99 protein-coding genes, 5 tRNA genes and 5 pseudogenes (1 of these 109 only partly in view) are annotated in these 112,024 nt (G+C 63.1%); 46 read left to right on the top strand and 63 right to left on the bottom strand.

Going from position 1 to position 112,024, the window contains the following annotated elements:
• A protein-coding gene (locus H040_RS01650) for an Mpo1-like protein (RefSeq protein ID WP_027919626.1) crosses the window boundary here: on the top strand, positions 1-234 show its 3' portion. The gene continues 135 nt to the left of window position 1, outside the view; only the last 234 of its 369 coding nucleotides appear in the window; its start codon lies beyond the left edge, outside the window; the stop codon is at positions 232-234.
• Positions 235-237: 3 nt separating this feature from the next.
• Here the strand turns inward: H040_RS01650 and H040_RS01655 are convergent, their stop codons facing one another.
• The 3 genes from H040_RS01655 to H040_RS01665 form a co-directional block, all read right to left on the bottom strand.
• Entirely contained in the window at positions 238-1,035 is a 798-nt protein-coding gene (locus H040_RS01655) for an acyl-CoA thioesterase (protein ID WP_027919625.1), read from the bottom strand.
• 89 nt (positions 1,036-1,124) lie between these two features.
• Positions 1,125-1,892: a CHAD domain-containing protein gene (locus tag H040_RS01660; RefSeq protein WP_027919624.1), complete on the bottom strand. Its 768-nt coding sequence runs from the start codon at positions 1,890-1,892 to the stop codon at positions 1,125-1,127.
• A 14-nt stretch (positions 1,893-1,906) separates the two neighbouring features.
• Positions 1,907-2,185, bottom strand: coding sequence for a hypothetical protein (locus H040_RS01665; protein WP_027919623.1), 279 nt, complete (start codon positions 2,183-2,185; stop codon positions 1,907-1,909).
• 165 nt (positions 2,186-2,350) lie between these two features.
• On the opposite strand from H040_RS01665, the gene H040_RS01670 reads away from it, so the two are divergent.
• Positions 2,351-3,391 (top strand): patatin-like phospholipase family protein, encoded by a 1,041-nt coding sequence (locus H040_RS01670; protein ID WP_027919622.1) that lies wholly within the window; start codon positions 2,351-2,353, stop codon positions 3,389-3,391.
• 176 nt (positions 3,392-3,567) lie between these two features.
• On the opposite strand, the gene H040_RS01680 is transcribed toward H040_RS01670, so the two are convergent.
• The 11 genes from H040_RS01680 to H040_RS01730 form a co-directional block, all read right to left on the bottom strand.
• Positions 3,568-5,439, bottom strand: coding sequence for a SurA N-terminal domain-containing protein (locus tag H040_RS01680; RefSeq protein ID WP_027919621.1), 1,872 nt, complete (start codon positions 5,437-5,439; stop codon positions 3,568-3,570).
• 183 nt (positions 5,440-5,622) lie between these two features.
• A complete protein-coding gene (locus H040_RS01685; protein ID WP_012271565.1) occupies positions 5,623-5,895 on the bottom strand; it encodes an HU family DNA-binding protein in 273 nt (90 codons plus the stop codon).
• A gap of 152 nt (positions 5,896-6,047) precedes the next feature.
• Positions 6,048-8,444 carry an endopeptidase La gene (gene lon / locus H040_RS01690; protein ID WP_027919620.1) on the bottom strand — a complete coding sequence of 799 codons (2,397 nt, stop codon included), beginning with the start codon at positions 8,442-8,444 and terminating at the stop codon, positions 6,048-6,050.
• Between the two features lie 165 nt (positions 8,445-8,609).
• The gene (clpX, locus tag H040_RS01695; RefSeq protein WP_016394423.1) at positions 8,610-9,893 is read right to left on the bottom strand and encodes an ATP-dependent Clp protease ATP-binding subunit ClpX; all 1,284 of its coding nucleotides are present in this window, start codon (positions 9,891-9,893) and stop codon (positions 8,610-8,612) included.
• A gap of 108 nt (positions 9,894-10,001) precedes the next feature.
• Positions 10,002-10,643 carry an ATP-dependent Clp endopeptidase proteolytic subunit ClpP gene (gene clpP / locus H040_RS01700; protein WP_012271562.1) on the bottom strand — a complete coding sequence of 214 codons (642 nt, stop codon included), beginning with the start codon at positions 10,641-10,643 and terminating at the stop codon, positions 10,002-10,004.
• Positions 10,644-10,733: 90 nt separating this feature from the next.
• Positions 10,734-12,047 carry a trigger factor gene (tig, locus tag H040_RS01705; protein ID WP_027919619.1) on the bottom strand — a complete coding sequence of 438 codons (1,314 nt, stop codon included), beginning with the start codon at positions 12,045-12,047 and terminating at the stop codon, positions 10,734-10,736.
• Between the two features lie 250 nt (positions 12,048-12,297).
• Complete coding sequence (locus tag H040_RS01710) at positions 12,298-12,597, bottom strand: DUF6388 family protein (RefSeq protein WP_027919618.1); 300 nt, start codon at positions 12,595-12,597, stop codon at positions 12,298-12,300.
• A gap of 253 nt (positions 12,598-12,850) precedes the next feature.
• A tRNA-His gene (locus H040_RS01715) sits at positions 12,851-12,926 on the bottom strand.
• A 44-nt stretch (positions 12,927-12,970) separates the two neighbouring features.
• Positions 12,971-13,055, bottom strand: a tRNA-Leu gene (locus tag H040_RS01720).
• A gap of 56 nt (positions 13,056-13,111) precedes the next feature.
• Positions 13,112-13,187, bottom strand: a tRNA-His gene (locus H040_RS01725).
• A gap of 43 nt (positions 13,188-13,230) precedes the next feature.
• A tRNA-Arg gene (locus H040_RS01730) sits at positions 13,231-13,307 on the bottom strand.
• Positions 13,308-13,577: 270 nt separating this feature from the next.
• Between H040_RS01730 and folD the strand changes: the two genes are divergently transcribed.
• The 7 genes from folD to H040_RS01765 all read left to right on the top strand — a co-directional run bounded on the left by folD (position 13,578) and on the right by H040_RS01765 (position 20,587).
• Positions 13,578-14,432, top strand: a complete 855-nt coding sequence (gene folD, locus H040_RS01735) for a bifunctional methylenetetrahydrofolate dehydrogenase/methenyltetrahydrofolate cyclohydrolase FolD (protein ID WP_027919617.1) — start codon at positions 13,578-13,580, stop codon at positions 14,430-14,432.
• Positions 14,433-14,664: 232 nt separating this feature from the next.
• Positions 14,665-15,729: an ornithine cyclodeaminase gene (locus H040_RS01740; protein ID WP_027919616.1), complete on the top strand. Its 1,065-nt coding sequence runs from the start codon at positions 14,665-14,667 to the stop codon at positions 15,727-15,729.
• 75 nt (positions 15,730-15,804) lie between these two features.
• Positions 15,805-16,296 carry an Lrp/AsnC family transcriptional regulator gene (locus H040_RS01745; protein WP_027919615.1) on the top strand — a complete coding sequence of 164 codons (492 nt, stop codon included), beginning with the start codon at positions 15,805-15,807 and terminating at the stop codon, positions 16,294-16,296.
• Positions 16,297-16,593: 297 nt separating this feature from the next.
• A complete protein-coding gene (locus tag H040_RS01750) occupies positions 16,594-17,904 on the top strand; it encodes a C4-dicarboxylate transporter DctA (RefSeq protein ID WP_027919614.1) in 1,311 nt (436 codons plus the stop codon).
• A 44-nt stretch (positions 17,905-17,948) separates the two neighbouring features.
• Positions 17,949-18,653, top strand: a complete 705-nt coding sequence (locus H040_RS01755) for a FadR/GntR family transcriptional regulator (protein ID WP_027919613.1) — start codon at positions 17,949-17,951, stop codon at positions 18,651-18,653.
• Between the two features lie 16 nt (positions 18,654-18,669).
• On the top strand, positions 18,670-19,350 hold the full coding sequence (locus tag H040_RS01760) for a GntR family transcriptional regulator (protein WP_027919612.1): 681 nt from the start codon (positions 18,670-18,672) through the stop codon (positions 19,348-19,350).
• Between the two features lie 172 nt (positions 19,351-19,522).
• Positions 19,523-20,587, top strand: a complete 1,065-nt coding sequence (locus tag H040_RS01765) for a hypothetical protein (protein ID WP_027919611.1) — start codon at positions 19,523-19,525, stop codon at positions 20,585-20,587.
• A gap of 56 nt (positions 20,588-20,643) precedes the next feature.
• On the opposite strand, the gene H040_RS01770 is transcribed toward H040_RS01765, so the two are convergent.
• The gene (locus tag H040_RS01770; RefSeq protein ID WP_027919610.1) at positions 20,644-21,072 is read right to left on the bottom strand and encodes a PACE efflux transporter; all 429 of its coding nucleotides are present in this window, start codon (positions 21,070-21,072) and stop codon (positions 20,644-20,646) included.
• A 100-nt stretch (positions 21,073-21,172) separates the two neighbouring features.
• Between H040_RS01770 and H040_RS01775 the strand changes: the two genes are divergently transcribed.
• The 3 genes and pseudogenes from H040_RS01775 (at position 21,173) to H040_RS28000 (ending at position 24,081) form a co-directional block, all read left to right on the top strand.
• Positions 21,173-22,051 (top strand): LysR family transcriptional regulator, encoded by an 879-nt coding sequence (locus H040_RS01775; RefSeq protein ID WP_027919609.1) that lies wholly within the window; start codon positions 21,173-21,175, stop codon positions 22,049-22,051.
• 143 nt (positions 22,052-22,194) lie between these two features.
• Positions 22,195-23,223 (top strand): annotated as a pseudogene (locus H040_RS27995) (HAMP domain-containing protein); the annotation flags it as partial.
• A gap of 117 nt (positions 23,224-23,340) precedes the next feature.
• A complete protein-coding gene (locus tag H040_RS28000; RefSeq protein WP_371260260.1) occupies positions 23,341-24,081 on the top strand; it encodes a methyl-accepting chemotaxis protein in 741 nt (246 codons plus the stop codon).
• A 45-nt stretch (positions 24,082-24,126) separates the two neighbouring features.
• Here the strand turns inward: H040_RS28000 and H040_RS01785 are convergent.
• A pseudogene (locus tag H040_RS01785) lies at positions 24,127-24,306 on the bottom strand (hypothetical protein); the annotation flags it as partial.
• A gap of 42 nt (positions 24,307-24,348) precedes the next feature.
• On the opposite strand from H040_RS01785, the pseudogene H040_RS01790 reads away from it, so the two are divergent.
• A pseudogene (locus tag H040_RS01790) lies at positions 24,349-24,675 on the top strand (cupin domain-containing protein); the annotation flags it as partial.
• Between the two features lie 101 nt (positions 24,676-24,776).
• Complete coding sequence (locus H040_RS01795; RefSeq protein WP_027919606.1) at positions 24,777-25,562, top strand: sulfite exporter TauE/SafE family protein; 786 nt, start codon at positions 24,777-24,779, stop codon at positions 25,560-25,562.
• A gap of 19 nt (positions 25,563-25,581) precedes the next feature.
• On the opposite strand, the gene H040_RS01800 is transcribed toward H040_RS01795, so the two are convergent.
• Positions 25,582-26,121, bottom strand: coding sequence for a histidine phosphatase family protein (locus H040_RS01800; RefSeq protein WP_027919605.1), 540 nt, complete (start codon positions 26,119-26,121; stop codon positions 25,582-25,584).
• A gap of 139 nt (positions 26,122-26,260) precedes the next feature.
• Between H040_RS01800 and H040_RS01805 the strand changes: the two genes are divergently transcribed.
• From H040_RS01805 to H040_RS01815, 3 genes and pseudogenes are all read left to right on the top strand, one after another.
• Complete coding sequence (locus H040_RS01805) at positions 26,261-26,842, top strand: biliverdin-producing heme oxygenase (protein WP_027919604.1); 582 nt, start codon at positions 26,261-26,263, stop codon at positions 26,840-26,842.
• A gap of 97 nt (positions 26,843-26,939) precedes the next feature.
• Entirely contained in the window at positions 26,940-28,031 is a 1,092-nt protein-coding gene (gene ptaA / locus H040_RS01810; protein ID WP_027919603.1) for a pyoverdine biosynthesis transaminase PtaA, read from the top strand.
• Positions 28,032-28,133: 102 nt separating this feature from the next.
• Positions 28,134-28,241 (top strand): annotated as a pseudogene (locus tag H040_RS01815) (ArsB/NhaD family transporter); the annotation flags it as partial.
• Between the two features lie 175 nt (positions 28,242-28,416).
• Here the strand turns inward: H040_RS01815 and H040_RS01820 are convergent.
• The gene (locus H040_RS01820) at positions 28,417-29,691 is read right to left on the bottom strand and encodes a Y-family DNA polymerase (RefSeq protein ID WP_027919602.1); all 1,275 of its coding nucleotides are present in this window, start codon (positions 29,689-29,691) and stop codon (positions 28,417-28,419) included.
• Between the two features lie 137 nt (positions 29,692-29,828).
• On the opposite strand from H040_RS01820, the gene H040_RS01825 reads away from it, so the two are divergent.
• Positions 29,829-31,031 carry an MFS transporter gene (locus H040_RS01825; protein ID WP_027919601.1) on the top strand — a complete coding sequence of 401 codons (1,203 nt, stop codon included), beginning with the start codon at positions 29,829-29,831 and terminating at the stop codon, positions 31,029-31,031.
• A 6-nt stretch (positions 31,032-31,037) separates the two neighbouring features.
• Here H040_RS01825 and H040_RS01830 read toward each other — a convergent pair whose 3' ends face one another.
• The gene (locus H040_RS01830) at positions 31,038-31,469 is read right to left on the bottom strand and encodes a LexA family protein (protein WP_027919600.1); all 432 of its coding nucleotides are present in this window, start codon (positions 31,467-31,469) and stop codon (positions 31,038-31,040) included.
• Between the two features lie 102 nt (positions 31,470-31,571).
• On the opposite strand from H040_RS01830, the gene H040_RS01835 reads away from it, so the two are divergent.
• Positions 31,572-32,276 carry an SOS response-associated peptidase family protein gene (locus H040_RS01835; RefSeq protein WP_027919599.1) on the top strand — a complete coding sequence of 235 codons (705 nt, stop codon included), beginning with the start codon at positions 31,572-31,574 and terminating at the stop codon, positions 32,274-32,276.
• Between the two features lie 163 nt (positions 32,277-32,439).
• Here H040_RS01835 and H040_RS01840 read toward each other — a convergent pair whose 3' ends face one another.
• From H040_RS01840 to H040_RS27215, 11 genes are all read right to left on the bottom strand, one after another.
• Complete coding sequence (locus H040_RS01840) at positions 32,440-34,245, bottom strand: ABC transporter ATP-binding protein/permease (RefSeq protein ID WP_027919598.1); 1,806 nt, start codon at positions 34,243-34,245, stop codon at positions 32,440-32,442.
• A 130-nt stretch (positions 34,246-34,375) separates the two neighbouring features.
• Positions 34,376-34,579: a formate dehydrogenase subunit delta gene (locus H040_RS01845; RefSeq protein WP_027919597.1), complete on the bottom strand. Its 204-nt coding sequence runs from the start codon at positions 34,577-34,579 to the stop codon at positions 34,376-34,378.
• Positions 34,576-37,446, bottom strand: a complete 2,871-nt coding sequence (fdhF, locus tag H040_RS01850; protein ID WP_027919596.1) for a formate dehydrogenase subunit alpha — start codon at positions 37,444-37,446, stop codon at positions 34,576-34,578. Before fdhF ends, H040_RS01845 begins: the two co-directional genes overlap by 4 nt.
• Entirely contained in the window at positions 37,443-39,002 is a 1,560-nt protein-coding gene (locus tag H040_RS01855) for a formate dehydrogenase beta subunit (RefSeq protein ID WP_027919595.1), read from the bottom strand. Before H040_RS01855 ends, fdhF begins: the two co-directional genes overlap by 4 nt.
• Positions 38,996-39,478, bottom strand: coding sequence for a formate dehydrogenase subunit gamma (locus tag H040_RS01860; RefSeq protein ID WP_027919594.1), 483 nt, complete (start codon positions 39,476-39,478; stop codon positions 38,996-38,998). The genes H040_RS01855 and H040_RS01860 overlap by 7 nt, the downstream gene beginning before the upstream one ends.
• A gap of 282 nt (positions 39,479-39,760) precedes the next feature.
• Complete coding sequence (locus H040_RS01865) at positions 39,761-40,918, bottom strand: glutathionylspermidine synthase family protein (RefSeq protein WP_027919593.1); 1,158 nt, start codon at positions 40,916-40,918, stop codon at positions 39,761-39,763.
• A 2-nt stretch (positions 40,919-40,920) separates the two neighbouring features.
• Entirely contained in the window at positions 40,921-41,649 is a 729-nt protein-coding gene (locus tag H040_RS01870) for a DUF1190 domain-containing protein (protein ID WP_050437233.1), read from the bottom strand.
• A gap of 16 nt (positions 41,650-41,665) precedes the next feature.
• Complete coding sequence (locus tag H040_RS01875) at positions 41,666-42,091, bottom strand: DUF350 domain-containing protein (protein ID WP_027919591.1); 426 nt, start codon at positions 42,089-42,091, stop codon at positions 41,666-41,668.
• 12 nt (positions 42,092-42,103) lie between these two features.
• Positions 42,104-42,703, bottom strand: coding sequence for a DUF2491 family protein (locus H040_RS01880; RefSeq protein WP_033696365.1), 600 nt, complete (start codon positions 42,701-42,703; stop codon positions 42,104-42,106).
• 166 nt (positions 42,704-42,869) lie between these two features.
• A complete protein-coding gene (gene sfnG, locus H040_RS01885) occupies positions 42,870-43,964 on the bottom strand; it encodes a dimethylsulfone monooxygenase SfnG (protein WP_027919590.1) in 1,095 nt (364 codons plus the stop codon).
• Between the two features lie 117 nt (positions 43,965-44,081).
• Positions 44,082-44,294, bottom strand: a complete 213-nt coding sequence (locus H040_RS27215) for a hypothetical protein (RefSeq protein ID WP_027919589.1) — start codon at positions 44,292-44,294, stop codon at positions 44,082-44,084.
• A gap of 423 nt (positions 44,295-44,717) precedes the next feature.
• Here H040_RS27215 and H040_RS01895 point away from each other — a divergent pair, with 423 nt between their 5' ends.
• The 5 genes from H040_RS01895 (at position 44,718) to H040_RS01915 (ending at position 51,708) form a co-directional block, all read left to right on the top strand.
• Entirely contained in the window at positions 44,718-46,475 is a 1,758-nt protein-coding gene (locus H040_RS01895) for a phosphoethanolamine transferase CptA (RefSeq protein ID WP_027919588.1), read from the top strand.
• A 184-nt stretch (positions 46,476-46,659) separates the two neighbouring features.
• Complete coding sequence (locus H040_RS01900) at positions 46,660-47,262, top strand: phosphatase PAP2 family protein (protein WP_027919587.1); 603 nt, start codon at positions 46,660-46,662, stop codon at positions 47,260-47,262.
• Positions 47,263-47,418: 156 nt separating this feature from the next.
• Entirely contained in the window at positions 47,419-48,429 is a 1,011-nt protein-coding gene (gene dusA / locus H040_RS01905) for a tRNA dihydrouridine(20/20a) synthase DusA (RefSeq protein ID WP_027919586.1), read from the top strand.
• Positions 48,430-48,843: 414 nt separating this feature from the next.
• Complete coding sequence (gene tal, locus H040_RS01910) at positions 48,844-49,770, top strand: transaldolase (RefSeq protein ID WP_027919585.1); 927 nt, start codon at positions 48,844-48,846, stop codon at positions 49,768-49,770.
• 96 nt (positions 49,771-49,866) lie between these two features.
• Positions 49,867-51,708, top strand: coding sequence for an alkaline phosphatase D family protein (locus H040_RS01915; protein WP_027919584.1), 1,842 nt, complete (start codon positions 49,867-49,869; stop codon positions 51,706-51,708).
• A 117-nt stretch (positions 51,709-51,825) separates the two neighbouring features.
• Here H040_RS01915 and rssC read toward each other — a convergent pair whose 3' ends face one another.
• Together rssC and rssB are read right to left on the bottom strand one after the other, a co-directional pair.
• A complete protein-coding gene (gene rssC / locus H040_RS01920) occupies positions 51,826-52,308 on the bottom strand; it encodes an anti-sigma factor antagonist RssC (protein WP_027919583.1) in 483 nt (160 codons plus the stop codon).
• Entirely contained in the window at positions 52,305-53,489 is a 1,185-nt protein-coding gene (gene rssB, locus H040_RS01925; protein WP_027919582.1) for a two-component system response regulator RssB, read from the bottom strand. Before rssB ends, rssC begins: the two co-directional genes overlap by 4 nt.
• A 270-nt stretch (positions 53,490-53,759) precedes the next feature.
• On the opposite strand from rssB, the gene H040_RS01930 reads away from it, so the two are divergent.
• Entirely contained in the window at positions 53,760-54,059 is a 300-nt protein-coding gene (locus H040_RS01930; RefSeq protein ID WP_027919581.1) for a PilZ domain-containing protein, read from the top strand.
• A 51-nt stretch (positions 54,060-54,110) separates the two neighbouring features.
• Here the strand turns inward: H040_RS01930 and H040_RS01935 are convergent, their stop codons facing one another.
• Positions 54,111-54,818 (bottom strand): MlaA family lipoprotein, encoded by a 708-nt coding sequence (locus tag H040_RS01935; protein ID WP_027919580.1) that lies wholly within the window; start codon positions 54,816-54,818, stop codon positions 54,111-54,113.
• Positions 54,819-55,007: 189 nt separating this feature from the next.
• Between H040_RS01935 and H040_RS01940 the strand changes: the two genes are divergently transcribed.
• Entirely contained in the window at positions 55,008-55,571 is a 564-nt protein-coding gene (locus H040_RS01940; protein WP_027919579.1) for a hypothetical protein, read from the top strand.
• A gap of 123 nt (positions 55,572-55,694) precedes the next feature.
• Entirely contained in the window at positions 55,695-55,958 is a 264-nt protein-coding gene (locus H040_RS01945) for a DUF4404 family protein (protein ID WP_027919578.1), read from the top strand.
• A 39-nt stretch (positions 55,959-55,997) separates the two neighbouring features.
• Here H040_RS01945 and queF read toward each other — a convergent pair whose 3' ends face one another.
• Both queF and H040_RS01955 read right to left on the bottom strand, forming a co-directional pair.
• Entirely contained in the window at positions 55,998-56,828 is an 831-nt protein-coding gene (queF, locus tag H040_RS01950; RefSeq protein ID WP_027919577.1) for an NADPH-dependent 7-cyano-7-deazaguanine reductase QueF, read from the bottom strand.
• A 68-nt stretch (positions 56,829-56,896) separates the two neighbouring features.
• Complete coding sequence (locus H040_RS01955; RefSeq protein ID WP_027919576.1) at positions 56,897-57,424, bottom strand: cupredoxin domain-containing protein; 528 nt, start codon at positions 57,422-57,424, stop codon at positions 56,897-56,899.
• A gap of 246 nt (positions 57,425-57,670) precedes the next feature.
• Here H040_RS01955 and cinR point away from each other — a divergent pair, with 246 nt between their 5' ends.
• Positions 57,671-58,351: a two-component system response regulator CinR gene (gene cinR / locus H040_RS01960; protein ID WP_027919575.1), complete on the top strand. Its 681-nt coding sequence runs from the start codon at positions 57,671-57,673 to the stop codon at positions 58,349-58,351.
• Positions 58,351-59,694 carry a heavy metal sensor histidine kinase gene (locus H040_RS01965; protein ID WP_177326709.1) on the top strand — a complete coding sequence of 448 codons (1,344 nt, stop codon included), beginning with the start codon at positions 58,351-58,353 and terminating at the stop codon, positions 59,692-59,694. Before cinR ends, H040_RS01965 begins: the two co-directional genes overlap by 1 nt.
• 142 nt (positions 59,695-59,836) lie before the next feature.
• Here the strand turns inward: H040_RS01965 and H040_RS01970 are convergent, their stop codons facing one another.
• From H040_RS01970 to H040_RS01980, 3 genes are read right to left on the bottom strand one after another with little or no spacing between them, the layout of a single operon-like run.
• Positions 59,837-61,078 carry a lipoprotein-releasing ABC transporter permease subunit gene (locus H040_RS01970; protein WP_027919573.1) on the bottom strand — a complete coding sequence of 414 codons (1,242 nt, stop codon included), beginning with the start codon at positions 61,076-61,078 and terminating at the stop codon, positions 59,837-59,839.
• Positions 61,079-61,137: 59 nt separating this feature from the next.
• Entirely contained in the window at positions 61,138-61,821 is a 684-nt protein-coding gene (gene lolD, locus H040_RS01975; protein WP_177326708.1) for a lipoprotein-releasing ABC transporter ATP-binding protein LolD, read from the bottom strand.
• Between the two features lie 7 nt (positions 61,822-61,828).
• Positions 61,829-63,079, bottom strand: a complete 1,251-nt coding sequence (locus H040_RS01980) for a lipoprotein-releasing ABC transporter permease subunit (RefSeq protein ID WP_027919571.1) — start codon at positions 63,077-63,079, stop codon at positions 61,829-61,831.
• A gap of 93 nt (positions 63,080-63,172) precedes the next feature.
• Between H040_RS01980 and H040_RS01985 the strand changes: the two genes are divergently transcribed.
• Entirely contained in the window at positions 63,173-63,757 is a 585-nt protein-coding gene (locus H040_RS01985) for a PilZ domain-containing protein (RefSeq protein ID WP_027919570.1), read from the top strand.
• A 30-nt stretch (positions 63,758-63,787) separates the two neighbouring features.
• Positions 63,788-64,504, top strand: a complete 717-nt coding sequence (locus H040_RS01990) for a glycerophosphodiester phosphodiesterase (protein WP_027919569.1) — start codon at positions 63,788-63,790, stop codon at positions 64,502-64,504.
• A gap of 48 nt (positions 64,505-64,552) precedes the next feature.
• Here the strand turns inward: H040_RS01990 and sthA are convergent, their stop codons facing one another.
• The 3 genes from sthA to H040_RS02005 form a co-directional block, all read right to left on the bottom strand.
• The gene (sthA, locus tag H040_RS01995) at positions 64,553-65,947 is read right to left on the bottom strand and encodes a Si-specific NAD(P)(+) transhydrogenase (protein ID WP_027919568.1); all 1,395 of its coding nucleotides are present in this window, start codon (positions 65,945-65,947) and stop codon (positions 64,553-64,555) included.
• Positions 65,948-66,149: 202 nt separating this feature from the next.
• Positions 66,150-67,148, bottom strand: a complete 999-nt coding sequence (locus tag H040_RS02000) for an FAD:protein FMN transferase (protein ID WP_027919567.1) — start codon at positions 67,146-67,148, stop codon at positions 66,150-66,152.
• A 236-nt stretch (positions 67,149-67,384) separates the two neighbouring features.
• On the bottom strand, positions 67,385-68,848 hold the full coding sequence (locus tag H040_RS02005; protein ID WP_027919566.1) for a glyceraldehyde-3-phosphate dehydrogenase: 1,464 nt from the start codon (positions 68,846-68,848) through the stop codon (positions 67,385-67,387).
• Between the two features lie 168 nt (positions 68,849-69,016).
• On the opposite strand from H040_RS02005, the gene mfd reads away from it, so the two are divergent.
• From mfd to H040_RS02020, 3 genes are read left to right on the top strand one after another with little or no spacing between them, the layout of a single operon-like run.
• The gene (gene mfd, locus H040_RS02010; RefSeq protein WP_027919565.1) at positions 69,017-72,466 is read left to right on the top strand and encodes a transcription-repair coupling factor; all 3,450 of its coding nucleotides are present in this window, start codon (positions 69,017-69,019) and stop codon (positions 72,464-72,466) included.
• A 9-nt stretch (positions 72,467-72,475) separates the two neighbouring features.
• Complete coding sequence (locus H040_RS02015; RefSeq protein ID WP_027919564.1) at positions 72,476-73,048, top strand: CsiV family protein; 573 nt, start codon at positions 72,476-72,478, stop codon at positions 73,046-73,048.
• Position 73,049: 1 nt separating this feature from the next.
• A complete protein-coding gene (locus H040_RS02020) occupies positions 73,050-76,367 on the top strand; it encodes a DEAD/DEAH box helicase (protein WP_081784311.1) in 3,318 nt (1,105 codons plus the stop codon).
• 288 nt (positions 76,368-76,655) lie between these two features.
• Here the strand turns inward: H040_RS02020 and nagZ are convergent, their stop codons facing one another.
• From nagZ to H040_RS02035, 3 genes are read right to left on the bottom strand one after another with little or no spacing between them, the layout of a single operon-like run.
• Positions 76,656-77,654 carry a beta-N-acetylhexosaminidase gene (gene nagZ / locus H040_RS02025; protein WP_177326715.1) on the bottom strand — a complete coding sequence of 333 codons (999 nt, stop codon included), beginning with the start codon at positions 77,652-77,654 and terminating at the stop codon, positions 76,656-76,658.
• Between the two features lie 22 nt (positions 77,655-77,676).
• Positions 77,677-78,201 carry a L,D-transpeptidase gene (locus H040_RS02030; RefSeq protein WP_027919561.1) on the bottom strand — a complete coding sequence of 175 codons (525 nt, stop codon included), beginning with the start codon at positions 78,199-78,201 and terminating at the stop codon, positions 77,677-77,679.
• A 40-nt stretch (positions 78,202-78,241) separates the two neighbouring features.
• A complete protein-coding gene (locus H040_RS02035) occupies positions 78,242-78,949 on the bottom strand; it encodes a TetR/AcrR family transcriptional regulator (protein WP_027919560.1) in 708 nt (235 codons plus the stop codon).
• Between the two features lie 222 nt (positions 78,950-79,171).
• Here H040_RS02035 and lexA point away from each other — a divergent pair, with 222 nt between their 5' ends.
• Together lexA and sulA are read left to right on the top strand one after the other, a co-directional pair.
• Positions 79,172-79,780, top strand: a complete 609-nt coding sequence (lexA, locus tag H040_RS02040) for a transcriptional repressor LexA (protein ID WP_027919559.1) — start codon at positions 79,172-79,174, stop codon at positions 79,778-79,780.
• A 13-nt stretch (positions 79,781-79,793) separates the two neighbouring features.
• Entirely contained in the window at positions 79,794-80,270 is a 477-nt protein-coding gene (sulA, locus tag H040_RS02045; protein ID WP_027919558.1) for an SOS-induced cell division inhibitor SulA, read from the top strand.
• Between the two features lie 39 nt (positions 80,271-80,309).
• On the opposite strand, the gene H040_RS02050 is transcribed toward sulA, so the two are convergent.
• From H040_RS02050 to H040_RS02080, 7 genes are all read right to left on the bottom strand, one after another.
• On the bottom strand, positions 80,310-80,543 hold the full coding sequence (locus tag H040_RS02050) for a hypothetical protein (protein ID WP_027919557.1): 234 nt from the start codon (positions 80,541-80,543) through the stop codon (positions 80,310-80,312).
• A gap of 50 nt (positions 80,544-80,593) precedes the next feature.
• A complete protein-coding gene (locus H040_RS02055) occupies positions 80,594-81,109 on the bottom strand; it encodes a DUF6586 family protein (protein WP_027919556.1) in 516 nt (171 codons plus the stop codon).
• A 188-nt stretch (positions 81,110-81,297) separates the two neighbouring features.
• Positions 81,298-83,910: a type I DNA topoisomerase gene (gene topA, locus H040_RS02060; RefSeq protein ID WP_027919555.1), complete on the bottom strand. Its 2,613-nt coding sequence runs from the start codon at positions 83,908-83,910 to the stop codon at positions 81,298-81,300.
• Positions 83,911-84,010: 100 nt separating this feature from the next.
• A complete protein-coding gene (locus H040_RS02065) occupies positions 84,011-84,262 on the bottom strand; it encodes a DUF1653 domain-containing protein (protein ID WP_027919554.1) in 252 nt (83 codons plus the stop codon).
• 79 nt (positions 84,263-84,341) lie between these two features.
• A complete protein-coding gene (gene fadA, locus H040_RS02070) occupies positions 84,342-85,517 on the bottom strand; it encodes an acetyl-CoA C-acyltransferase FadA (RefSeq protein ID WP_027919553.1) in 1,176 nt (391 codons plus the stop codon).
• Positions 85,518-85,548: 31 nt separating this feature from the next.
• Entirely contained in the window at positions 85,549-87,696 is a 2,148-nt protein-coding gene (gene fadB, locus H040_RS02075) for a fatty acid oxidation complex subunit alpha FadB (protein ID WP_027919552.1), read from the bottom strand.
• Positions 87,697-88,168: 472 nt separating this feature from the next.
• Positions 88,169-88,606 (bottom strand): hypothetical protein, encoded by a 438-nt coding sequence (locus H040_RS02080; RefSeq protein ID WP_027919551.1) that lies wholly within the window; start codon positions 88,604-88,606, stop codon positions 88,169-88,171.
• A gap of 110 nt (positions 88,607-88,716) precedes the next feature.
• Here H040_RS02080 and H040_RS02085 point away from each other — a divergent pair, with 110 nt between their 5' ends.
• Entirely contained in the window at positions 88,717-89,157 is a 441-nt protein-coding gene (locus tag H040_RS02085; protein WP_027919550.1) for a universal stress protein, read from the top strand.
• A 57-nt stretch (positions 89,158-89,214) separates the two neighbouring features.
• Here the strand turns inward: H040_RS02085 and H040_RS02090 are convergent, their stop codons facing one another.
• Complete coding sequence (locus tag H040_RS02090) at positions 89,215-91,143, bottom strand: ATP-binding cassette domain-containing protein (RefSeq protein WP_027919549.1); 1,929 nt, start codon at positions 91,141-91,143, stop codon at positions 89,215-89,217.
• Between the two features lie 222 nt (positions 91,144-91,365).
• On the opposite strand from H040_RS02090, the gene H040_RS02095 reads away from it, so the two are divergent.
• On the top strand, positions 91,366-93,294 hold the full coding sequence (locus H040_RS02095) for a transglycosylase SLT domain-containing protein (RefSeq protein ID WP_027919548.1): 1,929 nt from the start codon (positions 91,366-91,368) through the stop codon (positions 93,292-93,294).
• Positions 93,295-93,415: 121 nt separating this feature from the next.
• On the opposite strand, the gene H040_RS02100 is transcribed toward H040_RS02095, so the two are convergent.
• Both H040_RS02100 and H040_RS02105 read right to left on the bottom strand, forming a co-directional pair.
• Positions 93,416-94,219 carry an MOSC domain-containing protein gene (locus tag H040_RS02100; protein WP_027919547.1) on the bottom strand — a complete coding sequence of 268 codons (804 nt, stop codon included), beginning with the start codon at positions 94,217-94,219 and terminating at the stop codon, positions 93,416-93,418.
• A gap of 56 nt (positions 94,220-94,275) precedes the next feature.
• Positions 94,276-95,211: a chemotaxis protein CheV gene (locus H040_RS02105; RefSeq protein ID WP_027919546.1), complete on the bottom strand. Its 936-nt coding sequence runs from the start codon at positions 95,209-95,211 to the stop codon at positions 94,276-94,278.
• 350 nt (positions 95,212-95,561) lie between these two features.
• Here H040_RS02105 and H040_RS02110 point away from each other — a divergent pair, with 350 nt between their 5' ends.
• The 3 genes from H040_RS02110 to H040_RS02120 all read left to right on the top strand — a co-directional run bounded on the left by H040_RS02110 (position 95,562) and on the right by H040_RS02120 (position 98,008).
• Positions 95,562-96,071 (top strand): hypothetical protein, encoded by a 510-nt coding sequence (locus H040_RS02110; protein ID WP_050437232.1) that lies wholly within the window; start codon positions 95,562-95,564, stop codon positions 96,069-96,071.
• A 390-nt stretch (positions 96,072-96,461) separates the two neighbouring features.
• Positions 96,462-97,352, top strand: coding sequence for a sensor histidine kinase (locus H040_RS02115; protein ID WP_027919545.1), 891 nt, complete (start codon positions 96,462-96,464; stop codon positions 97,350-97,352).
• Entirely contained in the window at positions 97,349-98,008 is a 660-nt protein-coding gene (locus H040_RS02120) for a response regulator (RefSeq protein ID WP_027919544.1), read from the top strand. Before H040_RS02115 ends, H040_RS02120 begins: the two co-directional genes overlap by 4 nt.
• On the opposite strand, the gene yegS is transcribed toward H040_RS02120, so the two are convergent.
• A complete protein-coding gene (gene yegS / locus H040_RS02125; RefSeq protein ID WP_027919543.1) occupies positions 97,992-98,879 on the bottom strand; it encodes a lipid kinase YegS in 888 nt (295 codons plus the stop codon). The genes H040_RS02120 and yegS overlap by 17 nt on opposite strands.
• 307 nt (positions 98,880-99,186) lie before the next feature.
• Here yegS and H040_RS02130 point away from each other — a divergent pair, with 307 nt between their 5' ends.
• Together H040_RS02130 and H040_RS02135 are read left to right on the top strand one after the other, a co-directional pair.
• On the top strand, positions 99,187-100,641 hold the full coding sequence (locus tag H040_RS02130) for a mannose-1-phosphate guanylyltransferase/mannose-6-phosphate isomerase (protein ID WP_027919542.1): 1,455 nt from the start codon (positions 99,187-99,189) through the stop codon (positions 100,639-100,641).
• A gap of 52 nt (positions 100,642-100,693) precedes the next feature.
• A complete protein-coding gene (locus H040_RS02135; RefSeq protein ID WP_027919541.1) occupies positions 100,694-101,941 on the top strand; it encodes a glycosyltransferase family 4 protein in 1,248 nt (415 codons plus the stop codon).
• On the opposite strand, the gene H040_RS02140 is transcribed toward H040_RS02135, so the two are convergent.
• Complete coding sequence (locus H040_RS02140; protein WP_027919540.1) at positions 101,930-103,156, bottom strand: molybdopterin molybdotransferase MoeA; 1,227 nt, start codon at positions 103,154-103,156, stop codon at positions 101,930-101,932. The genes H040_RS02135 and H040_RS02140 overlap by 12 nt on opposite strands.
• Positions 103,140-103,679: a molybdenum cofactor biosynthesis protein B gene (moaB, locus tag H040_RS02145; RefSeq protein WP_027919539.1), complete on the bottom strand. Its 540-nt coding sequence runs from the start codon at positions 103,677-103,679 to the stop codon at positions 103,140-103,142. The genes H040_RS02140 and moaB overlap by 17 nt, the downstream gene beginning before the upstream one ends.
• 177 nt (positions 103,680-103,856) lie before the next feature.
• On the opposite strand from moaB, the gene H040_RS02150 reads away from it, so the two are divergent.
• Both H040_RS02150 and H040_RS02155 read left to right on the top strand, forming a co-directional pair.
• Entirely contained in the window at positions 103,857-104,078 is a 222-nt protein-coding gene (locus tag H040_RS02150; protein ID WP_027596642.1) for a YgdI/YgdR family lipoprotein, read from the top strand.
• 80 nt (positions 104,079-104,158) lie between these two features.
• A tRNA-Pro gene (locus tag H040_RS02155) sits at positions 104,159-104,235 on the top strand.
• Between the two features lie 66 nt (positions 104,236-104,301).
• Here the strand turns inward: H040_RS02155 and mqo are convergent.
• The 4 genes and pseudogenes from mqo to H040_RS02170 form a co-directional block, all read right to left on the bottom strand.
• Entirely contained in the window at positions 104,302-105,885 is a 1,584-nt protein-coding gene (mqo, locus tag H040_RS02160) for a malate dehydrogenase (quinone) (protein WP_027919538.1), read from the bottom strand.
• 272 nt (positions 105,886-106,157) lie between these two features.
• Positions 106,158-106,925 carry a methyl-accepting chemotaxis protein gene (locus H040_RS28005; protein ID WP_371262688.1) on the bottom strand — a complete coding sequence of 256 codons (768 nt, stop codon included), beginning with the start codon at positions 106,923-106,925 and terminating at the stop codon, positions 106,158-106,160.
• 165 nt (positions 106,926-107,090) lie between these two features.
• Positions 107,091-107,774: pseudogene (locus tag H040_RS28010) on the bottom strand (methyl-accepting chemotaxis protein); the annotation flags it as partial.
• Positions 107,775-107,963: 189 nt separating this feature from the next.
• Positions 107,964-109,727: an ABC transporter transmembrane domain-containing protein gene (locus H040_RS02170; protein ID WP_027919536.1), complete on the bottom strand. Its 1,764-nt coding sequence runs from the start codon at positions 109,725-109,727 to the stop codon at positions 107,964-107,966.
• 202 nt (positions 109,728-109,929) lie between these two features.
• Between H040_RS02170 and H040_RS27440 the strand changes: the two genes are divergently transcribed.
• Positions 109,930-110,103 carry a PA1571 family protein gene (locus tag H040_RS27440; protein WP_177326707.1) on the top strand — a complete coding sequence of 58 codons (174 nt, stop codon included), beginning with the start codon at positions 109,930-109,932 and terminating at the stop codon, positions 110,101-110,103.
• 60 nt (positions 110,104-110,163) lie between these two features.
• Here H040_RS27440 and pdxB read toward each other — a convergent pair whose 3' ends face one another.
• Both pdxB and tusA read right to left on the bottom strand, forming a co-directional pair.
• A complete protein-coding gene (gene pdxB, locus H040_RS02175) occupies positions 110,164-111,306 on the bottom strand; it encodes a 4-phosphoerythronate dehydrogenase PdxB (RefSeq protein WP_027919535.1) in 1,143 nt (380 codons plus the stop codon).
• Between the two features lie 60 nt (positions 111,307-111,366).
• Entirely contained in the window at positions 111,367-111,609 is a 243-nt protein-coding gene (gene tusA, locus H040_RS02180; RefSeq protein ID WP_027919534.1) for a sulfurtransferase TusA, read from the bottom strand.
• Positions 111,610-112,024: the final 415 nt, after the last annotated feature.

The raw sequence follows: 112,024 nt of genomic DNA on the forward strand, positions 1-112,024 counted from the left end.
GGCCTGTTCGCCCTGGACCTGGGCCAGATTGCCGTCGGCGTGATTGCCCTGATCGCAGGCCTGGGCCTGCAGCGCCACGGGCACCGCCTGGAAGCCGAACAGCCCGAACCGTTCGCCAACCGCAAGGACGCCATGCAGCGGCTGCTGACCGAGCAGTTCATCACCTTCCCGCGCTTTGTCCTCAGCGGCGCCTGGTGGAAAGCATGGCGCGAGCGGCATAAACACCGGCATTGATGCTCAGGCGAAGACGGTGACCGTCTGCCGGCTCAAGGCCAGCAATTCACCGCCCGCCGTCCACAACGCTGCGGCTGCATGCCCGTAGCCATCGCGCGCGTGCTCGGTCTCCACACGGTAGCGGCACCAGTCCAGCGTCGACAGCTGCGGCGTCGGCTGGATGAACTCGATGGTCCAGGTCAGCGTACTGCCCGCCGCCGGCTGCTTGAGGAACGGCATCAGGCTCGGCGGCCAGGCATCTACCAGTGCCAGCAGGTGCGCCTCGTTTACCTGTTCTTCGGCTACATCGCGCAAGCGCACCCAGCCGCCCATGTGGCGCGATTGATTGCCACTGAACGGCAAGCCGCCCACCGCCCAACGCAAAGCGACATGGCGCATGAACTCCGGGGTAATGCCCTTGATGTAGGGCAACTCCGGCGCCGCGTGCTCGAGTGGTTTCATTTCCGCTGCGGGTGCAGCCGCAACATTGACCACCGATGGCCGGCCCGCACCGAAATTCCCCTGCACCAGCGTCACCACCTGGCCCTCTTGAATGGCCCGACCCAGCAGTGTGGTGACCGCCTTGCCCTCGCGCAGCACCTCGACCTCGAAACGTATGGGCACATCCGCCGCAGCCGGGCTGACGAAGCTGATGGCCAGCGAACGCACCGGGCGAGCATCGGAGAGCTTCAGACGCATGCTTTCGTAAACCATGGCCGCCATCAGGCCACCGAACACGGCACGCCCCTGTGCCCAGCTGGGCGGAATGCTGACTGCGTCGGGAGTTTCCCGCACGGCGTTGAGCAACTGGTTGAAATTCATCGGCCGGCTCCTGGCTGTAAAGCGAAAGGTCCGCCAATACTAGCCAGCAAACCCCTGCCGATCAGCCCGCAAATCGGTCATTTACCGGGCTAACGCCGCTTGAGCGCCGCCTGCAGCGCGTCCAGGGTGACATCCGACTGGCGCTCGGCCTCGTGCAGCTCCTGCGCCCAGTCGACCTTGCAAGGCGCAAGGTCAGGGTGATCCTTGGCCTGCAGCAACCACTGCAAGCGGTCATGCCACTCCCCCAGATCGCCCTGCGCCTTCTTCAGCAGGCGCTGCAGCTTCTTGCCGGCATGATCGAGCTGCGGATAGGCCTCATCGCCATAACGCGCACGCTTGATGAGCAGGCGCAAGCGATGGCGATCATGGTCGGGATCCTCCAGGGCCTCACGCAGCTTGTGCCACTGCTTGACCAGCCGCTTGTCGATACGTTTGTCCAGCGACCTGGCCAGCCCCTCGCGATCCGCTGCCCGCAGAAACAGCGGGAACGCATCGACAATTGCCAGCACCCGGGTCAGCTGCGGGCTGGTGGCAACGCTGGCGAATGTCTTGTCACGCCCTGCTAGGCGCCGTTGACCGGCCTGGGCATGGCCACGCCGGATGAGTTCCGCTGCCAGCACCTCACGATCACGCAGCGGTGTCGTCAATGTGCCCAATGACTTGGCCGCCTCCTCCAGCTGCTCGACCCCAGGCAGCCCCTGCAACGGCCGTAGCAGGCTGCGCAGACGCCGCACGCTGGTGCGCAGGTCGTGCAGGGCCTCGCTGTCGGTATCGGCGGCCAGGCGCTCGCGGCATGCCAGCAGGCGCACCTGCAAGGCCAATAACTGGGCAACGACATGATCGAGCATGGCGGACATGTGACGCTCCTTGGTCAGCGCCCGGCGCGCGACTCACGAATGTAGAAACGGGCCTTTTCGGATTTGTGGGTGCACCCTTCGTACCCTTCGAACTGCTGCTGGGTCTTGGCACCGGTCAGCAGCGACAGGGCCTTGGAATAGCTGACAGTACCGGCGAAGCCTTCGGCCTTGGCCAGGTCCAGCTCCTTCCAGGCGGCATCCAGCTGAGTCGCGCAGCTGTCACGGTAGGCCGTCTTGCCCGCGCAGCCAGCAAGGGCCAGGGCGATCAGTGGAAGGCAGATCCAGGCTTTCATCGGTAATACCTCAAAGGTCAAAAGAGTGGCTGTTCGACGCCCGTGCAACTGAAAAGTGCCCGGTTCGATATGCTTTGCTTAGAGTAGTTCAGCACGCTCTGGATTGAAGCACAGGCAGCAATGAGCGCATTGTAGGACCATGGTTGTACAAGTCGAGGGAAGCTCATGAGCAAACGCGTGGCATTGGTGTTGGGATCAGGAGGCGCTCGTGGGTATGCCCATATCGGCGTGATCGAGGAAATCGAACGGCGCGGCTACGACATCGCCTGCGTCGCTGGCTGTTCCATGGGGGCGGTGATTGGCGGCATCTACGCAGCTGGCAAACTCGACGAGTACCGCAACTGGATCGAAAGCCTGGACTATCTGGATGTGCTTCGCCTGGTCGATGTCAGCTTCCGCCTCGGTGCCATCCGTGGTGACAAGGTGTTCGGCCAGATTCGCAAGATCGTTGGCGAGATCAACATCGAACAGCTGCGCATCCCCTACACGGCGGTGGCCACCGACCTTACCAACCAGCAGGAAATCTGGTTCCAGGAAGGCTGCCTGCACCAGGCCATGCGTGCTTCGGCGGCGATACCCAGCCTGTTCACCCCAGTGATGCAGGGCAATCGCATGCTGGTCGATGGTGGCATCCTCAACCCCTTGCCGATCGTGCCGGTGGTCTCCAGCCATTGCGACCTGATCATTGCGGTCAATCTCAACAGCACCAACCAGAAGCAGTATCAATTGCCCGTGATCGAACGGCCGGCGGCATTCAAGATGCGCTTCGAAGCACTGCTCAGCTCACTCGGCTCGCGGCTGCCGTTTCGCCGCAAGCCGGCCGAGGAGCTGATTCGCATCGAGCAGGAGATCGTCGCCGAAGGGCTGGCACCGCCCAATCCGTGGCTGGCCGACGCGGCCGGTCCCGAGGCCCAGCAACCCGCAGCAGCGCCCGAGCGTGAAGGTGCGCCGAAATCGGCGACCGGCTCGTTCATCATCGACAACGTCGGGCCAGCCTCACTGCTCGACCTGATCAACCAGAGCTTCGAGGTGATGCAGACTTCGCTGGCGCAGTACAAGATTGCCGGGTATCCGCCGGATGTACTGATCAACGTGCCCAAGCGGGTGTGCCGCTTTTTCGAGTTCTACAAGGCGCCGGAACTGATTGCCTTGGGGCGGGAGATTGCGCGGGATACGCTGGATAATTACGAGGGCGAAAAACGCTAGGTTTTGGGCTGCCTGTGCCAGCCTCTTCGCGGGTAAACCCGCTCCCACAGGTACTGTGCAGGACTTGAGCCCTGCGCTTTACCTGTGGGAGCGGGCTTACCCGCGAAGAGGCCGGTACAGACGGCAGAAATGAAACAGGCCGCATCAAGCGGCCTGTTTCATCATGCGTCCATCACTCAGTAGCGGGTGATGTCGGCAGTGCCTTCCAGCTGCTTGCGGTAGGCCGCGAAGTCCTGCTGGCCAGCACGCGATGCAAGGTAGCGGCGGATCTGCTGCTTCTCCTCGTCGCTGGCGGCAGCGCCTTCATTGACGCCTTTGAGCTGCAGCACGACCAGGCTGCCGTCGGCCAGGACCACACTGCCGTACACCGGCTTGTCCTTGGCTTGCGGCTTGGCCAGGCGGAACAGCGCCTGCAGCTCGGCCGGGTCGATACCGTCCTGACCACGGGTCACAGCCTCGTGCGCCTTCCACTCCTGACCGTCGTGAGCACCGGCGGCAGCGATGGAACCGTCACGCAGGCCAGCGATCAGCTTGTCCGCCTTGGTCTTGAGTTCGGCAGTCGCCTTCTCCTTGGCCAGGTGTTCGCTGATGTTCTTGGCCACGGCCTGCAGCGGCAGTTGCTCCGGCTTGCGGTGCTCCTTGACGCGCAGCACCACGGTGGTTTCCGGGTCGAGCTCGATGGCGGTGCTGTTGGCACCTTCATCCATCACCTCTTCGGAGAACGCGGCCTGGATCACGCCACGGTTGGCCGTGATGCCCTCGCCGCCTTCACGGCCGAACGGGGCGGAGGTCTGCACCTTGAGGTTCAGGTCCTGAGCGGGCTGGGCCAGGTCGGAAGCCTCGTAGGCAGCATCCTGCAGCTGCTTGCTGGCGTCGACGTAACGCTGCTCGACCAGCGGGGTCTTCAGGTCGCGGGTCAGCTTGTCCTTCAGGCTGGCGAAGCTTGGCACTTCCGGCGCCTGCTTGCCCAGCAGCTTGATCAGGTGGTAGCCGAACTCGGTGCGCACCGGGGCCGATACCTGGCCGTCGTTGAGCTTGTACAGGGCGTCTTCGAAGGCCGGGTCATACACGCCCGGGCCAGCGAAGCCGAGGTCACCACCATTGCTGGCAGAACCTGGATCCTGGGAGAACTCCTTGGCCAGCTTGGCGAAATCTTCACCCTTGGCCAGACGCTGTTCGACCTCTTCGGCGCGGGCCTTGGCCTGAGCGTCGGTGACCTTGTCGTTGACCTCGATGAGGATATGCGCGGCATGGCGCTGCTCGGCGAGGTTGGCGACTTCCTTCTCGTACTGGGCCTTGAGCTCTTCGTCGGTGACCTTGACCTGGTCGAAGAACGCCGACTTCTTCAGCTCGATGTAGTCGATGACCACCTGGTCCGGCGTCATGAACTCCTTGGCGTGCTGGTCGTAATGCGCCTTGACCTCGTCATCGCTGACCTTGACTGCAGCCGGGTTGGCCTTGAAGGTCAGGGAAGCGAAGTCGCGGGTCTGGTTTTCCAGGCGGGCAAAAGCGTCAACCTGCTGATCGGTGACGAAGCTGCTGCCGGCAATACCGGTACGCAACTGGCCAATCAGCATCTCTTCCGCGAGCATGTCGCGGAACTGCATGCGGCCGTAACCCATCTGGCGGATGACCTGGTCGAAACGATCGGCGCTGAACTTGCCATCGACCTGGAATTCCGGCGTCTGCAGAATCACCTGATCCAGCGCGGCTTCGGAGAAGGCGAACTTGGCGTCTTCGGCACCCTGCAGCAGCAGTTTGCGATCGATCAGGCCTTTGAGCGCAGCATCGCGCAGCAGCTTTTCATCCAGCAGTGCTGGGTCAAAATCCTTGCCCAGCTGTTGCATCAGCTGGCGGCGCTGCATGTCGGCGGCCTGGCTCAGCTCATTCTGGCTGATGGTGTCGCCGTTTACCTTCGCCGCGTCCTGGCTGTGGGTGGCGGCCTTGAAAATGGCTTCGAAGCCGGTCAACGCCATCAACACGACGATGAGGCCAATGATGGTCTTGGCAATCCAACCTTGTGAATTGTCCCTGATATTTTGCAGCATGCGTCCCCCAGAAACGGCTGTACCACTGCGTCGACAACCGCGGAGCGTGGGTAGAATCCTGATAAAAGAAAGGCGCATCCGAGGATGCGCCTTTTCTTAGCAAACGTGTCAGGCGGGAACGTTTGCGGCCCGCCGTCAGCGTGCTCGGAGCTGGCCAGGCCAGGTCCGGCTGAAAGAGACGACTTAGTTGACGGCGTCTTTCAGGCCTTTGCCAGCCTTGAAGCCTGGAACCTTGGCAGCCTCGATCTTGATCGCCTTGCCGGTTTGTGGGTTACGGCCGGTGCGCTCGGCGCGATCCTTGACCGAGAAGGTACCGAAGCCAACCAGTACCACATCGTCACCTTGCTTCAGGGCACCGGTAACGGATTCAATGACTGCGTCCAGCGCGCGGCCGGCTACAGCTTTCGGGATGTCAGCAGATGCGGCGATAGCGTCAATCAGTTCCGACTTGTTCACTCTAAGTCCCCTTTTTTCTCTATTGAGTTTGTTTCTAAGTATGTAATGAAAAGCGTATGAAACGTGTCCCGGGTGGCAGTTTGACAATAGCGTGCCGCTTTATAGCAAGGCCCCGAAAAAACTGTCAAGGAAAGCCCCCCGGCCAAAAACTACTAATGCGTGCTGATTCTTTCCTTAGCATCGCCGTCGCGTTTGTCATCTTTCGCGACAATCTCCGGAGCCACATCTGGCAAGGGCTCCGGGGCGTATTGCAGCGCAATTTGCAGGACTTCGTCAATCCATTTGACCGGTTTGATCTGCAGATCCTGTTTGATATTTTCCGGAATTTCCTTCAAATCGCGAACATTCTCCTCGGGAATGATCACCGTCTTGATCCCGCCCCGGTGTGCGGCCAGCAGTTTTTCCTTCAACCCGCCGATGGCCAATACCTGACCACGCAGGGTGATTTCACCGGTCATGGCCACGTCGGCACGTACCGGAATCTGCGTCAGCGCCGACACCAGCGCGGTGCACATGCCAATACCGGCGCTCGGGCCATCCTTCGGCGTGGCGCCTTCAGGCATGTGGATATGCACGTCGTGCTTCTCGTGGAAGTCGGCGGCAATCCCCAGGCTGCGCGCGCGGCTTCGGACCACGGTCTGTGCGGCTGTGATCGATTCGACCATGACATCACCCAGCGAGCCCGTCTTGATCAGCTGGCCCTTGCCGGGGATGACCACAGACTCGATGGTCAGCAATTCGCCGCCCACCTGGGTCCAGGCAAGGCCGGTGACCTGGCCGATCTGATCCTGCTGCTCGGCCAGGCCGTAGCGGAACTTGCGCACGCCGAGCAGGTGCTCGAGCTGCTCGCTGGTAACCTTGACCTTGACCTGTTTCTGCCCGGTATGTTCCTTGACCACCTTGCGGCAGACCTTGGCGATCTGGCGCTCCAGGCCACGCACACCCGCTTCGCGGGTGTAAAAACGGATGATGTCGCGAATCGCCGAGACGTCGATGTCCAGCTCTTCGACCTTCAAGCCGTTGGCCTTGACCTGCTTGGGCGTCAGGTACTTGACCGCAATGTTGATCTTCTCGTCCTCGGTGTAACCCGGCAGGCGGATGACTTCCATGCGGTCGAGCAGCGCCGGCGGAATGTTCATCGAGTTCGAGGTGCACAGGAACATTACGTCCGAGAGGTCGTAATCGACTTCCAGGTAATGGTCGTTGAAATTGTGGTTCTGCTCCGGGTCGAGCACTTCCAGCAGCGCCGAGGCCGGGTCGCCCCGCATGTCGCTGCCCATCTTGTCGATCTCGTCGAGCAGGAACAGCGGGTTGCGCACACCCACCTTGGTCATCTTCTGGATCAGGCGGCCAGGCATCGAACCGATGTAGGTCCGACGGTGACCACGAATCTCGGCCTCGTCACGCACGCCACCCAAGGCCATGCGCACGAACTTGCGGTTGGTCGCGGCAGCGATCGACTCGGCCAGCGAGGTCTTGCCCACGCCAGGTGGGCCAACCAGGCACAGAACCGGGCCGCGGATCTTTTTCACCCGCTTCTGCACGGCGAGGTACTCAAGGATGCGCTCCTTGACCTCTTCCAGGCCATAGTGGTCGGCATCGAGAATCTCTTCGGCCTTGGCCAGGTCCAGGCGCACTTTGCTCTGGGCCTTCCACGGTACCTGCACGAGCCAGTCGAGGTAGGACCGCACCACAGTAGCCTCGGCAGACATCGGCGACATCTGCTTGAGCTTGTTCAGCTCGGCCTGAGCCTTGGCCAGGGCGTCCTTCGGCAGGCCAGCGCCTTCGATGCGCTTTTTCAGCTCTTCGACTTCGTTGTGGCCTTCGTCACCATCGCCGAGCTCTTTCTGAATGGCCTTCATCTGCTCATTCAGGTAGTACTCGCGCTGGCTACGCTCCATCTGCTTCTTGACTCGGCCACGGATGCGCTTTTCGACCTGCAACAGGTCGATTTCGGCATCCAGCAATGCCAGCACGTGCTCGACACGGGACGCCAGGTCGACGATCTCGAGGATTTCCTGCTTTTGCTCGATCTTCAACGCCATGTGCGCGGCCATGGTATCGACCAGGCGCCCGGGCTCTTCGATGCTGTTCAGCGACGACAGGACTTCGGCAGGGACTTTCTTGCCCAGTTGCACGTACTGCTCGAATTGCGACAGCAGCGTACGCACGAAGACCTCCGACTCGCGTTCGGCGGCGTCGGTTTCGTCGATCAGGGAAACTTCGGCACGGATGTGCCCTTCTACTTCGGTGAAGCGTTCGACCGCACCGCGCTGCTCGCCCTCGACCAGCACCTTCACGGTGCCATCGGGCAGCTTCAGCAGTTGCAATACGGTAGCGACGGTACCGACCCGATACAGGGCGTCTTCGCCTGGATCGTCATCGGCAGGGTTCTTCTGGGCCAGCAGCAGAATCTGCTTCTCGCCCGTCATCGCGGCCTCAAGGGCTTCGATAGACTTCTCACGCCCCACGAACAGTGGGATGACCATGTGCGGATAGACGACGACATCGCGCAATGGCAAAAGAGGCAAGTCGAGGGTGGTCTTCATGATTTCGCCTCTACAGCGGCCTTATGGCCGGAAACCGGTGGAAATGATGCTTGGACCTAATGTGGGGGCACGCTTGGGAAATTACAAGCGCTTGCATAGGAAAAGCAGAAAGGGGCCCGTAGGGCCCCTTCTTGCTTGCTGCCATCAACCGGCTTTTACCTGAAATCAGGCGTCTGGCGCGGCCTTGGCTTGCGGCTCGCTGTTCTCGTAGATCATCAGCGGCTGCGAGGTGCCTTCGATGACGCTCTCGTCGATCACCACCTTGCTGACATCCTTCTGCGAAGGAATCTCGTACATGGTGTCGAGCAGCACGCCTTCGAGGATCGAGCGCAGGCCACGGGCGCCAGTCTTGCGCTCCAGGGCCTTGCGCGCGACGGCCTTGAGGGCGTCGGTGCGGAACTCGAGGTCCACGCTTTCCATCTCGAACAGCTTGGCGTACTGCTTGGTCAGGGCATTCTTCGGCTCGGTGAGGATCTGCATCAGCGCAGCCTCGTCCAGCTCGTCGAGGGTCGCCAGCACCGGCAGACGGCCGACGAACTCAGGGATCAGGCCGAACTTGACCAGATCGTCCGGCTCGACTTCGCGCAGCGATTCACCGACCTTCTTGCCCTCTTCCTTGCTGCGTACTTCGGCGCCAAAACCGATGCCACCCTTGGTGGAGCGGTTCTGGATGACCTTTTCCAGGCCAGAGAAGGCGCCACCGCAAATGAACAGGATGTTGCGGGTATCGACCTGCAGGAATTCCTGTTGCGGGTGCTTGCGGCCGCCCTGCGGCGGAACCGAAGCAACGGTGCCTTCAATCAGCTTCAGCAGCGCCTGCTGCACGCCCTCACCCGAAACGTCACGGGTGATGGATGGGTTGTCCGACTTGCGCGAGATCTTGTCGATTTCGTCGATGTAGACAATGCCCATCTGGGCCTTTTCCACGTCGTAGTCGCACTTCTGCAGCAGTTTCTGAATGATGTTCTCGACGTCCTCACCCACATAACCGGCTTCGGTCAGGGTGGTGGCGTCCGCAATGGTGAACGGTACGTTCAACAGGCGTGCAAGGGTTTCGGCGAGCAGGGTCTTGCCCGAGCCGGTAGGCCCGATGAGCAGGATATTGCTTTTGCCGAGTTCGACTTCGTCGCCCTTCTTGTCACGCTGATTCAGGCGCTTGTAGTGGTTGTACACCGCTACCGCGAGCACCTTCTTCGCGCGCTCTTGGCCAATGACGTATTGGTCCAGGATGCCGCTGATTTCTTTCGGCGAAGGCAATTTGTGCGCACTGCTCTCGGCCTGGGCTTCCTGCACCTCCTCACGGATGATGTCGTTGCACAGGTCGACGCACTCGTCGCAGATAAATACCGAGGGCCCGGCAATCAGTTTGCGCACTTCGTGCTGGCTTTTGCCGCAGAAGGAGCAATAAAGCAATTTGCCGCTGTCCTCGCCGTTACGGGTGTCAGTCATTCGATCGATCCAATCCGGTAGGCTTGCAACACAAGATGAAGGCAATTGCGGGCTTTTTCAAGTCCGCAGGTAGGCACTTTGCGCACCTACCTGCTCTGGCACCTGGGTTCAGGAGGCCAGTTGCCGCTTGTCGTATACCGAGTCGATCAGACCGTACTCGGCCGCGCGCGAGGCGCTCATGAAGTTGTCACGCTCAGTATCACGCTGGATGGTCTCGAGGTCCTGGCCGGTGTGGTAGGCCAGCAGCTCATTGAGACGTGCCTTGATGCTGAGAATTTCCTGGGCGTGGATCTGGATGTCGGTAGCCTGGCCCTGGAAGCCGCCCAGCGGCTGGTGAATCATCACCCGCGAGTTAGGCAGGCAGTGACGCTTGCCCTTGGCACCAGCGGTCAACAGGAAGGCACCCATGCTGCAGGCCTGGCCGATGCAGATGGTCGACACGTCCGGCTTGATGAACTGCATGGTGTCGTAGATCGACATGCCAGCCGTCACCGAACCACCTGGGGAGTTGATGTAAAGATGGATATCCTTGTCCGGGTTTTCCGCCTCAAGGAAAAGCATCTGCGCCACTACCAGGTTGGCCATGTAGTCTTCTACAGGGCCCACCAGGAAGATCACTCGCTCCTTCAACAGGCGCGAGTAGATGTCATAGGCGCGTTCGCCACGGGCGGACTGCTCGATAACCATCGGGACCAAGCCGCCTGCGGCCTGGATGTCAGAGCTCTGCTGAATATAAGAATTGCGGGACATGTCCTGCGCTCACTCCCAAATAGTCATGGCTTGATAACGCACAAGCCAGCTCGAAGGCTGGCTTGTGGGGTTTCCTACGAGAGAACCGTATTACTCAGCTTCGGCAGGAGCCTGTGCTGGCTTTACGGCATCTTCGTACGAGACCGACTTGTCGGTCACAGTCGCTTTCTGCAGAACAGTATCTACAACTTGTTCTTCCAGCACAACCGAACGAACTTCGTTCAGTTGCTGGTCGTTCTTGTAGTACCAGGAGATGACCTGCTCAGGCTCTTGGTAAGCCGAAGCCATTTCTTCGATCATTTCGCGAACCTTGCCTTCGTCCGGCTTCAGCTCGAACTGCTTGACCACTTCGGCGACGATCAGACCCAGCACCACACGGCGCTTGGCTTGCTCTTCGAACAGCTCGGCCGGCAGTTGCTCAGGCTTGATGTTGCCACCGAACTGCTGAACAGCCTGCACGCGCAGACGGTTGACTTCGTTTTCCAGCAGAGCCTTAGGCACTTCGATCGGGTTGGCGGCCAGCAGACCGTCCATGACCTGGTTCTTGACCTTGGTCTTGATCGCCTGGCGCAATTCACGCTCCATGTTCTTGCGAACTTCGGCGCGGAAGCCTTCCAGGGTCGATTCTTTGATGCCGAACTGGGCGAAGAATTCTTCGTTCAGCTCTGGCAGCGCAGGTGCCGAAACGCTGTTGACGGTGATGGTGAACTCGGCGGCCTTGCCAGCCAGGTCCAGGTTCTGGTAGTCCTCAGGGAAGGTCACGTTGACAACGCGCTCTTCACCCGCCTTGGCGCCAACCAGGCCGTCTTCGAAGCCAGGGATCATGCGGCCGGAACCCAGTACCAGCTGGGTGCCCTTGGCGGAACCACCGGCGAACACTTCACCGTCGACCTTGCCGACGAAGTCGATGTTGACCTGGTCGTCGTTCTGCGCAGCGCGCTCGACGGCCTCGAAGCGGGTGTTCTGCTTGCGCAGGACTTCCAGCATGTTGTCCAGGTCGGCGTCGGCCACTTCGGCGCTCAGGCGCTCGACATTGATCGAGTCGAAGCCGGCAACGGTGAACTCCGGGAACACTTCGAAGATGGCAACGAATTCCAGGTCCTTGCCCTTCTCGAAGGACTTCGGCTCAACGGCCGGAGCGCCAGCCGGGTTCAGCTTCTGCTCGACGATGGCTTCGTAGAAGGAAGCCTGGACCAGGTCACCGAAAGCCTCTTGGCGGGCATCGGCCTCAAAACGCTGACGGATCACGCTCATCGGCACCTTGCCTGGGCGGAAGCCCGCGACCTTGGCGCGCTTGGCAGTCTGTTGCAGACGCTTGTTGACTTCGTTCTCGACGCGCTCGGCCGGAACGGCGATGGTCATGCGGCGCTCGAGAGCGGAAGTGTTTTCAACAGAAACTTGCATGGATATTCCTCGTTGCACAGACGTTAGCCGGCGATAGCCCGACTCCAGAATCAAGGGCAAACATTCTAGTGAGTCACGCACCAGAAGTCACCCCACCCGGGACGACGGGAAACCTCGCCGGTCGATTAACTTGCATGGCCCGCACAATGAAGTGCCAGGCCTCTTTATATAGAAGGCAGCGCAACGCCCGCTGGCGGCACGCAACCGAAATACCTTGTGATACAACAGCCAGCACAAAAGCGACGACGCCTTACTCGGGGTCGATCTCGTTGAACTGGCAGTACTCTTCCCACGCCATACCCAACGCCTCAGCCACCTCGCGATGGGTCTCCAGGCGCATGGCATGCAGTTGCTCGGGGCTTTCGGCGATCAACTGCAACGCCAGCTCCCAGGGCTGAATCCCTTGCTCATCGGCGGCACCCTCGAATGCCCACTCGATCTGCTGGGCCTGCTCACGCGCATCCAGCTCGCGAATTTCCTCGAGCAGTTGCGGGTTGGCTTCAGCGAAGCGCTGCAGCGCCAGGGCCTGGCGGGCTTCTTTTGCAATCATCGGGCTATTCCTCTGCCGGCCAACTGGGCCGGTGTTTCAACCGGCTGAAATCTAACAGCTTTTATTGGGGTGTCACCAGAGGATTACAAGGGGGAAATGAGTGATGGCTGCGAAGTTTATGACGTTAGCCTTTTAGCGCCATTGAGCCCGAGCGCCGCGCGGGCGGCGCTCGGGCTCAATGGCGACACATGACATGCAACGGCAGAAACAACAAAGGCGCCAGATCTCACGATCAAGGCGCCTTTGAAAAATATGGGGTGGACGATGGGAATCGAACCCACGACAACTGGAATCACAATCCAGCGCTCTACCAACTGAGCTACGCCCACCATATTGCGGTGTTGCAGTGTTGCGATACAGCCTTACTAAAGCATGGTGCGGACGAAGAGACTCGAACTCTTACAGCTTGCGCCGCTGGAACCTAAATCCAGTGTGTCTACCAATTTCACCACGTCCGCGTAACGCTTAAAACAAAGGCGCCAGATCGTTCAATCAAAGGCGCCTTCGACAAATATGGGGTGGACGATGGGAATCGAACCCACGACAACTGGAATCACAATCCAGCGCTCTACCAACTGAGCTACGCCCACCATATTGCATTACAGCCTTACTTGCTTGCCTAAGCTGCCTAAATGGCGCACCCGGCAGGACTCGAACCTGCGACCATCCGCTTAGAAGGCGGATGCTCTATCCAGCTGAGCTACGGGCGCTTAAGCTTAAAGCCTAACCGAACGAGGCCTTAACAGGTAACTGCTAAACCACTCATTCTGCCCGACTTCGCCAACCAGTGCTAGGCTGTGCCCGACAAGTGCGGCGAATCTTATAGGCGAGCCTGAAAGTCGTCAACACCTTTCTCCAAAAAATTTAAATTATTTAAGGGCTTAGGGGATTTGCCCGACCACCCGCCTTTGCCCTTGGACGATGTCGTGCGAGAATGCGCGCTCTTTATTGTTCCTTTCTCGATGGTTAATCACGCGTCTATGACTGCACACCTAATCGATGGCAAGGCGATCGCCGCCAACCTGCGCAAGCAGATCGCTCAACGTGTCGAGGAGCGTCGCCAGCAAGGCCTGCGCACGCCAGGCCTGGGGGTGATCCTGGTCGGCACCGACCCTGCCTCCCAAGTCTATGTCTCGCACAAGCGCAAGGACTGCGAAGAGGTCGGCTTCATTTCCCAGGCATTCGACCTGCCCAGCGAGACCACGCAGCAAGCGCTGGCCGAGCTGATCGACCGCCTCAACGACGACCCTGCCGTTGATGGCATCCTGCTGCAGCTGCCGCTGCCAGCGCACCTGGATGCCTCGCTGCTGCTCGAGCGCATCCGCCCCGACAAAGACGTCGACGGCTTCCACCCGTACAACATCGGCCGCCTGGCCCAGCGCATTCCGCTGCTGCGCCCGTGCACGCCCAAAGGCATCATGACCCTGCTGGAAAGCACCGGGCAGGATCTGTACGGCATGAACGCGGTCATCGTCGGCGCGTCCAACATCGTCGGCCGCCCCATGGCCATGGAGCTGCTGCTGGGCGGTTGCACCGTGACCGTCTGCCACCGCTTCACCAAGGACCTGGCCGGCCACGTCGGCCGCGCCGACCTGGTGGTAGTGGCCGCCGGCAAGCCGGGCCTGGTCAAGGGCGAGTGGATCAAGGAAGGCGCCATCGTCATCGACGTCGGCATCAACCGCCAGGAAGATGGCAAGCTGGTGGGCGACGTGGTCTATGAAACCGCCCTGCCGCGCGCCGGCTGGATCACCCCGGTTCCAGGTGGTGTCGGGCCGATGACCCGCGCCTGCCTGCTGGAGAACACGCTGTATGCCGCCGAAGAGCTGCACACGTAAAACCGCGTGACATGAAAACGGCACCTCTGGCAGGTGCCGTTTTTTTTGCCTCAAGCTTGCTTGCCGCCTGCCACGGCTGCGCCACCTGAGCACAGCCGATTCGGCTGTGGCTTGCCGCCAAATCAACCACAACCGCTGCCGCCAGCCCCCGCTTCAGCCAGCATCGCCACGCTCCAAGCCCGACAATATCACCAGAACCCACACTGGAGGCGTCGCCGCAAGGAGACCTGTCATGACCCGCTATATCGATGTGCAAGACCTCGCCCGCCTGATCAATCGCAAAGGCCTGCCCACCTGCCTGGTGGAGATGGCCGAGTACATCCGCCAGGACTACCTGCGCTGGCAGGCCTTCGAGAAATGTGCGCGGGTGGCCAACCACTCGCCCGGCGGGGTCATCGAGCTGATGCCGGTGTCAGACGCCAGCCTGTATGCCTTCAAGTACGTCAACGGCCATCCGAAGAACACCCAACATGGCCTGCCCACCGTGATGGCCTTCGGCACCCTGGCCGATGTCGACACCGGCACCCCGCTGCTGCTCAGCGAGATGACGCTGACCACGGCGGTCCGCACGGCCGCCACTTCGGCGCTGGCAGCCCGTTACCTGGCACGGGAAGACAGCCGCTGCATGGCACTGATCGGCAACGGCTCGCAAAGCGAGTTTCAAGCCATCGCCTTCAATACGCTGCTGGGTATCGACGAGATCCGCTTGTATGACATCGACCCAGCCGCCACAGCCAAGCTGGTGGCCAACCTGGCCGGCCGCCCGGGCTTGAAACTCAGCGTTGCCAGCTCCGTTGCCGAAGCGGTGCGCGGTGCCGATATCGTCACCACGGTCACTGCAGACAAAGCCTTCGCGACCATTCTCACGCCGGAAATGATCGAACCAGGCATGCACCTGAACGCGGTGGGTGGCGATTGCCCGGGCAAGACCGAACTGCACCGTGACATCGTGGAACAGGCGCGGGTGACCGTCGAATACGAACCACAGAGCCGGGTCGAAGGCGAGATCCAGCAGATGCCGGCCGACTCGCCGGTGGTCGAGTTCTGGCAGGTGGTCGCCGGGCTTGTCCAAGGCCGTGAGGACGCAGGGCAAGTGACCCTGTTCGACTCGGTCGGATTTGCCCTGGAGGATTACTCGGCCTTGCGCTATGTGCTGGACACCGCGCGAATGCTGGGCATTGGCCAGGACATAACGCTGGTGCCAAAGCTTGAGAATCCGAAGGACCTCTACTCTCTGCTGCAACCGCGTGTGGTTGGCGTGCGCTCGATGCGCAAGGCAGACACTGCCTGCGCCTGATGAACCCCGGGGCCGCGCAGCAGCCCCGGATTACGCCTACCCTGTCCATGCCCACTTTTGAAAGAAGCCCTGCGCATGGACACCAAGGACGCCAATGCACAACCGCTGGACCGTATCGATGAAGCCATTCTCGAGGTGCTGCGCCACGATGGCCGCATCACCTTCGAAAAGCTCTCGACCTTGGTCCACCTCACGCCACGCCCCTGCCTGGAGCGCGTGCGCAAGCTTGAACGACGTGGCGTGATCCGCGGCTACGGCGCGATCATCGACCTGCAGAAACTCGCCCCGGGGCTGTCCCTGCTGGTGCTGGTGGCCCTGTCCAATCAGCGTGGGCGCGCCGCACAGAAGGCCTTCGAAGCCACGATGCTGGCCTGCCCGCAGGTGTACGAGTGCCAGCTGATCAGCGGTCACTTCGACTACAGCCTGCGCCTGCGCTGCCGCGACATGGAGCACTATCGGGTGCTGAGCGAAAGCTGGATGAACGACGACGCACTGCACATCGACAAGCTGGTGGCTCACCCGGAGCTGGCTGCGGTCAAGCACATGGCCCCGCCACTCGGGCAGTGACAGCCCCGGGCCCTGGCAAGGCGATTGCAAAGAAACCCTTCGCGCCGGCCAGCGCCCTGATTCCCCCTGCGCGAAAGCGCCGCTGTTTACCTCCCCTGCACCGAACTAGAGCCTGGCCTGCGCAAATGCCCCACAACTGGTCAGACCGGTAAGGCCAAAATCCCTTGCAATGTAGGATTTTTCGCGGTTTTATGATCCCGCGCTGAACAAACCGGTAAGACCACAACAATAATGAAGTCCTGCGCTCTTTCGCCCCGTGCGGCACCGAAGCAAGGACACCGATCAGAGATCACTCCCATGCTCAAATGGTGCTCGCGTTCGATCTTCCTGCAAGTCGTGCTCGGCCTTGCCCTCGGCATCGCCTGCGGCCTCAGCTTCCCCGACCTCTCCCTGCAACTCAAACCCCTAGGCGATGGCTTCATCAAGCTGATCAAGATGCTTATCGGCCTGATCGTCTTTTGCGTGGTGGTCAGCGGCATTTCCGGCGCCGGCGACCTGAAGAAGGTCGGACGCATCGGCCTTAAATCGGTGATCTACTTCGAAGTGCTGACCACCATCGCCCTGGTCATCGGCCTGGTGTTCGCCTTCAGCAGCGGCATCGGCAGCGGCGCCAACATTCACCTTGACCAGCTCTCCACTGCCGACGCCAACGGCCTGGCCGAGCGCGGTCAGCATATCCACGGGGCCACGGCGTTCTTCATGGACCTGATCCCGACCTCGGTGGTCGGTGCCTTCGCCGACAACAACATCCTCCAGGTGCTGCTGTTCTCGGTGCTGTTCGGCAGCGCCCTGAACCTGGTAGGCGAATCGGCCGCCGGCATCTCGCGGCTGATCAACGAGCTGAGCCACGTGATCTTCCGCATCATGGGCATGATCGTGCGCCTGGCGCCGATCGGTGTGTTCGGTGCCATTGCCTTCACCACCAGCAAGTACGGCCTGGAGTCGCTGCAGCACCTGGGCGGCCTGGTGGCACTGTTCTACCTGACCTGCGCCGGCTTCGTGCTGATCATCCTGGGTACCGTGATGCGCGTGTCGGGCCTGAAACTGCTGCCGTTCATCAAGTACCTGCGTGAAGAACTGACCATCGTCCTCGGCACCGCTTCGTCCGACGCCGTACTGCCGCAGATCATGCGCAAGCTGGAACACCTGGGTATCGGCAGCTCCACCGTCGGCCTGGTGATCCCCACCGGCTACTCGTTCAACCTCGACGGTTTCTCCATCTACCTGACCCTGGCCATCGTGTTCATCGCCAATGCCACCGGCACGCCACTGGAAATGACCGACCTGCTGACCATCCTGCTGGTGTCGCTGGTGACTTCCAAGGGTGCTCACGGCATCCCAGGCTCGGCGCTGGTGATCCTAGCCGCGACCCTGACCGCCGTGCCGGCGATCCCGGTGGTGGGCCTGGTGCTGGTGCTGGCGGTGGACTGGTTCATGGGCATTGGCCGGGCACTGACCAACCTGATCGGCAACTGCGTGGCCACCGTGGCCATTGCCCGCTGGGAAAAGGACATCGATCTGGAACGTGCTCAGAACGTACTCGATGGCAAACCCGGCTTCGCCCCTGCGCCACGCAAGCAAGCCAACCCCCATCAACAGGAATTCTGAGCCAAAGTGGCCGGCGCCGGCGCCGGCCCTTCCAGGAGCAAACCGTGATCAGCTCATCGACCGTCGTCAACTCAGTGGTGGAAAAACTGCGCCAGGCCTTGGCCCGTGGCCAGTGGCGCTCCGGCGACATGCTGCCCGGCCAGCGCGAGCTTGCCGAGCAACTGGGCATCAGCCGCCCCAGCCTGCGCGAAGCCGTGACCGTGCTGGAAACCCTGGGCCTGGTGCGTGCGCTGCCGGGTAAAGGGGTGCTGGTGCTGGACGCCGAGGCGGCGCCCCAGGACCCAACCACCGAAAGTACCGCAGCGGCCAGCCTGGCCGATGTGCTGGAGCTGCGCTACACCCTCGAACCGTTCATCGTCGGCCTGGTCGCGCAATCGGCCAACAACCAGGACATCGGCCAACTGCGCCTGACCCTGATGGACATGCGCGAAGCCCTGGAAGCCGATGACAGCGAAGCCGGGGTCAAGGCCTACATCGCGTTCCACGAGGCACTGTTCGCCCTGACCACCAACCCGATCTTCCAGAGCGTGGTACAGCAGACCGGCAACGCCCTCAAGCAGAGCGCCAGCATGCTGCGCAACTCACCCGAGCACCTGGCCGCGCGGCTCAAGGAAAACGAAGCCGTGGTGCGCGCCATTCGTGAACGCAACAGCGCCCACGCCAGCGCCCAGATGCGCCAGCACATCCTCGCCGAGGGCCAGCGCATGGGCATTCAACTCAACATCCCGGACGACCAGCCCGGCCAATGACACCAGGAGAGCGACCATGACCGCCTGCGCCCACGCCGCCCCCCGCCTGCCTGCCCTGCTCGCCGCTGGCGAGACCCGCCTTTCGGCCGAGCAGATCTACCCACGCCTGTTCGATGCGATCCTCGAGCAGCGCCTGCCGCCGGGCAGCCTGTTGCCCGAACAGGCCCTGGGCAATGCCTTCGGGGTGAGTCGCACGGTGATCCGCCGGGTGCTCGGGCGCCTGTCGGACCAGCAAGTGGTGGTGCAGCGCCCCAGCCACACCGCCCACCTGGCCGCCCCCGACCCTGAGCAGGCACGCCAGGTGCTCAGCGCCCGGCGCCTGGCCGAAACCACCCTGATCAGCCTGGCCGCCCAGCGTGCCCGGCCAGCGCAGATCCGTCAGCTGCGCCAGCTGGTCGAGCGCGAGCGCCAGCACCACGAACACGGCGAGCGCTGCGCCGCCATCCGCTTGGGTGGCGAGTTCCATCTCAAACTCGCCCAGGTGGCGGCCAATGCACCGCTGGCGCGCTTTCTCAACGGCCTGGTGCCGATGACCTCGCTGATCATCGCCCGTTACGAATCGCCTTGCTGCGACCACTGCGCCTGGGAAGAGCATGCGGCGATCATCGATGCCGTCGAGGCGGGTGACTCGGGTGCGGCGCTGACGTTGATGCATGAACACCTGGACCGCCTGGAAGACAAGCTCGACCTGGATTGAGCCGGGGCCGCTGTGCGGCCCATCGCCGGCAAGCGCGGCGCCTGCTGGGATAGCGCAAGATTCAAGCCCTGCACAGGAGCCGGCTTGCCGGCGATGGGCTGCAGGGCAGCCCCATCAGCACCGCCCTATACTCGGATAACCACCCAGCCTCTACCCCAAGGGAGGCAGCCGAGTGAGCCCACGCCTGTTGATCCTGCTGTGCTTCTTGCTGGCCATCGCCGGCTGCGCCGGCAAACGCCCACCAGCCGCTCCGCCACCGGCGGTGCTCGACCCCGCGGCCTGGCAGCGCATCGACCAGGAATTGATCGAGGCCTCGGTCGGCGCTGCCGGCTCTGCCAACGACTATGCGCGGCGCTCGATGCGGGTATGGAAGGAGCAGGTGCAGCAGCGCACCGAAAACGACTTCATCCCCTGGTTCACCGGCTACTGGACCCAGCAATGGCTGACCATGAAGGTGGCCTGGTACAAGCTCGACAGCGGCGAAGGCCGTGAGCCTGCAGAGAAGCGCCTGGCGCTGTACCTGCAGGAGCAGTACCACGAGCGGGTAATCGAACCGGTGGCCGAGCAGATCAACCCCGAAGGCATCCGCGATCGTGCCTGTGAGCTTTACGTGCAACTGCTCGGCCAGCAATTGCCGGCCATCATCCAGCGTTACAACGCCGCGCCCGAAGCATTCAGCCAGCGCCTGAATCGCATCCCGGCGATCAACCTGGGGCCACCGCAGGCCCGCAATGCCACGCTGTATCAATTGCTGCGCGCCAAGTCACTGGATCAGCAGCCGGCCTGGCTGGCGTTGCGCGAGCACTTGCACAAGCAGGCCAGCAAAGGCCCGGGGAAAACCGACGTGGGCTTGTCGTCCGTGGCGACCAATGCCAGCGAAAAACTCGGTGCCACCCTGGCGCCGCGCGGCATTGCCAGCGCCGTAGCCAGCGCCGTCGGCAAGGTGGCCGGGGCCATGATTTCCATTGCAGCGACCGGTTACGGCATGATGACCCACAACCGTGACCAGCCGCAGATGGTCGAGCAGTTGCGGGTCATCCTCAACGTCGCGCTCAACCAGGAATGGCAGGAGCTGATGGAGAACCGCCAGAGCGGCGCGCTGGCGGGGGTGTACTACTTGTCGGGGCAGGTTGAAGACAGCCTGCTGGCCACCGCGCCACAGCCATCCATGCAGCAGCAGACCCAACAGCGGCAAGCACCAGCACCCCAGGAGCCTTTGCTGATACGCCTGCCGTAGCAGACGGTCCCGGCCTCTTCGCAGGCAAGCCCGCGAAGAGGCCGGGACAGGTCGCCTCAGGCAGCGGCCATGGCCGAGGTCGGCAAACCAAAGATCCGGTCGAATGCCCAGTTGTAGGCGAAGGTGTAGCACGGAATCAGAATGATGAACGCCAGGTCGACCAGAAACGCCTCCACCAGGCTCATGTCCAGCCACCAGGCAATCAGCGGAATCAGATACACCACCAAAGTCAGCTGAAAACCGATGGCATGCACCACCCGCCGCGCCACGCTGCGCCCGCGCTTGGGCTGGCGGCTCTCCCAGTACTCGAACAGGCTGTTGTAGATCAGGTTCCAGAGCATGGCGATGGTGGTGATCATCACCGCCAGCGGCCCGGTGTGCGACGCCTGGGTGTCCGACAGATAGGCCAGCCCCAGCGTCGACATGCACAGGCCGATCAGTTCATAGGCGGTCACATAGACCAGTTTGCGTTTGACGCCCTGCACGGGTTACCTCATGTGTCGAAATGCGATGAGGCGCAAGGATGATTCAATCCGCTTGACAGAAAAAGTCAGCAGCTTTCAGATTGACTGACAGGAGGCTGCCATGAATTTTTCAAGCGACAACATCCAGCTTTTTCTCGCCGTGCTCGACCGCGGCTCGTTTTCCGCCGCCGCCCGCGCCCTGCAGCGCGTACCCTCGGCGGTCAGCATGGCCATCGGCAACCTTGAAGCCGAACTGGGTTACAGCCTGTTCGAGCGCGGCTCACGCGAGGTCCGCGCCACCGCCCAGGCCCTGGCCCTCGAGCCCCATGCGCGGCTGATCGCCGAACAGCTGGGCCTGCTGCAGGTGCACGCGCTCGAGCTGTCCCAAGGCCTGGAGAGCAGCCTGACCCTGGCCGTGGTCCCCGATATCGACCATCGCCCGCTGCTGGCGGCCATTGCCAGCCTGGGCGCACGCTACCCGCTGCTCGACATCCAGCTGCTGAGTGCCCCTCAGGAAGAAGCCCTGCACCTGCTCGACAGCGGCCGTGCAGACCTGTGCCTGGCCTTCGCCGGCTTGCAGGTCGATGCCCGCCGCAGCTTCCAGCACATCGGCATGGAGTCGCTGGTGGCCACCTTGGCGCCGGCCCACCCAGCCCTGCTCGAGGGCCGCATCCACTTCCTCGAAGACCTGGTCAATGTGCGCCAGATCCTGGTCCGCAGCCGCGACCTGCCACTGCTCGACCCTCGCCCGTTGATCGGCGCCACACACTGGTCCACCGACAGTTTCGACCTGGCCCTGCAGATGGTCGAAGCCGGCCTTGGCTGGGGTGACCTGCCACTGGCACGCGTGGCGCCACTGGTCGATGCCGGCCGCCTGGTGCGGCTGCAATTTCGCAATACCCGCAACGAGCTGCAGCTGCCGATACATGCCTTTTGGCGCAAGCAGCAACCGCTGCGCCAGGGCGCACGCCTGCTGATCGATCTATTGGCCGCCGGCTAGCCCACCGTCCGTCGACCTGGGCCAAAGAAAATTGGTAAGTGTTTCAACCTTTTACCGGCCGAGCCGATATCCCAGGAGACAGGCCCCGCCTTCGCGCCACAAGCGCGCGGCGCCCTCCCCTCCATGGCTCAAGGTCTCGAAACATGAACCTGAAATTTCGCCACAAGATCCTCCTCAGCGCCTGCGGTGTCGTGGTGCTGGCCTTTGCGCTGTTCACGCTCTACAACGATTATCTGCAACGCAATACCCTTCGCCAGAACATCGAATCGTCCGTGCAACAGGCCGGCGCGCTGACCGCCAGCAGCGTGCAGAACTGGATGAGCGGGCGCATTCTGGTGCTGGAAAACCTGGCGCAGGACATTGCCGAACAAGGGGCAGGAGAAACCCTCGGTGGGCTGATCGAGCAGCCTTCCTACACGCGAAATTTCCTTTTTACCTACCTGGGCCAAGCCAACGGCGTATTCACCCAGCGCCCTGACACGCAGATGCCGGCCGGTTACGATCCGCGCCAGCGACCGTGGTACGCCAGTGCGGTCAGCGCTGGCCAGACCGTGCTCACCGCGCCGTACCAGGGCGCAGTCGGCGGCCTGATGGTGACCATCGCAGTACCGGTGAAAAGCAAGCACAGCGGCGAGCTGATCGGCGTGGTCGGCGGCGACCTGACCCTCGACACCTTGGTCGAGATCATCAACTCGGTCGACTTCGGCGGCATCGGCCACGCCTTCCTCGCCGACAGCAGTGGCCAGGTGATCGTCAGCCCCGACAAAGACCAGCTGATGAAGAACCTCAAGGACATCTACCCCGGCAGCGGCCTGCGCGTGACCGCCGGCATGCAGGATGTCACCCTCAACGGCGAGGAACGGCTGATCTCGTTCGCCCCGGTATCGGGCCTGCCGTCGGCGCAGTGGTACATCGGCCTGTCGATCGACAAGGCCAAGGCCTACGCCGCACTCAGCCAGTTCCGCACCTCGGCGATCATCGCCATGCTCATCGCCGTGGTCGCCATTGCCGTGCTGCTCGGCCTGCTGATTCCGGTGCTGATGCGCCCGCTGACCACCATGGGCCGCGCCATGCGCGACATCGCCGAAGGTGAAGGCGACCTGACCCGCCGCCTCGACGTGCAGCACAAGGACGAATTCGGCGAACTGGCCAGCGCGTTCAACCGCTTCGTCGAACGCATCCACACCTCCATCAGCGAAGTGTCCTCGGCCACCCGCCTGGTGCACGACCTGTCGGAGAAAGTGGTCAACGCGTCCAATGCCTCGATCATCGGTTCCGAAGAACAAAGCATGCGCACCAACAGCGTGGCGGCGGCGATCAACCAGCTGGGCGCCGCCACCCAGGAGATCGCCCGCAATGCCGCCGATGCCTCGCAACACGCCAGCGGTGCCAGCGACCAGGCCCAGGGTGGCCGTGAAGTGGTCGAGCAGGCGATCAGCGCGATGACCGCGCTGTCGCAGCGCATCAGCGAGTCTTGCGAACAGATCGAAACCCTCAATGCCAGCACCGACGAGATCGGCAAGATCCTCGACGTGATCAAGGGCATTTCCCAGCAGACCAACCTGCTGGCGCTCAACGCCGCCATCGAAGCCGCCCGTGCCGGGGAAGCCGGGCGCGGCTTTGCCGTGGTCGCCGACGAGGTGCGCAACCTGGCACACCGGACCCAGGAATCGGCTGAAGAGATCCACCGCATGATCACCAGCCTGCAGGTAGGCTCGCGCGAGGCGGTGCACACCATGAACACCAGCCAGGTCTCCAGCGAACAGACCGTGCAGGTGGCCAACCAGGCCGGCGAGCGCCTGGCCAGCGTGACCCAGCGCATTGGCGAAATCGACGGCATGAACCAGTCGGTGGCCACGGCTACCGAGGAGCAGACCGCGGTGGTCGAGAGCCTGAACCTAGACATCACCCAGATCAACGCGCTGAACCAGCAAGGGGTAGAGAACCTCAACCAGACCCTGCAGCATTGCGATGCCCTGGCTCAGCAGGCCGGGCGCCTGAAGCAGCTGGTGGGCAGCTTCCGCATCTGATGCAGCACGCTTCGTCGGCGAGCACGCACTTGCCGACGAGGCCCCTCAGCACTGCGCGACCACAGCCTTGGCGCTCCTGCCGCGCCGCACCCAGGCCAGCAACACTGCCGCCATCAGCACAGAGCCCAGATAGCCGAACAGCGGATACACCTGGCCCACCAGGCTGATGAACCCCACCAGGCTACAGACGAATGCCACCACTCCGGTCACCAACGCTGGCATCCGGGGGTCGAAGCCGATCACCAGGTCACCGTCGGCGACGAACGAACGTTGCCGGCCGCAGCGGGATATGCCACCGGCACCTACGATTACCACCCGATCACCGGCGCCTTCCCACAACGACGCATGACCCCCGCCTACGCCCGCATCATCGCTCGCGAACGCGGCCAGTTCGACGATTTTATCCGCCACCCGTGCCAGGCGTTCGCGGTCGTGCTCAGTGGCCGGGTGCGCATCGAATTCGAGACCGGTGAGGCCGTCAGCATCGGCCCACAGGAAACGGCCTACTTCGACAGCCAGGTGGGGCACATCTACCTGTCAGAGAGCGAGGATGGCGGCGATGCCCATGTGATGGTGGTGATGACCGATCGCTGAGGCCGGTTATAACCTAATAACGAACAAGTCTATTTGGCTATAAAAAAATCTATATGCTGGCTGCATCCGATAACGGGCAAAGCTGGGCAGTTGAGTAGCGTATGGATGTAGGATCTTTCGGTTTCACCATTGCCGGACTGGTTGTGGGTTTCATCGTCGGCATGACCGGCGTCGGTGGCGGCTCGCTGATGACCCCGATCCTGCTGTGGTTCGGTATCAACCCGGCGACTGCCGTGGGCACCGATCTGCTGTATGCCGCCATCACCAAGGGCGGTGGCATCTGGGTACATGCCCGTAACAAGAACATCGACTGGAAGATCACCGGCCTGCTCAGCCTCGGCAGCGTACCGGCGGCGGCGCTGACCCTGTGGTTCCTCAGCACCCTGCACACCGACACCACGGCGCTGAACGCGATCATCAAGCAGGGCCTGGCGGTGGTGCTGATCCTCACCGCCCTGGCGATCCTGTTCAAGTCGCGCCTGCAAGCGTTCGCCAGCCGCCACGCCGGTGATCACTACCACCTCAGCGACCGCAGCCTGAACACCCTCACCTTGCTGACCGGGGTGGTACTGGGTGTCATGGTCACCCTCACGTCAATCGGCGCGGGGGCATTGGGCACCGTGGCGCTGTTCCTGCTCTACCCGTTCCTTGCCACACGCCGCCTGGTCGGTACCGAAATCGCCCACGCCGTGCCCCTGACCCTGGTCGCCGGTATCGGCCACGCCGGCATGGGCAACATGGACTGGTCACTGCTGGGCTACCTGCTGCTGGGCTCGCTGCCGGGCATCTACATGGGCAGCCACCTCACCGGGCTTATCTCCGACCGCGTGCTGCGCCCTTGCCTGGCGACCATGTTGCTGCTGATCGGCTACAAGCTGGCATTCTGACCCGGCAAACGACGCTTGCTCAGCCCAGACGCAAGCGCCATTGCCCTGTAAAGCTCAACTCGATACGCGATAACGGCAGCACATCGATCCGCTGCGCGGCAGCCAGCGGGCACTCCAGCACCGTCACCAGCGCAGCGCGAATCACCCAGGGATGAGTCACCGCCAGCCATTCCCCCGGCCTGTCGAAGGCCATCAACCAAGCCCCCACGCGTTCGCACACCTGCGCGAACGACTCACCGCCATGGGGCGCGCTGACAGGGTCATTGAGCCACTGTGCCAACGCCTGCGGCTGTTCGGCCTGCAATTGCTTGAGCGGCAAACCCTGCCAATGGCCGAGGGCGCAATCGGCCAACGCCGGCTCGCTCTGCACCTGCGACGACAGCCACGCCGCCGTCTGTGCCGCACGCTGCTCTGGCGCAGCCAGCAGCTGCGTGCCAAGGGTGATCGCCAAAGGCTCCACGGCCAAGGGTAAAATGCCGTCGTCGGGCTGCGCCAGACGCCCGCTTTTCTGGGCCTGGGTCAGGGCGTGGCAGAGCAAGGTCAGGCGTACGGCTTTCACCAGGACGTTCTTCACTGAAAGTCAGGCCGACTGGTTTAACACGCCGGCCGCATTTTTACCGCAACAAAGTCACGCCAATGCGGAACGTCGGGTTAGCATCGCCACTCCAATCAGGCGAAATGCCAGCAGAGACAGACCGATGCCCAGCTCCACACCTAGCCCCTTGCTGCTCGCCCTGCGCGAAGGCACCCGCGACTGCCACAAGGCGCTGGAGGCGCGCCTGCCCTTCTTCAGCCCTGGCTTCGATAGCGCAGCTTACCGTCGCCTGCTGCAGGCCTACTATGGCTTTCATGCCCCCCTGGAAAATCAGCTGAGCGACTATCAGGGGCCAGAGCGCCGCAAGGCCGCGGCCTTGGCCCGCGACCTGCGGGCTCTGGACCTGACTGAAGCCGACATCGACGCCCTCCCACTGTGCCAGGCACTGCCCACCATCCGCGACGAGGCCAGCGCGCTGGGCGTGATGTACGTCCTGGAAGGCTCGACCCTGGGTGGCCAGGTGCTCAAGCGGGCAATGGCCGAGCGCCTGGGCATCGGCCACGACAGCGGTGCAGCCTTCCTCGATGTGTACGGCGAGCTGACCGGCAGCTACTGGCGAAGCTTCCTCGAACGGCTTGGCCAGGCATCGGCTGCAGCGCCGGCACAGGCCATCACGGTACAGGCCGCCATCGACACGTTCGGCCGTTTCGAAGCGTGGCTCGGCCAGCGCAATGTCTTGAATTAGAGCCTGCACTGGGCCCTTATTGGCGTTTTGCCACTGTTAATTCACAGCGGCGGTTCTCGTTCCTTGCTGTATCCAATGACAGCAAGGAAGTCGATTCATGACCGATATGACACGTCGCTCGTTGGTGGGCCTGGGCATGGCCCTGCCGTTGCTGGGCCAACTGGGCTGGGCCGACGAAGCCCCCGCTGCGCCAGGCACCGACCAAGGCCCGGTACGCATCAACTACAACGAAAGCCCCTGGGGCCCAAGCCCCGCTGCCCGCCAGGCGATGCGCGACGGCATCGAGCAATGCGGGCGCTACCCGTACAAGGCGCAGTACCGGCTGATCGACACCTTCGCTGCCGAACATGGCCTGGCGTCGTCGCAGGTACAAGTGTTCTGTGGCTCTAAACTAGCCCTGCAGCACGCCGTGATGGCCTTCACCGGCCCCCGGAGCCTGGTGCTCGCCGAGCCTTCCTATGAAGCGGCCGCCGAAGCCGCCAGAAGTCATGGCAGCGCCGTGCATGCAGTGGCCCTGGATGCGCGCCATGCCCATGACATCGATGCCATGCTGGCGGCCGACAGCGCCCCTGGGCTGATCTATCTGTGTAACCCCAACAACCCGACCGGCACGCTGACTGAGCGGTGCGATATCGAACGCCTGCTCAAGCACGCACCGGCCGGCAGCGTGGTGCTGGTGGATGAGGCGTATATCCATTTCAGCGACGCCCAAAGCTGCATCAGCCTGGTCAAGGAGCACCCGCAACTGCTGGTGCTGCAGACGTTTTCCAAGCTCTACGGCATGGCCGGGGCGCGCCTTGGCCTGGCCATCGGGCAGGCGCCATTGCTCAAGCGCCTGGCGGTGTATGACGGCGACAACGTAGCCGCTGCATCGACCTTGCTGGCAGGGCTGGCGAGCCTGAACGACCAGCAGTTGGTGCCACAGCGCAAGGCCGAAAACGCCCGCCTGCGCGACCACACCATCGCCTGGCTCGGCGAGCGCGGCTGGCGGTGTACGGCGTCACAGACCAACTGCTTCATGATCGACATGCGTGGGCCGGCACAGCCGGTAGTCGAGCGCCTGGCCAAACATGGCGTGCTGGTGGGCCGGGTGTGGCCAAGCTGGCCGAACTGGGTGCGGGTGAGTGTCGGCGATGAACAGGACATGCTGCGCTTTCGGGCAGCTTTTGCCAGGGTGACCGCCGGATAGCCGCGTGGAGCCTTGGGCTGCAGCTGCCTGCCAGGCGGAACGCCTGGGCACTCCCGGCCGTCTGCAGTCAGCACTGTTCCCATCGGCTCCAAGCCCTTACCTGTATGCGCCAACGTGATCGGCTGCGACCTGGGGCCGAAGATTACCCCGATCGCCAGCCTGGCGACCTTGCTGTGGCTGCATGTGCTGGCGCGCAAGGGGGTGATGGTAGCGAAGGCGCTCACCATGCCGCTTACTGAGAAAGAGTCGAAGATTCGCGATGCCGCACGCCACATCGGCAACGCACTGCTGAAGTCCACCCGTGATGTAAAAGCGGGCCACCATGGCGCAATACACCGGGCGAAAGTGCCTGAAGTACTCGATCCGCGTAGCAGAGCCAACGGGCTCAAGGATTGACCCGCCACAACCCTGCCATCTGCGTGGTAAACCCCGCACTCATCAACTCCCGCCGCATCGCCCACTGCGCCGTCGCCGGCACCGCCGCACTGCGAAGCGTCCCCCTCCCCCAGCGCCCGTTAACGCCATCGATCACCTGCATGACCCGCTCGGCCTTCACGCTCTGCGTCGGCGTAAACAGATCTCCGGTCACTTCCCCACGCTGGCACAGCTCCATCAGCAGCACCTCGGCCTTGCTGTAGCGAAACCCTTCGCGATATACCCGCTCCACCGCCTCCAGCGCCATGCGTGTCAGCAGCCGCTCGTCATCGGTCGGGTATGGCAACTGCACGACCACGCCGTTGGCGTAGCGCGGCTCATCGGGGTTGAACATGCCGGTGCGGATGCTCACCCGCATCCGCTGCGCCAGCGAGCGCTGCTTGCGCAGCTTTTGCGCCGCGCGCATCACGTAGGTGGCCACGGCTTCCTTGAGCGGCGCGAGTTCGGTCAGGCGCTGGCCGAACATGCGGCTGCAGCAGATTTCCTGGCGTGGCGGGTCGACTTCATCCAGTTGCAGGCACGGCGTGCCGGCCAGTTCACGGGCGGTCTTTTCCACCACCACGCTGAACGTCTTGCGCAGCAGGCCAGGGTTGGCGCGGGACAGGTCCCAGGCGGTGCGGATACCTAGCTCTTGCAGGTGTGCGGTAAGGCGTTTGCCAATGCCCCAGACCTCGGACACATCGCATTTTTTCAACACCCATTCGCGCTTTACCGGATCACGCAGATCGACCACCCAACCGCTCTGCACCGACCAGCGCTTGGCTGCGTGGTTGGCCAGTTTGGCCAGGGTCTTGGTGCCCGCGATACCGACCCCAACCGGAATACCGGTGTGCTTGAGCACCCGGGCGCGGATGTCGCGGCCAAGGTGCTCAAGGTCGCCAGGCATGCCGGCCAGGTCGGCGAAGGCCTCGTCGATGGAATACACCTCCAGCGCCGGGACCATGCCTTCGATCACCGTCATCACCCGCTGGCTCATGTCACCGTACAACGCATAGTTGGAGGAAAATGCCACCACCCCGTGGCGCCGCAGCAGGTCCTTCACCTGAAAGTACGGCTGGCCCATTTTTACCAAAGGCTTGGCCTCGGCGCTGCGGGCGACGATGCAGCCGTCGTTGTTGCTCAGCACGACGATGGGCGTGCGCTGCAGGTCGGGGCGAAACACCCGCTCGCAGCTCGCGTAGAAACTGTTGCAGTCGATCAGGGCAAAGACAGGTGTGGGTTTCATCGGGCGACATCAACAATACTGTATTTATATACAGTTAATCACAACACTCCGCCGATGCCTCCAGCCACTCATCCGATTTGCATCCTGCACACAGGCTCCTACAGTTTCGAACTGTGACAACCCCGCCGAGGCTTCCGATGCGCAGCGCCGAAAAAACCGAGCAAGCCGCCACCGCCAAGGCCATGCCGAAGATTCCTCGCAGTGTCTGGGCGCTGGGGTTCGTCTCGCTGTTCATGGACATTTCCTCGGAGATGATCCACGCCCTGCTGCCGCTGTACATGGTCACCGTGCTCGGTACTTCGGTGGTCGCCGTCGGCGTCATCGAGGGCATCGCCGAAGCCACCGCGTCGATCACCAAGGTCTTCTCTGGCGCGCTCAGCGACCGCCTCGGCAAGCGCAAGCTGCTGACGGTGCTGGGCTATGGCCTGGGCGCACTGACCAAGCCGGTGTTCCCCATGGCCTCCGGGCTGGAATGGCTGATGGCTGCACGCTTCGTCGACCGTATCGGCAAGGGCATCCGCGGCGCTCCCCGCGATGCGCTGGTGGCCGATGTGACCCCGCCCGAACTGCGTGGCGCGGCATTCGGCCTGCGCCAGGCGCTGGACACCGTCGGCGCCTTCCTCGGCCCGTTGCTGGCGATGGCATTGATGTGGCTGACGGCGAGCCATTTCCAGACGGTGTTCTGGGTGGCGGTGATCCCAGCGTTCGTCGCCGTGGCCATTCTCATCGCCTTCGTTCGCGAACCCGAGGTGGCGCCCGGTGCGCGGCCAGTGCGCTCGCCCCTGGCACTGCATGAACTGGCACGCCTGGGGCCCGCCTACTGGCGGCTGATCGGCCTGGCCATGGTGTTCACCCTGGCCCGTTTCAGCGAGGCATTTCTGCTGCTGCGCGCCCAGGACATGGGCCTGGCGCCGTTGTGGGCCCCCGCGGTACTGGTGCTCATGGCCTTGGCCTACTCGCTGTCGGCCTACCCGGCCGGCGCGCTGTCGGACCACCTGGGCCGCCGTGGCGTGCTGATGATGGGGCTAGGCCTGCTGATCGGCGCCGACCTGTTGCTGGCCCTGGCGCCGGGCTGGGCCGGGCTGGCACTGGGCGTGGCGGCCTGGGGCCTGCACCTGGGCTTCACCCAGGGCATCTTCGCTGCGCTGATCGCCGACAGCGCGCCGGCCAACCTGCGCGGCACGGCATTCGGCCTGTTCAACCTGCTGACCGGGGTGGCGCTGCTGGCCGCCAGCGTGGTGGCCGGGCTGTTGTGGGATGGCGCCGGGTTCCAGGCGACCTTCCTGGTCGGGGCGGGGTTTGCCGGTGCCACGTTGCTGGGCGTGACGCTGCTGCGCTGAGCCCGCTCAGGCGGCCGGGTCATGGCTGCGCACGCTGAAGGTCACCACGCCCCAGATCGTGAAGTCGTCACCCTCCATGATGTAGCGTGGCGCATAGCGTGGGTTCTCGGAGTGCAGCAACACTTGCCCGGCAACCCGCTGCAGGCGCTTGCACAGTGGCTCGCCGTTGACGGCAGCAATCACGATATGGCCATGACGCGCCTCGATCGAGCGGTCGACCAGCACCAGGTCGCCATCGAAGATACCGGCGCCTTGCATGCTGTCGCCGTCTATTCTGACCAGATAGATATGCGGTGCGCGCAGGTTGAGCAGCTCGTCCAGCGAAATAGGCTGCTCCATGTGGTCGGCGGCTGGCGACGGAAAACCCGCCGGGATGCGAAACAGATAGCGCGGTACGGCAGCACTGCCGCCCGTGATGGGACCCAGGATGGAAGTCATGAGACGGCCTTGATAGTAAACTGTATGCATATACAGTAAACGACGTAGCGAGTATCCGGTCAATTTCGCCGTAGGGTATTTCGACAAGTGGGGGTACATGCCATGTGCGGACGCTTCGCCCAGTACCAGGGCCTGGCCGACTACCTGCGTGAACTGGACGCCGAGCAGGACGTGATCAGCGGCTACGACAACGTGCCCGTCGGTCGCTACAACGTCGCCCCCGGCAGCCGCGTGCTGATCCTGCATCACGCCACCGATGGCCTGCGCATCGACCCTTGCCACTGGGGCTGGGCGCCGTTCTGGGCCACGGGCAAACGGCCGGCACCGATCAATGCGCGGGTCGAGACGGTGACCACCGGCAAGTTTTTCAAGGCCCTCTGGCCGCAAGGGCGGGCCTTGGTGATGGCCGACGGCTGGTATGAATGGGTGACCGACCCGCACGATCCCAAGCGCAAGCAGCCGTGGTTCATTCGCCTGAAAAGCCAGGCGCCGATGTTCATGGCGGCGCTGGCCGAGGTGCATGCGGGGCTGGAGCCGAATGAAGGGGACGGCTTCGTGATCATCACGGCGGCCAGTGATGCGGGAATGGTCGATATACATGACCGCCGGCCCTTGGTGCTGAGCCCGGAACATGCGCGGGCGTGGATCGACCCGGAAGTACCTGCCGAGGAGGCCGAACGCCTGGCGCGGGAGCAATGCTTGCCGGTGGAGGCGTTCGAATGGTTTGCGGTGGGCAAGGAAGTGGGGAACGTGCGAAACGAAGGGGCTGAACTGATTGCAATGCTCGATGCCGAGCATCAGCCCTGAAACCTGGCTGCCGGTAGCCGGGTTGAGCTGGGGCCACTGCGCGGCCCTTTCCCGACACAAGGCCGCTCCTACAGGGATTGCGCAGCTCTGGACAGCTGTGAAGAACCTGTGGGAGCGGGCTTGCCCGCGAAGAGGCCGGCACTGGCAACCGAGCTGTTGAAGGTTAAGCCAAGACCTCCTGCTGGCGCAGCGACCAGCCCCCCTGCCCGTCCACTTCCAGCCGGTGAGTATGGAAATCGGCCAAGGTACTGCGATGCCCCACGCTTACCAGCAAGGTCTCGGGCATCTCCTTGCGCAACAACGCATACATCGCATGCTCCAAGCCCTCATCCATCGCCGAGGTGGACTCGTCGAGGAACACCACCTGCGGCCGGTTGAACAACACCCGGGCAAACGCCAGGCGTTGCTGCTCACCGACCGACAGAATGTTCGACCAGTCGCAACTTACCGCCAGCCGCTCGGCCAAGTGCGCCAGGTTGACCTCGCGCAGGGCCTGCTGCATGCGTGCTTCGTCCTCCGGCTGGCTGTCGGCCGGGTAAGCAATGGCAGTGCGCAGGTCGCCCAGCGGCAGGTAAGGCCGCTGCGAGAGAAACAACGCCTCGGTGCCCAATGGCCGCCGGACTTCGCCTTCGGCATAGGGCCAAAGGCCCGCCAGGGCACGCAGCAAGGTGGTCTTGCCACTGCCCGACGGCCCTTTGATCAACAGCGCCTGGCCGCCGTGCAGGCGCAGGTCGAGGTCGGCGATCAGCGCATGGCCGTCCGGGCGCAGCACCTGCAGGCCGATGATGTCCAGCGCCCGTGGCTGGTCTTTGGTCAGCACCCGTGGCAGCGCGCTGGCCTGGTCGTTGGCGTCGAGGAAACCGGTCAAACGGTCGAGGGTGGCGCGGTACTGGGCGAAGGTGTCGTAGGACTCACGGAAGAACGACAGCGAATCCTGCACTTGGCCGAACGCCTGGGAGGTCTGCATCACGTCACCCAGCTTGATCGCCCCGCTGAAGAAGCGTGGCGCCTGGAGGATGAACGGGAACACCACTGCCACCTGGCTGACGCCGAGGTTGAAACCGCTGAACTTCAGGTTCCGGAACACCAGCGCCCAGACGTTGCCGATCAGCGCGCCGAAGCGCCCCAGCAAGGTCGCCCGCTCGACCGGCGCGCCTTGGTAGAAGGCAATGTTCTCGGCATTCTCGCGCAGGCGCATCAGTGCATAACGGAAGTTCGCCGTGAGTTTTTCGTTGAGGAAATTCAGGCGGATCAACGGCTGGCCGAGACGGAAGGCAATCCAGGTGGCGATCAGCACATAAACGTACACCGCAAATACCATCGCCCGGGGAATCTCGTACCCCGCCACCGTCAGCGGCGCCGAAAGGCCCCAGAGGATGCCGGTAAAGGCCACCAGCGAAACCAGTGCGCTGACCGCGCCCAGGGCCAGCGACACCGAGTTGCTGACAAACGCGCTGACGTCCAGTTCGATACGCTGGTCGGGGTTGTCCACCGGCTCGGCGAGGAAGCGGCCGCGGTAGTAGGCATCGCCTTTCATCCAGTCGCCGGTCAGGCGCTCGGTCAGCCACACCCGCCACTGGATGCTGAAGGCCTGGGTCACGTAGAAGGTGAACAGCGAACGCAACACGTGGATGGTGGCCAACACCGCGAACACCCCCAACAGGTACCAGAAGGCAGTCTGATCGAGGGCTTGCAGGGCACTGTAGAAGCCGTTGTACCAAAACGAGAACAGCACGTTCAGGCGCACCGAGAACAGCGTCAGCACCAGCAGCAGGCCGAACACCAGCAGCGGGCGCCAACTGCGGCGGAAGGTGAAGTAAGGCCCGGCCAGCTGCCAGAACTGGCTGCCCCAGCGCGTGTAGCGCACGGCCAGGCAGGCAGCGGTGGTGAAGCCGATGAGGGTGACGAACGAGGCAATTGCGAGCCAGCTCAGGCTCTCTTGCAGGGCCTCGTGCCAGTTCATGTCCATGGGAAATATCCGTGACGAGTGTTTCCGCGAGCGTAGCATCGCGGGGGGATTCGTCTTGCATAAATGACGGACATTTCATTTTCCTGTTCCGGCCCCGACTTGCCCGTGAAGGGGCCGGAACAGGCGAGCACTAGGCCAAGGCCTCCACCACCTTCGCATCCAGCCCGTCCTGACCATGGGCAGCAATCCACTCCCCCAGTTGCCGGCGCATCGCCGGTGTCCAGAAGCTCTGCAGATGCTGCCTCACCCCCTGCACCGCCAGCACCCGGTCCGGCTCGCTGTCGAAGTAGTGGGCGATCTGGTTGGCCATTTTGACCAGGTTGTCGCTGCTCATCGGCGTACCTCGGCTTTTTCCGCAGTGCGGCGTTCCTTGAGCAGGCGCCGCTGTTCATCACTGAAGTCCTGGTAGCGTTTCTGCCATTCCGAAGGGTGGAACACCTTCACCACCTCTACCGCCGTGACCTTGTATTCCGGGCAGTTGGTGGCCCAGTCGGAGTTGTCGGTGGTGATCACGTTGGCGCCAGACTCGGGGAAGTGGAAGGTGGTGTACACCACCCCCGGCGCCACCCGCGTACTGACCCTGGCACGCAACACGGTCTGGCCCGCACGGCTGCCGATACCCACCCAGTCGCCCTCGCGGATGCCACGGCTTTCGGCGTCGCTGGGGTGGATCTCCAGCCGGTCGGCATCGTGCCAGGCGGTGTTGCCGGTACGCCGGGTCTGGGCGCCGACGTTGTACTGGCTGAGGATGCGCCCGGTGGTCAGCAGCAGCGGGAAGCGGCTGTTGACCTTCTCGTCGGTGGGCACATAACCGGTCAGCATGAAGCGCCCCTTGCCACGCACGAACTGGTCGATGTGCATGGTCGGGGTGCCGTCCGGGGCGGCGTCGTTGCAGGGCCACTGCAGGCTGCCGTGGCGGTCGATCTCGGCATAGCTGACGCGGTGGAAGCTCGGCGTCAGGCGGGCGATCTCGTCCATTATCTCGGCCGGATGGCGATAGTTCATCGGGTAGCCCAGGGCATTGGCCAGGGCCACGGTGGCTTCCCAGTCGGCCTTGCCGGCCAGCGGCTCCATGACCTTGCGCACCCGCGAGATGCGCCGCTCGGCGTTGGTGAAGGTACCGTCCTTCTCGAGGAACGAACTGCCCGGCAGGAACACGTGGGCAAACTTGGCCGTCTCGTTGAGGAAGATGTCCTGCACCACCACACACTCCATCGCCCGCAGGGCGGCGGTGACGTGCTGGGTGTTGGGGTCGCTCTGGGCGATGTCCTCGCCCTGGCAATACAGCGCCTTGAAACTGCCGTCCAGCGCCGCTTCGAACATGTTGGGGATGCGCAGGCCCGGGTCGGGCTGCAGGGTCACGCCCCAAGCCTGCTCGAACTCGGCGCGCACGCCTTCATTGGAAATATGCCGGTAGCCGGGCAGCTCGTGGGGGAACGACCCCATGTCGCAGGAGCCCTGCACGTTGTTCTGCCCGCGCAGCGGGTTCACCCCTACCCCTTCGCGGCCGATGTTGCCGGTGGCCATCGCCAGGTTGGCGATACCCATCACCGCGGTACTGCCCTGGCTGTGCTCGGTCACACCCAGCCCGTAGTAGATCGCCGCGTTACCGCCGCTGGCGTACAGCCGGGCGGCGGCGCGAATCTGCTCGGCGGGCACGCCGCATACAGGCCCCAGGGCCTCCGGGGCGTTTTCCGCCAGGCTGACAAAATCGCGCCAGCGGGCGAAATCCTCGGTTTCGCAACGGGCGTCGATAAAACGCTGGGCCAGCAGGCCCTCACTGACGATCACATGAGCCAGTGCGTTGAGCATGGCCACGTTGGTCCCGGGGCGCAGCTGCAGGTGCAGGTCGGCACGGGCGTGGGGCGAGTCGACCAGGTCGATGCGCCGTGGGTCGATGACGATCAACCGTGCGCCCTGGCGCAGGCGGCGCTTGAGCTGCGAGCCGAATACCGGGTGGGCGTCGGTGGGGTTGGCGCCGATCACCAGGATCACGTCAGCCTGCATCACCGAGTCGAAGCTCTGGGTGCCTGCCGACTCACCGAGCGTCTGCTTCAGGCCATAGCCCGTTGGCGAATGGCACACCCGCGCGCAAGTGTCGACGTTATTGTTGCCGAACGCCGTGCGCACCAGTTTCTGCACCAGGTAGGCTTCTTCGTTGGTGCAGCGGCTGGAGGTGATGCCACCAATGGAATCGCGCCCGTACTTGAGCTGGATGCGGCGAAACTCGCTGGCGGCGTAGGTCACCGCCTCGTCCCAGCTGACTTCCTGCCACGGGTCTTCCAGGCGTTTGCGGATCATCGGTTTGGTGATGCGATCGGGGTGAGTGGCATAGCCCCAGGCGAAGCGGCCCTTGACGCAGGCGTGGCCATGGTTGGCGCCGCCGTTCTTGTCCGGGACCATGCGCACCAGCTGGTCGCCCTTCATCTCGGCGCGGAACGAGCAGCCAACGCCGCAGTAGGCGCAGGTGGTGATCACCGCCCGCTCGGGCTGGCCCAGCTGGACCAGGCTCTTCTCGGTGAGGGTCGCCGTCGGGCAGGCCTGCACGCAGGCGCCGCACGACACGCATTCGGAAGTGAAGAAGTTGTCGCCGCCGGCCGCCGCCACCCGCGAATCGAACCCGCGCCCGGTGATGGTCAGGGCGAAGGTGCCCTGGATGTCTTCGCAAGCACGCACGCAGCGGCTGCAGACGATGCACTTGCTCGGCTCGTAGTTGAAATACGGGTTGGAGGTGTCTTTCTTCTCTGCCAGGTGGTTGGCGCCATCGTAGCCGTAGCGCACCTCGCGCAGGCCGACCTGGCCGGCGACGGTCTGCAGTTCGCAGTTGCCGTTGGCCGAACAGGTCAGGCAGTCGAGCGGGTGGTCGGAGATGTACAGCTCCATCACATTGCGCCGCAGGTCGGCCAGGCGTGAAGTCTGCGTGCGCACCACCATGCCCTCGGCAACCGGCGTGGTGCACGAGGCCGGGTAGCCACGCATGCCTTCGATTTCCACCATGCACATGCGGCACGAGCCGAACGCCTCGAGGCTGTCGGTGGCACACAGTTTGGGGATGCTGGTGCCCAGCAGCGCGGCGGCGCGCATCACCGAGGTGCCGGCCGGCACGCTGATGCTGCGGCCATCGATGTTCAGGCTGACCTGCACGTCGCTGTCGCGGGCAGGCGTGCCCAGATCGGTTTCGGGGTCGAAGTAATTGATCACTGCGCGGCCTCCGTGGTGGTCAGCCCGAAATCGGCGGGGAAATACGTGAGGGCGCTGGCCACCGGGTAGGCGGTCATACCGCCCATGGCACACAGCGAGCCGTATTGCATGGTGTCGCACAGGTCGCGCAGCAACAGGGCCTGGTCATGGCGCTCGCTGAAGTCGCTGGTCGCGATCAGCCGGTCGACCACCTCCATGCCGCGGGTCGAGCCAATCCGGCACGGGGTGCACTTTCCACAGGATTCCTCGGCGCAGAACTGCAAGGCGAAGCGCGCCATGCTGGCCATGTTCAGGGTGTCGTCGGCTACTACCACGCCGCCGTGGCCGAGCATCGCGCCCATGGCGGCGAAGGCCTCGTAGTCCAGCGGGGTATCGAAGTGGCTGGGCGGTACCCAGGCGCCGAGCGGCCCGCCGACCTGGGCTGCCTTGAGCGGGCGACCGCTGGCGGTGCCGCCGCCATAGCCTTCCACCAGCTCGCGCAGGGTGAGGCCGAAGGCGCGTTCCACCAGGCCGCCGTGACGGATATTGCCAGCCAGTTGGAACGGCATGGTGCCCAGCGAACGGCCCATGCCGAAATCGCGGTAGAACGCCGCACCCTCAGCCAGGATGGTCGGCACCGAAGCCAGGGTGAGCACGTTGTGCACCAGTGTCGGCAGGCCGAACAGGCCTTCGAGCGCGGGCAGTGGCGGCTTGGCGCGAACGATGCCGCGCTTGCCTTCGATGGATTCGAGCAGCGCAGTTTCCTCGCCGCAGATATAGGCACCGGCACCGACCCGCACGTCCAGGTCGAAGGCCTGGCCGCTGCCGGCCACGTCGCTGCCCAGGTACCCGGCGGCGCGGGCGATGGCACAGGCCTGGTTGAGCACACCGATGGCATCCGGGTATTCCGAGCGCACATAGATGTAGCCTTTGTCGGCCCCGACGGCGAGGCCGGCGATGATCATGCCTTCGATCAGCAGGAAGGGGTCGCCCTCCATCAGCATCCGGTCGGCGAAGGTGCCGGAGTCGCCCTCGTCTGCGTTGCACACCACGTACTTCTGCGCAGGCCTTGCGTCGCGCACGGTGCGCCACTTGATGCCCGCCGGGAACGCCGCCCCGCCCCGGCCGCGCAGGCCGGAATCGAGCACGCTGGCGACCACGGCGGCGCCGCCCAGTGCCACGGCATTTTCCAGGCCCTTGAAGCCGCCATGGGCACGGTAGTCGTCCAGCGACAATGGGCGGGTGATGCCGGCGCGGGCGAACAACAGGCGCTGCTGGGTTTTCAGGTAAGGCATTTCTTCGACCGGGCCCAGCGCCAGCGAATGGCCGCCGGGTTGGCCGACCAGCGCGTCGAGCAGCGACGGTACATCTGCCGGGCTGACCGGGCCGAAACCTTGGCGCCCTTGCGTGCTTTCACACTCCACCAGTGGCTCCAGCCAGTACAGCCCGCGTGAGCTGGTGCGCTGGATCTGGACCGGCAGCTGGCGGCGCTCGGCTTCCGAAAGGATGGCAGCGGCTACCTGATCGGCGCCCACTGCGCGCGCTACCGAATCACAGGGGATGAACACCTTCAGCATGTTTCGCCCTCCAGGCAACCCTTCACCAGCACCCGCAGGCGCTCGGGGGTAAGCCGTGCATGCACCTGGCCGTCCAGTTCCAGCGCCGGCGAGCAGGCGCACGCGCCCAGGCAGTACACCGGGCGCAGGCTGATGGCACCGTCGGCGCTGGTGCCATAGTCATCCAGCGCCAGCTGTTCGCGCAGTTGCGCGGCCAGGGCTTCGCTGCCACGGCTCTGGCACGATTCGGCGCGGCACAGGCGCAAGGTGTGACGGGCGGGCGGCGTGGTGCGGAAGTCGTGATAGAAGCTGATCACCCCGCGCACCTCGGCCAGGCTGAGGTTCAGGGCATGGGCAATTTCCGGGACGGCAGCTTCGGGGATGAAGCCGATGGCTTCCTGGATGGCGTGAAGGATCGGCAACAGCGCGCCGGGGGTGTCCTTGTCACGGTTCAGGATGCTCTGGATAACGGGCAGGTGGAGCAGTTCATCAGGCATACAGCGGACCTCGGCATCACGGACCCGGCCTGAATTGTTATAGAGGGCAGGTATCCGGCGTCTTCTGCTGCGGCACACCGGCCACGTCACGGTGGCGTGGGCACGGGGGCCTCCTTGCCGATGGCCGTGCGTCTGCGCGCACTGGGCTCATGGGCATCCCACAAGCATGGCACTTGTGGCGCCGGGGGGTTGTATGCGAACGACCAGGCGCATCCTGAAACCGACCTGCAGGCGTGTGCTGGTTTTGCTCGCCCCATCGCGGGCAAACCGCGAAGCGGCCCTTCAGCCAATCACCACATGGGGCAAGAACCGCGAACTGTCCTTGGTGATCAACGAATCATCTTCGCGGATGCCTATGCCCGAGGCCCTGCCCCCCACCACCCAGGACCCAATGAGCGTATAGCTGTCCGCAAACCTCGGCAGTGGTGCAAACGCCTGCAGGATGTACGGCGCATCAGTGTATGGCCCGTCCTCGAAAACCCGCTCCCCCTCAGCGGTGCGAATATCCACATTGGCCCCTTCCCGCGAGAAATACGGCTTGCGTACCCAGCCCTTGGGCACCGGCAACTGCGGGCTGTCGTCGATAAAGGCCGGCAACAGGTTCGGATGGCCTTCATGCCATTCCCAGAGCAACGGCAGAATGCCTTTGTTGGAAATCAACGCCTTCCAGGGTGGTTCGACGAACTGCGTGTCGCAACCTGCAATTGCCTGGCCGAAGTCCTCGTGGAAGATGTGCTCCCAGGCATGCAGCTTGAACAGCCGCGCAATCGCCCGCCCCTGCAGGTCGACGAAGCGGCCCTCGCCGTTCAGGCCGATGTCCTCCAGGTCGATATGCCGGGTGCGGATGCCGGCATGCTCGGCCATCTTGCGCAGAAAGTCGGTGGTACCGCGATCCTCCAGCGAACCGGAGAGGGTCGAAAAATGGAACTCGCCATGCCCCGGCATCGCTGCAAAGGCCTGCACCAGGTCCTCGGCCAGGGTATTGAACTGGCTCGCATCGGCGGGCAGAACGCCCCGCTGGATCTGCTCCTCCAGCCAGATCAGCTGAAACGCCGCAGCTTCGTACAGCGAGGTGGGCGTGTCGTAGTTGGCCTCGATCAACTTCGCCGGGCCGTTGCCGTCGTAGCTGAAGTCGAAGCGCCCGTAGAGGTGCGCCTGCCCTTCGTGCCATGAGCGGCGTACCAGATCGAAGAAGGCTGGCGGAATCGCCAGGCGCGCCATCAGTGCCTCGCTCTCTACGATACGCCCAACTGCATCCAGGCACATCGCGTGCAGCTCTGTGGTCGGGGCGTGCAGATCATGCACCACCTGGGCCTCGCTGAACTGGTAGTAACCACGTTCGTCCCAGTAACGCTCGCCGTCGATAGTGTGAAAGGCAAAGCCCTCGCGCAGGGCTGTCGTGCGCCAGTCGGGGCGCTCGGCCAGTTCGACCTTGCGCATGCCTACCCCCCGAAGAAACTGCCGGATCTGCCGCCCCAACCGCTGCGCGCCGTGGCCTGGCCACCGAAGCCTCCACGCGTGACCGAGGCCGAGGTTGCAGAACGCGATTCGTTGCGGCTTAAAACACCGTAGCCACCCCCGCCACCACTCGAAGCACTGCTGCTCTCTTCATCCTGCTTCACGCGCTGAATGCCGCCGCCCGTGGCAGCGTAGCGCTGGCCAAGCAAACCGTGCCGCTGGCCTGCACCATCGCGGTAGGCATACAACGGTTGCGCGTTGTAGTGGCGGCCAGCGCTGTTGCCCATCTGCGCAAGCAGCATGCCGGCCACTGCAGCGGTGGCCACATGGCCGTAGCCACCGCCCTGGGCGTAACCTGCGTCGAGCTGAGACTGCGTGACCTCAGCACTGGTCTGCAACTCGAAGCCACTCATGCGCGGCATGTAGCGGCCACCAACGGTGATCTGGCAACCGTCCGGGGTGAATTGCGCCTCGCACTCCGCCTTGGTGAAAAACGTCGGCGCATTGCGCTGATAATCCGCAAGCGCCCGCTTGAAAGCATCGTTGCAGGCGGCTTCGGGCACCTTGTCGGCCACACAGGCCGCCACGCTGTCGTAATTGCTTTGCTGGGTAACCGTGTACAGCTCTTCCTGCGGGCCGCAAGCGGTCAGTGCCAGCGGCAGCGAGCCGGCCAGCACCAGCTTGACGGGGCTGCGTCGGATAGGGGAATTCATGGGGGCTCCTTGCACTTCAGGCCGCTGGGGTCATGCAGGCCGAATTGAGAAAGCCCACGCTGATTGCCACGCTGGCGGCGTAAATGGCCGCAGCCAGTTCGCCTTTGACGATGCGCCTGGACAGGTCGCGCAGCACCAGGCTGGTGAGGCCAAAGGCGAGCAATTGCACCACGGCTGCGATCACCACCCAGGCAACGAAGTCGAGAATGCTCACGCTGTAGGCGATGATGTTGCTGGCCGGCAGCGAGAAACCGATCAGCGAGCCACCCAGGGCGATGGCGGCCGCCGGATTGTTTTCGCGGATCAGCGAAAACTCGCGGTGGGGCGTAATACGCGTGTAGATGAACTGGAACAGCCAGAACAACAGCAGCGCCACACTGATATAGAGGATGAAGCCGGTCACCGCCGAAGCATTGAGTGACAGACGAAGCGCGTCGAGCATGGTGAATCCTTGTCAGGTTACGTTGAAGTCCGTGGGGAACAGGGTGACGCCCAGCGAGGTGGTGAAGGTGAGCGCGCCGTGCTCATCTTCTTCGAGGGAAAACAGCAGGAATTCGCGGCGGTGGAGCAGGCCCGTGTCGCGGGCATAAAGCATCGAAAGGTGCTGGACCCCATAGCGGGTTTGCGGGTTGACCACCTGCTCATGGAACTGGATCAGCTCAGCCTGCCCTTGGGCCTGCCCCCATTGGCGGGAGTAAAGGCAGCCTTCATGGGTATAGATCGGCAGGCCGACCTTGGACAGGCAGCCGACCAGGTACTGCCGGTGCGCCTCGTCGCGCACGGCGATGGCGCTGTGGTAGCCGAACAGCACGATATCGCCTGGCTGGCTGCCGTGCATCAGTACTTGCAACCAGTAATCGTCGTTGTCCAGGTAATAACGCAACAGGCGTACGGACTCGCCAAGGTCGACCTCGCCGCAGGCGCACACTATTTCCGGGCCGGGGAGTTGGAGTTCAGAGTAACCGTCGAGCAACGGTTCGAGCGTTCGGGCAGGTGTGAAAGTACTGCCGTTGCGCAGGCCGAAAGGCGGGCTGGCGCGATTGAAAAGCGACATCAACTACTCCCTGGGGTCGCGGCGTTCCTTGCTGGGGGCGACACCTTAACGGGTTTGACCGCCATGGCCAATACTGATGGTGTGAGCATTCTTGTCGCTGGAAATGTGATGTTACTACCGGCCTCATCACCGCCTTGCCGGCAACGCCCCCTGAGTGATGCGCAGTTCAGGCGACAGCCTGCTCCTCTGCCTTCTCTGCCTCCAGCGCCCTGACCAATGGCAACACCTGCTCCCCGAAGTACGCCACTTCCTCCTGGAAATGCAGGAACCCGGACAGAATCAAATCCACCCCCACTGCCTTCAACGCCACGATGCGCTCGGCAATCTGCTGCGGTGTGCCGATCAGGTTGGTCTTGAAGCCGTCGTTGTACTGCACCAGGTCTTCGAAACTGGACTTGGCCCAGTTGCCCTCGCCTTCCGGGCTGGCGGAACCGGCATGCTTCACTTCATGCCCGAAAGCCTTCACTGCCTCGGGGTTGGCCTTGTCGATGATCTCCTGCAACACCGCCCGTGCCTGTTCCTCGGTATCGCGAGCGATGATGAAGGCATTTACCCCGACTTTCACCGAATGCCCGTTGGCAGCGGCCTTGGCACGAATATCGTCGACCTGTGCCTTGATCCCTTCTACCGTATTGCCGTTGGTGAAATACCAGTCGGACACCCGCGCCGCCATGTCCCGCGCCGCCCGCGAACTGCCGCCCTGGAAGATTTCCGGGTGCGGCTGCTGCAACGGCTTTGGCTTGAGGTTGTAGTTGCGAAAGCGATAGAAGTCGCCGTTGAAGGTGAAGTTGTCTTCGGTCCAGATGCCCTTGAGCGCCCGGATGAATTCCTCGGAGCGGCGATAGCGTTCGTCATGGTCCAGCCACGGCTCACCAATGGCATGGAACTCGCCCTTGAACCAGCCCGATACCACGTTGATGGCGACACGGCCATTGGTGAACTGGTCGATGCTCGCCAGCTGCTTGGCCGCCAGCGCCGGGTTCCAAGGGCCCGGCAGAATGGCAGCGATGACCTTGAGCCTCTCGGTGGCCGCCAGCAGCGCGTGGCTGATGGTGACCGACTCGTGCTGGTTGTCGGCGCCATAGCCGGCGGTGAAGCGGATTTGTGACAGGGCGTAGTCGAAACCGGCCCGCTCGGCGATCTGCGCCAGTTTGCGGTTGTAGCCGATGTCCCAGCTGGTGCGCTGCTCGATGGTGCTGACCACCAGGCCACCACTGACGTTGGGGACCCAGTAGGCGAATGTGATCGGTTGCTGGCTCATGGGAGGCTCCTTGGCAGGACGTGAGAAAGTCCAGGGAACGGAGCAGCAACCGTGCCAGAGCAGAAAGTGCTTCAAGTTCAACGAGATGACGAAAAGATCTGGAGCAGTTGCCTGCCTCTAGCAAGGCAAGCTGCTGAAACACTGTGCGCCAGCCAACACCTGCACCGCTAGCCGAGCCACATGCTGCAAGGTATGGATTACCTTTTGATCTCTCACCTCCAATACATCCGCTTGAATCCGTGCTTTGCCTTTGGCCACGCCTTCCAGGCAGGTGGCCGAGCCGGCGGTGACGCCAAGTCTGCTGGTTGCTCCATCAAAGTCCTTGTCCATTCTCATTCCTCTTGAAAGCGCTGACATCAAGCTACTGCGCAGTCGTTGCAAGAGCGGCCTTGTGTCGCGAAAGGGCCTAGGCGTTGTCGCGACTATTGCCGGGGCTGCTTCGCAGCCCTTTCGCGACACAAGGCCGCTCCTACAAAGACCGCGCCGACTCCAGCAACGTGCGCACTACCTCCCTCTCATGAATCATCGACAGCGTCATGACGGTAGGAGTTGACTTGGGCCGCGTGGTGACGGCCTGCTAAGCCACGGCCAGGCCACAAAGCAGGTATTCGGTTGTAGGAGCCACGTCACCGTAATGATTTGTTAAGACTTTTTAGATAATTCGTTAACGCAATTTTCACATGCCGCCCTCTAGCGTCACTGCCTTTCCGGCAGCCCCTTTTTGGGTTGCCGCCATGGTTCTACGAGGCACACGTGGCAAACACCGCATCCCCATCCGCGACCAAGCGCGTGGACTGGGCCGGCCTGGGCTGGCTCCTGCTGTTCTTCTGGTATTTCTCCGGCGTCACCCAGGCGCTTCTGCTGTTCAGTGGCACCACCGGTTTTGCGGGCTTCCGTGACGCGCTGTTCCTCAGCACCCTGTGGTTGGTCCCGGTTCTGCTGCTGCCACGCCTCACCCGCACCCTCGCCGCCGTCATCGGCGTAATGTTGTGGGCTGCCTCGCTGGTGGGTTTGAGCTACTTCGGCATCTACCATCAGGAGTTCTCGCAAAGCGTCATCTTCGTGATGTTCGAGTCGAACACCGCCGAAGCGGGCGAATACTTCAGCCAGTACTTCAGCATTGGCCTGATGCTCGGCCTGGTGGCCTACACCGTGGGTGCGGTACTGCTGTGGACGCGCGTCCGCCCGGTCACCCTGAGCCTGCGCAGCCGAGTCCCGGTGGCGGTACTGTTGCTGTTCGCCAACCTGGTGCTGCCGTTCTACAAGCAGATGGTCACCCAGGAACGCAACTTCGCCGATGCGGCAGAGAAAGTGCAGCAACGCATGGAACCTGCCGTGCCTTGGCAGCTGGTGGTCGGCTACCGCCAATACCTGCAACAGCTGAACAACATGCAGAACCTGCTGGCCCAGAACGCCGCCCTGCCCCCGCTGCAGAACCTCCAGGACAGCAGCGGCGAAGCCCCGCGCACCTTGGTATTGGTGCTCGGTGAGTCGACCACCCGCGAGCACATGCACCTGTACGGTTACAACCGCGACACCACGCCAAACCTCGACGCCCTGGCCGCCGCCGACAAGAGCCTGACCGTGTTCCAGAACGTGGTCACCCCGCGCCCTTACACCATCGAGGTGATGCAGCAGATTCTCACCTTCGGCGACGAAGAACACCCCGACCGCTTCCTCACCGAGCCGTCGCTGATGAACCTGATGAAGCAGGCGGGCTACAAGACCTTCTGGATCACCAATCAGCAGACCATGACCAAGCGCAACACCATGCTCACCACCTTCTCGCAGCAGACGGACGAGCAGGTGTACCTGAACAACCAGCGCAACCAGAACGCCAGCCAGTACGACGAAGTGGTGCTGCCACCGTTCGAACAGGCCCTGAAGGACCCGGCGCCGAAGAAGTTCATCATTGTCCACTTGCTGGGCACGCACATGGACTACCGCTACCGCTACCCGAATGCCTATCAGCACTTCACCGATCGCAAAGGTGCGCCTGACGCGCTGACCGATGACCAGGTAGAAACCTACAACTTCTACGACAACGCCGTGCGCTACAACGACTTCGTGGTGTCGAGCCTGATCAAGCAGTATTCGGCGACCACGCCCAACGGCTTCCTGCTGTACCTGTCCGACCACGGCGAAGACGTGTACAGCTCCGGCAACCACGACCGCCTGGGCCGCAACGAAGGCGCACCCACCCGGCCGATGTACACCGTGCCGTTCCTGCTGTGGACTTCACCCAGCTGGCAGGCCGAACACCCACGGGACCTGCAGTCGATGGCCAACCGTTCCTACAGCAGCTCGCACCTGATTCATACGCTGTCGGACCTGGCAGGGTTGAGTTACGACAAGTACGAACCGGCCAAGAGCCTGGTGAACGCGCAGTTTGCCGCAGCACCTCGCTGGATCGGTGACCCCTACCGCAAAGACGGGCTGCATGAGTTTGACCTGCTGCCGCAGGACAAGGCAGAACACACGCAGGAAACGGCTGCCAACGTTCAGAAGTAGCGATCGGCTACTTGGCTGTTCAAAGGCCGAAGGCGAGGTCACCGACCACGCCATCGGCCTTTTTCTTGCCCACGCTCGCACACCTGCCTGATGACACAATCTTCATACCTTAGTTAGAACGCAAACAAAGCAAGCGGCTTTAATGAAGCTATGGGCGCTTGCAACCACTGCGGGGACGTAAAACATGGGCGAACTTGAAGCACTCAACCGCACCCTTTTCCTGCTGATCAACGCAGGCGATGACACACCGCACTGGATGATCCAGCTCGCCATCGGCATCGCTGCCGGCCTGATCTACCTGCTTCCCGTGCTGCTGCTGGGCTTCTGGTTGTGGGGCAGCCCTGGCGAGCGCAGGCTGATGCTGAAAGCGACCTTGATTACCGTGATCGCCTTGCTCGCCAACCAGCTCATCTGGGCAATCTGGCCACACCCAAGGCCATTCATGATGGGCTTGGGGCACACGTGGATGTTGCACGCACCCGATTCGTCATTCCCAAGCGACCACATGACCGTATTCGGCTGCATTGGCTTGACCTTGCTGCTGGATGGTTTGTCGGGCTGGGGGGTGGTCATTCTGCTGACCGGGTTGAGCGTCGCCTGGGCGCGGGTATTCCTGGGCGTGCACTTCCCGCTCGACATGGTGGGGGCGATGGTCGTTTCGTTTTTGGTGTATGCAGGGTTCTCGCCTGTCTGGAAACGTATCGGCCTGCCTGTCACCCACCTGGTGCAACGGTGCTATCGCAGCCTGATGGCGGTGCCGATCAGGGCGGGTTGGCTGCGGGGCTGAGGTAAAACTGGCGTTGGGTCGCCACCCTTGCAGTGGGCAGGCACAGGCCTGTCACTCTTGGTAAACTAGGGCAACTTTTCCCGAAGGCCGATCTGGCGAGGTCACTGACCGCGCCATCGGCCTTTTTCCATGTTCCGATCGTTGCCCTGGCCCACAATGCCCCTAGAACAGACCACGAACCCAAGTACTACAAGGCCTGAGCTGTCCCGCCGCTTCAGCATTGCGCCGATGATGGATTGGACGGACCGCCACTGTCGGTTCTTCCTGCGCCTGCTCTCCAAGCAAACCCTGCTCTACACCGAAATGGTCACCACCGGCGCCCTCCTCCACAACGACGCCCACCGCTTCCTGCGCCACGACGTCTCCGAGCACCCGCTGGCCCTGCAACTGGGCGGCAGCGTGCCGGCTGACCTGGCCGCCTGTGCCAAGCTGGCCGAGGAAGCGGGCTACGACGAGGTCAACCTCAACGTCGGCTGCCCGAGCGACAGGGTGCAGAACAACATGATCGGCGCCTGCCTGATGGCCCACCCGGCGCTGGTGGCCGATTGCGTGAAGGCCATGCAGGATGCGGTAGCCACGCCGGTGACGGTGAAACACCGCATCGGCATCAATGGCCGCGACAGCTATGCCGAGCTGTGCGATTTCGTCGGCCAGGTGCGTGAGGCCGGTTGCCGCAGTTTTACCGTGCATGCGCGGATCGCGATTCTCGAGGGGCTGTCGCCGAAGGAGAACCGTGAGATCCCACCGCTGCGCTACGACGTGGCCGCGCAACTGAAGGCAGACTTCCCGGACATGGAGATCGTGCTCAATGGCGGGATCAAGACCCTGGCGGAGTGCCAGACGCATCTGGCGACCTTCGATGGCGTGATGCTGGGGCGTGAGGCATACCACAACCCTTATCTGCTGGCCGAGGTGGACCAGCAATTGTTTGGCAGCGAGGCAGCTGTGGTGAGCCGCAGTGAGGCGCTGGAGCAGTTGCGGCCTTATATCGTGGCGCATATGGAAAGCGGGGGCGCGATGCATCACATCACCCGGCATATCCTGGGGCTGGGGCAAGGCTTCCCGGGGGCGCGGCGGTTCCGGCAGTTGCTGTCGGCGGATATTCACAAGGCGGCGGAGCCGTTGAAGGTGTTCGATCAGGCGGCGGAGTTGATGCAGGGGCGGTGAGGTTCGGAAAGGGATAGGGCTGCCGGAGCATTTCAGCGTCTGTGAGATCGAGCGCCGCCCGCGCGGCGCATCGCGGATAAATCCGCTCCTGCATCTGTTGCAACGTGCCGAACCTGTTACGCCATGGTCGTCCGCCTTGGCGCATGCCTTGAGCCGTGCAAATCGGCTGACAACCATGGCCTGACAGGCATGGCCACGTTGCAACAGATGTAGGAGCGGATTTATCCGCGATGCGCCGCGCGGGCGGCGCTCGATCTGATAGGCGCTAACACCCTCAAGATGAACCCCAGGGAACCTCGCGCCAGCTGCTGACTCGAATCATCACCTTCGGCAATTTCACCCTGCCCCACAGGCCTCTTGAGCGCCCGTCTGGGCTCGGGTAATGTCGAGTAAATGCACAGGACAGAGCACGCCATGACCTCCAAGCTGGAACAACTCAAGCAGTTCACCACCGTGGTCGCCGACACCGGGGACCTGGATGCCATCACCCGCCTCAAGCCGGTCGATGCCACTACCAACCCGTCGCTGCTGCTCAAGGCTGCCGCCATCCCGGGCTATGCCGAGCTGCTCAAGCAGGTGAAGGCCGATGCCAAGGGCAATGTCGACCTGGCCTGCGACAAGTTCGCCGTGGCCGTGGGGGCGGGCATTCTCAAGGTCATCCCGGGGCGCATCTCCACTGAGGTGGACGCGCGCCTGTCGTTCGATGAGCCGGCCCTGCTGAACAAGGCGCGCCAGCTGATTGCCCTGTACGAAGCCGCAGGGGTATCGAAAGACCGCGTGCTGATCAAGCTGGCCTCCACCTGGGAAGGCATCCGCGCCGCCGAGAAGCTGGAAAAAGAAGGCATCCAGACCAACCTGACCTTGCTGTTCTCCTTCGCCCAGGCCCAGGCTTGCGCCGATGCCGGGGTGTTCCTGATTTCGCCGTTCGTGGGCCGCATCTACGACTGGTACAAGAAGAGTACCGGCCAGGAATACGTCGGCGCCGAGGACCCGGGCGTGCAGTCGGTCACGCGTATCTACAACTATTACAAGGCCAATGGCTACGACACCGTGGTCATGGGCGCCAGCTTCCGCAATCTCGGCCAGATCGAACAACTGGCTGGCTGTGATCGCCTGACCATCAGCCCGGACCTGCTGGACAAACTCGGCAGCGACCAGGGCGAACTGCCACGCATCCTGAAACCAGGCAATGCCGGCGAGGCCAAGCAGGTGCTGAACGAAAGCCAGTTCCGCTGGGCGATGAACGAGGATGCCATGGGCACCGAGAAGCTGGCTGAAGGTATTCGCCAGTTCGCCCGGGATCAGGAAAAACTCGAGAAGTTGATGGCTGAAAAAGCCTGATACATCTAAGGTTTGCCAGGCGGGCGGGAAATGTTCAGCATTTTCCGCCCGTTGTGTTTCCGCGGGCTGTGAACGCGTTCTGACTCCAAAGGCAAAATGACCTCATCCCCACTGCCCCTCGTACTCGCAGGCCCCGTACTGCGCCGCCTCGAACCGCAAAGGCTGGCCATCTGGCTGGTCGGCAGCCAACCTCTGCAACCCGAATTCAACGTCGACGGCACCGCCAAAGTCGATTGCCAGATCGTTGCAGTCGGCCAGCACGCCTTCATCCACCTGCTGGACATCCACTTCGCCGAGCCCCTGCCGCGCAACGTCGCCGTCGAATACGACCTGCTGATCAATGGCCAGGGCATTGCCGACTGGGCCCCGCACCTGCTTTACCCCGGCAGCCAACGTCCCAGCCTGGTGCTGCGCGAGCGCCTTGACCACCTGCTGCATGGGTCCTGCCGCAAACCCCATCACCCGGCCGCCGATGGCCTTCTCTGCGCCGACCGCCTGCTGCTGGCCTGCCAGCACCCGCAGGAACGCCCCGCCGCCCTGTTGATGACGGGCGATCAGGTTTACGCCGATGACGTCGCCGGCCCGATGCTGCGCGCCATTCATTCGCTGATCGAGCGCCTGGGGCTGTTCGACGAAGCACTGGACGGCGCGGTGGTCAGCGACAGCCAGGCGCTCTACCGCCATCCAGCCAGCTACTACCATCGCGCCGACCTGCTGCCTGCCCAGGCAGGCAACGAAACCCTGCGTGAGCGCTTCTTCGGCGGCAAGCGCAAGCCGATCTTCTCTTCCAGCAATGCCGACAACCACTTGGTAACCTTCGCCGAAGTCATGGCCATGTACCTGCTGGTGTGGTCGCCGCAGCCCTGGCGCATGATTGACCTGCACATGCCCGCAGGCCTGAAGCCTCAGCACCAGCAGCGCTACCGCGAGGAACTGCCGCTGATCGAGGCCTTCGCTGCCAACCTGGGCCAAGTGGCGCGGGTAATGGCCCACCTGCCCTGCCTGATGATCTTCGACGACCACGACATCACCGACGACTGGAACCTCTCGGCGCAGTGGGAGCAAACCGCCTACGGCCACCCGTTCTCGCGGCGGATCATCGGCAATGCGCTGCTCGGCTACCTGCTGTGCCAGGCCTGGGGCAATGACCCGGATACCTGCAACGGACTGGTCGAGCAGTGCCGGGCACTGCCCCGGCAGCAGGACCCGCTGATTGACGAGCTGCTGCGCTTCCAGGGCTGGCAGTACAGCCTGCCCAGCGAGCCACCGCTGCTGGTGCTGGACACCCGCACGCGCCGCTGGCGCAGCGAACGTGACCTGGGCAAGCCGTCTGGCCTGCTCGACTGGGAAGCGCTGTGCGAGCTGCAGCAGGCGCTGCTGGACCACCCTTCGGCAATCATCGTTTCACCGGCACCGATCTTCGGCGTCAAGCTGATCGAGAGCGTGCAGAAGGTGTTCAGCTGGCTGGGTTACCCATTGCTGGTGGATGCCGAGAACTGGATGGCCCACCGTGGCGCGGCCCAGGTCATCCTGAACATCTTCCGCCATTCGCGCACGCCGGGGCATTACGTGGTCCTGTCGGGTGATGTGCACTATTCGTTCGTCTACGAGGTGCTGATCCGCCATCGCCAGCGTAGCCCGCACCTCTGGCAGGTGACCAGCAGCGGCATCAAGAACGAGTTCCCGCGGCGCCTGCTGGACGTGCTGGACCGGCTCAACCGCTGGCTGTACTCACCACGCTCACCGCTGAACTGGTTTACCAAGCGCAGGCAGATGGAGGTAGTGCCACGTACGCCCAGCCGCAGCAGGGCTGGGGAGCGGCTCTGGAATGGGGCGGGATTGGGGCAGGTGTTCTTCGATGAACAGGGGCGCCCGGCGCGCGTGCTTCAACTGAGTGCGGATGGCGGTGAAGCGACTGAGTTTGCGCAGCGAGGGTGACAGGCCTTGTGAGTGGTGGAGGCCTTGCTGGCCTCTTCGCGGCTAAAGCCGCTCCTACAGGAATGGTGGGCCTGTAGGAGCGGCTTTAGCCGCGAAGAGGCCGCAACAGGCTGAGGGTCAGGTCCGCTCCAGCGCATTCACCAGGTCATGGAAGGCTTCGCGGTTGGAGTCGTTTAGCCCCATGAGAATCTTGTGCGCCTCCAGCACCTTGGAGCGCACCACATCCTCGTTCTGATCCTGCGACGGCAGGTCGGTCAGGCACTCAGGGCGTGGTACCGGGCGGTCGACGATGTTGAACACCTGGTCAAAGCCCATGGATTGCAGCAGGCGCGAAATATCCGGGTTGGTGGTGACCACGGTCGGCAACAGGCCCACCTTCTGCCGCGACAGGATCGACAGCTTGGCCAGCAGGCCCAGGGTGGTGCTGTCGATGCTTTCGGTTTCAGTCAGGTCGATGACAATGGTCGAGAAGTTCAGCGCGGTGAAAATCTTCTCGATCGTCGCATCCAGTGCCGAACACAGGGTCAAGCGCACTTCACCGACGAATTTCAGTACAAAGGTACCGCTCTGCTCGGCGAACTGGATTCTACCGGTACTCATTGAAGGTTCCTGCTCAACACCAATAGGGCGATATCATCCGGCATCTCCCCAAGCGTAGCCAATCCGAATCGTTGGCGCAGCCCATCCAGGCTACCACCCCCCGCCTTGACGATATCCGGCAAGGCAGCTTCTTTATCTTTGAGCGTGTGCCCCGGCAAAAGGTCCAGAATGCCATCGGACATCAGGCTCAGGCTGAACTGCGGCGGCAGCTCGATCACCAGGTCCTGGTAGCTCGCTTCGTCGAACAACCCCACCGGCAGGCCCCGGCCCTCAAGGTAGCGGGCCTCGCCCGGGGTATACAGCACCGGCAGCGGCAGATGGCCGCCCACGGCGTACGTCAGCAGGCCGGTTTCTTCGTCGATCACGCCACCCACCATGGTCACGTGCTTGCCCAGCTTGCAGTTTATCAGCCCGCGGTTGATGTGGCTGAGCACTTCCGAAGGCTTGAATTCACGCAGCTTGCTGCTGCGCTTGAATTCGAACAACAGCCGCGTGGTCATGAACTTCAGCAACACCGTGACGAACGCCGAAGACGCGCCATGCCCAGAGACATCAGCCAGATAGAAGGCAATGCGCCGCTCATCCACACGGAAGTAGTCGGCAAAGTCGCCCGACAGGTACAGCGAGGGGATGATCTGGTGCTCGAAGGTGAACTCACCGAGCTTCCAGGGGCTTTCCGGCAGCATGTTCATCTGCACCTGGCGACCAGCGGTCTGATCCTCCTGCAGCAAGTGCAGGCTGGCCTCCAGTTCGCGGTTGGCCGCTTCCAGCTTGTCGCGGTAACGCTGGTTTTCCAGCACCAGGCGCGAGCGGTCGAGCGCCCGACGCACAGAGTGTTCAAGTACGGCCAAGTCTTCCAGAGGTTTGATCAGGTAATCAGCGGCACCCAGGCGCAAGGCCTCGACCGCATCGCTCATCACGCCGGCACCGGACACCACGATCACTGGCAACTGCGGCGCGCGCTCACTGATCTGGCGGATCAGTTCGAGGCCGCCCATCTGCGGCATGCGCAGATCGCAGATCACGAGGTCGGGCTGGTGTTCTTCGAAGACCTGGAGCCCCTGCTGGCCATTACTGGCCTGGAGGACGCTGAAGCCACTGTCTTCCAGATAGGCGGCGAGGCTCGCACGGACCACGTCGTCATCATCGATGATCAGCAGCGTTGCACTGATTTTCTGCATGTGGGCGAACGGCGCCGATTTGGGGTGGTGCAGGGGCGTCTGCAAGGCTGACATCCAACTGCTGGAATACTCTGTGGTAACGCTCTACTTGAGTTGTAGGCCAATAACTCGGGCCAGGCAACCGGCAGAGGCAACTCGTAAGGCGCAGACGGTACTCCCATCCGCCAGGCGTTTCAAGCATACGTCGGTCGAGTTCGCTGCTCTTTACAGGGCAAATCACCGAGAGTTATAAGAATGCCAACCAGTACAACCTATTGGGAAGGATGCAGCATGCCTCAGACGCCCTCCAATCACAGCGAGAAACGCGATTTCATCCGCATGCGCATCGACACCGAGGTCAGCCTGCTGCATGAGGGGCAGGTGATCGCCGCGGTGTGCCTGGACCTTTCCAGCGGCGGCATGCAGGTGCAGGCGCCGCAGCAATTCAAGGTCGGTGACCACCTGGAGGTGCGTATCGACTCTGATCACCCGGCACTCAGGGGCCTGCATGCCAGTACCGAGGTGGTGTGGATCGCCGACCAGCCCGCCGGGCAGCAGAAGTTGGGCCTGCGTATCCTGGCCATGCATTGAGCTGTTACAAAAACGGCGACCCTAAGGTCGCCGTTTTTTTGCCTGCAACGATCAGAAGTCGTCTTCGACTTCGCCGTCATTCACCTTGAACTCGCGGTTCTGCAGGTAGGCATTGCGGATGAAGATGTACTTGTCACCCTGAATCAGCTTCTCGGCCGGCAACAGGCTGGCCCGTGTGTCGACCACGTTCAGGGCGAAGATCGAGTTACGCACCGGCACATCGTTGATGTAGCGGTAGGGTTCGGTGTAGCTGTCCGGGTACTTGGCCAGGCCATCACGCACAGTGCTTGGGCCGAGCAGCGGGATCACGACGTACGGACCGCTTGGTACGCCCCAGTGGCCGAGGGTCTGGCCGAAGTCTTCGTCGTTGCGCTGCAGGCCCATCTTGGTGCCGACATCGAAGAAGCCGCCAAGGCCGAACACGGTGTTGACGATCAACCGCGCTGTATCCACGCCTGCCGCATGGGGTTTGAGCTGCAGCACGTTATTGGCAAGGTTGGTCACATCGCCGACGTTGTTGAACATATTGTGGATGCCATCCTGCAAGAACTGCGGAGTAACCCACTGATAGCCCTTGGCCAATGGCTTCAGGCCATAGGTGTCGATCGTATCGTTGAAACGGAAGATCGGACGGTTGACCGCTTCCCAAGGATCCTCCTCGGTGGCGGCATGGGTGGCTGCCACGGGCGCCAGCAGCAGGCTGGCGCAGACAAAGGCCTGGGTGACTCGTTCGATCACACCGGCACCGATCCTACGCATAGATGTTTCTCCATCGAATTTCTCGGCCGCAAGCGCAACGGATGCGCTGCTGTACGGCGGCATTATAGAGGCTTGCACGCTGATAATCAGCTTTACACATTTTTACTCAATAATTTGTGAACAACTGTTGCTCGTCACAGCACGGTAACAATCGTCCAATAGCCTGCGGACTATTTCAGGGACGTTACCATGCTCGCTGCACCTGCCATTACCGCTGTGCTGTTCGGCCTGCGCGGTTGCCTGGTCCAGGCCACCGACGGCAGCCCCCTGCCCGCCCCTGGCGCCCTGGATACGCTGGCCGGCCTGCGCCACGCGCAGGTGCCGTGCATCTGGCTGGACGACCTGAGCAGCCTGCAGAGCAGGCGCCTGGCCAGCGTGCTGCCGGACTGGCTGCCGGGGCACTCGGTCAACGGCGTGCGCTGGCCGGCGCCGAACGCATGCTGGCAGGCGCTGATGAGCCTGGACAGCGAACGGCTGGAAGGTTGCGTGCTGGTCAGCGGTGAGCCGAAACTGTTGCAATCAGGCCTCAATGCCGGCCTGTGGACGGTGGGCCTGGCTGGCTGCAGCCCCTCGTGCAACCTCAGCTCTGCGCAATGGCAGGCCATGACCCAGCAAGAGCAGGACCTGGCCCGTGGCAAAGCCACACTGGCCCTGTTCAGCCTGGGTGTACATTCAGTGATCGACCACCTCGAAGAGCTGGACACCTGCCTTGCGGACATCGCCCTGCGCTGCAGCAAGGGCGAAAAACCCTGATACAGCCCCATTGATGCGGATCATGCAAAGCACCAGCGAGTGGATTACGCTAGAGACAGGCGAGAACCTTTGCCGCTTCGCTGAGGTCCATGCCTTTGCCAAGCCATTGATGGAGAACAGCCAATGCCTGCCCGCGAATTGCAAGAGCGCTTGAACAGCCTGCGCGAGCAACTGGACCGCAACGTACCGCTTTCGGATGAAGAACTGGCCGCACTGCATGAAGAGGCCAGGCAGATCGAAGCGCAGTTGAAGCTCGAGGAAGCCACACCGGACAACAACGTGGTCGACGGGGTGAACCTGGCGATCGAACGTTTCGAAGCCGACCACCCGGATTTGACCGCCACCTTGCGCAGCATTGCCAACTCGCTGCACAGCATGGGGATATGAAACAGCCGGGGCCGCTTTGCGGCCCCAACTGCACAGAAATTATTGCCGAACCAGTCGCAGGTTCGCCGGGCTGATCGCGCCGGTACTGCGGTACGGGTTGATGTCCAGCCCGCCGCGACGCACATAGCGCGCATACACGGTCAGGTGCTCAGGCTGCAGCAGGTTCTTCAAGTCCAGGTAGATCCGCTCCACGCACTGCTCATGGAAGTCGGCATGCTGGCGGAAGCTGATCAGGTAAGTCAGCAGGCTGGCATGGTCCAGCGCCCTACCCTTGTACTCCACTACCACGCTGCCCCAGTCCGGCTGGCCGGTCACCGGGCAGTTGGATTTGAGCAGGTGGCTGTGCACGGTCTCTTCGACAATACGCTCTGGGTCGCAGCTCAGCAGTTCCGGTTGCGGCTGCTCGTAGTTGTCGATCGCCACGTCCAGCGCATCAATGCACTGCCCAGGCAAGGCAACCACGCCCTGCGCCTCTACTTCCGCCAGGGTACGCACCTGCACACCCACCGGCTTGCCAGCCGCGGCCGACAGGTCTTTCACCAGGCATGCCTGCAGCTCGCCGATCGAGGCGAACACGGTCTGGTTCAACGAGTTGAGGTAGAGCTTGAACGACTTCGATTCGATGATGTTCGGCGAATCGGCCGCAATGGCGAATTCACCGATAGCCACGACCGGCTTGCCCGAAGGCAGCAGCCACGACAGTTCGAAGCAATTCCAGAAGTCCACGCCCTGCCATGGCAGGGTCTGGGCGGTCACACCCAGCTCCGCCCACTTGGCCGTGCGCGGTATCGGGAACAATAGCGAAGGCGTGTAGGTGGCAATGTATTCACTGGACTTGCCCAGCGGGGAATGTTCGGCGGCGGGATGCATGGAAACTGACCTGAAGGTTCGAAATTGCCCCTAGTCTACCGGTTTTGCACCCCGCCTTGCAGGCCCGGTTACTCGATGGTCAGCACCCCGACCATACCGGCCTGGTAGTGCCCCGGTACATTGCAGGCGAACTCGATGGGTGCCGACTTGCGGAAGGTCCAGGTCAGCTCGGCGCGCTGGCCAGGCTGAACCAGCACGGTGTTGCCGGCATCGTGGCCATGGGCACCGTGGTCCATCGGTTTGGCAGGCGCATGGCCCATCTGCGAATGGTCCATGCCCTCATGCTGCATGGCGGCGTTGTACATCTTGCCCTGCATGGCGATCATTTCTTTCTGGTGCTCGGCATGCATGGCCTTGTCACCCAGGTTGAACTCATGGGGCAGCTTGCCTTCGTTGATGACCACGAAGCGCACGGTCTCGCCCGCCTTTACCTGCAGGCTGGTGGGCTCGAAGGCGATGTCCTTGAGCACCACTTCGACAGTGCGGCTGGCCTTGGCTGCCGGGGCCGGCTCGCCAAATGCAAAGGTTTTCGCCTCGCCTGCCAGGGTGGGCAGGCTGACCAGGGCCAGGGCGGCGGTGATGAACAGGTGTTTCATGATGACTCCGAAGATCACAGCGGGATGAGACCACTCTAGGAAGGTGCGGCTGGCGCTTGGCTGACAGGAAGATTACAACTTTGTCAGCTTGGGCGAGGCTCGAGTTAGTCACGTATCATTTCAGCCATCCCATCATCCCTGTGGGAGCGGGTTTACCCGCGAATGCTCTAGTGAACGCACCGACGCATTCGCGGGTAAACCCGCTCCTACAGGGAACCGCGTCAACCCTCTGATTGTGGATTGAGCATGAAACTGCTGATCGTCGAAGACCAGGCCCGCACCGGCCAGTACCTCAGCCAGGGCCTGAGCGAAGCTGGCTTCGCCACCGAGCTGGCCAGCGACGGCGAAACCGGCCAGTTCCTGGCCCTGACCGGCGACCACGACTTGCTGATCCTCGACGTGATGCTGCCCGGGCGTGACGGCTGGCAGATCCTGCAGGCCGTGCGCACTGCCGGGCTGGACACTCCGGTGCTGTTCCTCACCGCCCGCGACGCCGTCGAGGACCGCGTGCACGGCCTGGAACTGGGGGCCGATGATTACCTGGTCAAGCCGTTCGCCTTCTCCGAGCTGCTGGCCCGGGTGCGCAGCCTGCTGCGCCGCGGTGCCAGCCCCAACCAGGACACCACCTTGACCCTGGCCGACCTGCGCCTGGACCTGATCCGCCGCCGCGCCGAACGGGCCGGCACGCGCATCGACCTGACCGCCAAGGAGTTCGCCCTGCTCGAACTGCTGCTGCGTCGCCAGGGCGAGGTATTGCCCAAATCGCTGATTGCTTCGCAAGTGTGGGACATGAACTTCGACAGCGATACCAATGTCATCGAAGTGGCGGTGCGTCGCCTGCGCCTGAAGATCGACGACCCGCATCCGAACAAGCTGATCCACACCGTGCGCGGCATGGGCTACGTGCTCGAAGAGCGCCACGACTGATGCGCAGGCTTTCCCTCGGCACGCGCCTGGCCCTGTTGTTTGCCGCCTGTACCGCCGCCGTGTCGCTGGGCGCTGGGCTGCTGTTCAACCGTGCCAGCGAGCAGCATTTCGTCGAATTGGACCAGCAACTGCTGGAGTCGCGCCTTTCTCTGTTTCGCAGCCAGCTCGCCGGCCTGAAGAGCCCCGAGCAACTGCAAGCCCGCTTGCCAGCCCTGCGCAACGAACTGAGCCACCAGGCTGACCTGGCACTGCGCATTGATGGCCCCGACGGTGCGAACTGGTTCGCCAGCCGCGACGGCCTGCCTGGTACACCGCCGGCATCCGCGCTGACAACCCTGCACGCAGACGGCGTCGATTACCGCAGCCTGGCCGCAGCGCCAGACAACCACACCGCTGCGCGGCTGACGCTGTTTCTCGACATCACCCATCACCAGCACTTCCTGCAAGGCATGCAGCGCCTGATCTGGCTCACGGTCGGGCTGTCGGCCCTGGCCACTGCCTTGCTCGGCGCCTGGGCCGCGCGCAGCGGCCTGCGCCCCTTGCGCCAGATGGGCCGGGTGGCCGCCAGCGTGTCGGCGCGCTCACTGACCACGCGCCTGCCGGTGGCGCAGATGCCTGAAGAGCTGGCGGAACTGGCCACTACCGTCAACGCCATGCTGCAACGCCTGGACGACGCCTTCCAGCGCCTGTCGGCATTCTCCGCCGACATCGCCCACGAACTGCGCACGCCGCTGTCCAACCTGCTGACCCACACCCAGGTTACCCTCACCCGTCCGCGCAGCCTGGAGGAATACCGCGAGGCACTGCATGGCAACCTCGAGGAACTGCAGTGGATGGCGCAAATGATCAACGACATGCTGTTCCTGGCCAAGGCCGACCACGGCCTGCTGGTCCCGGGGCAGACGGCGCTGGCCTTGCACGATGAAGTGGATGCATTGCTGGAGTACTACGCGCCGCTGGCCGAGGACAATGAAGTGCAGCTGCTGCGCGAGGGCCAGGCGATGTTGCAGGGCGACCGGCATATGCTGCGCCGGGCCCTGTCGAACCTGCTCGACAATGCCCTGCGCTTCACGCCGGCAGGTGGGCAGATACGGGTGACGCTGGAGCCAGGCTTGCGGATTTGCGTGGCCAATACCGGGGCGGCAATTGAAGCGGCGGCACTACCGCGGCTGTTCGATCGTTTCTATCGGGTGGACCCGGCGCGGCGGGAAGGCAGCAGCGAGCATGCGGGGCTGGGGCTGGCGATTACCCGGTCGATCGTGCAGGCCCATGGAGGGAGCATTCGGGCGCAGAGCCAGGATGGCTGGACAAGGTTTGTAATCGAACTACCTGAAACTCGGTGAAATGGGGGCTGCTGCGCAGCCCTTTCGCGACACAAGGCCGCTCCCACAGGACTATCTCAATCCTGACGATATCGGTAATCCTGTAGGAGCGGCCTTGTGTCGCGAAAGGGGCGCAAAGCGCCCCCGGAATCTCAAACAAACATCAAACTGCCAGGCCTATCGCCGGCTGCACCTGCGACGCCCGATAAGCCGGGTAGATGGTCGCCAGGAAGCTCATCACCAGCCCCGCCGCGCAAATCATCAGCACATCCCCGCCTTGCAGTTCGGACGGCAAGCTGCTGATGAAGTACACATCTGAAGTGAAGATGTGTTGCCCGCTCACCCGCTCCAGCCAACCGACGATCTGGCTGACATTGAGCGCAGCGATCACCCCCAGCACACCGCCGATCAAGGTGCCGACAATGCCGATCAGGCTACCCTGGACCATGAACGTGCCCATGATCTGTGCCGGCGTGGCGCCCAGGGTACGCAGGATGGCAATGTCCGGCCCCTTGTCGTTCACCACCATCACCAATGTGGCGATGATGTTGAACGCCGCCACCGCGATGATCATCAGCAGCAACAGGCCAATCATGGTCTTTTCCATCTTCATCGCGCTGAACAGGCTGCCCTGGGTGTGCGACCAGTCGTCGGCGCGATAGCCATCGCCCAGGCCGGCCGCGATGGCCTTGGATACCTGCGGCGCGGCGTACAGGTCATGCAGCTTAAGGCGCACGCCCTGCACCCGGCCTGGTGCCCAGCGCTGCATTTCACCGGCGTCGGCGACGTGCATGTAGGCCTGCGAGCCATCCAGCTCGGCGCCGACCTTGAAGATGCCGACCACGGTCAGGCGCTGCATGCGCGGGGTGATGCCACCGGGTTCCTTGCTGATTTCCGGCACGATCAGGGTCAGCTTGTCGCCGGTATTGAGACGGAAGCGGCGCGCGGTGAGCTCGCCGATGACCACGCCATATTCACCTGGCTGCAGGTCCTGCAGGCGGCCCTGAACGATATGCTGGCCAACGATGGACACCTTGCCCTCTTCGGCCGGGTCGATGCCGCTGACCTGGATCGGCTGCATTGCGCCTTTGTACGAGAGCATGCCTTCCATCTCGGTGATCGGCGCCGCGGCCATCACTGCCGGATTCTGCAACGCAGCGTCGGCGGCCTTGTGCCAGTCGTCCAGCGGCTGCACGCCAAGGATCGAGGCATGGGGGACCAGGCCGAGAATGCGTGAGCTCATTTCGCGCTGGAAGCCGTTCATCACCGACAGCACCACGATCATCGCCAGCACGCCCAGCGACAGGCCGATCATCGAGGTCATCGAGATGAACGAGATGAAGTGGTTGCGGCGCTTGGCCCGGGTGTAGCGCGCGCCAATGAAGATGGGCAAGGGTCTGAACATGTAGGAAACACCCAATTAAAACGGGAAAACGGGGCGACGCTGCCACCCCGTGCACTCGCTCAGATCGCCACCAGGTGGCCGTCGTCGAGCTTCAATACGCGGTCCATCTGGCGCGCCAGGTTGAGGTCGTGGGTCACCACCAGGAAGGCGGTGCGCGACGCACTGGACAACTCCTGCATCAGTTCCTGGATGCCTTGGGCGGTATGGTGGTCGAGGTTGCCGGTCGGCTCGTCGAGCATCACCAGGCCGGGGCGGTTGACCAGAGCCCGGGCGATTGCCACACGCTGGCGCTCGCCGCCGGACAACTCAGCCGGCTTGTGGTGCAGGCGATGGCTCAGGCCAACCCGCTTGAGCAGTGCCTCGGCACGCTCACGGGCCTCCGGGATGGCGGTGCGGCCGATCAGCAGCGGCATGCACACGTTCTCCATCGCGGTGAACTCTGGCAGCAGGTGGTGGAACTGGTAAACGAAGCCCAGCTCGCGGTTGCGCAGCAGGCCGCGGGCACGCTCGCCAAGGGCCGACAGCTCCTCGCCGGCCAGCCACACGCTGCCCTGGGTCGGGCGGTCGAGGCCACCGAGCAGGTTGAGCAAGGTACTTTTACCAGAGCCGGAGCTACCGACGATGGCCACGCGCTCACCGGCGTGCAGCTCCAGGTTGAGCCCGGACAGCACCTGCACCGACTCCGGGCCCTCGTCGTAGGACTTGCCCAGGTTGCGGCAACTCAGAACGGCTTTATCACTCATGCGCGACTCACTCATAACGTAGCGCCTCTGCAGGCTGGGTGCGGGCCGCACGCCAGGCCGGGTACAGGGTGGCGAAGAAACTCAGGACCAGCGCCGCACCGCAGACCATGTACACGTCCTGGGCCTGGATCTGCGACGGCAGGTAATCGATGAAATACACGTCGGCGTTGAGGAACTTGTGCCCGATCAGCTTCTCGATGCCGGCGATCACCGCACTGACGTTCAGCGCAGCGACGATCCCGACCACGGCGCCGATCAGCGTGCCGATTACCCCGATCACCGTGCCCTGGACCATGAAGATCAGCATGATCTGCCCGGGCGTGGCGCCCAGGGTACGGAGGATGGCGATGTCACCGCGCTTGTCGTTGACCACCATCACCAGGGTAGAAATGATATTGAACGCCGCCACCGCCACGATCAGCAGCAACAGCAGGCCGATCATGGCCTTCTCCATGCGGATTGCCTGGTACAGGTTGCCGTGGGTACGGGTCCAGTCGCGGCTGTAGTATTCCTGGTCGCCCAGCTGCTGGGCGATGCTCCAGGCCACTCGCGGCGCCTGGAACAAGTCGTCGAACTTCAGGCGCAGGCCCTGCACCTGGTCCGGCTTCCAGCGGTGCAGGCGGGACAGGTCGGTGATGTTGGTCAGGCCCAGGTAGCCGTCGATCTCGCCGGCGCCAACGTGGAAGGTGCCGACCACGGTGAAGCGCTTCATGCGCGGGAACATGCCGGCCGGGGTCACGCTGACCTCGGGGGCGACGAAGGTCAGCTTGTCGCCGATGGTCACGCCCAGCTTGGCTGCGGCCTTGTCGCCGATCATGATGCCCCACTCGCCCGGCGCCAGCTTGTCGAGGCTGCCCTGCTGGATGAAGTTGTCGATGATCGACACCTCGCGCTCGCGCGCCGGGTCGATGCCGTTGAGCAACACCTTCTGCACCTTGCCGTCATGGGTCAGCAGGCCCTGCATCTGCGTGTACGGGGCGACCGCCAGCACCTGCGGATTCTGCTTTACTTGTTGGGCAAGGGCAGACCAGTCGTTGATCGGCTGGCCGCTCTCCAGCGTGGCGTGAGGGATCATGCCCAGCACGCGGGTACGCATCTCGTGGTCGAAACCGTTCATGACCGAGAGCACCACGATCATCACCACCACGCCCAGGGCGAGGCCGATCATCGAAGTCAGGGAAATGAACGAGACGAAGTGGTTACGGCGCTTGGCACGGGTGTAACGCGTACCGATGAATGCGAAAAGAGGTCTGAACATGTCGGGGCTTGTTCGGATGAAAGGGAACGTCCTTGTGGCGAGGCGCCTACGGCGGCTTTACACTCGGACCACCGCCGCAACCATGGGTTCGCCATGACGACATTAGACGAAGAAGATCGCCGCGAATACTACCGCATCGAAGATCGGATCGCACTGGAAATCAGCCCCCTCAGCGCGGCCGAAGCCCTTGAGGCAGAACTGTTGCAGGATGATTCACCGCTGTTCAACCTGCTCAGCGAGCTGCACCTGTCCGACTTCGAGTCGCAGCACCTGCTGCGCCAGCTGAGTGAGAAAGACCGCACCCTGGCAGCCTTCCTGCGGGCGCAGAACAAACGCCTCGACCTGCTCAGCGCCGTGGTCGCGCAAACCCTGCTCGGTGAAATCGGCCAGCCACAGCGGGTGATCATCTCCGAAGGTGGCATCGAATTCGCGCAACGCCAGCAGATCGCCCCAGGCACCCGGGTGAAGGTGAAGATGGTGCTGATGCCACGCGCCCACGGCCTGCTGCTGCGCGGCAAGGTCACCCACTGCGACCCGCGCCCGGGCGGCGAATTCGAGGTCGGCACGGAATTCACCGACATGACCGATGCCCAACGGCAACTGCTGGCCCGTTACATCCTGCAACGCCAACAGCAGCAACGGCGCCAGCAGCTGGAACAAGACGGCCCCGCCTCCTGAGCCCTACCACCCTGATTTGAAGGAACGAATGTGACCCTGATCTATGGCCACCGCGGCGCCAAGGGCGAAGCCCCCGAAAATACCCTGAAGAGTTTTCAGCAGTGCCTGTCCCACGGCGTGAACCGCTGCGAACTGGACCTGCACCTGTCGGCCGACAACGAGCTGATGGTGATCCACGACCCTACCCTCAAGCGCACCACCGGCCGGCGCGGCAAGGTGGTCGAGCACCCGGCCGCCGACCTGATCCGCATTGATGCCCGCAAGGGCGGCCCCGGGCACGTGCAGCCCTGCCCCATTCCGAAGCTGGAAGAACTGTTCGAGAAGTGCGCCTTCGAGCATTGGCAGCTGGAAGTCAAGAGCGCCTCGCGCACCCGTGCCGCCACCACTGTGCTGGCGATTCGCGAACTGGCGCAACAGTACGGCCTGCTGGACAAAGTGACCATCACTTCGAGCTCACGCGAAGTGCTGGGCGCTGCCCTGGAGCTGGTACCGGATGTGAAGCGTGGGCTGGTTGCCGAATACGCCTGGCTCGACCCGTTGAAGGTCGCGCAGAACTACGACTGCGAGCTGCTGGCGTTGAACTGGACACTGTGCACCCCCGAGCGCCTGCTCAAGGCGCAGGGCCAGGGGTTGCATGTGTCGGTGTGGACGGTCAACGAACCGGCACTGATGCGCCGGCTCGCTGACTTTGGCGTGGACAGCCTGATTACAGACTTTCCCGGTTTGGCCAAGACCACCCTCGGGTAGGGCTGAAATCGGTCTCCCCGACCGGCTCAGGCCACCGGCCGGAGCCGCTTAAAAAAGCCGGTTCAGGCCGTCGTAGGCAGCTACCCGATAGGCTTCGGCCATGGTCGGGTAGTTGAACGTGGTGTTGACGAAGTACTTCAGATTGTTCTGCTCGCCCGGCTGGCTCATGATCGCCTGGCCGATGTGAACGATTTCCGAAGCCTGGTAGCCGAAGCAGTGCACGCCGAGGATTTCCAGGGTTTCGCGGTGGAACAGGATCTTCAGCATGCCCTGTGGCTCGCCAGCGATCTGCGCGCGCGCCATGCTCTTGAAGAACGCCTTGCCCACTTCGTACGGCACCTTGGCCTGGGTCAGCTCCTGCTCGTTCTTGCCGATCGAGCTGATCTCCGGAATGGTGTAGATGCCGGTCGGCACATCGTTGACGAAGCGCCAGCTGCCGTTGTCGACGATGCTGCCAGCGGCCGAACGGCCCTGGTCATGGGCGGCACTGGCCAGGCTCGGCCAGCCGATCACGTCACCGGCACCGTAGATGTTCGGCACGGTCGTGCGGTAGGCCTCGTCGACCTCGATCTGGCCACGGCTGTTGACCTTGATGCCGATATTTTCCAGGCCCAGCTTGTCGGTGTTGCCGGTACGGCCGTTACACCACAGCAAGGCGTCGGCCTTGATCTTCTTGCCCGACTTCAGGTGCAGGATCACACCATTGTCCAGGCCCTCGACCCGCTCGTACTCCTCGTTGTGGCGTACGGTGATGTTGTTGTTGCTGAAGTGGTAGCTCAGCGCCTGGGAAATTTCCGAATCCAGGAAGCTCAGCAGCTGGCCGCGGTTGTCGACCAGTTCCACCAGCACGCCCAGGCCGCTGAAGATCGAGGCGTACTCACAACCGATAACGCCAGCGCCGTAGACGATCAGTTTGCGCGGGGTGTGGCTGAGGCTGAGGATGGTGTCGCTGTCGTAGACGCGCGGGTGGTGGAAGTCGATGTCGGCCGGGCGGTAAGGGCGCGAGCCGGTGGCGATGATGATGTGCTTGGCATTGAGTTTTTCGACCACGCCATTGGGGCAGACCACTTCGACGGTCTGCTCGTCGGCGAAGCTGCCGGTGCCGACGAACACATCGACGCGGTTACGGGCGTAGTAGCCGGTACGCGAGGCGACCTGCTTGGCGATGACCTTCTCGGCACTCTTGAGCACGTCCGGGAAGGAGAACCAGCGCGGCTCGCCGATGGCACGGAACATCGGGTTGGTGTTGAACTGCATGATCTGCCGCACCGAATGACGCAGCGCCTTGGACGGGATGGTGCCCAGGTGAGTGCAGTTGCCGCCGACCTGACGGCGGCTGTCGACCATTGCCACCTTGCGCCCCGCTTTGGCGGCGTTCATTGCCGCGCCTTCACCGGCCGGGCCGGAACCCAGCACCACTACGTCGTAGTTGTAGACAGCCATGCGTACTCCTTCAGAACTGGCCCGGGGTTACGGTTACCCGCGGGACTCGATCATGCCGCCGGGGCGCCATGAGAAAATTCGGGTGCAGTCTAATCAAGCGTGAACGCCGCGCACATTAACCCTTGGTCGCGTCGTAGGCCAATTTTGCCTGCACTACATGTCATTCACCGATCCCTGGAGGCGATCATCCCTGCCAACGCTTTCAATCGCCTTTCACCGCCCGTTCGAATGCGGGGGTAGCTCGGGAGACGAAGCCAGCCTCGGCCCGAGTCACCAAAACCGCAGCCAGATCATGGGCCACGGCGAAATCCCAGCCGCGCTCCGGCCCCAGGATCAGCAACAAGGTCGAATAACCATCAGCCTGCAGCGCAGAGGCATCGAGCACGGTGACCGCGGCCAGGTCGTGGTCGACCGGGCGCCCCAGGCGGGCATCGAAGGTATGTGAATAGCGCCGGCCATTCTCCTCGAAATAGTGGCGATAGTCACCCGAGGTCGATACCCCCAGGCCATTGACCGGGATGATCTGGCGGGCGATCTGGCGGTCTTCGCGGGGCAGCTCCAAGGCGATGCGCCAGGGGCTGCCGTCGGGCTTGCGGCCTACGGCCTTGAGCTCGCCGGTGGCTTCAGCGACAAAACTGGCCACCTCCATGGCGCGCAGGCGTTCGGCGATCAGGTCGACCGCGTGGCCGGCAGCGATGCTGTTGAAGTCCAGTTGCACTGGGGCATCCTTGCACAGCGCCTGGCCGTCGATGCGCAGGTGGCGGTAGCCGACGCGCTGGCGAGCCTGGGCCAGCGCCTGTGGGTCGGGCACCTGCTCGTGACGGGCCTGCGGGCCGAAGCCCCAGAGGTCAAGCAGGGGCTCGACGGTAAGGTCGTAGGCGCCATCGCTGAGTGCGGCCAGGTGCTGGCCGAAGGCGACCAGTTCGAGCATATCGGGCGGCAAGGCCATGCACTGGTTGGGGGGCAGCCGGTTGAACTGGCTGACAGTGGAGTCGCCGCGGTAGGTCGAGTAATGCTGATCGATGCCGTTGAGAAGGGTCTCGACCGCCGCCTGGACCTGGGCCGGTGCCGGGCCGCCGGGTTCGCGGACGTACTGGACACTGTAGCTGCTGCCCATGGTCGGGCCGCCCAGGCGTTCCAAGGTCGGGCCTTGGTTGCAGGCAGTGAGAAGCATCAGGATGATCAGTAAGGCTGTGCGCAATCGGGATTTCTCGGTTCTGCATGCCTGCACAGTCATTGTAGTGCGCGGCCTTGCCGGGGCGCCGGACCGGTCGGAAATCGGCGCGCAGCGGCCCCAGGGTTTGAGTGTGACATCCGAAATGCCGGGGCTGCTGCGCAGCCCGGCCGCGCCTACAATGACCGCGCCAGCACGGAAAATGCCAGGCAAAAAAAACGGGAACCCGAAGGTTCCCGTTTTTTCATGCGCTTACAAGCGGATCAGCGTGGAAACGCTGGCGGGTTCACACCCGACATCTCTTCCATCACGCGAACCACCTGGCAGCTGTAGCCGAATTCGTTGTCGTACCAGACGTACAGAACAACGCGGTTGTCGTTGGCAATGGTCGCCTCGGCATCCACCACACCGGCGTGGCGGGAACCTACGAAGTCGGTCGAAACCACTTCCTGCGAGCTGACGTAGTCGATCTGCTTGTGCAGCTCCGAGTGCATGGCGGTCTGGCGCAGGTACTCGTTGATTTCGTCACGGCTGGTCGGCTTCTCAAGGTTCAGGTTGAGAATGGCCATCGAAACGTTCGGCGTCGGAACGCGAATGGCGTTACCGGTCAGCTTGCCTTTCAGCACTGGCAGCGCCTTGGCGGCAGCAGTGGCGGCGCCGGTTTCGGTGATGACCATGTTCAGCGGCGCGGCACGACCACGGCGGCTGCCCTTGTGGAAGTTGTCGATCAGGTTCTGGTCGTTGGTGAACGAGTGAACGGTCTCGACGTGACCATTGACGATGCCGTACTGGTCGTTGATGGCCTTGAGCACCGGCACGATGGCGTTGGTGGTGCAGGAAGCTGCCGAGATGATCTTGTCATCGGCAGTGATGTCACCGTGGTTGATGCCGTGCACGATGTTCTTCAGCGCGCCCTTGCCAGGTGCGGTGAGGATCACGCGGGCAGCGCCCGGGCAGGCCAGGTGCTGGCCCAGGCCGTCGGCGTCACGCCATACGCCGGTGTTGTCGACGATCAGCGCGTTGTCGATGCCGTACTGGGTGTAGTCGACTTCACTCGGGCTCTTGGCGTAGATGATCTGGATCAGGTTGCCGTTGGCGGTGAGGGTGTTGTTGGCTTCGTCGATGGTGATGGTGCCATCGAACGGGCCATGCACCGAGTCACGGCGCAGCAGGCTGGCACGCTTGACCAGGTCGTTCTCGGCGCCTTTGCGCACGACGATGGCGCGCAGGCGCAGGCCGTCGCCACCACCGGTCTTCTCGATCAGGATGCGCGCCAGCAGGCGGCCGATGCGGCCGAAGCCGTACAGGACGACATCGGTACCCTTGCGGGCCGAAGCGTTCTGCTGGCCAACCACGTCGGCCAGCTCTTCACGGACGAACTGCTCGGCAGTGCGGCCGTTGCCTTCCTGCTTGAACTTGTTTGCCAGCTTGCCCAGGTCGACCGAAGCGGCGCCCAGTTTCAGCTCGCTCATGGCTTTGAGCAGGGGGAATGTCTCGTGTACGGACAGTTCGGTCTCGTCGGACTGACGGTGACGCGCAAAGCGGTGGGCTTTGAGGATCGAGATAACCGAACGGTTGATCAGGCTACGGCCATAAATCGAGCTCACCACATTGTTGTTGCGGTAGAGCTGACCGATAAGCGGGATCATCGCTTCAGCCAGAGCTTCACGATCGATCCACTCACCAAGACACTGGTCGGGCTTCTGAGTCACGGGAACCTTCCACATGTAGGGACAGAAAAAAGGGGCTACATTATGACGCCCCTGCGCGTAACCGGCAATGAGCGCCTGTCGCCGATGGCAAAGCCCGCTGTTCATGGCCTGTCGAGCCTGACAGCAGGCACTGTCACCGGTACAATCGACGTCTTTGCCGCAACGCTTGGAGTGCAATCTCCCGTGTCAGTTCTGCGCCTTCCGCAAATGTCGGCCACGGCCGGCAAACAAACCTGGGGCAACCTGCCCGGTGCCGCCCTCAGCCTGGCCATCGCCGAGGCTGCCAGCAGCGCAGGCCGCTTCACCCTGCTGCTGACCGCCGACAGCCAGGCGGCCGATCGTCTGGAACAGGAGCTTCGCTTCTTTGCCCCGGACCTGCCGGTGCTGCCGTTTCCCGATTGGGAAACCCTGCCCTACGACCTGTTCTCGCCGCACCAGGACATCATTTCCCAGCGCATCGCCAGCCTCTACCGGCTGCCGGAGCTGAGCCATGGCATTCTTGTGGTGCCGATCACCACTGCCCTGCACCGCCTGGCACCGACGCGCTTCCTGCTCGGCAGCAGCCTGGTGCTTGACGTGGGCCAGACCATCGACGTCGAGCAGATGCGCACGCGCCTGGAAGCCACAGGCTACCGCTGCGTCGACACGGTCTACGAGCATGGTGAATTCGCCGTGCGCGGCGCACTGATCGACCTGTTCCCGATGGGCAGCAAGCTGCCTTATCGCATCGACCTGTTCGATGACGAGATCGAAACCCTGCGCACCTTCGACCCGGAGACCCAGCGTTCGATCGACAAGGTCGACTCGATCCGCCTGCTGCCGGCGCGCGAGTTCCCCATGCAGAAGGAAGAGGTGACCCGCTTCAAGGCGCGCTTCCGCGAGCGTTTCGATGTCGACTTCCGCCGCAGCGCGATCTTCCAGGACCTGGCCAGCGGCATCATCCCCGCTGGCATCGAGTACTACCTGCCGCTGTTCTTCGAAGAAACCTCGACCCTGTTCGACTACCTGCCCGCCAACACCCAGGTGTTCTCGCTGCCAGGTGTCGAACACGCTGCCGAGCACTTCTGGAACGACGTGCGCGGGCGCTATGAAGAGCGCCGTGGCGACCTGACCCGCCCATTGCTGCCGCCAGCCGAACTGTTCCTGCCCGTGGAAGACTGCTTCGCCCAGCTCAAGCAATGGCCACGGGTGGTGGTCAGCGCCGACGAAATAGAAGCCGGCGCCGGTCGTGAGCGCTTCCCCGCACGTGCCCTGCCCAACCTGGCCATCGAAGCCAAGGCCAATCAGCCGCTGGCAGCGCTGGCCGAATTCCTCGACCAGTTCAGCGGCCGCGTGCTGTTCACCGCCGAATCGGCGGGCCGCCGCGAGGTGCTGCTGGAGCTGCTCGAACGCCTCAAGCTGCGCCCGCAGACGGTCGACAGCTGGGCTGACTTCATCACCGGCCGCGAACGCCTGGCGATCACCATCGCCCCGCTGGACGACGGCCTGCTGCTGGACGACCCGGCCATCGCCCTGGTTGCCGAGAGCCCGCTGTTCGGCCAGCGCGTGATGCAGCGCCGGCGCCGTGAAAAACGCGGCGAGGCAGCCAACGACGCGGTCATCAAGAACCTCACCGAGCTGCGTGAAGGCGCGCCGGTGGTGCATATCGACCATGGCGTGGGCCGCTACCTGGGCCTGGCCACCCTGGAAATCGAAGGCCAGGCTGCCGAGTTCCTCACCCTGGAATACGCCGAAGGCGCCAAGCTCTATGTGCCAGTGGCCAACCTGCACCTGATCGCCCGCTACACCGGCAGCGATGACGCCCTGGCGCCACTGCACCGGCTGGGCTCCGAAGCCTGGCAGAAAGCCAAGCGCAAGGCCGCCGAACAGGTCCGCGACGTGGCGGCCGAGTTGCTCGACATCTATGCCCGGCGCGCGGCGCGCAAGGGCTATGCCTTTGCCGACCCGGCTGCCGATTACGCCACCTTCAGCGCAGGCTTCCCGTTCGAGGAAACACCTGACCAACAAGCGGCCATCGAGGCGGTGCGAGTCGACATGCTGGCGCCCAAGCCAATGGACCGCCTGGTATGCGGCGACGTCGGCTTCGGCAAGACCGAAGTGGCCATGCGCGCTGCCTTCATCGCCGTGCACAGCGGCCGCCAGGTGGCAGTGCTGGTACCGACCACCCTGCTCGCCCAACAGCACTACAACAGCTTCCGCGACCGCTTCGCCGAATGGCCGGTGAAGGTCGAGGTGATGAGCCGCTTCAAGTCGGCCAAGGAAGTGGCCGCCGCCGCCGCGGACCTTGCCGAAGGCAAAATCGACATCCTCATCGGCACCCACAAGCTGCTGCAGGATGACGTGCGCTTCAAGGACCTGGGCCTGGCGATCATCGACGAGGAACACCGCTTTGGCGTGCGCCAGAAGGAGCAGCTCAAAGCCTTGCGCAGCGAAGTGGACATCCTCACCCTGACCGCTACGCCAATCCCGCGCACGCTGAACATGGCGGTGGCGGGCATGCGCGACCTGTCGATCATTGCCACCCCACCGGCGCGTCGCCTGTCGGTGCGCACCTTCGTCATGGAGCAGAACAAGAGCACGGTCAAGGAAGCACTGCTGCGTGAGCTGTTGCGCGGCGGCCAGGTGTACTACCTGCACAACGACGTGAAAACCATCGAGAAGTGCGCCGCAGAACTGGCCGAACTGGTCCCGGAAGCGCGTATCGGCATCGGCCACGGGCAGATGCGCGAGCGCGAACTGGAACAGGTGATGAGCGACTTCTACCACAAGCGCTTCAACGTACTGATCGCCTCGACCATCATCGAGACCGGCATCGACGTGCCAAGTGCCAACACCATCGTCATCGAGCGCGCCGACAAGTTCGGCCTGGCCCAGTTGCACCAGTTGCGTGGCCGTGTCGGGCGCAGCCACCACCAGGCATACGCCTACCTGTTGACACCGCAGCGGCAGAAGATCAGCGCTGACGCCGAAAAACGCCTGGAAGCCATCGCCAACACCCAGGACCTGGGGGCCGGCTTCGTGCTGGCCACCAATGACCTGGAGATCCGCGGTGCCGGCGAGCTGCTCGGCGAAGGCCAGAGCGGGCAGATCCAGGCCGTAGGCTTCACCCTGTACATGGAAATGCTCGAGCGCGCGGTCAAGGCTATCCGCAAAGGTACCCAGCCTAACCTCGAGCAGCCGCTGGGCGGCGGCCCGGAGATCAACCTGCGCCTGCCGGCACTGATCCCCGAGGACTACCTGCCCGACGTCCACGCGCGCCTGATCCTCTACAAGCGCATCGCCTCGGCGGCCGATGAAGAAGGCCTCAAGGACCTGCAAGTAGAGATGATCGATCGCTTCGGCCTGCTGCCCGAGCCGACCAAGAACCTGATGCGCCTGACCCAGCTCAAGCTGCAGGCAGAAACGCTCGGCATCAAGAAAGTCGACGCCGGCCCCAACGGCGGCAAGCTCGAATTCGAGGCCGAGACCCCAGTCGACCCACTGACCCTGATCAAGCTGATCCAGGGCCAGCCCAAACGTTACAAGTTCGAAGGCGCAACGCAGTTCCGTTTCCTGGTACCGATGGAACGCCCCGAAGAACGCTTCAATACCCTGGAGGCGCTGTTCGAGCGCCTGACCCCACAGCCTGCCTAAGGAAGATCCATGCGTGCCATCCGTTGCCTGACCCTGCTGCTCGCGCTGTTCGCGCCAGCCGCCTTCGCCGAAGGTATGTATCAGGTAGAAATGCTTCTGGTGCGGCAGAACAGCGTGCCCGCCTTCACCAGCCCGTTCGCCCCGGAAGACTGGAGCGCGGGCGCCCCACGCCTGGACAAAAACGCCGAACGCCCACTGGCGCTGCAGGACGAGGCCACCCGGCTGGAGGCCACCGCCGACTACACCGTGCTGCTGCACAAGGCCTGGCAGCAACCGGTCGGCAGCGAGCCGAGCCTCATCGCGCTGGGTTCAGGTGCAGAGCAATTCGGGCACTTCCCGATCGAAGGCAACCTGAGCATCACCGAAGGTCGCTTCATCGCCGTGGCCGCCAACTTCTGGGTCAACCAGCTCGACAGCAACGGCAACGTTCTGCAAAGCGAGCAGTTCAAGCAGAGCAACAGCAACATGAAAAGCGGCCAACTGACCTTCCTCGATGGCGGCCACCTGGCACTGCTGCTCAAGGTCACCGCACCGGGCACCCCGAAGATGCCAGTGATGGACCCGGAGATGATGGAGCAGTGATGTGAGCGACAGCGATGCGCGGCAACTGCTGAGGGCTCACCCAGGCTGGGTCGAGCATATCCAGAGCGGTGCACTGAACCGTGGACGCGACTACGCCAGGCAAGGGCGCACGCAAGTCCTGTCGATCCATGACAAGCACATCGAAGCCACCTGCCTCGGCTCGTCCGGTGAGCACTACCAACAGGAAATCCAGTTGGTAGTGGCCGGCAGCGAACTGCGGGTGTTCGGGCGCTGCAGCTGCCCGGTTGGCCACAATTGCAAGCATTGCGTCGCCGTGTTGCTGAATGTGCAGCATGGCGAAGGCAGGGCCGAGGCGCCGAGTGCGCAAAACGACGCCCTTTCACCAGCGCTTGATCAATGGGTCGAAAGCCTTCAAGCCACTGGCCAGCCTCCCGCAGATCCCGGGCCGGCGCGCAAAGGCCCGGCCTTGCATTATCAGGTTCATGCAGGCCAACAGCATTGCACGCTGGAGGCGGTCAAAGGCACGCGCCAAGCTGACGGAACATTGAAGTTCGGCAAGATCACTTCGATGCCTGAACTGATCTATTACCCGCCCCGCTACGTGACAGATAACGACGCCCGCCTGCTGCGCCTGATTGATGCCAGCAGCCGGGCAATGCGCCCGGTCGTGGATCTGCAAGGCAAACAAGGTGCAGAAATACTCGGCTTCGCACTGGCGACCGGGCGCCTGCACGTCGAAGCCGACCCTGAGCCTTTGATCGAAGGGCCGGAGCTGCAAGGCGAGTTCCGCTGGCTCAGGCTGGAGGACGGCAGCTACCGTGGCGCCTGGTTCCATGGCGATCACTCGCAACTGCTGACATTGCCCTTGGAGCCGATGCATTACATCAACCGTGCCACCCATCAACTGGGCAAGCTACGCCATGACCTGGACCCTTTCATCGCCAGTCAGCTCGCACGCGCGCCCGTCGTTCCGGAACATCTGGTCGTACCCTTGAGCCACCGCTTGAACGCCTTGAACCGCCAAGTCCCCACACCCACTTCAGTCAGCACTGAACACATCGATGACACGCAACCCAAAGGGCACCTGACACTGGGCAGCCTGGAATTCAGCGCCTACATGCCCAAGACCGGCCGCATGCAGCGCCAGATGCAGCATCGTGCCGCGCTGTCGTTTGACTACGACGGGATGCGTGCCACTGGCAATGACGACAAGCCCCTGGCCCGCCTGGTTGGCAGCACCAGCCAGCGTATCTGCCGCCAGCCCCTGGCCGAACAGGCACTGCGCAATGTGCTGCGCGACCTCGGTTTCAAGCCCGCCACCCGGCAGAGCAAGGCCCTGCCCGACAGCGCCGGCGATATGCTCCAGCTGCCCGACGACGAGGCCTGGCTGCGCTTCGCCCGGGATGGTCTGCCACGCTTGCGCGAAGCCGGGTGGGACATCGACATTCACCGCGACTTCGCCTTCAACCTGCAAGAGGTGGACGACTGGTACGCCAGCATTGACGAAGCCCCCGGGCATGAATGGTTCGACCTGGAGCTGGGCATCGTGGTCGGAGGCCAGCGCCACAGCCTGCTGCCGATCGTGCTGCAACTGCTGCGCAGCAACCCTGAATTGCTGCGCCCCAGCGAGCTTGCGCGGCGCAGCGATGACGAGCACCTGCTGATCGACCTCAACCGCGGCAGGCTCGACAGCCCGGCGCTGCGCGTCGCCCTGCCCTACGGCCGCATCAAGGCGGTGATGGGCACCCTCGGCGAGCTCTACCTGCACGAGGACGTGGTTGGCCCTACCCTGCGCATGGACCGTGCCGACGCCGCGCGCCTGAACGACATCGAGCACCTGCCGCTGCACTGGGAGGGCGGCGCCCACGTGCGCGACCTCGGCCGGCGCCTGCGCGATGCCCGCGACCTGCAGGTCGAAGTGCCGAGCGGGCTCAACGCCACCCTGCGCCCTTACCAGCAGCAAGGCCTGAACTGGCTGCAGGCCCTGCGCGAAATGGGCACCGGCGGCATCCTTGGCGATGACATGGGCCTGGGCAAGACCCTGCAGGCCCTGGCCCACCTGCTGCTGGAAAAACAATCCGGCCGCCTGACCGGCCCGGCACTGGCGGTGATGCCCACCAGCCTGGTGCCCAACTGGCTCGACGAAGCCCAACGCTTCGCCCCCGGCCTGCGCGTGCTGGCCCTGCACGGCCCGGGCCGCAGCAAGCACTTTGCCAAGCTGCACGAATACGACCTGGTGCTCACCACCTATGCCCTGGTACCGCGCGACCTGGAGCACCTGCGCGCGCAAACCTGGCATGTGCTGGTGCTGGACGAGGCACAGAACATCAAGAGCAGCACCAGCAAGGCCGCCCTCGCCGTTTGCGAACTGCAGGCCAATCAACGCCTGTGCCTGACCGGCACGCCGATGGAAAACAACCTGGGCGAGCTGTGGTCGATCTTCCACTTTCTCATGCCTGGCTGGCTGGGAGACGTGAAACGCTTCAACCAGGATTACCGTACCCCGATCGAACGCCACGCCGACAGCGAGCGCCTGGCCCACCTGGTCAGCCGGGTGCGCCCGTTCCTGCTGCGCCGCACCAAGGAACAGGTTGCCACCGAGCTGCCGGCCAAGACCGAAATGGTGCACTGGGTCGAACTCAGCGATGCCCAGCGCGATACCTACGAAGCGGTACGGGTGGCCATGGACAAGAAGGTCCGCGACGAAATCGCCCGCAATGGCGCGGCGCGCAGCCAGATCGTGATCCTCGACGCCCTGCTCAAGCTGCGCCAGGTGTGCTGCGACCTGCGCCTGGTCAAAGGGGTCGAGACCAAAGGCAACCAGGCCGACAAGGGCAAGCTCGGCGCGCTGCTGGAGATGCTCGAAGAGCTGCTCAGCGAGGGGCGCCGGGTCCTGCTGTTCTCTCAGTTCACCTCGATGCTGGCGCTGATCGAGCAGGAGCTGGAAAAACGCAAGATCCGCTACAGCCTGCTCACCGGCGACACCCGCGACCGGCGCACGCCGGTGCAACAGTTTCAGCAGGGCGACAGCGAGGTGTTCCTGATCAGCCTCAAGGCTGGCGGTGTAGGGCTGAACCTGACGGCGGCCGACACCGTTATCCACTTCGACCCGTGGTGGAACCCGGCCAGCGAGAACCAGGCAACCGACCGCGCCTACCGGATTGGCCAGGACAAGCCAGTATTCGTGTTCAAGCTGATTACCCGGGGCACGGTAGAAGAGAAGATTCAGGCATTGCAGCAGGAGAAAGCCGCGCTGGCAGCAAGCCTGCTTGATGGCGGGCAGGCGGGGCAGTGGCGGCTTGGCGATGAAGAAATCGATGCGCTGTTTGCCCCCTTGCCTGGCAAGCGGGGGCGGTGATTGCATCGGGTGTATGGCTTTAGAGTTTGACGCCTGTGATATCGAGCGCCGCCCGCGCGGCGCATCGCGGATAAATCCGCTCCTACATTTGTTGCAACGTGGCCATGCCTGACAGGCCATGGTTGTCAGCCGGTCTGCACGGCTCAAGACATGCGCCAAGGCTGGCAACCATGGCCTGTCAGGTTCGGCCACGTTGAAACAAATGTAGGAGCGGATTTATCCGCGATGCGCCGCGCGGGCGGCGCTCGATGTCAGCAGCCCCAGATAACTCAACCCCTACGCTTCGGCTCAATCAACCAACTGTGCTTCTTTCAACGCCCCCAGGGCCTCCAGCCAACGCGGCTGCTGCCGGTAATCCGTCCTGGCAAAGCCACGCCCACGCATCCGCGCAATCCGCGGCGAAGGCTTGACCTTCAAGCGCTGCGCCGCAGTCAGCGCCAGCTCCGCCGCAGCCCGGTCATTGCACACCAGGCCCATGTCGCAACCGGCACTCAGCGCAGCCTCGATGCGATTGGCAGCATCGCCGACCACATGCGCACCAGCCATGGACAGGTCGTCACTGAAGATCACCCCATCGAAGCCCAGTTCGCCACGCAGGATGTCCTGCAGCCAGCGCCGTGAGAACCCGGCCGGCTGGTTGTCGACCTGCGGGTAGATGACATGCGCCGGCATCACCGCCGCCAGCTGCCCGCTCAGACGGGAGAATGGCACCAGGTCCGCCTGGCGAAGTTGCTCGAGACTGCGCTCGTCGGTAGGAATCGCCACATGCGAGTCCGCTTCGGCCCAGCCGTGCCCCGGGAAGTGCTTGCCGCAGGCCGCCATGCCCGCAGCATTCATGCCCCGGATAAAGGCCCCGGCCAACTGCGTGGCGCGCTGCGGGTCGCCCTCGAAGGCGCGGCTGCCTACCACCGCGCTGCGCTGGTGATCGAGGTCGAGCACCGGAGCGAAGCTGAGGTCCAGGCCGACTGCCAGCACTTCGCTAGCCATCAGCCAGCCGCACTGCTCCGCCAAGTACTCGGCATTGGCATTGTCGGCAATGGCGCGCATCGCCGGCAGGCGCACGAAGCCCTGGCGCAGGCGCTGCACCCGCCCGCCCTCCTGGTCGACTGCAAGGATCAAGTCGGGGCGGATGGCCCGGATCGAGGCGCACAGCTCGCGCACCTGGCGCGGGCTGTCGATGTTGCGGGCAAAAATGATCAGGCCGGCCACTTCCGGCTGACGCAGGAGCTGGCGATCCTCGGCAGTCAGCCATTTACCGGCGATATCCACCATCAGGGAGCCTTGCAGGCTGGCGGTCATAGGCAATCCTTCATTGCAGATTCAGTGAAGCCCACTGGGGGCAAGCGGCCTCGTCGATGCGCACCGGGCAATGAGCCGGAACACGCTCGAACAGGACAAGCAGATCGGTGTTACGCAAACGTATGCAGCCATGGGACAGCGGCACGCCCAAGGGTTCCGTGTCGGGCGTGCCGTGCAGGTAGATGAAACGGCGAAAGGTGTCAACGCCACCCAGGCGATTGATGCCCGGCTCGCAGCCGCTGAGCCACAGGATACGGGAGAGGATCCAGTCACGCCCAGGGTGCTGCGCATGCAGCGCGGGCGACCACACCTCGCCCGTCCAGCGCCGGCCTTGCAGCACGGCATTCATCGGCAAGCCAGCGCCAATCCGCGCACGCACCTGGTGCAGCCCACGTGGCGTGCAACCCGAGCCGTTGCGCTCACCTGCGCCATTGCGAGCGGTGGATACCGCGAAACGCACGCACAAATGCCCCCGGGCAAAGCCGTAGAGGCGCTGGCCGGCAAGGGAGATGTGCAGGAAATCGAGGTCAGGCATGGGCGCTAGCTTAGCCGAAGCGCCTTGCCCCGCCCAGCCTTCAGGCCTTGGCGGTGGCGCTACCGGCCTTGCTGCGCGGGCGCAGCTGGGCGCTGGCCATGGCGTTATCGGTGACGCCGCTGTCGGCGCGCATGCCGGCGGCCAGGAACGGCACCATCAGGCGCATGACCTGCTCGATCGAGGTGTTGATACCGAAATCCGTCTCGGCAATGGCGCGCAGCGCCTTGATGCCGGACATGCTGAACGCCGCAGCACCCAGCATGAAGTGCACGCGCCAGAACAGCTCCAGCGGCGGAATGCGCGGTGCGGCTTCATTGACCAGCAGCATGTAGCGGCGGAACACCTTGCCGTACATGTCCTCGAGATAGCGCCGCAGGTGGCCCTGGCTCTGGCTGAAGGCCAGGCCCAACAGGCGCATGAAGATCGACAGGTCGTTGTTGCTGCGCGGCTGCACGACCAACGCCTGCTCCACCAGCATTTCCAACAGCTCTTCGAGGCTGGGCTTTTGCTCGGGCTTGGCCTGACGCCGTTCCAGCTCACGTTCGAGGCTTGCGCAGAACGGCCCGAGGAAGCGCGAAAAGACCGCCTGGATCAGGGCCTTCTTCGAACCGAAATGATAGTTGACCGCTGCGAGGTTGACCCCGGCCTTGCTGGTAATCAGCCGCAATGAGGTTTCCGCAAAGCCTCTTTCCGCGAACAGCTGCTCGGCAGCATCGAGAATGCGTTCAACGGTTTCAGATTGGGCCATCACAACTCCGCCAGACAGAGACAAACAGGTGTTTGAAACATACGTTTCAGGCCTGCATCTGTCAAGGCTCGGTGACTGGGCGGTCGCCATTTAAAAGGGGCTAGCTGGAAGCTGCAAGCCACAAGAGGGTTGGCAGCTGCTTTTTCTTGCCGCTTGAAGCTTGCAGCTACCGCAGTACTGTATATAATTCCAGTCACTGTATAAAAAGACAGAGCGCCTGCCATGTTGAAACTGACGCCACGCCAAGCCGAGATCCTGGCTTTCATCAAACGCTGCCTCGAAGACAACGGCTTCCCACCGACACGTGCGGAAATCGCTCAAGAGCTGGGTTTCAAATCGCCGAACGCCGCCGAGGAGCACCTGAAGGCCCTCGCCCGCAAAGGTGCGATTGAAATGACCCCGGGCGCATCCCGTGGCATCCGCATCCCCGGCCTTGAAGCCAAGGCCGAAGAAAACGGCCTGCCGATCATCGGCCGGGTCGCCGCTGGCGCACCGATCCTCGCCGAGCAGCACATCGAGCAATCCTGCAACATCAACCCGGCCTTCTTCCACCCCCGCGCCGACTATTTGTTACGTGTGCACGGCATGAGCATGAAGGATGTCGGCATCTTCGACGGCGACCTGCTGGCAGTGCATACCTGTCGCGAGGCCCGCAACGGCCAGATCGTCGTCGCCCGCATCGGCGATGAAGTGACCGTCAAACGCTTCAAGCGTGAAGGCAGCAAGGTCTGGCTGATCGCTGAAAACCCCGAGTTCGCCCCCATCGAAGTCGACCTGAAAGAACAGGACATGGTGATCGAGGGTTTGAGTGTCGGCGTTATTCGCCGCTGATCCAGGAGGCGTCATGCAGCAGTCCATCCAAGCACATCAGCAGGTCCAGCTTCCACTGTTCGAAGCATTCCTCGCCCAGCCGGTACTGCCAGGCCTGAAGGCCAGCGAGCAGGCACGCAAAGGCATCCATCCGGAGCTGTTCAGCGAACTGTCCCTGCGTGGCGCCCCCGAACATTGCCAAAGCCTGCTGGCTCCGGTCCTGCGCGAGTTGAGTGAAGAGCAGGAAGCCCGCTGGCTGACCCTGATCGCCCCGCCTGCCAGCCTGACCCAGGCCTGGCTGCGCGATGCAGGGCTCAACCGCGAACGGATCCTGTTGCTGCATCCCCGCAGCAATCAGAGCGCACTGCAACTGGCCTGTGAAGCACTGCGCCTGGGCCTAAGCCACACCGTGGTCAGCTGGCTGGGCAGCGTCAACGCTACCTCCCGCCAACAACTGGTACGCGCAGCCAGTGCCGGAAATGCACAAAGCCTGAACATCCGCCTCGGCTGATGTCCAGGCTTTGCCTATGAAGTAGTGCAAGCCGACGCTTTAGTGCAGCACGCGCGGCCCTTCGTCGCGCTCCAGCTCACCATCCACCAGGCGACCTGCCATCTGCACACCAACGCTCAGCATGGCCTTGGCGACTTCGACATGTTGACCCTGCAGGAACGCCTTCGCGTCTTCCGAGAAATCCAGGGTTACCAGGGAGCCTTCATCCTCGGCGCGACGCAGCTCGATACGGCCATCAGGCAACTCGACAATTTCCAGAAACGACGTAGACATATAGGGCAGTTCTCCACGAAAGGCCGTTAGTGTACCAGCCACTGCAGCTGTCAGCACTCACTCAACGCGTCGCGGAAACGTCTCACCAAGCCTTTGAGGTTATTGCGCCAGCTTTCCAGCTCTTCCTTCGACAACGCAGGATGCTCGGGCTCATCAAGGTTGACGGCCTGAATCAAGGGTTGGGTGACGTCGGTTTTTGGCGTTTTTTTCGCGACCGGTGGTCGGAACAAATCGGCATAAGCAACAAGCAGTTGCGCCAACCAAGTTTCGCGCTGGCGAACCAGCTCGAGCATTTCCGCAACTTCAGGAATGGCGATGGTGTTCAGCGCATCATCGGCGAGCGCCTGCTCGACTGAAGCCACCACGGGCAGGCGGTAGAAGCCACCTATTTCATGACACAGCCCCAGCAGCGCACCGTACAGGTGAAACAGCGCCGACTCTCGCTCGGCCTGGACCAAGCCTTGAGCATTCATGGCCTGGCTCTGTTCGGCCTTGGCCATCGACTCGAGGGCAAGGCCTGCGAAGAACAGTTTCTGGTTGGTGCGAGTGTAGAGTTCCTGGGCCATTTCGAATGACCTCCCATAGGCTGCAAGGCGGATGACTGCATCATAAATGATTAGGGCCGCTTTGCGCCCCTTCGCGGGCAAGCCCGCCCCCACAGGCATAGCACCAGCCCGCGAGGCGGTGCCGTACTTGTGGGTGCGGGCTTGCCCGCGAAGGGGCGCAAAGCGGCCCCAATTAAAGCACTGAGGGGTCAGCGCTTGTCTTCAACCTTCCACGCACCACCCTCGTAGAACGCTTTCCAGCCAGTCGGCTTGCCATCGACCTCAGACTGCACGTACTGCTCCTTGGTCTTGCGGCTGTAACGAATCACCGCTGGGCGCCCGTCCGGGTCTTTCTGTGGTGCATCGCACAGGAAGTGGTACTTCGGATCGATTTCATGCTTGTGCGGCACGATTTCCAGCACGAGCGGCGCACGGGTTTCGCGGTTTTTCGGGAACTGGCTGGCAGCCAGGAACAGCCCGGAAGCGCCATCACGCAGTACGTAGGTGTCGTCGACCTTCTCGCACTTGAGCTCCGGCATCTCCACCTTGTCCATCTTCGGTGGCGCCGCCTCACCGCTCTTGAGCAGCTTGCGGGTGTTCTTGCACGCTGGGTTGGTGCAACCGAAGAACTTGCCGAAACGGCCCGTCTTGAGCTGCATTTCGCTGCCGCACTTGTCGCACTCCAGGCTCGGCCCTTCGTAGCCCTTGATGCGGTAGCTGCCCTCTTCGATCTCGTAGCCAGCGCAATCCGGGTTATTACCGCAGATGTGTAGCTTGTGCTTCTCGTCCAACAGGTAGGCATCCATCGCCGTGGCACAGATCGGGCAGCGATGCTTGCCCAGCAGCACGCGCGACTCCGACTCACCCTCGTCGTCCGCGGCAATTTCATCGCCCGGCACCAGGTTCACGGTGGCCTTGCAGCGTTCTTTCGGCGGCAGGCTGTAACCCGAGCAACCGAGGAACACACCGGTGGAAGCGGTGCGGATCATCATCGGCCGGCCACATTCCTTGCACGGAATGTTGGTCATGGTCGGCTGGTTGGCACGCATGCCGTTTTCGGCAGACTCGGCGGTCAGCAGCTTCTTGCTGAAGTCACCGTAGAACTCATCCAGTACGTTTTTCCAGTCGCGCTCGCCCTGGGCCACGTCGTCGAGGTTCTCCTCCATGTCGGCAGTGAAGCCGTAGTCCATCAGGTTGGAGAAGCTCTCCGACAGACGCTCGGTAACGATGTCGCCCATCTTCTCGGAGTAGAAGCGGCGATTGTGCAGGGTGACGTAACCGCGGTCCTGGATGGTGGAAATGATCGCCGCATAAGTCGATGGGCGGCCGATGCCGCGCTTTTCCATTTCCTTGACCAAGCTGGCTTCGGTGAAGCGCGCTGGCGGCTTGGTGAAGTGCTGGCTCGGATCGAGCTGAATCAGCTTGAGCGCTTCGCCCTGGGCCATTTCCGGCAGCACATCGTCTTCGCCCGGCTTGCTCTGTTGCGGCAGTACACGGGTGTAACCGTCGAACTTGAGGATGCGGCCCTTGGCACGCAGCTCGAAGTCGCCAGCGGCCACGGTGACACTGGTGGACAGGTATTGCGCTGGCGGCATCTGGCAGGCCAGGAACTGGCGCCAGATCAGCTCGTACAGACGCTCAGCGTCCCGCTCCATACCGCTGAGCTTGGTCGGGTGCGTGCTGACGTCGGAGGGGCGAATCGCCTCGTGCGCTTCCTGGGCACCTTCCTTGCTGCCATATACCAACGGGGCTTCCGGCAGGTACTGCTTGCCGAACTCGCGCTCGATGTAGCTGCGCGCCATGTCCAGGGCATCGGCCGACAGGTTGGTCGAGTCGGTACGCATGTAAGTGATGTAACCCGCTTCGTACAGGCGCTGGGCCATCATCATGGTCTTCTTCACCCCGAAGCCCAGGCGATTGCTCGCGGCCTGTTGCAGGGTGGAGGTGATGAACGGGGCCGACGGCTTGCTGCTGGTCGGGCGGTCTTCGCGCTTGATCACGCTGTAGCTGGAAGCCTTGAGCTTCTCCAGCGCGGCCATGGCCTGGGCTTCGTTCAGCGGCTTGAACGCCTCGCCCTTCTCGCGCGACACCTCGAAACGTACCTTGGCGTTTTTGGCGGTACCGAGGTCAGCGTGCACTTCCCAGTACTCTTCCGGTACGAAGGCACGGATCTCGCGCTCACGCTCGACCACCAGCTTTACCGCCACCGACTGCACACGGCCGGCAGACAGGCCACGGGCGATCTTGGCCCACAGCAGCGGCGAGACCATGTAGCCCACCACGCGATCCAGGAAGCGTCGCGCCTGCTGGGCGTTGACCCGGTCGATGTCCAGCTCGCCAGGCTGCGAGAACGCTTCCTGGATCGCCTTCTTGGTAATTTCGTTGAACACCACGCGCTTGTAGCGGGTGTCGTCACCACCAATGGCTTCGCGCAGGTGCCAGGCAATGGCTTCCCCTTCGCGATCCAAGTCGGTTGCGAGATAGATGGTGTCGGCATCCTTGGCCAGGCGGCGCAGCTCTTCGATCACCTTTTCCTTGCCGGGAAGGATCTCGTACTTGGCCTTCCAGCCGTGTTCGGGGTCGACGCCCATGCGCGCCACCAGCTGGCGGCGAGCCTTCTCTTTCGGCGACAGCGCCGGAGCCTCACCCGCAGCGGCCTTGCCACGCTTGGCGGCCGGCTCTTTGCTTGCGCTGGCCGAACCGCTGGTGGGGAGGTCTCGGATATGGCCGATACTCGACTTCACCACGTACTGGTTGCCCAGGTACTTGTTGATGGTCTTGGCCTTGGCCGGGGATTCCACAATGACCAGCGATTTGCCCATGGATCGGAGTATTCCTGAATCTGAAGATGAAAAACGCGTCAGGTGCCGGACGCGGCACCGCTATATATAGTGGCGAAACAGAGAGGTCAAGCGTGGTCGATCACGCTTGCGACTTGCCAGACAGCTCAGGCAGCCCTTCTTCGGCCTTGACCAAAGCAAAGCGCGGCACCTGCTCGCCGTCAACCTCGACGGACTCCTGGAACATCGCAAGCGGCCTCACCCAGAAGCTGTAATCACCATACAGGCATTGGTAGAAGACCATCCACTCTTCGTTCTCGGAGTGCCGTGCAACACTGAAGACACGGTACTCAGGCCCTTTGTAATGCCGGTATACGCCTGGTTGTATCCGCATGTCGCCCTTCCTCTTGAAACAAATTCTGTAAAAAACAAAAACCGGGGCACAAGGCCCCGGCTGCTGTCCCACTACGCGATCAGACGCGTTCGAAGACAGTGGTGATACCTTGGCCAAGGCCGACGCACATGGTCGCCACCCCCAGGGTGCCGCCATTTTGCTTCATGACGTTGAGCAGGGTGCCGGAAATACGTGCACCGGAGCAACCGAACGGGTGGCCCAAAGCGATGGCGCCGCCGTGCAGGTTAACCTTCTCATCCATCTTGTCGAGCACTTTCAAGTCTTTGAGCACTGGCAGGGCCTGTGCGGCGAAGGCTTCGTTGAGCTCGATGAAGTCGATATCGGCCATGGTCAGGCCGGCGCGCTTGAGGGCTTTCTGGGTCGATGGCACCGGGCCGTAGCCCATGATTGCCGGGTCGACACCGGCTACCGCCATCGAACGGATTACCGCCAGTGGCTGGATGCCCAGGTCCATGGCGCGCTGGCCGGACATGACGATCATGCACGAAGCACCGTCGGTGATCTGCGACGAAGTACCGGCAGTCACGGTGCCGCCTTTCGGGTTGAATGCCGGCTTCAGCGACGCCAGGCCCTCGAGGGTGGTTTCCGGGCGAATGGTCTCGTCGAAATCAAAGACCTTCAGGAAACCATTCTCGTCATAGCCCTGCATCGGGATGATCTCGTCCTTGAACTTGCCTTCGACCGTCGCCTTGTGGGCGAGCTGGTGCGAACGCAGGCCGAACAGGTCCTGCTGCTCACGGCTGATGCCATGCATCTTGCCCAGCATCTCGGCAGTCAGGCCCATCATCCCGGAGGCCTTGGCAGCGTACAGCGACATGTGCGGGTTAGGGTCGACGCCATGCATCATGCTGACGTGGCCCATGTGCTCGACGCCGCCGACCACGAACACGTCACCGTTGCCGGTCATGATTGCCTGGGCGGCGGTGTGCAGCGCGCTCATCGACGAACCGCACAGGCGGCTGACGGTCTGGGCGGCCGAAGTGTGTGGAATCTGGGTCATCAGCGACGCCATGCGGGCGATGTTCCAGCCCTGCTCCAGGGTCTGGTTGACGCAGCCCCAGATCACGTCTTCGACTTCTTTCGGGTCGACCTTGCCGTTGCGTTCCAGCAGCTTGCTGATCAGGTGCGCGGACATGTCTTCGGCGCGGGTGTTGCGGTGCATGCCACCCTTGGAGCGGCCCATGGGGGTGCGACCGAAGTCGACAATCACCACGTCTCTTGGATTCAGGCTCATATCAAATCTCTCGCTCTAGCTCGTTGACCACTCAGTTGAAGAAGCGCTGGCCGTTCTTGGCCATTTCACGCAGCTTCGCGGTCGGGTGGTACAGCGGCCCCAGGTCGGCGTACTGGTCGGCCAGGGCAACGAATTCAGCCACACCGATCGAGTCGATGTAGCGCAGCGCACCACCCCGGAATGGAGGGAACCCAATGCCATAGACCAGGCCCATGTCAGCTTCAGCGGCGGTTTCGACGATGCCGTCTTCCAGGCAACGCACGGTTTCCAGGCACAGGGGCACCATCATCCAGTTGATGATGTCTTCGTCGGTCACTTCACGCTGCTCGAAGACGATCGGCTTGAGCACATCCAGCACGGTGGCATCGAAGACTTTCTTCGGCTTGCCGCGCTTGTCAGTCTCGTAGGCGTAGAAGCCCTTGCCGTTCTTCTGGCCCAGGCGGTTGGCCTCGTACAGGGCGTCGACGGCCGAGCGGCGCTCGTCCTTCATGCGGTCCGGGAAGCCTTCGGCCATCACGTCGCGGCCGTGGTGGCCGGTGTCGATGCCGACCACGTCCATCAGGTAGGCCGGGCCCATCGGCCAGCCGAACTTCTCCATGACCTTGTCGATGCGCACGAAGTCGACACCAGCGCTGACCAGCTTGGCGAAACCGCCGAAGTACGGGAACAGCACACGGTTGACCAGAAAGCCTGGGCAGTCGTTGACCACGATCGGGTTCTTGCCCATCTTCTTGGCGTAGGCCACGGTGGTGGCGACAGCCACTTCACTGGACTTCTCGCCACGGATCACTTCCACCAGCGGCATCATGTGCACAGGGTTGAAGAAGTGCATGCCGACGAAGTTTTCCGGGCGCTTGAGCGCCTTGGCCAGCAGGTTGATGGAAATGGTCGAGGTGTTGGACGCGAGGATCGCATCTTCTTTCACCTGGCCTTCCACTTCGGCCAGCACGGCCTGCTTGACCTTCGGGTTCTCGACCACGGCTTCGACGACGATGTCGACGTTGGCGAAGTCGCCATACGACAGGGTCGGGCGAATGGCGTTGAGCGCCTCGGCCATTTTCGCCGGGGTCAGGCGGCCTTTCTCGACACGGTTGCCGAGCAGCTTGGAGGCCTCGTTCAGGCCCAGCTGGATGGCTTCCTCGCGAATGTCCTTCATCAGGATCGGGGTGCCCTTGACCGCCGACTGGTAGGCGATGCCGCCCCCCATGATGCCGGCGCCGAGTACGGCAGCCTGCTTCACGTCGTGGGCGATCTCGTCATGCGCCTTGGCCTTGCGCTTGAGTTCCTGGTCATTCAGGAACAGGCCGATCAGGCTCTCGGCTACCGAGGTCTTGGCCAGCTTGGCAAAACCTGCGGCTTCGACTTCCAGAGCCTTGTCGCGACCGAAGTTGGCGGCCTTCTGGATGCTCTTGATGGCTTCGACCGGCGCCGGGTAGTTCGGGCCGGCCTGGCCAGCGACGAAGCCCTTGGCGGTCTCGAAGGCCATCATCTGCTCGATGGCGTTGAGCTTCAGCTTTTCCAGCTTGGGCTGGCGCTTGGCCTTGTAGTCCAGCTCGCCGCTGATGGCGCGCTTGATCAGGTCCAGGGCACCGGCCTGCAGCAGCTCAGGGGCTACCACGGCATCGACGGCGCCGACTTTCAGGGCGTCTTCGGCACGGTTTTCCTTGCCGGCGGCAATCCACTCGATGGCGTTGTCCGAGCCGATCAGGCGCGGCAGGCGCACGGTGCCGCCGAAGCCTGGGTAGATGCCCAGCTTGACTTCAGGCAGGCCGATCTTGGCGCTGGTGGACATGACCCGGTAGTCGGCTGCCAGGCACATTTCCAGGCCGCCACCCAGGGCGATGCCGTTGATGGCCGCCACGGTCGGCACTTCGAGGTCTTCGAAGGCATTGAAGATACGGTTGGCTTCCAGGTTGCCGGCAACCAGCTCGGCTTCGGGCAGCTTGAAATTGTCGACGAATTCGGTGATGTCGGCGCCGACGATGAACACATCCTTGCCACTGCTGACGATCACGCCTTTCACCGAGGCGTCGGCCTTGATGGCGTCGACAGCCTGGCGCAGCTCTTCCAGGGTCAGGCGATTGAACTTGTTGACGGACTCACCCTTGAGGTCGAACTTCAGTTCGACGATGCCGCTTTCAAGAGCCTTAACCGTGATGGCTTTACCTTCGTAAATCATCAACTGATCTCCACGATATGGAAGCTGAACTGTACACGCCGATCGCTGGTGGAAAAGCAGGCCTTGCCGCCCTTGCCCCAGGCACACCCGTCGGCGCGATAGTCGGGATTCTGTATGAGCGGTATGACATACAAACGCTCAATTCATACGCCCGTTTGATTTGGGTATGCACACATTCTCCGAAAAGATCGGCGTTGTCAAATGCTCCCGAACGGGGTGAAAACGCGACTTTCCAGTCATTTTGTATCGCCGGAGGGCAAAACATGATGACAGTGATCGCCGATCATTCATGTCAGCGATTGACCACCAGGAAACGGCCGGCGCTGCATTTTTTTCATGCAACCGGCCAGGGAATGGCTACACTGCGACTGGATTCAAGAATTTCCCGGCCTGCCTGGCCTTTTCTGCGCTGCAGAAACGACAAAGCGGCAACCTGGTAGCTACCGGGTTGCCGCTTTGTCGTTATGGACGATCAAGCGAGGGTGTCGAAGGCGTGGGCAATATCCTGCAATACAGATTCATCACCGCGCTCGCTCCAGTACAGGGCGATCATGCGCTTGTCGGCCTCGACCTTGTACACGGTCTCTGGCAAGCGCGCGAACACCTCGTTCAGGCGCGGCTCCTCGCACGCCTCCTTCCACTGGTTCCACCACACGCCGGGGCTGACCTGCCAGTAGCACCAGCTGTCCTCATGCCCCCGACGGCGGCCGCGATGGTACTGCGGGCACGGGCTGGGCGGCTCCGTTTGCATCCAGTGCGGCCATTGCTGAGGTGCCAACTGCATGGCCAGGCCCATGCGCCGCGCCTCCAGGCGCAGGTTCATCTGCTGCCCCTGCTTGCGCGACAGCCGCAACCAGGAAAGCGGACTGAGAATCAGCGCAAGGATTGACACCACCAGCCATACCGTCATATCTGTAGATTCCATAAAGCGTTGCAAATGAGCGGGTTACTCAGTATTCACGGATGACCTGCCGGAAAGCGACCATACTTCTACTATCGCGATTGTCAGGAGTTCAGCTCATGTCCTACGAACATCTTCTGGTCGCTGTCGACCTTACCGAAGAATGCGACCCGGTGATCAAGCGCGCCATGAAGCTCGCCGAACCCACTGGCGCCAAGGTCTCGCTGGTGCATATCGTCGAACCAATGGCCATGGCCTTTGGCGGCGATGTGCCGATGGACCTGTCGCAACTGCAACAGCAACAGTTCGACCAGGCCAAGGAGCGCATGGATCGCCTGTTCAACAAGTACCCCGACATCAACCGTGGCGATTCGCGCCTGACCTACGGCCAGCCGCGCCAGGAAATTCACCAACTGGCCAAGGAGCAGAAGTGCGATCTGATCGTAGTCGGCAGCCATGGCCGGCACGGCCTGGCATTGCTGCTGGGCTCCACTGCCAATGACGTGCTGCACGGGGCGCCGTGCGATGTGCTGGCGGTGCGGCTGCTAAAGAAAGAATGATTTAGCCTATATCGGCCTATTCGCGGGCAAGCCCGCGAATAGGCCTGTGAGGGCCAATCAGCCCTCCAGCTCAGCCCACCGCTCTACCAACGCATCCAGCTCACCCTGCAGCTTCTCGATCTTGGCCAGCACTGCCGAAGTCTCGGCAATTGGCCGCTGATAGAAGCCAGCAGCGTTCACCTCTTCCTGCGCCTGGGCCATGCGCTGCTCGACCTCGTCGATCTGCCCCGGCAGCATTTCCAGCTCGCGCTGCAGCTTGTAGCTGAGCTTCTTCTTCGAAGCATCCGCCACCGGCGCCGCTGGCGCAGGGGCTGCCACCTCCACGGGTTTCTCGACCACGGCACTGTTGAGCTCGGACTTGCCACCCTTGCTCTCGGTCACGCCCAGCAGCTTCGCCGAACCACCCTGGCGGATCCAGTCCTCATAGCCACCGACGTACTCGCGCACCTTGCCCTCACCTTCGAACACCAGTGTGCTGGTGACGACGTTGTCGAGGAAGGCCCGGTCGTGGCTGACCATCAGCACGGTACCTTTGTAGTTGGACAGCACCTCTTCGAGCAGCTCGAGGGTTTCCACATCCAGGTCGTTGGTCGGTTCGTCGAGCACCAGCAGGTTGGCCGGCTTGCTGAACAGCTTGGCCAGCAGCAGGCGCGCACGCTCGCCCCCAGACAGCGCCTTTACCGGCGTGCGCGCACGCTGCGGGCTGAACAGGAAATCACCAAGGTAGCTCAGCACATGGCGGTTCTGGCCATCGATTTCGATGAAGTCACGGCCTTCGGCGAGGTTGTCGATGACGGTCTTTTCCAGGTCGAGCTGGTGACGCATCTGGTCGAAGTAGGCCACTTCCAGCTTGGTACCGCGTTCGACCTTGCCTGCCGTGGGCTCCAGGTCACCGAGCATCATCTTGAGCAGGGTAGTCTTGCCGGTGCCGTTGGCACCCAGCAGGCCGATACGGTCCTGGCGCTGCAGGACCATGGAGAAGTCCTTCACCAGCAGCGGGCCATCGGCGTGATGGAAGCTGACGTTCTCCAGCACCATCACCTGCTTGCCGGACTTGTCCGCTGCCTCGATCTGGATGTTCGCCTTGCCCTGGCGCTCGCGGCGTTCGCCACGCTCCACGCGCAGGGCCTTGAGTGCACGCACGCGGCCTTCGTTACGGGTACGACGGGCCTTGATGCCCTGGCGGATCCACACCTCTTCCTGGGCCAGGCGCTTGTCGAACAAGGCGTTGGCAGTCTCTTCGGCGGCCAGCGCGGCCTCCTTGTGCACCAGGAAGCTGGCGTAGTCGCCGTTCCAGTCGATCAGGCCGCCGCGGTCAAGCTCAAGGATGCGCGTGGCGAGGTTCTGCAGGAAGGAACGGTCGTGGGTGATGAACAGCACGGCGCCGTTGAAGCCGCGCAGGGCCTCTTCGAGCCAGGCGATGGCACCGATGTCCAGGTGGTTGGTCGGCTCGTCGAGCAGCAGCAGATCAGGTTCCGACACCAGGGCCTGGGCCAGCAGCACGCGGCGGCGCCAGCCACCGGAAAGCTCGGCCAGGGTCTTGTCGGCAGGCAGCTGCAAGCGGCTCAGGGTGCTTTCCACCACCTGCTGCAGACGCCAGCCATCGCGGGCCTCCAGCTCGTGCTGGACGTGCATGAGCTTTTCCAGATCTTCGTCGCCCTGGATGTTCTGGCTCAGGTGATGGAACTCGGCCAGCAACTCGCCGACACCATCCAGGCCAGCAGCGACCACGTCGAACACCGTGCGCTCGTCGGCGACCGGCAGCTCCTGCGGCAACTCACCGATCTTCAGGCCAGGGGCGCGCCAGATCTCGCCGTCGTCGCCCTTCTGCTCGCCCTTGACCAGGCGCAGCATGCTCGACTTGCCGGTACCGTTGCGGCCGATGATGCACACCCGCTCGCCACGGGCGATCTGCCAGGACACTTTGTCCAGCAGCGGCATCGCGCCGAATGCGAGGGACACATCGCTGAATTTGAGCAGGGTCATGTTCGTCTCCAGAAAGCGGGCGCGCATTCTACCTGACTTGGCCCTTTCCGGCATTAAGTTGACTACCACACAGAGGCTTGGCGACGCCCGGTCGGTGTTAACGCCTGGTTACAAGCACAGCGCTATCACCCGCCGCCGGCAAACGGCTAAGCTAAGGCAATCAGATTTCAACAGTGCTGGCTTCGCCGTCACTTCCCCATGGTTCAACTGCCCGGACGTATCATGCGCAGCCGCCTGTTACAGATTGCTTCCTGCCTGCTGCTTACCGCCGCCACCGCCAGTGCGGCGCAGGCCATCGACCTTACCCAGCAACGCCAGTACTACGACGAGGCCAAGCGTGCGCTGGCCAAGGGCGACAAAGGCCCTTACCTGCGCTACAGCCAGGCTCTGCGCGACTACCCGCTCACGCCGTACCTTGCATACGACGAACTCACCGCGCGCCTGAAGAGCGCCAGCAACGAGGAAATCGAAGGTTTCCTGGCCAAGCATGGCGACCTGCCCCAGGCCAACTGGATGAAATTGCGCTGGCTGCGCTGGCTGGCCGAACGTGGCGAGTGGAACACCTTCGTCAAGTACTACGACCCCAAGCTCAACTTCACCGAACTGGACTGCCTCAATGGCCAGTACCAGTTGAGCCACGGCCAGCGTGCCGAGGGCTTCGCCAGCGCCGAAAAACTGTGGAACGTCGGCAAGTCGCAGCCGGCTGCCTGCGACACCCTGTTCGGCATGTGGGCCGCAGAGGGCCAACTGACCGAGGCCAAGCGCTGGAACCGCGCCAAGCTCGCGGCCCAGGCGCGCAATTACGCGCTGGCCAACAACATGGTGCAGGGCCTGACCACACTGGGGCCACAGGGCCGCTTGCTGATCGACGTGGCGCAAAAGCCCGAACTGCTCAACCAGCCCTCGCGCTTTACCCCGGCAAACGAGGCCATGTCTGATGTGGTCAGCCTTGGCCTGCGCCGGCTGGCCAGGCAGGATCCCGATCGGGCCATGGAGATGCTCGACGACTACGCCCAACGCATGCACTTCTCGCGCGACGAGAAGGTCGCCATCGCCCGCGAGATCGGCCTGACCCTGGCACGCCGTTACGACCCGCGTGCCCTTGACCTGATGACCCGTTACGACCCCGAGCTGCGCGACAACACGGTCAGCGAATGGCGCCTGCGCCTGTTGCTGCGCCTGGGCCGCTGGGAAGACGCCTACGAGCTGACCAAACGCCTGCCACAGGACCTGGCCAGCAGCAACCGCTGGAAATACTGGCAAGCCCGCAGCCTGGAACTGGCCCAGCCGAACAACCCGCAGGTGCCGTTGCTGTACAAGAACGTGGCACGCGAGCGTGACTTCTACGGTTTCCTCGCGGCTGACCGGGCAAAAACGCCTTACCAGCTGAACAACAAGCCACTGTTGCTGAGCCCGCAACTGGTCAACAAGGTGCGCAATACCCCGGGCATCCAGCGCGCCCTGGAGTTTCACGCCCGCGGCCAGGTTGTTGAAGGTCGCCGCGAGTGGTACCACGTAAGTCGTCACTTCACCCGTGACGAGATGGTCGCCCAGGCACGCCTGGCCTACGACATGCATTGGTACTTCCCGGCCATCCGCACCATCAGCCAGGCGCAATACTGGGACGACCTGGATATCCGCTTCCCGATGGCCTACCGCGACACCCTGGTGCGTGAGGCCAAGGTGCGTGGGCTGCATTCGAGCTGGGTGTTTGCCATCACCCGGCAGGAAAGCGCCTTCATGGAGGATGCCCGTTCCAGCGTTGGTGCCAGCGGCCTGATGCAGGTAATGCCCGCCACCGCCAAGGAGACCGCACGCAAGTTCAGCATCCCACTGGCATCGCCGCAGCAGATGTTCAACCCGGAGAAGAACATTCAGGTCGGTGCGGCCTACCTGAGCCAGGTGCACGGCCAGTTCAATGGCAACCGGGTGCTGGCATCTGCGGCCTACAACGCCGGCCCGGGGCGCGTGCGGCAGTGGCTCAAAGGCGCCAAGCACCTGAGCTTCGACGTGTGGGTGGAATCGATTCCGTTCGACGAGACGCGCCAGTATGTGCAGAACGTGCTGTCGTATTCGGTGATCTACGGGCAAAAGCTCAATGTGCCGCAGCCTCTGGTGGACTGGCATGAGCGGTACTTCGATGACATGTGATTTCCGCTGAGGCCAAACTGGCCTCTTCGCGGGTAAACCCGCTCCCACAGGTACTGCATAGGTTCTCAACGCTATGGAGTACCTGTGGGAGCGGGTTTACCCGCGAAGGGGCCGGTACAGGTTATTCCAGCACTTCGACTTCCATCCCGACCTCAAGCCAACCCGTGCCATCCACGGCCAGGTTCTGCCCGAACAGAATATCCCCCTCCCGCTCGCGGAAGGTTTTAAGGGTCGTCAACGGCTCGCGGTCGACACTGCGCTCCCCGGTCGCCGGGTCGAGCGTGGTGAAAATGCACCTCACACTCGGCTTGAGCACACGAAATTCCAGCTCACCAATGCGAATCCGCTTCCAGCCATCCTCGGCAAACGGCAGAGCCCCTTGCACCACCAGGTTCGGTCGAAAGCGCAGCATTTCCATGGGCCGGCCGACCCTGCGGCTCAAATCATCCAGTGAGCCCTGACCGATCAGCAACAACGGAAAGCCATCCGGGAAAGCGGCACGGTCACTGTTCAGGCCATAACCATTGGGCAGGTATCGCGCCCGCTGCTCCGGGCAATGCACAAGGCGCACCGCCTTGCCGAGCCACTGCGACAACCAGGCGGCAACCTCGTCGCCGGCGTCCGGCACGCGCAAGGTATCGCGCCAGACGGTTACGCCGCGCAGCGCATCGTCAGCGCCCGGCACCGCCACGCGCAACGGGGTTTGCCCAGGCAGCTCCAGCAGCAACTCGCCAGCCTCGCCTTCACTGGCCTTCAACTGGCCCAGCTGTGGCCAGGCCCGCTGAGTGAGGAAGCGTCCGTTCTCTTCCTCGACCACCATCCAGCGCCGATCGCCCTGCAACCCTAGAAGGCCCACCGGCGAGCCCTGCAGGCATTGCGCCTGCCCCGACTTCACCGGGTACCGATACAACTCACTGAGAAACATCCCTGCCCGCCTCGTGCCTTGTCAAAAGCCAAGCTTATACCTGGCCGGCGGCGCGATCACGCGTTGCTGGTATCCAGCAGCAGGCGCTGCTTGACCACATCGACCAGGCGATCGGGCTGGAACTTGGAGAGGAAGTTGTCGCAACCGACCTTCTTCACCATCGATTCGTTGAAGCTGCCCGACAAGGAAGTGTGCAGCACCACGTAAAGCTTGCGCAGTCGCGCATCGCTGCGAATCTCGGTGGTCAACCGATAGCCGTCCATTTCTGGCATTTCCGCATCGGTGAAGACCATCAGTAATTTCTCGCAAACATCCTCGCCCGCATCGGCCCAGCCCTTGAGCAGGCGCAAGGCCTTCAGACCATCACTGGCCACATGCAGCTTCACCCCAAGTTGCGACAGGGTATCGCGCAGCTGTGCCAGGGCCACGCTGGAGTCGTCCACCAGCAGCACCTCACGGCCACGCGCACGCGCCAGCACCGGGTCGGCAAGCTTGTCGCCGGAGACCCGGGCGTTGTACGGCACGATTTCGGCCAGCACCTTCTCCACATCGATCACTTCGACCAGCTTGTCATCCACTTTAGTGATGGCGGTCAGGTAATGCTGGCGCCCGGCACTGGAGGGCGGCGGCATGATGGCTTCCCAGTTCATGTTGACGATGCGATCGACGCCACCGACCAGAAACGCCTGCACCGAGCGGTTGTACTCGGTGACGATGATGGTGCTGTCCGGCCCCGGCTGCAGCGGGCGCATGCCGATTGCCTGGGACAGGTCGATCACCGGCAGGGTTTGCCCACGCAGGTTGACCACGCCACAGACGAACGCATGGCGCTGCGGCATCAGGGTCAGCTTGGGCAGTTGCAGCACTTCCTGCACCTTGAATACGTTGATCGCAAATAGCTGGCGGCCAGCCAGGCGGAACATCAGGATTTCCAGACGGTTCTCACCCACCAGTTGCGTGCGTTGGTCTACCGTGTCGAGAATGCCAGCCATTGGAAAACCCCCAGGGTTGTGTCGAAAAATAGGTAATGATCCGTCCTATATCGGCCCTTTGCTGCGCATCTTGACCCTCGTGCAAAAATGCCCTGCAGGGCAATTGATATCACATTAGCATCATGCTTTACTGCGACACGCCTAGCTTGGATCCACTCTGGGGCAACCTGTCGCACCCTAGGCCCCCTCAGGGAAACCCCTAGGAGCAATCAGGTGCAACCTGATGTTCGCGATATCCTTTAGCCATTAATGTGACGCCATTCTCACTGCATGAATGGAGTCAGGCTTTTGCTAGCGATCGACATGGCGTGGCCATCCCCTACTCCAGCCCAACGCGCCGGAGTGCCATGATGGACAGCAGCGTCTCTAAAATCGACACCCTGCAGGACTTCCTGCTGGATGCCCAGGTCTTGCTGACCCAGTCCCAGGAATGCCTGCAGCATCTGGAACTGATCGCCAATGATCCGGACGCCTGCCATTGCCTGAACAAAGCCCTCGAAACCCTGGCCCGACGCGCCAGCGGCCTGGGCCTGCTTGAAGTTGCCCACTATGCAAGTGTCCTCCACCAGTTGATCACGCCGGCGTGCCAGCGGCAGCACCTGGGCAGCGAAGCCTTGGCCACGCTCAATGCCTGCCTGACCCTGCTGGCCTGGCAACTGGAGCTGATCGACGTGCACACTGGCCGCCTCGCCCTCGACACCTGCGAGCAGGTGACGCTACTGGGCGAACTGGCAGCCACTTTGGATCAGCCATTGCCGCAAACGTGTGCGTCTTGCAACGACAGCGGCAACACTTGCATGCACCCGCATTCTACGGCGCCAGCCAGGCCTCCAGTCAGCCGCCCCGCTCAGCGCCATTGACCGGCTCGGTTCAAGGCAACCAAGCACACGATCCAAGCCGCAAAAAGACCGAACTAGTGGAGTACTGCACTATTTCGACCCCTTGCACTTGAGCGGTCTCTTGCAAGTTGAACTCGCGGCGGCCATCACCCGGCCCAGTAATGGCATTTTGACACCCTCCAACTCTGCCGAGCCCCCTCTACCGAGCCCGGAAATGCTGATGTTTCGAAGCATTGCCCAGCCGCGACCAACTCGAACCGAAGTGTTAATATGCGCGCAAACAAATGCCGGCCGGCCCTCTATCTGTCGCTTGAAACCGCGCTCGTCATTTGTTGCCAGCACGAGGCCAGAGCCTCTGCCAAGCCCTGTGCACGGCCCCCATCAGCAAGACTTCAGTGGCTTCTCAATCCTATGTTCCCACGCTTGAAGATATCTCTGCGCCGCCGTTCACGCGCCACCTTGCTGCGCTGGGCGACGGCACTGCTGTGCGTGGTATCCCTGCTTGCCAACCTGGTCATTTTCGCAGGCGGGGATGGCATGCCAGCGAGCCTGTTGCTGTTACAACTGGTGGCCACGCTTGGCGTCTGCTGGCACCTCAGCAACGGTGCCAAGTCGATCAGCCTGCGCCCGGCGGAGCTGGCCGGGCGTATGCTCAAGGTCCAGGAAAGCGAGCGCCAGCACCTGAGCCGTGAACTGCATGACGACATCGGTCAGCTGCTCACCGCCGCCAAGATGCAACTGGAATGGCTGCAGCGCCGGGTACCGGGCGACTTGCAGGAACACTGTGGCAGCTTGCGCAGCACCCTCGAAGACACCCTGAGCAAAGTGCGCGACGTTTCCGCCATCCTCAACCCACGGCAGCTGGCCAGCCTGGGCCTGGAAGCCAGCCTGCGGGCACACCTGGTGCGCACCCTGGCAAACACCGACGTGCACTGGAGCCTGGAATGCCATCAGCGCCTGGGTGGCATTACCGAGGAAGTTGCCATGGCGGCGTTTCGCATCACCCAGGAGGCGGTCACCAACATGCTGCGCCATGCCCGCGCACGCAACCTGACCATCCGCCTGCAGCGCAGCGCAGCAGGGCTTGCCCTGACGATCCAGGATGACGGCCAGGGCTTCTTCCCCGCCGCCAACCCTGCCGAAGCCGGCCAGCGCGGCATGGCTGGCATGCAGGAACGCGCCACTGCCCTCAACGGCAGCCTGGCGGTCACCAGCCAACTCGGCCTGGGCACGACGATCGACGTACTGTTCCCTTGGCCACCCCGTACCCATGAACGCGCCAGGACTACCGCTTCCTCATGACCTGTAGATTGCTGCTGGTGGATGACCACTCGCTGATCCGTGCCGGGGTCCGCGCCCTGGTATCCGATATCCCTGGTTATACCGTGATCGGCGAGGCCGATGACGGCGGCCAGTTGCTCGAGCAGGTTCGCCAACTGGCACCGGACATCGTCCTGCTGGACATCTCCATGCGCTCGACCAGCGGCCTCGATGCCCTTACTCAGTTGCGCGCCACAGGCAACACCTGCAGGGTGCTGATCCTGTCCATGCACACCGACCCGGACCTGATCATGCGGGCTCTGGAAAATGGCGCCCATGGCTACCTGCTCAAGGATGCGACGGCAACCGAACTGGAGCAGGCCCTGGCCGCGCTGCGCAATGGCGAGCGCTACCTCAGCCCGGCCATCGCCCATACCGTGATCAACCAGGCACTGATGCGCGCACAGCAGGGCAAACAGCCTGGCGTCGACCGCCACAACCTCACCGCACGGCAACTGGAGATCCTGCGCCTGATCGTGCGCGGCAAGTCCACCCGCGAAATCGCCGCTGGCCTGGGGCTGTCGATCAAGACCGTGGAGACCCACCGTTCGCAGATCATGAAGCGCCTGCAGATCTACGACGTGGCCGGCCTGGTGCTGTTCGCCATGCGCGAGAAAATCATCAGCCTGGACGACTGATCAGCGGCGAATTCAGCGGCAGGTGCAGGTTCAGTGCCGCGGGTACTGCGGCAAAGCGCAGGCTGTCAGCCTGCAGGGGCTCGCCATCGAGGTTGATGTCCAACCCCTGCGAACACGTGATCTCGACCCACGGCAAACGTGCCCGCACGAACAACCCCTCACCCGCCAGCAAATCACGCAGCGCGCCGACCATTTCCTGGGGCGCCGGCAGGATGGCGATATCGAGCAGGCCATCATCGACTTGCGCATCCGGGCACAGCACTTGCCCGCCTCCAGCCTGGCGACCGTTGCCGATCCCCAGCGCCAGCAGGTCACCCTGCCAGTCAAAGCCCGGCCCCGACAGCTCGACCGAAGCGGCCTGCAGCTCGCTGAAGCGCGAAAGCCCAGTGAACAGGTAGGCTGCAGCGCCGAGCATTTTCTTCAGGTCTTCAGACGTGCTGGCGGTAACCTGGCTGCCGAAACCGCCGGTAGCCATGTTCAGGAACAATTGGTCGCCCACCTGGCCCAGGTCAATCGGCCGTGGCGGTAGCTCCAGCAATGCCAGTGCCTCGGCAGGCTCCAGTGAAATACCGGCAGCCCTGGCGAAATCATTGGCCGTTCCCAGCGGCAGCAACGCCAGGCTGGCTTCGCTGCGAGCCTGCCCCATGGCTTCGGCGACATCACGCAAGGTGCCGTCACCGCCACCCGCGATCACGTGGCCATAGCCTGCCGCCAGCGCTTCACCAACCAGCCGCCGGGCATCGCCGCCCTCCCAGGTCACCCGCACATCCAGCGTCCAGCCACGCTCGCGCATGGCGCTCACGGCCTGGCGCACCGCTTCGTTCATGGCCTGTTTGCCATGCAGGATCAAGATTGCCTTGCGCTTTGGCATCGTGCGTCTCCGTAGGGGTCGTACCGTCCAGATCTCGACCACAAACATCGCTGGAATGCTGCATTACGCAGGCAAATCCGCTGTGGATTGCGCGCGAACCCTAAGCATGGTCGAACAAAAAACAGCCAGATTCACATAAATATCATTGAAAGCTTTTCTCATCAGGCGCATCATCGACAAATATTTGGCCTTCATGGACGAAGCTGTAGTGAAAAGTCGGTTTTTTGACTTTTCCGCCAAAACCGTGACAGGTCGCGAAGTTCCCCTTCACTGCGCTGTAACCAGCGCCTAGAGTCGAGGCTGTGAAATGAGCGTTCTGATCCCCTGCATCATCGCTGGCGGTGCCGGCACCCGCCTGTGGCCGGTTTCTCGCGAAGCCATGCCCAAACCCTTCATGCGCCTGCCCGATGGCCAGAGCCTGCTGCAGAAAACCTTCGCCCGCGCTGCGGCGCTACCGGGTGTCGAACGGGTACTGACAGTGACCAACCGGGAAGTGTTCTTCCGCACCCAGGACGAGTACCGCCAGGTCAACCCCGACAACCTCGCCCTTGACTACCTGCTGGAAACCAACGGTCGCAATACCGCCCCCGCCATCGCCGCAGCCGCACTGCACTGTGCCAGCCATTACGGCCACGACAGCGTGCTGCTGGTGTTGCCGGCCGATCACCTGATCCAGGACACCGAGGCCTTCGCCAGTGCCGTCGAGCAGGCTCGGCAACTGGCCAACGATGGCTGGCTTGCCACCTTCGGCCTGCTGCCCAGCCGCGCCGAAACCGGCTTCGGCTACATCGAGCAAGGCCAGGCCATCGGCAAGCATGCGCATCAGGTGAGCTGCTTCGTGGAGAAACCCGATGCCCTCACTGCCCGCGACTACCTCGAAGGCGGCCGCCACCTGTGGAATGCCGGCATGTTCTGCCTGCGCGTGGGCACCGTGCTCGCCGAGCTGCAGGCGCATGCACCAGAACTGCTCGCCTGCGTGACCTGCTGCCTGGAGCAGAGCGCGACCAAGGAAGGCGACAAGGCGCTGCAGGTGGAGCTGGACCCGGACAGTTTTGCCCTGGCCGAGGACATCTCCATCGACTACGCCCTGATGGAACGTTCCGACAAGGTTGCCGTGGTGCCCTGCGAGCTGGGCTGGAGCGACATCGGCAGCTGGGAGGCGGTACGCGAACTGCGCCACACCGACGATGACGGCAACCACTGCAACGGTGAAGCCGTGCTGCACGACGTGACCAACTGCTACATCGACTCGCCAAAGCGCCTGGTCGGAGCCGTCGGCCTGGACAACCTGATCGTCATCGACACCCCTGACGCCTTGCTGATCGCCGACGCCGCGCGCAGCCAGGAGGTCAAGGTGATTGCCCAGCAGCTCAAGCTTCAGGGCCATGAAGCCTACCGCCTGCACCGCACCGTCACTCGCCCCTGGGGCATGTACACCGTGCTCGAGGAAGGCCCGCGCTTCAAGATCAAGCGGATCATGGTACGCCCTGGCGAATCGCTGTCGCTGCAGATGCACCACCACCGCAGCGAGCACTGGATCATCGTCAGCGGCATGGCCTGCGTGACCAACGGCGAAGAGGAATTTTTGCTCGACACCAACGAGTCGACCTTCATCAAACCCGGCCGCACTCACCGCCTGACCAACCCAGGCGTAATCGATCTGGTGATGATCGAAGTACAAAGTGGCGAGTACCTGGGCGAAGACGACATCGTGCGCTTTACTGATATTTATGGACGCGTCCCGGCGGCAGCCATCGGCTGAGGGCTGGCGGACGCGTTTTTTGTCCGCAGCCTTTCAGTGAGGTTTCCGGTTCATGCGCATTCTCTGGACACTGCCCTACCTGCCCTGGCCCACCACCAGTGGCAGCAAGACCCGGCAATACCACCTGCTGCGCGCCCTCGCGCAGCAGGGCCACCGGATCACCTTGCTGGTGCAGTCGAAGATACCCTTGTGCGATGCCGCCCGCGAAGCCCTCGAACCCTTGCTCGAACGCCTGATCGTGCTACCCCGGCGCCCGCTGCACAGCCCGCTCAACCTGCTCGCCTCGCCGATCATCGACTACCCGATGCGGGCCATCATCAATGGCCTCGCTCCCGGCTTGCGGCACCAGTTCGAACAGTTGCTGGACGAAGCCTGGGACGTTATCCAGATAGAGCACAGCTATAGCTTCCAGCCTTTCGAAAAAGCGCTGCAAGCACGCCAACTGCCCTACATGCTCAGCGAACATAACCTGGAATCGGTGACCGGTGCCGCCTGTCATGACCGCCTGCCGCTGTGGTTGCGCCCGCTCAACGCTTTCGACCGTTGGCGTTATCGCCGTTGGGAGCAGCGCGTGCTGCGCCAGCCCAGCGAAGTGGTGGCCGTGAGCCCGCATGATGCCGAGCTGATCAGCCAGGTCAGCGGCCGTCCGGTCAACGTAGTGGTCAATGGCGTCGATTGCGACTACTACCAGAACGTCAGCCCGGCCCTTCACAGCCAGCGCCTGCTGTTCGTCGGCAACTTCGAGTACGCCGCCAATGTCGAGGCCATCGAATGGGCCCTGGAAGAGATCCTGCCCCAGGTGTGGATGAGCAACCCGGCGGTACGCCTGGCCATCGCCGGGCATGCCTTGCCGACCAGCTGGAAATTGCACTGGAACGACCCGCGTATCGAATGGGTTGGTTATCGCCCTGACCTGCGCGAACTGCAACGCCGGTCCGCGCTGTTCTTCGCACCCTTGCGCTATGCCGGTGGCTCCAAGGTGAAGATCCTCGAAGCCATGGCCGCCGGGTTGCCGGTGATCAGCACTGGCAAAGGCGTATCAGGCCTGGCCGCCAACAACGGCGAACATTACCTGGGCAGTGATGACGCCGACCAGTTGGCGCTGCTGGTCACGCAACTGCTCAACCAGCCGTGGCGCATGTGCCAGCTGAGCGAGGCCGGCCGCCAGTTTGCCCGCAATCGCCACGACTGGAGCGTGGCCGCCCAGCAGCTGGAGATGGTACACATGCGCCTCGCCCAGTCGGCACCGGCCGACGCCACGCATGGCGGAGGCGCCTGGCTTGGGCGCTCAGCCGAGTAGTTCGCTCAGCGGTATGAAGGGCACGCTGTCACCCGGTTTCGGCGTACTGCCTTCGCGCACCTCCACCAGCCCCTCGGCCCAGGCGGCGCTGCGCAGCACGCCGGAGCTCTGGTTCTTGTAGATGCGCACCTGGCCATTGTCGATACGCGCGCGCAGGTACTCGCGGCGGGTGCCGGCCTTGGTCCATTCGAACCCGGCAGGAACGTCGAAACGTAATGGCGTGACATCGGCCACGCCCTGGCGGCGCAGCAGGTAAGGTCGGGTCAGAAGGCCGAACGTGACCAGGGTCGATGCCGGGTTGCCGGGCAGGCCGATCACCGGCACGCCGCGATAATGCCCAAATGTCAGCGGCTTGCCAGGCTTGATGGCCAGCTTCCACAAGGCCAGCTCGCCCGCTTCGCGCAGTGCGGCGCCAAGGTAGTCGGCCTCGCCTACGGAAACACCACCGGTGGACAGGATCAGGTCGACATCACCCAGGCCGCCCAGGCATTCACGGGTACGTTGCAGGTCATCGGGGAGAATGCCCATGTCGCGTACTTCGCAACCCAACCGTTGCAGCCAGCTGACCAGCAGGCGCCGGTTGCTGTTGTAGATTTGCCCCGGGCCCAGTGGCAGGCCGGGCTCGACCAGCTCATCACCGGTGGACAGCACCGCCACGCGCACCCGCCGCACCACCTGTAACTGCGCATGCCCGAGGGTCGCCGCCAGGCCCAACTCGATGGGCCCCAGCCGCGTACCAGCGACCATCACCTGCTCGCCCTTGCGGGTTTCCTGGCCCTGCGGGCGAACGTTCTGATCACGCGTCAGCGCTTCGAGGAAGCGTACCCGGCCATCTTCCAGCACCTCGGTGTTTTCCTGCATCTCGACGCAGTCGGCACCCGCCGGCATCGGCGCACCCGTGAAGATCCGTGCACAAGTGCCGGGCTGCAGGGGCTCGGGAGCATGCCCGGCGAAAATCCGCTGGCTGACAGGCAAAGGCTCGCCCTGTAGATCGGCCAGGCGCACGGCATAACCGTCCATGGCGCTGTTTGGCCACGGCGGCAGGTCGAGCGTGGCCACCAGCTCAGTGGCCAGCACGCGGCCTTCGGCTTCGGCCAGCGAGACGCTCTCGGTTTCCTTGATCGGCGCGGCTTCGGCCAGTGCCAGCAGGCGTTCCAGGGCTTCTTCCACCGGCATCAGTGGCCGGTTAGCCGGCGCCTCAGCCACGGCTGTCACAGGCCGCTGCCTGCTTCAGGTGAGCGACGAAATTGCACGGCCGATGGCGGGCGTCCAGCTGTTCGGCGAGGATGCCGTCCCAACCGGTGCGCACGGCATTGGTCGAGCCCGGCAGGCAGCACACCAGGGTGCCATTGGCCAGGCCGGCCAAGGCGCGCGACTGTACGGTGGAGGTGCCGATATCGGCCACGGAAATCTGCCGGAACAGTTCGCCGAAGCCCTCGACCTGCTTGTCCAGCAGGCAGGCGACAGCCTCCGGCGTGCTGTCACGGCCGGTAAAGCCGGTACCACCGGTGATCAGCACGACCTGCACGCTGTCATCGGCGATCCAGGTGGCGACCTGGGCGCGGATCTTGTACAGGTCGTCCTTGAGCAGCACGCGCGCGGCCAGTTTGTGGCCAGCGTCGGTGAGTCGGTCGACGAAGGTCTGGCCGGAAGTATCGGTTTCGAAGGTGCGGGTGTCGCTGACCGTGAGCACGGCAATGTTCAGCGCCACGAAGGGGGTATCTGCCTTGGCTTTCATGGGTGTCCGTCACAGGGATAAGGGGATGGCCGCTGTTATATCACAGCCGGCCCGGGCGACAGTGCAAGCAGGCACAGGTCAATACGCCGGGCTTGCGACTATGCTGGAATGAAAAGGAACTTGCGTGGACGCCCCGCGTCATAAAGAAAACTTGCACCATTGCACTGGAGAAAGACGATGATTCAACGGACCCTTCCCGCCTTCCTGCTCGCCTTGGGCCTTGGCGCCCTTGCCGGCTGTGCATCACCGACCGTGATCACCCTGAACGACGGCCGCGAAATCCAGGCAGTGGACACCCCATCCTTTGACGAGGACTCCGGTTTCTACGAATTCGAACAGCTCGACGGCAAGCGCACACGCCTGAACAAGGACCAGATCCGCACCGTCAAAGAGCTCTGATCTCGCTGTTTTTTTGGCATAAGCCCTTTAAACAACAAGGGCTTGCACCCGAAAAATCTATGCAGTAGGATTTTGTTCATCGGAGTGTAGCGCAGCCAGGTAGCGCGTCTCGTTCGGGACGAGAAGGCCGCAGGTTCGAATCCTGTCTCTCCGACCAGAGTCCAGTTCAAAAAGCCCGCCTTGTGCGGGCTTTTTGTTGTGTTCTGGAAAGTGCACGGGCAAATCAGTCGACCGCTGTCACCTGCTCAGCCTGCACCGGCACATGGAGCAACTGCAGGCGCGAACTGCTCCACTCACGGGTGCGGTTGGTCAATTCGATGTCGTTGTTCAGCTTCTGCCCGTAGCTCGGCACGATTTCCTTCAGACGCGCTTGCCACTCTGGCGTCTTGACGCGGTCCTTGAAGGTCTTTTCCAGCACGGTCAGCATGATCGGCGCGGCCGTCGAGGCGCCCGGCGAAGCCCCCAGCAGCGCGGCGATGCTGCCATCCTGCGCAGCCACCACCTCGGTACCGAATTGCAGGATGCCACCGAGTACCGGGTCTTTCTTGATCACCTGCACGCGCTGGCCAGCCTGCAGCAGCTTCCAGTCCTCGTTCCTGGCGTTGGGGAAATATTCGCGCAGGGCGTGCATGCGGTCGTCGAAACTGAGCATCAGCTGGCCCATCAGGTAAGTGCTGAGGTCGAGGTTGTCGACCCCGGCATTCACCATCGGCAGGATGTTGTGGCTGGTCAGCGAGGCGAACATGTCCAGCAACGAACCGTGCTTGAGGTACTTGGTGGAGAAAGTCGCGAACGGGCCGAACAGCAACACTTCACGGCCATCGATCACGCGGGTGTCCAGGTGCGGTACCGACATCGGTGGCGCACCGACCGAAGCCTTGCCATACAGCTTGGCCTTGTGGCGGGCGACGATGTCCGGGTTATCGGTCATCAGGAACTGGCCACCGACCGGGAAGCCCGCATAACCGTCCGCCTCAGGTATGCCCGACTTCTGCAGCAGCTTCAGCGCGCCGCCACCGGCCCCGATGAACACGAACCGGGCATTGACGCTGGCCTCCTTGCCACCTTGGGCAAGGTCAGCCACTACCACCTTCCAGCTGCCATCGGCGTTACGCACGATGTCGCGCACCTCATGGCTCAGGTGCAGCTTGACGTTGGGGTTGCGGGTCATCGAGGCAAACAGCTGGCGGGTGATCTCGCCGAAGTTCACGTCGGTACCGATGGCCATGCGTGTGGCGGCTACTTTCTGCTGCGGGTCACGGCCCTCCATCACCAGTGGCACCCACTTGCGGATCTGCTCGTGGTCTTCACTGATCTCCATGCCGCGGAACAGTGAACTGTGCTGCAGGGCCGCAACGCGCTTGTGCAGGAAGGCGATGTTTTCGTCCCCCCAGACGAAGCTCATGTGTGGCACGTTGTTGATGAACGATTTGGGGTTGTTGAGCACGCCCTGTTCGACCTGGTAAGCCCAGAACTGCTTGGAAATCTCGAACTGCTCATTGACCCCGACGGCCTTGCTGATGTCGATGCTGCCGTCCTTGCCTTCGCTGGTGTAGTTCAGCTCGCAGAACGCCGAGTGGCCGGTACCGGCATTGTTCCAGGCATTGGAGCTTTCTTCGGCAACCTGGTCCATGCGCTCGTAGACGCCGACCTTCCAGTTCGGCTCCAGCTCGGTGAGGTAAGTCCCCAAGCTCGCACTCATGATGCCGCCGCCGATCAGCAGCACATCGACGGTGGTTTCAGGCGCTTCGGGCTTGGAGCAGCCGATGACGCCCAGGCAGAGGAACGTCAGCAGAAATTTCTTCATTGATGTTGTCCAGTTGTTATATACACGCGCGCCGCACAGAGCAGGGAGCGTGCCAACTGGGTTTGAGCCAATGAATACGGGTGTGGCAGCGCGTCGCATGGCGACATTCCGCCACAGCGGGGTCGGTTTTATCCTGGCAGATGGCGGATTTCCCCCCTGGGGGCCTCTTCGCGACACGAGGCCGCTCCTGCAAGTCTATGGCCCCCCTGTGAGCAGCCTTGCCGGGGCGCCGGAGCGGTCGGAAAGGGCCGCTGCGCGGGCCCGGCTATGCATCAGGCGGTAAGGCGCGAAGTGACCTCACCCAACTGCCCCGACAGCCCATGCAGGCGCTGCCCCGCCTGCTCGGTATGCTGCACCGCCTGCTGGTTGGCTGTGGCAATCCGGGTGATTTCGATAAGGTTGCGCGAAATGTCCTCGGCCACGCTGGTCTGCTCTTCGGCCGCCGTGGCGATCTGCCGGTTCATGTCGCGGATCGCTTCAACTGCCAACGTGATGCGCTGCAGCATCTGCCCGGCCTGCTGCACCTGCTCGGCGCCCTCCTCGCTGCGTTGCTGGCCACTCTCGATGGCCTTGACCGCCTCCACCGCGCCCGACTGCACGGCTTCGATAATCTGGTGAATCTCGGCGATCGACGCTGCCGTGCGCTGAGCCAGGCTGCGCACCTCGTCAGCGACCACGGCAAAGCCACGCCCGGCCTCCCCTGCGCGGGCGGCCTCGATGGCGGCATTAAGGGCCAGCAGGTTGGTCTGCTCGGCGATGCCGCGGATCACCTCGAGCACCTTGCCGATGCGTGAACTGTCATTTTCCAGGTCGCGGATGACCGCGGCAGTGCCGGCGATCTCGCGGTTGACCACACCGATGATGTCGATGGTCTGCTGCATCACCTGCTCGCCTGCCTGGGCGCTGTGGTCGGCATCATCGGCGGCGCGTGCCGCCTCGGCAGCGTGGCGGGCCACTTCCTGGGCGGTGGCGGACATCTGGTGCATGGCCGTGGCGACCTGGTCGGTACGCTGGAACTGGTCGTGGGTACCGCGGGCCATGTCACCGGCGATGCTGCGCAACTGGCCACTGGCACCTTCCAGCTCCTGGGCGTTGTCCTTGAGCCGGCCAACGGTCTCGGCGAGGAAGTCACGCAGGGTGTTGGCAGCTCGCGCCAGGCGGCCCAGTTCGTCCTCGCGGCGGCTGTCGACGCGGGCGGCGAAGTGGCCCTGGCTCAGCTGCGCAACGTATTCGATCAGTTGGCCAATCGGCTCGATCAGGCTGCGGTTGACCCGCCACAGGCTGAGCAGGCCGACCATCAACGCCGAACCGAGCATCACCAGCACGCCCAGCCATACGGTGCGTTCGGCATCAGCATTGATCTGGGCGGCCCGGGCCCGGGCGTCGGCGCGCAATTGCTCGACCAACGCGCTCATCTGCTCGCTGGCAGCCCGATCCACCCCCTTCACCGCCTGGTCACCGGCTACCGGATCACCACCCGCCGCCAGAAACGCCTGGCGCCCCTGCTCGTAGGCCTGGCCCAGCTGCCGATGGCTGTCACGCAATTGCTGCAAAGGCGCCTTGAGCTTGGCGTCACTGCTGTCGATCAGTTGCCCCAGCAACTGCTGCACCTGTTGCTCACGGGCCTGAAACTGCTGCCAGTACTTTTCCAGCTCGGCTGGCTGGCGCCCACGCAGCAGCACATTCTTCCATTCCTGCACCTGGATCTTGAACTGCAGGTTGGCTTCGTCGATCAATTGCGAGGCCCGCAGCGGCCCGTCCACCAGTTCGCCATAGCCACGCACGCTGGAGGACAGGAACTGGAAGCACATCAGGGCGATCAGCAGCATGGTCGCCAGGCTGCCGCCGAGCAGGGTGAGAATTTGCACTCTGAGTGATTTACGCAACATCGCGGATCTCGGGAACAAGGAATAAGGAAATGGCGCGCCATTGCAGCGCCGCGACAGACATCCGTGTCCTCGTTCGCAGGCCAAAAAAAAGCTGCCATCAATCGATAGCAGCCAGGTCGAGCACTTACGCAACAGTTGAATTCAATACTCTCAGGCAATTGCTACAGAAATGTTACACATACGCGACACTTAGCCCGTGGTGAACTGCAACTCGGCCAGGCGAGCGTACAACGGGCTTTGCTCGATCAACTGCCGATGCGTGCCGACCGCGACCACCCGCCCCTTGTCGATCACTGCAATGCGCTCGGCGTGTTGCACCGTGGCCAGGCGGTGCGCAATGACCAGCGTGGTACGCCCGGCCATCAGGCTCGGCAGCGCCTGTTGGATCAGGTGCTCGCTTTGCGCATCGAGGGCGCTGGTGGCCTCGTCAAGCAGCAGGATCGGCGCATCCACCAGCAGCGCCCGGGCGATTGCAAGACGCTGCTTCTGCCCGCCGGAGAGGCCGACGCCGCCCTCGCCCAACGGCGTCTGGTAACCCTGTGGCAGTTGCCGAATGAATTCGTCGGCATGGGCACCGCGGGCTGCCGCCTCGACGTCAGCCAAGGTCGCCTCGGGCCGACCGTAGCGGATGTTGGCCTCGACCGTGCCGCGGAACAGTGACGGGTTCTGCGCCACCAAGGCAAACTGGCGGCGCAGGTCGTCCGGATCCAGCGCCGTGATCGGCTGGCCATCGAGCAGGATCCGCCCCTGTTGCGGATCGTAGAAACGCAACAGCAGGTCGAACAGGGTCGACTTGCCCGCCCCCGACGGCCCCACCAGCGCCACGGTCTGGCCTGGCTCGACGGTCAGGCTCAGGTGATCGATAGCGGCCACTGAAGGCCGCGAGGGATAGGCGAAGGTCAGTTGCTGCAGTTCGATGCGCCCACTGGCACGCTGCTGCGCCAGGCTCACGGGGGCCTCAGGGGCCAGAATCGTGCTGTTCGCCGCCAACAGTTCGGCTATGCGCTCGGCGGCCCCAGCGGCGCGCTGCAACTCGCCGATCACTTCACTCAGGGTGCCGAAGGCACTGCCGACGATCAGGCTGTAGAACACGAACGCTGCCAGTTCCCCTGCGGAAATACGCCCGGCGATCACATCCATCCCGCCCACCCACAGCATCACTCCGACCGCACCCAGCACCAGCACAATTACCAGGGTGATCAGCCAGGCACGCTGGGCAATCCGTTGCCGGGCCACGGCGAACGCGGCTTCCACGGTACCTGCGAACAGCTCGCGGTCGAGTGCCTGGTGGTTGTATGCCTGCACGGTCTTGATCTGGCCCAGGGTCTCGGCCACATAGCTGCCCACGTCGGCCACCCGGTCCTGGCTCTGCCGCGACAGGCGGCGCACCCGCCGGCCAAACAGCAGGATTGGCGCCAGCACCAGCGGCAAGGCCACCACCACGATGCTGGTGAGCTTGGGGTTGGTAAAGAACAGCAACACCACGCCACCAATCACCATCAGCGCATTGCGCAGGAACATCGACAGCGACGAGCCGATCACCGATTGCAGCAAAGTCGTGTCGGCGGTCAGCCGTGACTGGATCTCGGAGCTGCGGTTGTCCTCGAAAAAGCCCGGGTGCAAGCCCACCAGGTGATCGAATACTGCGCGGCGGATATCGGCAACGCAGCGCTCGCCGATCCACGACACCAAGTAGAAGCGGCTGAACGTACCCGCCGCGAGGGCCAGCACCAGTATCAGGAACAGCCCGATAGTCTGGTTCAGTTGGTGCGCGGAGCGGGTCATGAAGCCCTGGTCGACCAACAAGCGGATACCTTGGCCCATGGACAAAGTGATGGCGGCGGTGACGACCAGCGCCAGCAAGGCAAGCAATGCCTGACGGCGGTAGGGGCGCATGAACTGCCAGGCCAGGCGCAGTGCGCGGCGTTGGCGAGAGGAAGCCGGTTCGGGCATGGCGCAGACCACAATTGCAGGAAGACTGAAGACTACCATTCATCCATGCCGACAGTGGCTATAACCCATCGTTCTAACAGGTCTCTGGAGCTTTGCCGCGCTTTCTGCTGGACTGTTCAGGCCTTGGTGCCCGTAAACTTTTGTAACAGGCCAGTCATGGTACAGGTTTAACCTGAGCCGGAACCTGATGAGGAGAGATGCAATGAGCTTGCAACATGGCAGCGACACCGTGAAAACGCAGAACAAACCACAGCCCAAGGCCTGTGGTTCGATCATCGACGCCCAGGGCCGCGAGATCGAAATTACCGAGCAGATGATCCAGAAGGCCTGCAAGGACTTGGAAGACAGCCGCGTGAAGAAGTTACGCCAAGGCTGAAGCACGAATGCTTTGAAACCCGGCCTTATGCCGGGTTTTTTATTTCAGCCTGCACTGGCATCAGGCCAGAACACCGCCCAGGGCACTGACCATTTGCGCCAACTGTGGTGCCTCTCCCTTCACTCGCACCGCCAACCCCTCGATCTCCCGCCGCGGTGGATACTGCTTGCGCAACTGGTCGAACGCTGCCCGCTGCTCGGCCACATTGTCACTCAGGCTGCGACGGAATTCGGCATCGTCACGCCGTGGGTCATACACCGCCCGGCACAACGTCGCCAGGGCCCAGGCAGGTTCCGCGGTGCCATCGAACTCGATTTGCGCCAGCGGCGGTGCTGGCAGCAGGTCGGCCAGTTGCACCTTTTCGGCTTCACCCAGGAAGCGACACAAGGCCTGATATATCTGCGCCGTGCCGCGCTGGCGGCCATCCAGGCTGTAGCCGGCAATATGCGGCGTGGCCAAGGTGCACAAGTCTGCCAGTTGCAGGTCGACCTGCGGCTCGCCTTCCCACACATCGAGCACCGCGTGCACGTCTTCGCGATCCAGCAGCAGCTCGCGCAGTGCCACGTTGTCCACCACCGGCCCGCGGCTGGCGTTGATCAGCCAGGCACCCGGGCGCAGCTGCGCCAGTTGTGCTTCGCCCAGCAGGTGCCAGGTCGGATGCTCGCCGCCGCGTTGCAGCGGGGTGTGCAGGCTTATCACGTCGCACTGTTCAAGTATCGTCGTCAGGCTGACAAAGTCGCCGCCCTCGGTTGCCTGGCGCAGTGGGTCGCAGACCAGCACCCTCCAGCCCAGGCCGTGCAGTACACGCACCAAGCGGCCACCGACTTCACCGGCGCCCACCACACCGTAGGTGCGTTGAGGCAGCGCGACGCCGTCCAGTTCTGCCAGGGTCAGCAGGCTGCCCAGCACATAGTCGACCACTCCACGAGCGTTGCAGCCCGGCGCGCTGCTCCAGTGGATACCTGCTTCGGCGAAGTAGCCCAGGTCCAGGTGGTCGGTGCCGATGGTGCAGGTGCCGACGAAGCGCACCGTGCTGCCTTCGAGCAGTTGCCGGTCGACCTTGGTCACCGAGCGCACCAGCAGCACATCGGCGTCTTTGACGCTGGCGGCGTCGAGGCTGCGGCCGGGATAACGGCGGATCTCGCCGAAGCCTTCGAAGAAGGCATCGAGCAGCGGGATATTCTCGTCGGCAACTATCAGCATGGCGCTCTCCTGTCTGGGGAACGCAGTGTAGGCGCTACGCGAGGTGTGTTCCAGCGCGGTTCAATCGGCTTTCTTGCGGATCCAGTACAGGTAGGTGCCGGCCTCTTCCTGCTGCTGCAGCAATTCGTGGCCGAGGAAATTGCAGAACTTGGGGATGTCACGACGGGTCGACGGGTCGGTGGCTATGACCTTGAGCAGGCCGCCGGCGGCCAGGTTACGCACGTGCTGGTGCAGCATCATCACCGGTTCCGGGCAGTTCAGGCCGGTGGCGTCGAGGATGGCATCGGGGGTGAAATCAGTCATGGGGGGCTCCGCAAATGATCGCTATTGTGGCGCATCGCGCAGCGAGGACCAATAGCCATTCATGAGTGCCAAATCTGAGCCCCCTGGCACTGCTTTGGCTTCGGCTTTGGCTTTGGCTTTGGCTTTGGCTTTGGCTTTGGCTTTGGCTTTGGCTTTGGCTTTTGCTTTTGCTTTGGCTTTGGCTTTGGCTTTTGCTTCTAAGCGCGCGATAGCTCAGGCGCCGCAGAGTGCGACTTCAGGAGGCCGAACGCAGGCGTCTGGAGGGCCAGGGTGCGCAGCACCCCTTCGGCGTAGCCGAAGGCGCGAGATGTAGACTTGCGTAGCAAGTCGTAGGCCGCGCGGGCCCGGAGGGCGCCGGAGTGAGGGGACCCCGGAGCGCAGCGCAGGGGCCGGATGATGGGAGCCGGGGTTTTTG

Origin of the sequence: Pseudomonas sp. URMO17WK12:I7 (assembly GCF_003269045.1) — a bacterium.
Taxonomy (GTDB): Bacteria; Pseudomonadota; Gammaproteobacteria; order Pseudomonadales; family Pseudomonadaceae; genus Aquipseudomonas; species Aquipseudomonas putida_J.

Excerpts from the sequence above, each read along its gene's own strand:
- H040_RS01655 (WP_027919625.1), bottom strand. The coding sequence starts at position 1,035 with ATGAATTTCAACCAGTTGCTCAACGCCGTGCGGGAAACTCCCGACGCA.
- H040_RS01660 (WP_027919624.1), bottom strand. The coding sequence starts at position 1,892 with ATGTCCGCCATGCTCGATCATGTCGTTGCCCAGTTATTGGCCTTGCAG.
- H040_RS01665 (WP_027919623.1), bottom strand. The coding sequence starts at position 2,185 with ATGAAAGCCTGGATCTGCCTTCCACTGATCGCCCTGGCCCTTGCTGGC.
- H040_RS01670 (WP_027919622.1), top strand. The coding sequence starts at position 2,351 with ATGAGCAAACGCGTGGCATTGGTGTTGGGATCAGGAGGCGCTCGTGGG.
- H040_RS01680 (WP_027919621.1), bottom strand. The coding sequence starts at position 5,439 with ATGCTGCAAAATATCAGGGACAATTCACAAGGTTGGATTGCCAAGACC.
- lon (WP_027919620.1), bottom strand. The coding sequence starts at position 8,444 with ATGAAGACCACCCTCGACTTGCCTCTTTTGCCATTGCGCGATGTCGTC.
- clpX (WP_016394423.1), bottom strand. The coding sequence starts at position 9,893 with ATGACTGACACCCGTAACGGCGAGGACAGCGGCAAATTGCTTTATTGC.
- clpP (WP_012271562.1), bottom strand. The coding sequence starts at position 10,643 with ATGTCCCGCAATTCTTATATTCAGCAGAGCTCTGACATCCAGGCCGCA.
- tig (WP_027919619.1), bottom strand. The coding sequence starts at position 12,047 with ATGCAAGTTTCTGTTGAAAACACTTCCGCTCTCGAGCGCCGCATGACC.
- H040_RS01710 (WP_027919618.1), bottom strand. The coding sequence starts at position 12,597 with ATGATTGCAAAAGAAGCCCGCCAGGCCCTGGCGCTGCAGCGCTTCGCT.
- folD (WP_027919617.1), top strand. The coding sequence starts at position 13,578 with ATGACTGCACACCTAATCGATGGCAAGGCGATCGCCGCCAACCTGCGC.
- H040_RS01740 (WP_027919616.1), top strand. The coding sequence starts at position 14,665 with ATGACCCGCTATATCGATGTGCAAGACCTCGCCCGCCTGATCAATCGC.
- H040_RS01745 (WP_027919615.1), top strand. The coding sequence starts at position 15,805 with ATGGACACCAAGGACGCCAATGCACAACCGCTGGACCGTATCGATGAA.
- H040_RS01750 (WP_027919614.1), top strand. The coding sequence starts at position 16,594 with ATGCTCAAATGGTGCTCGCGTTCGATCTTCCTGCAAGTCGTGCTCGGC.
- H040_RS01760 (WP_027919612.1), top strand. The coding sequence starts at position 18,670 with ATGACCGCCTGCGCCCACGCCGCCCCCCGCCTGCCTGCCCTGCTCGCC.
- H040_RS01775 (WP_027919609.1), top strand. The coding sequence starts at position 21,173 with ATGAATTTTTCAAGCGACAACATCCAGCTTTTTCTCGCCGTGCTCGAC.
- H040_RS28000 (WP_371260260.1), top strand. The coding sequence starts at position 23,341 with ATGCGCACCAACAGCGTGGCGGCGGCGATCAACCAGCTGGGCGCCGCC.
- H040_RS01795 (WP_027919606.1), top strand. The coding sequence starts at position 24,777 with ATGGATGTAGGATCTTTCGGTTTCACCATTGCCGGACTGGTTGTGGGT.
- H040_RS01805 (WP_027919604.1), top strand. The coding sequence starts at position 26,261 with ATGCCCAGCTCCACACCTAGCCCCTTGCTGCTCGCCCTGCGCGAAGGC.
- ptaA (WP_027919603.1), top strand. The coding sequence starts at position 26,940 with ATGACCGATATGACACGTCGCTCGTTGGTGGGCCTGGGCATGGCCCTG.
- H040_RS01820 (WP_027919602.1), bottom strand. The coding sequence starts at position 29,691 with ATGAAACCCACACCTGTCTTTGCCCTGATCGACTGCAACAGTTTCTAC.
- H040_RS01825 (WP_027919601.1), top strand. The coding sequence starts at position 29,829 with ATGCGCAGCGCCGAAAAAACCGAGCAAGCCGCCACCGCCAAGGCCATG.
- H040_RS01830 (WP_027919600.1), bottom strand. The coding sequence starts at position 31,469 with ATGACTTCCATCCTGGGTCCCATCACGGGCGGCAGTGCTGCCGTACCG.
- H040_RS01835 (WP_027919599.1), top strand. The coding sequence starts at position 31,572 with ATGTGCGGACGCTTCGCCCAGTACCAGGGCCTGGCCGACTACCTGCGT.
- H040_RS01840 (WP_027919598.1), bottom strand. The coding sequence starts at position 34,245 with ATGGACATGAACTGGCACGAGGCCCTGCAAGAGAGCCTGAGCTGGCTC.
- H040_RS01845 (WP_027919597.1), bottom strand. The coding sequence starts at position 34,579 with ATGAGCAGCGACAACCTGGTCAAAATGGCCAACCAGATCGCCCACTAC.
- H040_RS01855 (WP_027919595.1), bottom strand. The coding sequence starts at position 39,002 with ATGCTGAAGGTGTTCATCCCCTGTGATTCGGTAGCGCGCGCAGTGGGC.
- H040_RS01860 (WP_027919594.1), bottom strand. The coding sequence starts at position 39,478 with ATGCCTGATGAACTGCTCCACCTGCCCGTTATCCAGAGCATCCTGAAC.
- H040_RS01865 (WP_027919593.1), bottom strand. The coding sequence starts at position 40,918 with ATGCGCAAGGTCGAACTGGCCGAGCGCCCCGACTGGCGCACGACAGCC.
- H040_RS01870 (WP_050437233.1), bottom strand. The coding sequence starts at position 41,649 with ATGAATTCCCCTATCCGACGCAGCCCCGTCAAGCTGGTGCTGGCCGGC.
- H040_RS01875 (WP_027919591.1), bottom strand. The coding sequence starts at position 42,091 with ATGCTCGACGCGCTTCGTCTGTCACTCAATGCTTCGGCGGTGACCGGC.
- H040_RS01880 (WP_033696365.1), bottom strand. The coding sequence starts at position 42,703 with ATGTCGCTTTTCAATCGCGCCAGCCCGCCTTTCGGCCTGCGCAACGGC.
- sfnG (WP_027919590.1), bottom strand. The coding sequence starts at position 43,964 with ATGAGCCAGCAACCGATCACATTCGCCTACTGGGTCCCCAACGTCAGT.
- H040_RS27215 (WP_027919589.1), bottom strand. The coding sequence starts at position 44,294 with ATGGACAAGGACTTTGATGGAGCAACCAGCAGACTTGGCGTCACCGCC.
- H040_RS01900 (WP_027919587.1), top strand. The coding sequence starts at position 46,660 with ATGGGCGAACTTGAAGCACTCAACCGCACCCTTTTCCTGCTGATCAAC.
- dusA (WP_027919586.1), top strand. The coding sequence starts at position 47,419 with ATGCCCCTAGAACAGACCACGAACCCAAGTACTACAAGGCCTGAGCTG.
- tal (WP_027919585.1), top strand. The coding sequence starts at position 48,844 with ATGACCTCCAAGCTGGAACAACTCAAGCAGTTCACCACCGTGGTCGCC.
- H040_RS01915 (WP_027919584.1), top strand. The coding sequence starts at position 49,867 with ATGACCTCATCCCCACTGCCCCTCGTACTCGCAGGCCCCGTACTGCGC.
- rssC (WP_027919583.1), bottom strand. The coding sequence starts at position 52,308 with ATGAGTACCGGTAGAATCCAGTTCGCCGAGCAGAGCGGTACCTTTGTA.
- rssB (WP_027919582.1), bottom strand. The coding sequence starts at position 53,489 with ATGCAGAAAATCAGTGCAACGCTGCTGATCATCGATGATGACGACGTG.
- H040_RS01930 (WP_027919581.1), top strand. The coding sequence starts at position 53,760 with ATGCCTCAGACGCCCTCCAATCACAGCGAGAAACGCGATTTCATCCGC.
- H040_RS01935 (WP_027919580.1), bottom strand. The coding sequence starts at position 54,818 with ATGCGTAGGATCGGTGCCGGTGTGATCGAACGAGTCACCCAGGCCTTT.
- H040_RS01940 (WP_027919579.1), top strand. The coding sequence starts at position 55,008 with ATGCTCGCTGCACCTGCCATTACCGCTGTGCTGTTCGGCCTGCGCGGT.
- H040_RS01945 (WP_027919578.1), top strand. The coding sequence starts at position 55,695 with ATGCCTGCCCGCGAATTGCAAGAGCGCTTGAACAGCCTGCGCGAGCAA.
- queF (WP_027919577.1), bottom strand. The coding sequence starts at position 56,828 with ATGCATCCCGCCGCCGAACATTCCCCGCTGGGCAAGTCCAGTGAATAC.
- H040_RS01955 (WP_027919576.1), bottom strand. The coding sequence starts at position 57,424 with ATGAAACACCTGTTCATCACCGCCGCCCTGGCCCTGGTCAGCCTGCCC.
- cinR (WP_027919575.1), top strand. The coding sequence starts at position 57,671 with ATGAAACTGCTGATCGTCGAAGACCAGGCCCGCACCGGCCAGTACCTC.
- H040_RS01965 (WP_177326709.1), top strand. The coding sequence starts at position 58,351 with ATGCGCAGGCTTTCCCTCGGCACGCGCCTGGCCCTGTTGTTTGCCGCC.
- H040_RS01970 (WP_027919573.1), bottom strand. The coding sequence starts at position 61,078 with ATGTTCAGACCCTTGCCCATCTTCATTGGCGCGCGCTACACCCGGGCC.
- lolD (WP_177326708.1), bottom strand. The coding sequence starts at position 61,821 with ATGAGTGATAAAGCCGTTCTGAGTTGCCGCAACCTGGGCAAGTCCTAC.
- H040_RS01980 (WP_027919571.1), bottom strand. The coding sequence starts at position 63,079 with ATGTTCAGACCTCTTTTCGCATTCATCGGTACGCGTTACACCCGTGCC.
- H040_RS01985 (WP_027919570.1), top strand. The coding sequence starts at position 63,173 with ATGACGACATTAGACGAAGAAGATCGCCGCGAATACTACCGCATCGAA.
- sthA (WP_027919568.1), bottom strand. The coding sequence starts at position 65,947 with ATGGCTGTCTACAACTACGACGTAGTGGTGCTGGGTTCCGGCCCGGCC.
- H040_RS02005 (WP_027919566.1), bottom strand. The coding sequence starts at position 68,848 with ATGTGGAAGGTTCCCGTGACTCAGAAGCCCGACCAGTGTCTTGGTGAG.
- H040_RS02015 (WP_027919564.1), top strand. The coding sequence starts at position 72,476 with ATGCGTGCCATCCGTTGCCTGACCCTGCTGCTCGCGCTGTTCGCGCCA.
- H040_RS02030 (WP_027919561.1), bottom strand. The coding sequence starts at position 78,201 with ATGCCTGACCTCGATTTCCTGCACATCTCCCTTGCCGGCCAGCGCCTC.
- H040_RS02035 (WP_027919560.1), bottom strand. The coding sequence starts at position 78,949 with ATGGCCCAATCTGAAACCGTTGAACGCATTCTCGATGCTGCCGAGCAG.
- lexA (WP_027919559.1), top strand. The coding sequence starts at position 79,172 with ATGTTGAAACTGACGCCACGCCAAGCCGAGATCCTGGCTTTCATCAAA.
- sulA (WP_027919558.1), top strand. The coding sequence starts at position 79,794 with ATGCAGCAGTCCATCCAAGCACATCAGCAGGTCCAGCTTCCACTGTTC.
- H040_RS02050 (WP_027919557.1), bottom strand. The coding sequence starts at position 80,543 with ATGTCTACGTCGTTTCTGGAAATTGTCGAGTTGCCTGATGGCCGTATC.
- H040_RS02055 (WP_027919556.1), bottom strand. The coding sequence starts at position 81,109 with ATGGCCCAGGAACTCTACACTCGCACCAACCAGAAACTGTTCTTCGCA.
- topA (WP_027919555.1), bottom strand. The coding sequence starts at position 83,910 with ATGGGCAAATCGCTGGTCATTGTGGAATCCCCGGCCAAGGCCAAGACC.
- H040_RS02065 (WP_027919554.1), bottom strand. The coding sequence starts at position 84,262 with ATGCGGATACAACCAGGCGTATACCGGCATTACAAAGGGCCTGAGTAC.
- fadA (WP_027919553.1), bottom strand. The coding sequence starts at position 85,517 with ATGAGCCTGAATCCAAGAGACGTGGTGATTGTCGACTTCGGTCGCACC.
- fadB (WP_027919552.1), bottom strand. The coding sequence starts at position 87,696 with ATGATTTACGAAGGTAAAGCCATCACGGTTAAGGCTCTTGAAAGCGGC.
- H040_RS02080 (WP_027919551.1), bottom strand. The coding sequence starts at position 88,606 with ATGACGGTATGGCTGGTGGTGTCAATCCTTGCGCTGATTCTCAGTCCG.
- H040_RS02085 (WP_027919550.1), top strand. The coding sequence starts at position 88,717 with ATGTCCTACGAACATCTTCTGGTCGCTGTCGACCTTACCGAAGAATGC.
- H040_RS02090 (WP_027919549.1), bottom strand. The coding sequence starts at position 91,143 with ATGACCCTGCTCAAATTCAGCGATGTGTCCCTCGCATTCGGCGCGATG.
- H040_RS02095 (WP_027919548.1), top strand. The coding sequence starts at position 91,366 with ATGCGCAGCCGCCTGTTACAGATTGCTTCCTGCCTGCTGCTTACCGCC.
- H040_RS02100 (WP_027919547.1), bottom strand. The coding sequence starts at position 94,219 with ATGTTTCTCAGTGAGTTGTATCGGTACCCGGTGAAGTCGGGGCAGGCG.
- H040_RS02105 (WP_027919546.1), bottom strand. The coding sequence starts at position 95,211 with ATGGCTGGCATTCTCGACACGGTAGACCAACGCACGCAACTGGTGGGT.
- H040_RS02110 (WP_050437232.1), top strand. The coding sequence starts at position 95,562 with ATGGACAGCAGCGTCTCTAAAATCGACACCCTGCAGGACTTCCTGCTG.
- H040_RS02115 (WP_027919545.1), top strand. The coding sequence starts at position 96,462 with ATGTTCCCACGCTTGAAGATATCTCTGCGCCGCCGTTCACGCGCCACC.
- H040_RS02120 (WP_027919544.1), top strand. The coding sequence starts at position 97,349 with ATGACCTGTAGATTGCTGCTGGTGGATGACCACTCGCTGATCCGTGCC.
- yegS (WP_027919543.1), bottom strand. The coding sequence starts at position 98,879 with ATGCCAAAGCGCAAGGCAATCTTGATCCTGCATGGCAAACAGGCCATG.
- H040_RS02130 (WP_027919542.1), top strand. The coding sequence starts at position 99,187 with ATGAGCGTTCTGATCCCCTGCATCATCGCTGGCGGTGCCGGCACCCGC.
- H040_RS02135 (WP_027919541.1), top strand. The coding sequence starts at position 100,694 with ATGCGCATTCTCTGGACACTGCCCTACCTGCCCTGGCCCACCACCAGT.
- moaB (WP_027919539.1), bottom strand. The coding sequence starts at position 103,679 with ATGAAAGCCAAGGCAGATACCCCCTTCGTGGCGCTGAACATTGCCGTG.
- H040_RS02150 (WP_027596642.1), top strand. The coding sequence starts at position 103,857 with ATGATTCAACGGACCCTTCCCGCCTTCCTGCTCGCCTTGGGCCTTGGC.
- mqo (WP_027919538.1), bottom strand. The coding sequence starts at position 105,885 with ATGAAGAAATTTCTGCTGACGTTCCTCTGCCTGGGCGTCATCGGCTGC.
- H040_RS28005 (WP_371262688.1), bottom strand. The coding sequence starts at position 106,925 with ATGGCCCGCGGTACCCACGACCAGTTCCAGCGTACCGACCAGGTCGCC.
- H040_RS02170 (WP_027919536.1), bottom strand. The coding sequence starts at position 109,727 with ATGCCCGAACCGGCTTCCTCTCGCCAACGCCGCGCACTGCGCCTGGCC.
- H040_RS27440 (WP_177326707.1), top strand. The coding sequence starts at position 109,930 with ATGAGCTTGCAACATGGCAGCGACACCGTGAAAACGCAGAACAAACCA.
- pdxB (WP_027919535.1), bottom strand. The coding sequence starts at position 111,306 with ATGCTGATAGTTGCCGACGAGAATATCCCGCTGCTCGATGCCTTCTTC.
- tusA (WP_027919534.1), bottom strand. The coding sequence starts at position 111,609 with ATGACTGATTTCACCCCCGATGCCATCCTCGACGCCACCGGCCTGAAC.